The organism is Mesorhizobium kowhaii, from assembly GCF_042431665.1.
GTDB lineage: Bacteria > Pseudomonadota > Alphaproteobacteria > Rhizobiales > Rhizobiaceae > Mesorhizobium > Mesorhizobium kowhaii.
Window position 1 is genome coordinate 1 of sequence record NZ_JBHLYT010000010.1, and the last position, 111362, is coordinate 111362.

At 61.0% G+C, this 111362-nt stretch carries 115 protein-coding genes and 1 pseudogene (1 of these 116 running past the window's edge); 60 read left to right on the forward strand and 56 right to left on the reverse strand.

What is annotated here, in order from left to right; all coding sequences use genetic code 11:
- The coding region (locus ACFFNA_RS10950; protein WP_378918099.1) for a nucleotidyltransferase domain-containing protein at positions 1 to 413 on the reverse strand (413 nt) is incomplete at its 3' end.
- A gap of 173 nt (positions 414 to 586) precedes the next feature.
- On the opposite strand from ACFFNA_RS10950, the gene ACFFNA_RS10955 reads away from it, so the two are divergent.
- Positions 587 to 943, forward strand: a complete 357-nt coding sequence (locus tag ACFFNA_RS10955; RefSeq protein ID WP_378918101.1) for a type II toxin-antitoxin system Phd/YefM family antitoxin — start codon at positions 587 to 589, stop codon at positions 941 to 943.
- Positions 933 to 1559, forward strand: coding sequence for a hypothetical protein (locus ACFFNA_RS10960; RefSeq protein ID WP_378918102.1), 627 nt, complete (start codon positions 933 to 935; stop codon positions 1557 to 1559). Before ACFFNA_RS10955 ends, ACFFNA_RS10960 begins: the two co-directional genes overlap by 11 nt.
- A gap of 113 nt (positions 1560 to 1672) precedes the next feature.
- On the opposite strand, the gene ACFFNA_RS10965 is transcribed toward ACFFNA_RS10960, so the two are convergent.
- The 3 genes from ACFFNA_RS10965 to ACFFNA_RS10975 are packed head-to-tail and all read right to left on the reverse strand — an operon-like array spanning position 1673 to position 7861.
- Positions 1673 to 3907 carry a DEAD/DEAH box helicase gene (locus ACFFNA_RS10965; RefSeq protein ID WP_378918104.1) on the reverse strand — a complete coding sequence of 745 codons (2235 nt, stop codon included), beginning with the start codon at positions 3905 to 3907 and terminating at the stop codon, positions 1673 to 1675.
- Complete coding sequence (locus ACFFNA_RS10970) at positions 3879 to 5198, reverse strand: ATP-binding protein (RefSeq protein ID WP_378918106.1); 1320 nt, start codon at positions 5196 to 5198, stop codon at positions 3879 to 3881. Before ACFFNA_RS10970 ends, ACFFNA_RS10965 begins: the two co-directional genes overlap by 29 nt.
- Positions 5195 to 7861: a tellurite resistance TerB family protein gene (locus ACFFNA_RS10975; RefSeq protein ID WP_378918108.1), complete on the reverse strand. Its 2667-nt coding sequence runs from the start codon at positions 7859 to 7861 to the stop codon at positions 5195 to 5197. The genes ACFFNA_RS10970 and ACFFNA_RS10975 overlap by 4 nt, the downstream gene beginning before the upstream one ends.
- Positions 7862 to 7897: 36 nt before the next feature.
- On the opposite strand from ACFFNA_RS10975, the gene ACFFNA_RS10980 reads away from it, so the two are divergent.
- Complete coding sequence (locus ACFFNA_RS10980) at positions 7898 to 8704, forward strand: thermonuclease family protein (RefSeq protein WP_378918110.1); 807 nt, start codon at positions 7898 to 7900, stop codon at positions 8702 to 8704.
- 34 nt (positions 8705 to 8738) lie between these two features.
- Here ACFFNA_RS10980 and ACFFNA_RS10985 read toward each other — a convergent pair whose 3' ends face one another.
- The 4 genes from ACFFNA_RS10985 to ACFFNA_RS11000 are packed head-to-tail and all read right to left on the reverse strand — an operon-like array spanning position 8739 to position 13411.
- Positions 8739 to 9782, reverse strand: coding sequence for an OmpA family protein (locus ACFFNA_RS10985; protein WP_167391973.1), 1044 nt, complete (start codon positions 9780 to 9782; stop codon positions 8739 to 8741).
- Positions 9779 to 11155, reverse strand: coding sequence for a hypothetical protein (locus ACFFNA_RS10990; RefSeq protein ID WP_095081565.1), 1377 nt, complete (start codon positions 11153 to 11155; stop codon positions 9779 to 9781). The genes ACFFNA_RS10985 and ACFFNA_RS10990 overlap by 4 nt, the downstream gene beginning before the upstream one ends.
- Positions 11152 to 11976, reverse strand: a complete 825-nt coding sequence (locus ACFFNA_RS10995; protein WP_143748657.1) for a hypothetical protein — start codon at positions 11974 to 11976, stop codon at positions 11152 to 11154. Before ACFFNA_RS10995 ends, ACFFNA_RS10990 begins: the two co-directional genes overlap by 4 nt.
- Positions 11969 to 13411, reverse strand: coding sequence for a hypothetical protein (locus tag ACFFNA_RS11000; RefSeq protein ID WP_378918112.1), 1443 nt, complete (start codon positions 13409 to 13411; stop codon positions 11969 to 11971). The genes ACFFNA_RS10995 and ACFFNA_RS11000 overlap by 8 nt, the downstream gene beginning before the upstream one ends.
- A gap of 516 nt (positions 13412 to 13927) precedes the next feature.
- Between ACFFNA_RS11000 and ACFFNA_RS11005 the strand changes: the two genes are divergently transcribed.
- The gene (locus ACFFNA_RS11005; RefSeq protein ID WP_378918114.1) at positions 13928 to 14164 is read left to right on the forward strand and encodes a hypothetical protein; all 237 of its coding nucleotides are present in this window, start codon (positions 13928 to 13930) and stop codon (positions 14162 to 14164) included.
- On the forward strand, positions 14158 to 20226 hold the full coding sequence (locus tag ACFFNA_RS11010; protein WP_378918116.1) for a DUF3320 domain-containing protein: 6069 nt from the start codon (positions 14158 to 14160) through the stop codon (positions 20224 to 20226). Before ACFFNA_RS11005 ends, ACFFNA_RS11010 begins: the two co-directional genes overlap by 7 nt.
- A 121-nt stretch (positions 20227 to 20347) precedes the next feature.
- On the opposite strand, the gene ACFFNA_RS11015 is transcribed toward ACFFNA_RS11010, so the two are convergent.
- From ACFFNA_RS11015 to ACFFNA_RS11025, 3 genes are all read right to left on the reverse strand, one after another.
- Positions 20348 to 22288 carry an AAA family ATPase gene (locus tag ACFFNA_RS11015; protein WP_378918118.1) on the reverse strand — a complete coding sequence of 647 codons (1941 nt, stop codon included), beginning with the start codon at positions 22286 to 22288 and terminating at the stop codon, positions 20348 to 20350.
- Between the two features lie 62 nt (positions 22289 to 22350).
- A complete protein-coding gene (locus ACFFNA_RS11020) occupies positions 22351 to 22962 on the reverse strand; it encodes a hypothetical protein (protein WP_378918120.1) in 612 nt (203 codons plus the stop codon).
- Between the two features lie 155 nt (positions 22963 to 23117).
- The gene (locus ACFFNA_RS11025; RefSeq protein WP_378918122.1) at positions 23118 to 23918 is read right to left on the reverse strand and encodes a TIGR02391 family protein; all 801 of its coding nucleotides are present in this window, start codon (positions 23916 to 23918) and stop codon (positions 23118 to 23120) included.
- A 413-nt stretch (positions 23919 to 24331) separates the two neighbouring features.
- On the opposite strand from ACFFNA_RS11025, the gene ACFFNA_RS11030 reads away from it, so the two are divergent.
- The 14 genes and pseudogenes from ACFFNA_RS11030 (at position 24332) to ACFFNA_RS11095 (ending at position 37689) form a co-directional block, all read left to right on the forward strand.
- Entirely contained in the window at positions 24332 to 24499 is a 168-nt protein-coding gene (locus tag ACFFNA_RS11030; protein WP_378918124.1) for a hypothetical protein, read from the forward strand.
- 444 nt (positions 24500 to 24943) lie between these two features.
- A complete protein-coding gene (locus ACFFNA_RS11035; protein ID WP_378918126.1) occupies positions 24944 to 25339 on the forward strand; it encodes a hypothetical protein in 396 nt (131 codons plus the stop codon).
- A 6-nt stretch (positions 25340 to 25345) separates the two neighbouring features.
- Positions 25346 to 25774 (forward strand): type II toxin-antitoxin system VapC family toxin, encoded by a 429-nt coding sequence (locus tag ACFFNA_RS11040; protein WP_378918128.1) that lies wholly within the window; start codon positions 25346 to 25348, stop codon positions 25772 to 25774.
- Positions 25774 to 26793, forward strand: coding sequence for a CBASS cGAMP-activated phospholipase (locus ACFFNA_RS11045; RefSeq protein ID WP_378918130.1), 1020 nt, complete (start codon positions 25774 to 25776; stop codon positions 26791 to 26793). The genes ACFFNA_RS11040 and ACFFNA_RS11045 overlap by 1 nt, the downstream gene beginning before the upstream one ends.
- Positions 26794 to 27027: 234 nt before the next feature.
- A complete protein-coding gene (gene tnpA / locus ACFFNA_RS11050; protein ID WP_378918132.1) occupies positions 27028 to 27381 on the forward strand; it encodes an IS66-like element accessory protein TnpA in 354 nt (117 codons plus the stop codon).
- Positions 27378 to 27725, forward strand: coding sequence for an IS66 family insertion sequence element accessory protein TnpB (gene tnpB, locus ACFFNA_RS11055; protein WP_006201720.1), 348 nt, complete (start codon positions 27378 to 27380; stop codon positions 27723 to 27725). The genes tnpA and tnpB overlap by 4 nt, the downstream gene beginning before the upstream one ends.
- A gap of 303 nt (positions 27726 to 28028) precedes the next feature.
- A pseudogene (tnpC, locus tag ACFFNA_RS11060) lies at positions 28029 to 29278 on the forward strand (IS66 family transposase); the annotation flags it as partial.
- Between the two features lie 9 nt (positions 29279 to 29287).
- Positions 29288 to 29425, forward strand: a complete 138-nt coding sequence (locus tag ACFFNA_RS11065; protein ID WP_378918317.1) for a transposase domain-containing protein — start codon at positions 29288 to 29290, stop codon at positions 29423 to 29425.
- A gap of 2 nt (positions 29426 to 29427) precedes the next feature.
- On the forward strand, positions 29428 to 29661 hold the full coding sequence (locus ACFFNA_RS11070; protein ID WP_378918134.1) for a hypothetical protein: 234 nt from the start codon (positions 29428 to 29430) through the stop codon (positions 29659 to 29661).
- Positions 29662 to 30393: 732 nt separating this feature from the next.
- Entirely contained in the window at positions 30394 to 30630 is a 237-nt protein-coding gene (locus tag ACFFNA_RS11075) for a hypothetical protein (protein WP_378918136.1), read from the forward strand.
- Positions 30631 to 31397: 767 nt separating this feature from the next.
- Positions 31398 to 32330, forward strand: coding sequence for a PDDEXK family nuclease (locus ACFFNA_RS11080; RefSeq protein WP_378918138.1), 933 nt, complete (start codon positions 31398 to 31400; stop codon positions 32328 to 32330).
- A 66-nt stretch (positions 32331 to 32396) separates the two neighbouring features.
- The gene (locus tag ACFFNA_RS11085) at positions 32397 to 34640 is read left to right on the forward strand and encodes a TnsB C-terminal domain-containing protein (protein ID WP_378918319.1); all 2244 of its coding nucleotides are present in this window, start codon (positions 32397 to 32399) and stop codon (positions 34638 to 34640) included.
- Positions 34637 to 35713, forward strand: a complete 1077-nt coding sequence (locus ACFFNA_RS11090; protein ID WP_378918140.1) for an ATP-binding protein — start codon at positions 34637 to 34639, stop codon at positions 35711 to 35713. The genes ACFFNA_RS11085 and ACFFNA_RS11090 overlap by 4 nt, the downstream gene beginning before the upstream one ends.
- A 2-nt stretch (positions 35714 to 35715) precedes the next feature.
- Positions 35716 to 37689, forward strand: coding sequence for a TniQ family protein (locus ACFFNA_RS11095; RefSeq protein ID WP_378918142.1), 1974 nt, complete (start codon positions 35716 to 35718; stop codon positions 37687 to 37689).
- On the opposite strand, the gene ACFFNA_RS11100 is transcribed toward ACFFNA_RS11095, so the two are convergent.
- The gene (locus ACFFNA_RS11100) at positions 37634 to 38422 is read right to left on the reverse strand and encodes a hypothetical protein (protein WP_378918144.1); all 789 of its coding nucleotides are present in this window, start codon (positions 38420 to 38422) and stop codon (positions 37634 to 37636) included. The two genes, ACFFNA_RS11095 and ACFFNA_RS11100, sit on opposite strands and share 56 nt — an antisense overlap.
- Positions 38419 to 39831 (reverse strand): deoxyguanosinetriphosphate triphosphohydrolase family protein, encoded by a 1413-nt coding sequence (locus ACFFNA_RS11105; protein ID WP_378918145.1) that lies wholly within the window; start codon positions 39829 to 39831, stop codon positions 38419 to 38421. Before ACFFNA_RS11105 ends, ACFFNA_RS11100 begins: the two co-directional genes overlap by 4 nt.
- A gap of 274 nt (positions 39832 to 40105) precedes the next feature.
- On the opposite strand from ACFFNA_RS11105, the gene ACFFNA_RS11110 reads away from it, so the two are divergent.
- Both ACFFNA_RS11110 and ACFFNA_RS11115 read left to right on the forward strand, forming a co-directional pair.
- Positions 40106 to 40585 carry a hypothetical protein gene (locus ACFFNA_RS11110; protein ID WP_378918147.1) on the forward strand — a complete coding sequence of 160 codons (480 nt, stop codon included), beginning with the start codon at positions 40106 to 40108 and terminating at the stop codon, positions 40583 to 40585.
- Positions 40586 to 41065: 480 nt separating this feature from the next.
- A complete protein-coding gene (locus ACFFNA_RS11115; RefSeq protein WP_378918149.1) occupies positions 41066 to 41275 on the forward strand; it encodes a hypothetical protein in 210 nt (69 codons plus the stop codon).
- Here ACFFNA_RS11115 and ACFFNA_RS11120 read toward each other — a convergent pair.
- Positions 41233 to 41598, reverse strand: coding sequence for a hypothetical protein (locus tag ACFFNA_RS11120; RefSeq protein ID WP_378918151.1), 366 nt, complete (start codon positions 41596 to 41598; stop codon positions 41233 to 41235). The two genes, ACFFNA_RS11115 and ACFFNA_RS11120, sit on opposite strands and share 43 nt — an antisense overlap.
- A 550-nt stretch (positions 41599 to 42148) precedes the next feature.
- On the opposite strand from ACFFNA_RS11120, the gene ACFFNA_RS11125 reads away from it, so the two are divergent.
- Together ACFFNA_RS11125 and ACFFNA_RS11130 are read left to right on the forward strand one after the other, a co-directional pair.
- Positions 42149 to 42514, forward strand: a complete 366-nt coding sequence (locus ACFFNA_RS11125) for a hypothetical protein (protein WP_378918153.1) — start codon at positions 42149 to 42151, stop codon at positions 42512 to 42514.
- 667 nt (positions 42515 to 43181) lie between these two features.
- A complete protein-coding gene (locus ACFFNA_RS11130) occupies positions 43182 to 43388 on the forward strand; it encodes a type II toxin-antitoxin system HicB family antitoxin (protein WP_024504399.1) in 207 nt (68 codons plus the stop codon).
- A 349-nt stretch (positions 43389 to 43737) separates the two neighbouring features.
- On the opposite strand, the gene ACFFNA_RS11135 is transcribed toward ACFFNA_RS11130, so the two are convergent.
- Positions 43738 to 44604: a LysR family transcriptional regulator gene (locus ACFFNA_RS11135; protein ID WP_378918154.1), complete on the reverse strand. Its 867-nt coding sequence runs from the start codon at positions 44602 to 44604 to the stop codon at positions 43738 to 43740.
- Between the two features lie 174 nt (positions 44605 to 44778).
- On the opposite strand from ACFFNA_RS11135, the gene ACFFNA_RS11140 reads away from it, so the two are divergent.
- Positions 44779 to 45747 carry an MBL fold metallo-hydrolase gene (locus ACFFNA_RS11140; RefSeq protein WP_111542473.1) on the forward strand — a complete coding sequence of 323 codons (969 nt, stop codon included), beginning with the start codon at positions 44779 to 44781 and terminating at the stop codon, positions 45745 to 45747.
- Positions 45748 to 45786: 39 nt separating this feature from the next.
- On the opposite strand, the gene ACFFNA_RS11145 is transcribed toward ACFFNA_RS11140, so the two are convergent.
- Both ACFFNA_RS11145 and ACFFNA_RS11150 read right to left on the reverse strand, forming a co-directional pair.
- The gene (locus ACFFNA_RS11145; RefSeq protein WP_378918155.1) at positions 45787 to 46413 is read right to left on the reverse strand and encodes a hypothetical protein; all 627 of its coding nucleotides are present in this window, start codon (positions 46411 to 46413) and stop codon (positions 45787 to 45789) included.
- Positions 46406 to 46927: a hypothetical protein gene (locus ACFFNA_RS11150; RefSeq protein ID WP_378918157.1), complete on the reverse strand. Its 522-nt coding sequence runs from the start codon at positions 46925 to 46927 to the stop codon at positions 46406 to 46408. Before ACFFNA_RS11150 ends, ACFFNA_RS11145 begins: the two co-directional genes overlap by 8 nt.
- Before the next feature lie 189 nt (positions 46928 to 47116).
- Between ACFFNA_RS11150 and ACFFNA_RS11155 the strand changes: the two genes are divergently transcribed.
- Positions 47117 to 47455 carry a hypothetical protein gene (locus ACFFNA_RS11155; RefSeq protein ID WP_378918159.1) on the forward strand — a complete coding sequence of 113 codons (339 nt, stop codon included), beginning with the start codon at positions 47117 to 47119 and terminating at the stop codon, positions 47453 to 47455.
- A gap of 28 nt (positions 47456 to 47483) precedes the next feature.
- On the opposite strand, the gene ACFFNA_RS11160 is transcribed toward ACFFNA_RS11155, so the two are convergent.
- The 3 genes from ACFFNA_RS11160 to ACFFNA_RS11170 form a co-directional block, all read right to left on the reverse strand.
- Entirely contained in the window at positions 47484 to 48458 is a 975-nt protein-coding gene (locus tag ACFFNA_RS11160; protein ID WP_378918160.1) for a DUF3592 domain-containing protein, read from the reverse strand.
- 190 nt (positions 48459 to 48648) lie between these two features.
- Positions 48649 to 49257: a class I SAM-dependent DNA methyltransferase gene (locus ACFFNA_RS11165; protein ID WP_378918162.1), complete on the reverse strand. Its 609-nt coding sequence runs from the start codon at positions 49255 to 49257 to the stop codon at positions 48649 to 48651.
- Positions 49258 to 49304: 47 nt separating this feature from the next.
- On the reverse strand, positions 49305 to 49472 hold the full coding sequence (locus ACFFNA_RS11170; protein WP_167458323.1) for a hypothetical protein: 168 nt from the start codon (positions 49470 to 49472) through the stop codon (positions 49305 to 49307).
- A 103-nt stretch (positions 49473 to 49575) separates the two neighbouring features.
- On the opposite strand from ACFFNA_RS11170, the gene ACFFNA_RS11175 reads away from it, so the two are divergent.
- On the forward strand, positions 49576 to 50487 hold the full coding sequence (locus ACFFNA_RS11175; protein WP_378918164.1) for a LysR substrate-binding domain-containing protein: 912 nt from the start codon (positions 49576 to 49578) through the stop codon (positions 50485 to 50487).
- Between the two features lie 9 nt (positions 50488 to 50496).
- On the opposite strand, the gene ACFFNA_RS11180 is transcribed toward ACFFNA_RS11175, so the two are convergent.
- The 5 genes from ACFFNA_RS11180 to ACFFNA_RS11200 form a co-directional block, all read right to left on the reverse strand.
- A complete protein-coding gene (locus tag ACFFNA_RS11180) occupies positions 50497 to 51576 on the reverse strand; it encodes a glycoside hydrolase family 25 protein (RefSeq protein WP_378918166.1) in 1080 nt (359 codons plus the stop codon).
- A gap of 183 nt (positions 51577 to 51759) precedes the next feature.
- Positions 51760 to 52548, reverse strand: coding sequence for a phosphodiester glycosidase family protein (locus ACFFNA_RS11185; protein WP_378918168.1), 789 nt, complete (start codon positions 52546 to 52548; stop codon positions 51760 to 51762).
- 75 nt (positions 52549 to 52623) lie between these two features.
- Positions 52624 to 53496, reverse strand: coding sequence for an undecaprenyl-diphosphate phosphatase (locus ACFFNA_RS11190; RefSeq protein ID WP_378918170.1), 873 nt, complete (start codon positions 53494 to 53496; stop codon positions 52624 to 52626).
- A gap of 198 nt (positions 53497 to 53694) precedes the next feature.
- Positions 53695 to 53892 (reverse strand): hypothetical protein, encoded by a 198-nt coding sequence (locus ACFFNA_RS11195; RefSeq protein WP_111542483.1) that lies wholly within the window; start codon positions 53890 to 53892, stop codon positions 53695 to 53697.
- A 152-nt stretch (positions 53893 to 54044) separates the two neighbouring features.
- Entirely contained in the window at positions 54045 to 54443 is a 399-nt protein-coding gene (locus ACFFNA_RS11200; RefSeq protein ID WP_378918172.1) for a GFA family protein, read from the reverse strand.
- 116 nt (positions 54444 to 54559) lie between these two features.
- Here ACFFNA_RS11200 and ACFFNA_RS11205 point away from each other — a divergent pair, with 116 nt between their 5' ends.
- Positions 54560 to 55588 carry an isopenicillin N synthase family dioxygenase gene (locus tag ACFFNA_RS11205; RefSeq protein WP_378918174.1) on the forward strand — a complete coding sequence of 343 codons (1029 nt, stop codon included), beginning with the start codon at positions 54560 to 54562 and terminating at the stop codon, positions 55586 to 55588.
- Positions 55589 to 55638: 50 nt separating this feature from the next.
- Here ACFFNA_RS11205 and ACFFNA_RS11210 read toward each other — a convergent pair whose 3' ends face one another.
- From ACFFNA_RS11210 to ACFFNA_RS11220, 3 genes are all read right to left on the reverse strand, one after another.
- Entirely contained in the window at positions 55639 to 56595 is a 957-nt protein-coding gene (locus ACFFNA_RS11210; RefSeq protein WP_378918176.1) for an alpha/beta fold hydrolase, read from the reverse strand.
- A 26-nt stretch (positions 56596 to 56621) separates the two neighbouring features.
- Positions 56622 to 57107: an SRPBCC family protein gene (locus tag ACFFNA_RS11215; protein WP_111542582.1), complete on the reverse strand. Its 486-nt coding sequence runs from the start codon at positions 57105 to 57107 to the stop codon at positions 56622 to 56624.
- 148 nt (positions 57108 to 57255) lie between these two features.
- Positions 57256 to 57504, reverse strand: coding sequence for a ParB N-terminal domain-containing protein (locus tag ACFFNA_RS11220; protein ID WP_013895829.1), 249 nt, complete (start codon positions 57502 to 57504; stop codon positions 57256 to 57258).
- A 156-nt stretch (positions 57505 to 57660) separates the two neighbouring features.
- On the opposite strand from ACFFNA_RS11220, the gene ACFFNA_RS11225 reads away from it, so the two are divergent.
- From ACFFNA_RS11225 to ACFFNA_RS11250, 6 genes are read left to right on the forward strand one after another with little or no spacing between them, the layout of a single operon-like run.
- Positions 57661 to 59304: a N,N-dimethylformamidase beta subunit family domain-containing protein gene (locus tag ACFFNA_RS11225; protein WP_378918321.1), complete on the forward strand. Its 1644-nt coding sequence runs from the start codon at positions 57661 to 57663 to the stop codon at positions 59302 to 59304.
- A gap of 1 nt (position 59305) precedes the next feature.
- Positions 59306 to 60691, forward strand: coding sequence for an aminotransferase family protein (locus tag ACFFNA_RS11230; protein WP_378918179.1), 1386 nt, complete (start codon positions 59306 to 59308; stop codon positions 60689 to 60691).
- The gene (gene kce / locus ACFFNA_RS11235; RefSeq protein ID WP_378918181.1) at positions 60691 to 61617 is read left to right on the forward strand and encodes a 3,5-dioxohexanoate:acetyl-CoA acetone transferase; all 927 of its coding nucleotides are present in this window, start codon (positions 60691 to 60693) and stop codon (positions 61615 to 61617) included. The genes ACFFNA_RS11230 and kce overlap by 1 nt, the downstream gene beginning before the upstream one ends.
- Before the next feature lie 38 nt (positions 61618 to 61655).
- Entirely contained in the window at positions 61656 to 62165 is a 510-nt protein-coding gene (locus tag ACFFNA_RS11240) for a 2-thiouracil desulfurase family protein (RefSeq protein WP_378918183.1), read from the forward strand.
- 3 nt (positions 62166 to 62168) lie between these two features.
- Positions 62169 to 62690, forward strand: a complete 522-nt coding sequence (locus tag ACFFNA_RS11245; protein WP_378918185.1) for a GNAT family N-acetyltransferase — start codon at positions 62169 to 62171, stop codon at positions 62688 to 62690.
- A complete protein-coding gene (locus ACFFNA_RS11250) occupies positions 62687 to 63715 on the forward strand; it encodes a histone deacetylase family protein (RefSeq protein ID WP_378918187.1) in 1029 nt (342 codons plus the stop codon). The genes ACFFNA_RS11245 and ACFFNA_RS11250 overlap by 4 nt, the downstream gene beginning before the upstream one ends.
- Positions 63716 to 63730: 15 nt before the next feature.
- Here ACFFNA_RS11250 and ACFFNA_RS11255 read toward each other — a convergent pair whose 3' ends face one another.
- The 3 genes from ACFFNA_RS11255 to ACFFNA_RS11265 form a co-directional block, all read right to left on the reverse strand.
- On the reverse strand, positions 63731 to 64999 hold the full coding sequence (locus ACFFNA_RS11255) for a cysteine desulfurase-like protein (RefSeq protein ID WP_378918189.1): 1269 nt from the start codon (positions 64997 to 64999) through the stop codon (positions 63731 to 63733).
- Positions 65000 to 65047: 48 nt separating this feature from the next.
- The gene (locus tag ACFFNA_RS11260) at positions 65048 to 66115 is read right to left on the reverse strand and encodes an aldo/keto reductase (RefSeq protein ID WP_378918191.1); all 1068 of its coding nucleotides are present in this window, start codon (positions 66113 to 66115) and stop codon (positions 65048 to 65050) included.
- 119 nt (positions 66116 to 66234) lie between these two features.
- Positions 66235 to 66708, reverse strand: coding sequence for a hypothetical protein (locus ACFFNA_RS11265; protein WP_111542585.1), 474 nt, complete (start codon positions 66706 to 66708; stop codon positions 66235 to 66237).
- 395 nt (positions 66709 to 67103) lie between these two features.
- Here ACFFNA_RS11265 and ACFFNA_RS11270 point away from each other — a divergent pair, with 395 nt between their 5' ends.
- Positions 67104 to 67268: a hypothetical protein gene (locus ACFFNA_RS11270; RefSeq protein WP_023810361.1), complete on the forward strand. Its 165-nt coding sequence runs from the start codon at positions 67104 to 67106 to the stop codon at positions 67266 to 67268.
- Between the two features lie 58 nt (positions 67269 to 67326).
- Here ACFFNA_RS11270 and ACFFNA_RS11275 read toward each other — a convergent pair whose 3' ends face one another.
- The gene (locus ACFFNA_RS11275) at positions 67327 to 67833 is read right to left on the reverse strand and encodes a DUF1993 domain-containing protein (protein ID WP_378918194.1); all 507 of its coding nucleotides are present in this window, start codon (positions 67831 to 67833) and stop codon (positions 67327 to 67329) included.
- A gap of 139 nt (positions 67834 to 67972) precedes the next feature.
- Here ACFFNA_RS11275 and ACFFNA_RS11280 point away from each other — a divergent pair, with 139 nt between their 5' ends.
- Positions 67973 to 69019: a DUF1176 domain-containing protein gene (locus ACFFNA_RS11280; protein WP_378918196.1), complete on the forward strand. Its 1047-nt coding sequence runs from the start codon at positions 67973 to 67975 to the stop codon at positions 69017 to 69019.
- 28 nt (positions 69020 to 69047) lie between these two features.
- Here the strand turns inward: ACFFNA_RS11280 and ACFFNA_RS11285 are convergent, their stop codons facing one another.
- From ACFFNA_RS11285 to ACFFNA_RS11315, 7 genes are read right to left on the reverse strand one after another with little or no spacing between them, the layout of a single operon-like run.
- Positions 69048 to 69938, reverse strand: coding sequence for an alpha/beta hydrolase (locus tag ACFFNA_RS11285; protein WP_378918323.1), 891 nt, complete (start codon positions 69936 to 69938; stop codon positions 69048 to 69050).
- A gap of 33 nt (positions 69939 to 69971) precedes the next feature.
- Complete coding sequence (locus ACFFNA_RS11290; RefSeq protein WP_378918198.1) at positions 69972 to 71582, reverse strand: NTP transferase domain-containing protein; 1611 nt, start codon at positions 71580 to 71582, stop codon at positions 69972 to 69974.
- Positions 71579 to 72283, reverse strand: coding sequence for an XdhC family protein (locus ACFFNA_RS11295; protein ID WP_378918200.1), 705 nt, complete (start codon positions 72281 to 72283; stop codon positions 71579 to 71581). Before ACFFNA_RS11295 ends, ACFFNA_RS11290 begins: the two co-directional genes overlap by 4 nt.
- 6 nt (positions 72284 to 72289) lie before the next feature.
- Positions 72290 to 72628 carry an XdhC family protein gene (locus ACFFNA_RS11300; RefSeq protein ID WP_095085542.1) on the reverse strand — a complete coding sequence of 113 codons (339 nt, stop codon included), beginning with the start codon at positions 72626 to 72628 and terminating at the stop codon, positions 72290 to 72292.
- A 60-nt stretch (positions 72629 to 72688) separates the two neighbouring features.
- The gene (locus tag ACFFNA_RS11305; RefSeq protein WP_111542497.1) at positions 72689 to 73933 is read right to left on the reverse strand and encodes a vWA domain-containing protein; all 1245 of its coding nucleotides are present in this window, start codon (positions 73931 to 73933) and stop codon (positions 72689 to 72691) included.
- 3 nt (positions 73934 to 73936) lie between these two features.
- On the reverse strand, positions 73937 to 74866 hold the full coding sequence (locus ACFFNA_RS11310; protein WP_095085532.1) for an AAA family ATPase: 930 nt from the start codon (positions 74864 to 74866) through the stop codon (positions 73937 to 73939).
- Complete coding sequence (locus ACFFNA_RS11315; protein ID WP_111542498.1) at positions 74863 to 75390, reverse strand: flavin reductase; 528 nt, start codon at positions 75388 to 75390, stop codon at positions 74863 to 74865. The genes ACFFNA_RS11310 and ACFFNA_RS11315 overlap by 4 nt, the downstream gene beginning before the upstream one ends.
- Before the next feature lie 179 nt (positions 75391 to 75569).
- Here ACFFNA_RS11315 and ACFFNA_RS11320 point away from each other — a divergent pair, with 179 nt between their 5' ends.
- Together ACFFNA_RS11320 and ACFFNA_RS11325 are read left to right on the forward strand one after the other, a co-directional pair.
- Positions 75570 to 76643 (forward strand): branched-chain amino acid ABC transporter substrate-binding protein, encoded by a 1074-nt coding sequence (locus ACFFNA_RS11320; RefSeq protein WP_378918325.1) that lies wholly within the window; start codon positions 75570 to 75572, stop codon positions 76641 to 76643.
- Positions 76643 to 77668, forward strand: coding sequence for a P1 family peptidase (locus ACFFNA_RS11325; RefSeq protein WP_378918203.1), 1026 nt, complete (start codon positions 76643 to 76645; stop codon positions 77666 to 77668). Before ACFFNA_RS11320 ends, ACFFNA_RS11325 begins: the two co-directional genes overlap by 1 nt.
- A gap of 9 nt (positions 77669 to 77677) precedes the next feature.
- Here the strand turns inward: ACFFNA_RS11325 and ACFFNA_RS11330 are convergent, their stop codons facing one another.
- Positions 77678 to 77932: a DUF2171 domain-containing protein gene (locus ACFFNA_RS11330; RefSeq protein ID WP_378918205.1), complete on the reverse strand. Its 255-nt coding sequence runs from the start codon at positions 77930 to 77932 to the stop codon at positions 77678 to 77680.
- Between the two features lie 236 nt (positions 77933 to 78168).
- On the opposite strand from ACFFNA_RS11330, the gene ACFFNA_RS11335 reads away from it, so the two are divergent.
- The 3 genes from ACFFNA_RS11335 (at position 78169) to purB (ending at position 80773) form a co-directional block, all read left to right on the forward strand.
- Positions 78169 to 78891 carry a DUF2259 domain-containing protein gene (locus ACFFNA_RS11335; RefSeq protein ID WP_378918206.1) on the forward strand — a complete coding sequence of 241 codons (723 nt, stop codon included), beginning with the start codon at positions 78169 to 78171 and terminating at the stop codon, positions 78889 to 78891.
- Positions 78892 to 78998: 107 nt separating this feature from the next.
- Entirely contained in the window at positions 78999 to 79412 is a 414-nt protein-coding gene (locus ACFFNA_RS11340; RefSeq protein WP_111542503.1) for a hypothetical protein, read from the forward strand.
- Positions 79413 to 79471: 59 nt separating this feature from the next.
- On the forward strand, positions 79472 to 80773 hold the full coding sequence (gene purB, locus ACFFNA_RS11345) for an adenylosuccinate lyase (RefSeq protein ID WP_111542504.1): 1302 nt from the start codon (positions 79472 to 79474) through the stop codon (positions 80771 to 80773).
- Between the two features lie 79 nt (positions 80774 to 80852).
- On the opposite strand, the gene ACFFNA_RS11350 is transcribed toward purB, so the two are convergent.
- A complete protein-coding gene (locus tag ACFFNA_RS11350) occupies positions 80853 to 81665 on the reverse strand; it encodes a VOC family protein (RefSeq protein ID WP_378918209.1) in 813 nt (270 codons plus the stop codon).
- A gap of 238 nt (positions 81666 to 81903) precedes the next feature.
- Here ACFFNA_RS11350 and ACFFNA_RS11355 point away from each other — a divergent pair, with 238 nt between their 5' ends.
- On the forward strand, positions 81904 to 82458 hold the full coding sequence (locus ACFFNA_RS11355; RefSeq protein WP_111542588.1) for an RBBP9/YdeN family alpha/beta hydrolase: 555 nt from the start codon (positions 81904 to 81906) through the stop codon (positions 82456 to 82458).
- 146 nt (positions 82459 to 82604) lie between these two features.
- Here ACFFNA_RS11355 and ACFFNA_RS11360 read toward each other — a convergent pair whose 3' ends face one another.
- Together ACFFNA_RS11360 and ACFFNA_RS11365 are read right to left on the reverse strand one after the other, a co-directional pair.
- The gene (locus ACFFNA_RS11360; protein ID WP_111542506.1) at positions 82605 to 83378 is read right to left on the reverse strand and encodes an HpcH/HpaI aldolase family protein; all 774 of its coding nucleotides are present in this window, start codon (positions 83376 to 83378) and stop codon (positions 82605 to 82607) included.
- A gap of 109 nt (positions 83379 to 83487) precedes the next feature.
- A complete protein-coding gene (locus tag ACFFNA_RS11365; RefSeq protein WP_111542507.1) occupies positions 83488 to 83808 on the reverse strand; it encodes a DUF1476 domain-containing protein in 321 nt (106 codons plus the stop codon).
- Between the two features lie 275 nt (positions 83809 to 84083).
- On the opposite strand from ACFFNA_RS11365, the gene purC reads away from it, so the two are divergent.
- A complete protein-coding gene (gene purC, locus ACFFNA_RS11370) occupies positions 84084 to 84878 on the forward strand; it encodes a phosphoribosylaminoimidazolesuccinocarboxamide synthase (protein ID WP_111542508.1) in 795 nt (264 codons plus the stop codon).
- Between the two features lie 44 nt (positions 84879 to 84922).
- Positions 84923 to 85165 (forward strand): phosphoribosylformylglycinamidine synthase subunit PurS, encoded by a 243-nt coding sequence (purS, locus tag ACFFNA_RS11375; protein ID WP_111542589.1) that lies wholly within the window; start codon positions 84923 to 84925, stop codon positions 85163 to 85165.
- Positions 85166 to 85204: 39 nt separating this feature from the next.
- Here purS and ACFFNA_RS11380 read toward each other — a convergent pair whose 3' ends face one another.
- Both ACFFNA_RS11380 and ACFFNA_RS11385 read right to left on the reverse strand, forming a co-directional pair.
- Positions 85205 to 85978: a hypothetical protein gene (locus ACFFNA_RS11380; protein ID WP_378918212.1), complete on the reverse strand. Its 774-nt coding sequence runs from the start codon at positions 85976 to 85978 to the stop codon at positions 85205 to 85207.
- A 65-nt stretch (positions 85979 to 86043) separates the two neighbouring features.
- On the reverse strand, positions 86044 to 86430 hold the full coding sequence (locus tag ACFFNA_RS11385; protein ID WP_378918214.1) for a hypothetical protein: 387 nt from the start codon (positions 86428 to 86430) through the stop codon (positions 86044 to 86046).
- Between the two features lie 234 nt (positions 86431 to 86664).
- Here ACFFNA_RS11385 and ACFFNA_RS11390 point away from each other — a divergent pair, with 234 nt between their 5' ends.
- From ACFFNA_RS11390 to ACFFNA_RS11410, 5 genes are all read left to right on the forward strand, one after another.
- The gene (locus ACFFNA_RS11390) at positions 86665 to 87216 is read left to right on the forward strand and encodes an RNA 2'-phosphotransferase (protein ID WP_111542510.1); all 552 of its coding nucleotides are present in this window, start codon (positions 86665 to 86667) and stop codon (positions 87214 to 87216) included.
- Positions 87213 to 87881, forward strand: coding sequence for a phosphoribosylformylglycinamidine synthase subunit PurQ (gene purQ / locus ACFFNA_RS11395; protein WP_111542511.1), 669 nt, complete (start codon positions 87213 to 87215; stop codon positions 87879 to 87881). The genes ACFFNA_RS11390 and purQ overlap by 4 nt, the downstream gene beginning before the upstream one ends.
- An 81-nt stretch (positions 87882 to 87962) precedes the next feature.
- Positions 87963 to 88628: a glutathione S-transferase family protein gene (locus ACFFNA_RS11400; protein ID WP_111542512.1), complete on the forward strand. Its 666-nt coding sequence runs from the start codon at positions 87963 to 87965 to the stop codon at positions 88626 to 88628.
- A complete protein-coding gene (locus ACFFNA_RS11405) occupies positions 88625 to 89032 on the forward strand; it encodes a hypothetical protein (protein ID WP_111542513.1) in 408 nt (135 codons plus the stop codon). The genes ACFFNA_RS11400 and ACFFNA_RS11405 overlap by 4 nt, the downstream gene beginning before the upstream one ends.
- Before the next feature lie 4 nt (positions 89033 to 89036).
- Positions 89037 to 89678 (forward strand): Pr6Pr family membrane protein, encoded by a 642-nt coding sequence (locus tag ACFFNA_RS11410; RefSeq protein ID WP_111542514.1) that lies wholly within the window; start codon positions 89037 to 89039, stop codon positions 89676 to 89678.
- A 26-nt stretch (positions 89679 to 89704) separates the two neighbouring features.
- Here ACFFNA_RS11410 and ACFFNA_RS11415 read toward each other — a convergent pair whose 3' ends face one another.
- Entirely contained in the window at positions 89705 to 89956 is a 252-nt protein-coding gene (locus tag ACFFNA_RS11415; protein WP_378918217.1) for a DUF1127 domain-containing protein, read from the reverse strand.
- Positions 89957 to 90049: 93 nt separating this feature from the next.
- Here ACFFNA_RS11415 and ACFFNA_RS11420 point away from each other — a divergent pair, with 93 nt between their 5' ends.
- From ACFFNA_RS11420 to ACFFNA_RS11445, 6 genes are all read left to right on the forward strand, one after another.
- Positions 90050 to 91468: an aminotransferase-like domain-containing protein gene (locus ACFFNA_RS11420; protein ID WP_378918219.1), complete on the forward strand. Its 1419-nt coding sequence runs from the start codon at positions 90050 to 90052 to the stop codon at positions 91466 to 91468.
- Between the two features lie 163 nt (positions 91469 to 91631).
- A complete protein-coding gene (gene purL, locus ACFFNA_RS11425; RefSeq protein WP_378918221.1) occupies positions 91632 to 93863 on the forward strand; it encodes a phosphoribosylformylglycinamidine synthase subunit PurL in 2232 nt (743 codons plus the stop codon).
- Complete coding sequence (locus tag ACFFNA_RS11430; RefSeq protein WP_378918223.1) at positions 93860 to 94372, forward strand: hypothetical protein; 513 nt, start codon at positions 93860 to 93862, stop codon at positions 94370 to 94372. The genes purL and ACFFNA_RS11430 overlap by 4 nt, the downstream gene beginning before the upstream one ends.
- Positions 94373 to 94506: 134 nt before the next feature.
- Positions 94507 to 94740 carry a BolA/IbaG family iron-sulfur metabolism protein gene (locus ACFFNA_RS11435; RefSeq protein WP_010909092.1) on the forward strand — a complete coding sequence of 78 codons (234 nt, stop codon included), beginning with the start codon at positions 94507 to 94509 and terminating at the stop codon, positions 94738 to 94740.
- A gap of 258 nt (positions 94741 to 94998) precedes the next feature.
- The gene (gene grxD / locus ACFFNA_RS11440; protein WP_029353656.1) at positions 94999 to 95334 is read left to right on the forward strand and encodes a Grx4 family monothiol glutaredoxin; all 336 of its coding nucleotides are present in this window, start codon (positions 94999 to 95001) and stop codon (positions 95332 to 95334) included.
- Between the two features lie 164 nt (positions 95335 to 95498).
- The gene (locus ACFFNA_RS11445) at positions 95499 to 96767 is read left to right on the forward strand and encodes a multidrug effflux MFS transporter (RefSeq protein ID WP_378918229.1); all 1269 of its coding nucleotides are present in this window, start codon (positions 95499 to 95501) and stop codon (positions 96765 to 96767) included.
- 56 nt (positions 96768 to 96823) lie between these two features.
- On the opposite strand, the gene ACFFNA_RS11450 is transcribed toward ACFFNA_RS11445, so the two are convergent.
- The 3 genes from ACFFNA_RS11450 to rpsD form a co-directional block, all read right to left on the reverse strand.
- Positions 96824 to 97651, reverse strand: a complete 828-nt coding sequence (locus tag ACFFNA_RS11450) for an inositol monophosphatase family protein (protein ID WP_378918231.1) — start codon at positions 97649 to 97651, stop codon at positions 96824 to 96826.
- Positions 97641 to 98534 (reverse strand): tRNA 2-thiocytidine(32) synthetase TtcA, encoded by an 894-nt coding sequence (gene ttcA / locus ACFFNA_RS11455; protein ID WP_378918232.1) that lies wholly within the window; start codon positions 98532 to 98534, stop codon positions 97641 to 97643. The genes ACFFNA_RS11450 and ttcA overlap by 11 nt, the downstream gene beginning before the upstream one ends.
- Before the next feature lie 186 nt (positions 98535 to 98720).
- Positions 98721 to 99338, reverse strand: coding sequence for a 30S ribosomal protein S4 (gene rpsD, locus ACFFNA_RS11460; RefSeq protein ID WP_027028657.1), 618 nt, complete (start codon positions 99336 to 99338; stop codon positions 98721 to 98723).
- 366 nt (positions 99339 to 99704) lie between these two features.
- Between rpsD and ACFFNA_RS11465 the strand changes: the two genes are divergently transcribed.
- Positions 99705 to 99911 carry a hypothetical protein gene (locus ACFFNA_RS11465; protein ID WP_245445589.1) on the forward strand — a complete coding sequence of 69 codons (207 nt, stop codon included), beginning with the start codon at positions 99705 to 99707 and terminating at the stop codon, positions 99909 to 99911.
- A 123-nt stretch (positions 99912 to 100034) separates the two neighbouring features.
- On the opposite strand, the gene ACFFNA_RS11470 is transcribed toward ACFFNA_RS11465, so the two are convergent.
- Complete coding sequence (locus ACFFNA_RS11470) at positions 100035 to 100223, reverse strand: DUF3008 family protein (RefSeq protein WP_378918235.1); 189 nt, start codon at positions 100221 to 100223, stop codon at positions 100035 to 100037.
- 165 nt (positions 100224 to 100388) lie between these two features.
- On the opposite strand from ACFFNA_RS11470, the gene ACFFNA_RS11475 reads away from it, so the two are divergent.
- Positions 100389 to 101771 (forward strand): RNB domain-containing ribonuclease, encoded by a 1383-nt coding sequence (locus ACFFNA_RS11475; RefSeq protein ID WP_378918237.1) that lies wholly within the window; start codon positions 100389 to 100391, stop codon positions 101769 to 101771.
- A gap of 23 nt (positions 101772 to 101794) precedes the next feature.
- Here ACFFNA_RS11475 and murI read toward each other — a convergent pair whose 3' ends face one another.
- Positions 101795 to 102583 carry a glutamate racemase gene (murI, locus tag ACFFNA_RS11480; protein WP_378918239.1) on the reverse strand — a complete coding sequence of 263 codons (789 nt, stop codon included), beginning with the start codon at positions 102581 to 102583 and terminating at the stop codon, positions 101795 to 101797.
- Complete coding sequence (locus ACFFNA_RS11485; RefSeq protein ID WP_378918241.1) at positions 102576 to 103502, reverse strand: RNA methyltransferase; 927 nt, start codon at positions 103500 to 103502, stop codon at positions 102576 to 102578. The genes murI and ACFFNA_RS11485 overlap by 8 nt, the downstream gene beginning before the upstream one ends.
- A 583-nt stretch (positions 103503 to 104085) precedes the next feature.
- Here ACFFNA_RS11485 and ACFFNA_RS11490 point away from each other — a divergent pair.
- The 4 genes from ACFFNA_RS11490 (at position 104086) to ACFFNA_RS11505 (ending at position 108559) form a co-directional block, all read left to right on the forward strand.
- Positions 104086 to 105063, forward strand: coding sequence for a right-handed parallel beta-helix repeat-containing protein (locus ACFFNA_RS11490; RefSeq protein WP_378918243.1), 978 nt, complete (start codon positions 104086 to 104088; stop codon positions 105061 to 105063).
- A gap of 443 nt (positions 105064 to 105506) precedes the next feature.
- Positions 105507 to 106484: a right-handed parallel beta-helix repeat-containing protein gene (locus ACFFNA_RS11495; RefSeq protein WP_378918245.1), complete on the forward strand. Its 978-nt coding sequence runs from the start codon at positions 105507 to 105509 to the stop codon at positions 106482 to 106484.
- Positions 106485 to 106702: 218 nt separating this feature from the next.
- Entirely contained in the window at positions 106703 to 107914 is a 1212-nt protein-coding gene (locus ACFFNA_RS11500; protein ID WP_378918246.1) for an NADP-dependent isocitrate dehydrogenase, read from the forward strand.
- A gap of 18 nt (positions 107915 to 107932) precedes the next feature.
- On the forward strand, positions 107933 to 108559 hold the full coding sequence (locus tag ACFFNA_RS11505) for a glutathione S-transferase family protein (protein ID WP_378918248.1): 627 nt from the start codon (positions 107933 to 107935) through the stop codon (positions 108557 to 108559).
- Positions 108560 to 108611: 52 nt separating this feature from the next.
- Here the strand turns inward: ACFFNA_RS11505 and ACFFNA_RS11510 are convergent, their stop codons facing one another.
- The 4 genes in view from ACFFNA_RS11510 to alaS are tightly spaced (at most 10 nt apart) and all read right to left on the reverse strand, a layout consistent with a single transcriptional unit that may run on beyond the window.
- The gene (locus tag ACFFNA_RS11510; protein WP_378918250.1) at positions 108612 to 109406 is read right to left on the reverse strand and encodes a PhzF family protein; all 795 of its coding nucleotides are present in this window, start codon (positions 109404 to 109406) and stop codon (positions 108612 to 108614) included.
- 1 nt (position 109407) lies between these two features.
- Positions 109408 to 109896: a DUF2269 family protein gene (locus ACFFNA_RS11515; RefSeq protein WP_378918252.1), complete on the reverse strand. Its 489-nt coding sequence runs from the start codon at positions 109894 to 109896 to the stop codon at positions 109408 to 109410.
- Positions 109893 to 111188 (reverse strand): SDR family oxidoreductase, encoded by a 1296-nt coding sequence (locus tag ACFFNA_RS11520; RefSeq protein ID WP_378918254.1) that lies wholly within the window; start codon positions 111186 to 111188, stop codon positions 109893 to 109895. The genes ACFFNA_RS11515 and ACFFNA_RS11520 overlap by 4 nt, the downstream gene beginning before the upstream one ends.
- Positions 111189 to 111198: 10 nt before the next feature.
- Positions 111199 to 111362: the 3' portion of an alanine--tRNA ligase gene (alaS, locus tag ACFFNA_RS11525; RefSeq protein ID WP_378918256.1), read on the reverse strand. It continues 2503 nt past the right edge of the window; the window shows 164 of its 2667 coding nt (coding positions 2504–2667); its start codon lies off the right edge, out of view; its stop codon occupies positions 111199 to 111201.

Below are 111362 nucleotides of genomic sequence, written 5' to 3' on the forward strand. Positions count from 1 at the left end.
CCGATGTCGAGGTCGCTATCTGGACCGTCATCTCCGCGAGCGGCGCTGCCATAGATGAACAGGCTAAAGACGGGCATCCCGGCAGCACTCTGGCGCACAGCGTCTTTGATCGCCACGAATCGATCTCTTTCGGCTTCAAAAAGCGCCGTCAACTGAGGCGCAAGCCAGTGGCCGTCATTATAACGATGTACTCTCGCATGTTGCGAACCGGATGAAACGACAATCCCCGAGGTCTCAAGCGAAATGAGACCAAGCCTCACGCTTTCACGGGAAAGTCCACTCACCCTGACGATCTGGGAGGCGGCGAGCATCCCTCCATGCTGCACCAGCGCGCGTAAAACCCTGAGGTTCGAGTTTACTCCGAGCATCAGGGTGAGCGGTCTGCTAATTGAGCTCTCTTGTTCCGAGCGCATCATCGTTCGCCTTTGTTTATGGTCGATTGCCTTAAAATATGGGCAATCGCCTTAATATCTGGTCAAACCCCGAATTGTCAATTCGAGTTGTGGAGAGGTTTAGGGAGCATCTGGTGGCGGCTGCTGCCGAATGGCGAAAATACGTATAATACGTCGCAAAATAGGAGGCTGCCATGCGAGCTTTCAGTTCGATCGATCTTCACAAGCAGACTGGAGACGTGCAAAGAGCAGCCTCCGACGAGGGTGCGGTGATCACGTCCCACGGAAAGCCAAGGAACGTGATGCTGTCTGTGAAGGAATTTTGTAGGCTGAAGCGCATTGCCGGGGAAGCTGTGCCGACCGATCTGCTGCCGACGACAGGGGGAACCATCCGCCATATTCCCGACCCGCTCGGATATAACGTCAGACATTTCGAGATCGCCGCAAGGAAGATGGCGGACGACGCTCTGTCGGGAACAAATGAAGCTGCGGTTGAAGCCGAATTGCATGAGGTGCGCAGCAAGTCTGGAAACCGCCCCCGTGATCGATAAACTCGCCAGTCGCGATATTCGCAGGCCACGTTTCCTGATTCTGGACAACACCCCGCTTTCCCTACTGGGATGTATCGAGGCCTTGGATTGGCTGTTCATGCCCGGGTGCCCGGTTACGATCACGGACATGGTGGCCGCCGAAGCTACCCGGGATCCAGGCGACGACAGGGATCAGCGGCGGACTACGCGAACCTACATCGACGGATGGCTCGATAAGAACGGCGACAGGATCACCATTCTTGCGACCGCGGAGGGTGAAAGATACCGCCGGGAGATGCTGCTTTGGGAGCGCGCGGGAAAGCCGGATGACCTGCGCCCTTCCTGGAGCGACCGCGGCGAGCGAAGCCTTCTCTCGGCGGTCCAGGATTTGAAGCAAGCCCGCCTGCTGGATGAAGAGATTATCGTCATCGTTGACGATTGTAATGCGCGCGACGCAATCCGAGCCATTCGTGCTGACCTGCCGATGATGGGAACAAGGACGTTCATCCGCTGGATGGACGAGGACTTCAGCGTCCCCGGAGCCGACACAGCCTGGCAAGCCATACGGATGGCCACAGCCAATACCGCCGACGAAGGAGAAGACGAAGATCCTGTCTTCATCCGGAGCGGCCCCTGACGGAGCTATGCATGCAGGATACCGCGAAGACGCTTAAGTAAGCCACATATCGGTTAGGGGCAGGCCCCTTGTCGGGCGCCTTTTCTTTGGCTGCCTGCTATCGGTTGAGAGCTTCAAACCCCACACGCGAGCACTTCACCTGCCATCATCCCCAAGTCTTCTCCGATTCTTGAATGCGCCCTCGCCCACAGCCGCCGTAGCAAGGTTTCCGGCACCATCTCGTCGAATTTCGCCGTCCGAAGGTTCTCCACGAAACCCGCGATCGACTGAATGTCCGGCGGACGCTCAGCAATCTGCCGCAGGATTGCAACAGCTTCTTCTGGCGTCGTCTCGATGACCGTGACCCCGACGTCGAGAACCACGCATTCCAGGCCAGCCGAAACCAGAGCGAAGGCCAAGACCGAATTCGCATCGGTACCTCTCCAGGTGAGGATATGGGTATCCTTGCCTGCTCGCAGAAACCGCGATTCATCTAGCCCCAACAGTTTGTATGCCGCCCTTCCCTGCTCAAGGAAACTTGTCGCGGCCGAATCGAGATAGGCAGGGATTTCTATCGACGACAGGACTGCTCGCATCTCGGTCGCGAGCCGGTCGTGAATCGGTTCGTTCATAAGGGCGTCGAATTTCGGGATCTTCCCGGATCGATGCCGTTCGACTTCGATCACTTTTCCCCGATCGTCCACTGCAATGATGCGCCACCGCTGGCCCGCGAACGAAATTACTGCGCCGACCCCCACCGGATTGGAGACAGGGATCGTCCCTAACGTGCGCCCTGCGGAGACCAGCCGCCACTCCTCGTCCGTCGAGAAAATGGCGTAGAAATCACGGGCGCTCGTGAGCCGTTCGCCGATCGCACCAAGCATGATCGTCCCGTCTGGCGCCTGCTCGATCAGCCTTTGTTCCGGCGAGGCCATCGACCGGAGAAGCTCCACGTAGTCAGTCTTGTCGAGCGCGGACAACGGCCCGGCACCGCATAACAATCGGAACAACCGGTCAGCACGCGCCCCGCCTTCCTGGACAATCATCGAAAGCGTCTGGTGAAGCGCTACTGTCGCCATGGCGCTGCCTATGGACGGAGGCTCGACGAACCGTTCAATCAGGAGAAGGACCGAGGCAGCTGCCCGCACCGTCTCCAACCTCAGCCGATCTAGAGGATCGGAATCCGCAGCGAGGCTTCGCTCGCGCACATATATCCGGAGAACGGCCGGGATGCCACGCCGGCGTCCACTGCGCCCGAGCCTCTGGCGCAATGACGCCAACGACCGTGGCGCGCCGATCTGCGCCACCGATTTGACCGAGCCGATGTCGATCCCGAGCTCAAGCGTCGTCGTCGCCACGCCAGTGGTAGGAACATCGCCTTTCTTCAGCCGATCCTCCAGCTCCTCTCTAAGTTCCTTCGATAAGCTCCCGTGATGCGGGAAGAATTCGTTCGGCACGGCCGCTTTTTCGGACCGGATGCGGAGTCGATCGGCCAACGCCTCGACACGCTTTCTCGATCCGGCGAAGGCAAGGTTGTTGGATCCGCGCAAGTTCGCAAAGACATGGTCGGCAATCAGATCGAGGGCGGTTGGGGGCCCTTCTTCGTTCTCAAGGCCATCAGAGTCTTCGACCTCCTCGGAATCTGCATAGGCCCTGATCTGAAGACGGAGTTCCGGTGAATCAGCTGCGGATTCAACGATCACTACGGAAGAAGGGTTCTCAGGCCGGAGCCAGCGCGCGGCGACGGCAAGGTCGCCGATCGTGGCCGAAAGGCCGACACGCCTCGCCGGCTTCGCGGCCAAATCATCCAGCCGATGGAGAAGGCTCGCAAGGTGCAGTCCCCGTGGTCCGTTGAGGAAAGCATGCAATTCATCGATGACGATGAAGCCCAGCGAAGCCAACATCGCCTTCGCGTCACCCGGGCGGCGGAGCAGCATTGCCTCAATGGATTCCGGAGTGATCAGGACGAGACCGCGCGGATCGCGCCTCGCTCGCTGCTTCGCGGACAGCGGAGCGTCTCCATGCCAGCGGACTACGTCGATCTCCATCCGCTCGCATAGATCATCGAGGCGGCGGAACTGATCGTTGATGAGGGCTTTCAGCGGGCTGACATACAGGACTGAAAAGCCGCGTTCTTTCCGATCAGCAACCTTCGTGAGGATAGGCAGGAAAGCTGCTTCCGTTTTTCCGGCTGCGGTAGCGGCAGCGATCAGGACGTCGTTCTCGCCGCTCAGGATCGCGGCGATCGCCTTGTCTTGGACGTCACGCAGTTCCTCCCACTTCCGTTCCCAAATCCAGCGCCGGATCGTCTCATGTAGCCTGTCGAAGCCGGAACGTTCCTCAGAGCCTGATGCTGGCAAGATTCTCATCCCCGCCCTCGGCGCCGCCTTCGCTTTCTTCCGCTGATGGGTTCTCGACGTCGGGCGCGACATCGACCCGTCCGAGAAGGATTTCCCATCCTGTTCCAGGGTTCTGCTCAAGGATCGCCAAGAACTGGACGAACGCCTTAATCGTGTTGCGAGGCGTCCTGAAATAAGCCTCTCCCACGTGCTTGCTGCAATGTTCCATGAACGCGGGAAGCGCCTCATCCGGAACCAGATGTTCCGCCGGATCGCCATGTGCGAACACAGACCGGATATTGGACAAGAGAATAAGGAGGTCCTCTGGCGTAAGGCTCTGCAAGCGGAGCACAGGGCCGGACAGGTCGACGAGGCCGTTCGTCGCGAAGGCGTTCTCCGCCAGACGCGACTGCAGTGCGGCGTAACTGTAAAGGCCCCGGCGAGTGTCCATAAGGAATTCGGGGGTGCCGCCGAACACGAAGCCGATGCCGCCGAAATTCCCCTGAAGAACGTCGTTGAGCATGCGCAGAATTTGTTCAAAGTTCTGGTTGCGTGCCTGTGCGCTCTGGAGCTTGTACAAGTTCACCATTTCATCGAAGACAACGAGCAGGCCGGCGTAGCCGGCGAGTTTGACGAATGCTGCGAGCAATTTCAGCGCGTCATAGATGTCATTGTCATCGATGATGCTCCTGACGCCCAGCGCCTGTCTTGCTTCTGTCTTCGTTGAATATTCGCCACGCAGCCACCGTAGCGCTGATGTCTTGAGGACCTCGTCGCCCTCCTCGCTGCCGCGCCAGTAGGCCTTCAACACGGTCGCATAGTCGTAGCCGCCGACCTCCTCCTGAAGATGGGCAAGGCGTTCGTCTATGACGCGCTCGACAGGCGCGCCCTTCCTTCCCGCCTCGTTCATGCAGTCAGTCACGAAACGCTCCACGACGCTCGGCAGCGCGCCTCCCTCGGGCTTCGTCCTGGTGGCCATGTTCCGGACAGCCTCGGCATAGAGTCCCCTCGCCTGGCCGGCAGACGCATGAATTCTGCGGTCGGGACCAAGGTCGGCGTGGATAGTCACGCATTTCCGTTCAAGCGCTATCAAGCGGACGAGATTCAGGAAGAACGTTTTCCCCGCCCCGTACTCGCCGATGACGAATCGGATCGCCGCACCGCCATCTGACAGGCGATCAATATCCCGGACCAGGGCTCCCACTTCCGCGGCCCTTCCGACCTGCACGTGGCGAAGTCCCGTCTTGGGGACCACACCGGCGGCAAGCGCCTGGAGGATGACGTCGCGGTCGCGCGACTTGATGGTCGTTCCTGTCGTCATCTTTCCGCTCCCGCCCTCTGCAGTTCCATCCGAACATGTTCAACGACCACAATGTGCTCCTCTCCGTCGAGGATCGGTTCGTCGAACTTGTCGAAGCCCCATTCATTGATCGTTTCGATCGCGCCATCCGGCAACAGCCGAAGTTTCCGCGCCGCGTCTTCGAATGCGTCACGGCTTAGCGCCCCGGCTCCAAGAAGGCAGGAAAGCAGTTCGGCATGAGCCGCATCAAGTCCTTCAAACCTCGAGTCTCCTCGCAGGGTCGCCTCCATCGGGGCCGGCGGCGGAGAAAGCGGCTCGTCTTCGACAAATATGCCAGCGAGAAGTTGGGAAACCGCTGACGTCTCCGACTTTATCCGTTCGAGCCGAGCATGGTCGATCCGTAAGCCGGACGCTCTGGGCGCCAAGGCTTCGGCGGGAATGGGAACACCGCCCGTCCGCGTTTCCGGTGTGACGGCTATGGGCTCGTCCAGGACTACCGAACCGCGGTGAAGCGTGGAGTATAGGTCCTCCACTGGGTACCCAAGCGTTTTATACAAGCGCTCAAGGAACTTCACCTCGTCCGGAGCGGCATGTCCGTCCGCTAGCACGGCCGATGTGGCCGATCGGATCGCACTGTCGCGTGCCTCGGCCCTGACACTGCGCAGCCTCTGCATAGCGGATTGTCGGGCGGGAGCATCCTTCAGCAGCGTGCTCGCATAAGCCATCAATCTGGCGCGCTCAATTCCGCCGAGGCCGGGAACCGACCGGATGTCGCTCTTGATCGATTCGAATTCGCTAGTCTCGATCTTCCCATCTGAAGCGGCTGCAAGCGCAGCGACTTCGACCATGGCTCTGGCAGAAGCGTAGCTCGGAGCCTCGCCATCTACTGGCGCCCCGTCTTTCGCCTTGAACAGTAGGACATAACCGTCGGCATCGAGATTTCGGCCGCCATATCTGCGATCTGGCTCGAATCCTACATCAAGCTTGTCCATGAAGGCTCCGACTTGATTGCAGAACCCGGAGGGAAGTTTGCCTTTCGGTTGGGTCTCCACTCCCAATGCCTTGGCGAGTTGACCTACCCTTACCCCCGCAATGCTGCGCTCTCCGAACAGCTGTTCGACATTCCCCAGGACGGCGGTTCCCATTACCGAAGGTGATGTCAACAACTCCTTTGGCAACAGGAAGGCGGCCTCGATGGTGCCCTTCGCCTCTGGACTTTTCCCCAGCAGGCGGCTGTACGAGGCGAGTTCATCAGTGCACGCATTGAGGAGATCCCGCAGGCCATCGAGGGGTGCGGAAATCGCGGCGATGTCGGGGAGCGGCCTGGTCTCGCTGTCGGATAGGTCGAGCCTGCAGTCGAAGCCGCCGCTCGCCGCATGATATTCAATCTTAAGCTTGGTTTTTGGCGGATTGACCTTGAGTCCCTGCGGGTGGCGGGACGCGAACCGCATTTGCCAAAGCTCGGCAAGTTCATCGAAACATCTCGTGGCAGGCGTTCGGAGATAAGTGTCCGGAAGCGACAACACCCAGAGGAGTGCGTCCGTGCCGTCGAAAGAAGTTGCGGAGGCGAGCTTGCGCCCTAGATGGAGCCTGACGGACAACGGCATTTCGTATCCGTTCCTGAGATCGATCGAGAGTGCCGGCCGAGGGATTTCCGGGCTTTTGACGAACTCCGCAACGTCAAGGAATTTCGACGCGTAGTTCTTGAACGAATGATTTTCGCCGTGGAGGGCAAGGAGGCGCCTGACCTCCGCGATCAATGCAGGCGCCTCGTCTTTGGCGGCGTCCACGAACAGGCGACGCTCAAGGCCGTAGAAAAACAGGAAGACATAACCAATGCCGATACTCGGGTCGTTCCTTCCGCCCGCAAGCCAGTCGAGATAAGTCCGCCTGGCGAGGGGTGGAATGTTCGAATATGACGGCCAATAAGGTAGGAGACTGCCCGATAGATCGCTGCCCGACGGGGCGACCGTGCACGACGGATCCACGAGGCAATTGGTTCCGCGGTCCGAACTCGTTCCAGTGAAGGCTCCGCCGAGATAAAACATGCCCGCGTAGATGGTTATTCCTCCTACCCGCACGCTCTCGCCGGGCGGAATCCATCGGGCAGGAGTCCTAATCGCAGAAAGCCTGTCGCCAATTGGCGCCGAGGGCCCTGGCAGACGCCGGTCCCGCTGGTCTGGGCCTCCAGTGAATCTTGGATCGGGTTTAATTCGAGGATCGACCCACGCCTCTCTAGCTCGGGCCTCAGATGGATCTTCGGTGACGCTGCTACGCGTTGCGGCGAACTCGCGCAGCTGGGGTGGCTGAACGCTCCGTTCCTTATTCTTTACGGCGCGGTAGAAAAACCAGGCGGCCAACGCCACGCCCGCAAGCACCCACCCCATCGTCGCCCCCGGCTTGCTTTGGATGTTCTTTCCCCGAATAATTGCATATTCGGAAGCTCCGCGACAAATTCTTTGCCAGCCACTGAAGCATTTCCAGCAGTCGACGTCAGTGTCATTCGTGCTCGTTCGGCGATCCAAGCGTGTGGAGGCCTTGTGCCGCGGCAGGAACACCCCTAGTGGCATGAACTTAGCCGGGTTTTGACACGGACGGGTTAGCCGAGCTTTTCCCACAGCATATGGCGAAAAGTGCGGTTTTGGCGCATTGTGTTCAGCGCATCGGGGGCGGCAATGGACCATCGTGTCCGACTTAAGCGACGGCGCGAAGCAAGGTCGATGACGCGACGTTCACGACTGCATTCGAAGAGAAGCGGACGTTGGACTGTCGCAGCTGCCCTCGCTGTTGCTGGCATTGCGGGATATTTCGGGTGGAGCTTCGTCTCAAGAAATAGTCCGGAAATCATTTCTTACGCTCAGGGCAAAGCTTCCTCGGATCAGGAGGATTTGGTCGGCCGTGCTTCCGTCATCGACGGTGACACAATCGAAATCCACGGCAAGCGCATCCGCTTCAATGGCATCGACGCGCCCGAGTCGTCTCAAACCTGTGCAGACGGAAATGGCAAAGCATATCGATGCGGTGCAAAGGCGGCCGAAGCGGTGGACCAATTTCTGGCCGCCTCATCTCCGACCCGATGCGTTTTCGTCGCCCGTGACCGTTACGGCCGTTTCGTCGGGAACTGCTTCAGGGCGGACGGAGAAAGCGTTCAGGCCGCACTCGTCAGGGATGGCTGGGCTCTTGACTGGCCGCGTTATAGCAACGGCGCCTACGCCGACCTGCAGGCGGCGGCAAAGGCCGAAGGCAAAGGGATATGGATCGGCGCGTTTGAACGTCCGTGGGAATGGAGGGCGGATCGCCGGAATGGCAAGGCTGCAACCGCGCCGATCGTACCGCTTGTCGGCGTCTCGTCCGGTTCCGACGGATGCAACATCAAAGGCAATATCAATTCGTCGGGCGAACGCATCTATCACGTGCCCGGCCAGGAACACTACGACAGGACCCAAATCACGCTGAGCAAGGGCGAGCGATGGTTTTGTTCGGAGGCCGAAGCACTGGCTGCAGGGTGGCGACCCGCCCTTCGCTGATCGTCGAAACCGTCTTACCCGTGCTGCAGTTGCCTCACTGAATCTTCGCGCCGATCTCCGTTGTCGAAGGCGAATTGCGTTTCCTGACCCGGATCTCTATCCGACGCCGCGATTTCACGTCACCTGCTTGGGTTCCGTTGGTGAGGGTGTCGTCGGGAAGGATCAGTTGGGCCCCCGACATGGGCAGAATGGTAACCGCCTGGAGAGCTGGTACGCTCTTCAGGACTTTGGCTACGGCAATCGCACGCGCTAACCCCAGACCCGCATTGTCCGCAGGGTGCAGTACGCCGACGGGGGCAGTGCCGCCGAGTACGTCTTGAAGCTCGGCATCAAGGTTTGATCCAAGACGCGAGATCTTCTGCTCATCGGTGTGCCCGATGACCTCCACGACGTCCACCGCATATTTCGCGGCGATGTCCGCAATCTGTCCGGCAGTGTTTTCTCGCAAGGCCGCGTCAAAGCTCGGGCTGAGTTCCGCGCTGCCTGACTTGAAGAAGTATCCGTTCGTTTCGCTGAGGCTGATAATCGGCGGCCATTCGTGGGGCTTTGCGTTGCCTTCAGATTCCTTAGCCTTGCGGATGACCTCAAGAAGTTGCTCTTCCGGCGTCTGCTTCGAGGGTGAGACGACGACCTTGTCTCGGAGCACTTTGATCGCTGGGGCAAGCTTTTCGATGTCGTTGGCAGTCAGCCCGGAATCCCGGAGCCGTACTGCCATGGGCACAACTTCTTCGAGAGTGAGACCGGTCTCCAATATCTGGTCCACCTTCGTTTTTGCGAGTTCCAGTTCCCGCCATTCCTTTTCGAGTTCGTCGCTACCAGCAACTGTCTTTCGGAACACCTCGAGCTTTTCTTCGAGCAGAGCGTTGGAGGCCTCCTGCTTCTGAAGTTCAACCTCGACCGCCAGCTTGTCCGCTTTGATGTGTTCGGACGTGGACCGCTCTCTCGCGATGATCGCACCAGCAGCCAACAAGAGGCAGAAGACGAGCAACAGCATGGACTCGGCCATGGTGAGACCGAGAATAAGGCCGCGGCCATAGCCTCTCTGCTCGCTTGAGACGGACGTTCCCTGAGTGCTCAACGACGGTTCCACCACCGCTTGCTGTCAGATTCACTCTCGACAGATTTATTCACGGGGGAAATTGCATCCCCTGCCGCTTCGGGCGCATCCTGGCCGTTTGGCTGCTGCGCTTGAACTTCGACAGGGGCGGCCAAAGCAACGATGTCGTCGAGAAGCGGAGTCGACCCCAAGCCGTCGGTGAAATGGTGAACACCGTTTGCCCCCCCTGAAGCGCCATCGGATAGAGGTTCGAATACGCCGAGCTTAGAGCCTGCGCGCGTTTCGAGGAGCATCCTTTCAAGGAACTTCTGCATCTCCGCATTCTGTTGTTGGATGTGGCGAGCGAGGCTGTCTGTGCTCCGCTGAACTTGAGCCGACGCCTCTACCGACTTCTCCATGATCTGAAGCGACCTCCCGCTTGTCTCCACGATTTTCGCGACGGCATTGGTGATCAGGTCCATGCGGTGAGCCTGATCTTTGCTGAGGGCCTCGGTCCTGGCGCCGTAGTCGACGACGATTTTGCCGAGCTCCCTGACAAGCGGACCGAGCTCGTTCTTCAGGACGGCTTCGGGTATCATGACCGCTTCGAGTTTCCTGGCCACGGCGTCGACTTGGCTTCCGAGTTGAGACGTCGAGCTGGCCATCCCGCTGTTGGCCTTCTCGAACACGTCACCGGAGCTGTCGACCTTTTCCGCGATTTCGGAGAGCTTGGATGCAATCTGACCAAAGCTGGCGTCGATCGCAGTGCTGAGTTTCGCCGACGCATCCTGAACTGGCTTGATGGCTTCGTTCGCCATCCTTTCCAAAGCGCCCTTCAGTTGCTCCCCAGTATCATCAGCATGCCTGACGATCTCGTCGAACCCCTCGCTGATCATCTGATTGCTCACCCGACGGAAGTCGGCGAATTCGCGCGTGGCGCTTTCCATCTCCGAGCGTACGCGTCGCGTCATTGTTGCCAATTCATGGCGTGTCGCCCTCTCGACATCGAGAACGTCTCGCCGCGTCTGGTTGTAGAGGATGCGGAGAGAGATTCCGAAGATCGTGGACGTGATCGCGATGCCGAAGTTCCGGATGACATCGTCTGTCGAAGACACTGAGGTGAATTGATATAGGGAAACGCCCAAGCTCGACAGCGTGAACAGGAAGCCCATGTAATAGAGGTTGTCGCCGGTCTGCTCTTCGTGGAGCCGGATCCGCCCCGAAAACCAGGACAGCGACAAATATCCGATCATGAGCATGATCGGGACCGTCATGGAAACGAACGGATTCACCCCCCACAGCTTCGAGACTGCGATGAAAATGCAACCGGTGAGGGTAAACGCGGCGAAGGCATAAAGCGGCAGGTTCCGGAGAAGACCGGTCGAAAACTCTTCGCCGACTGTGTGACGGTTCAATTCATTCCCTCCAGTCGTGGCGACGGCAGAAAGTTGCCGCGATTTTCTACGACCCACTTAGCCCAGAATTCCAGATGATCGCGCCCGTCAAAGGGTTTGGCCGCGCGATCGACATACCATATTGCTACGTCAACCCCGTCCAGCGTCGTTCGGTATTTGGCGTTCGCTGGACTATTCAGATACGCTCCGTAGCTGACGCCTGACTTGTACTGGGAGTACAGCTTGGTGTGTTCGATCATGTCGGAGGCGACGATCAACTGTTTCGCGGCGCCGGGTTTCGAAAATTTGTCGAAAACCGTGAGCTTGATTTGCTGAATGGCTGCCATGATCGGCGATTGATTGCCGGATTGGTCGTTAGGAATGCTCTCCGAAACCTTCTCCAACGGCTTGCTGAAGGCTTCCTCCCACTGGCGCTGGCGTCTAGCCGGATTATTGGTCCATTGGTCGACTGAGGAGCCGTCACCGGGATTGCAGCCGTCAAACATCTTGACGAGTTCGCCCGGGTTCTCGGTGAGGCCAAAAATCTCCAGCAATCCGCCGACCGGGATCGCCGACACGGTCTTTTGGAACCTATTCTTGATATCGAGCAGCGTCGTGTCGGAGATCGGATCGGTCGTATCGACCAGGAACACGTTCACCGCCACTGGACCGTCAAGCGGACATAAGGTTTCCTTGGCCAGCTTCGTTTGGGAACTGGCCTTCGCGTAAAGGTATCCCAATCCACCGATCAATGCTCCGGAGAGGACGAGCAAACATATGCCGGCCACAATAGTGCCCAAGCGGCCCGGTTTGCGGCTTTTCCTTCTTCTCGTCCTAGCCATTGGGAGCCGTCTCCGGATGCAGCTTGTCCAGTTCACGGTATTGGTCGATGCCGTCGTCGCACACCGCGGCGATTTTTCTGATCTGGTCGGATAGGTCTGCCTGTGCCTTGCGTATGGACTCGGCGACGTCCCTATCCGTCAGTTCGCTTTCCCCTGCTTTCGTGGGTTGAATGCGGTCCAGCTTGTAAGCGCCGTCGAAGTACTTCGGAGCTGCTTCCGTCCGTGCCTTGGTATTGGCTTCCCGATAGCGTTTGAGCAGCACGTTTGCAGTCCGCTCGAGCTGCTCTTGGTACTGGACAAACAAGGAGAGCAGCTTCGCCCGGTGGGCGATGATCGCATTGTGGTCCCGGCGGCGGCCGCTGAGATCCCTTATGATCTCGTCGACCTTCTCATTGTGGTCGTCCCGTACGCCGAGCAGTTCTTCAATGAGGTCTTCCTGACGGGTCGCGTACGTCGTGCGCGCCGAAAGGAGCCTTTTGTACACTGCCGCATATCCGAGATACGGGTCTTTCAGATACCAGCCGTCAATAAAGGCAAAGATCGAAAACATCAGGCCGATGCCGAAGAGCAGCCAGGATTTGATGTCCACGAGTCCGAGCGGATCATGCCGGATTCTATCCATAACGATAGGTCCAGCATCTTCGAGAATGCTCCCGGCTACCTCTCGATAATGAGCAAGTCCAAGATTCAGCGCGACGGCTAGCGCAGCATAGCCACCGATGGAAAGGTATCCGAGAAGCTTCAGGAATAGCGACCGGTGGACGGTGAGGCTGACGCAAAACAGGGCGAAAACCAAAGCGATACCGATATTGAGGAACGAGAAGCTCATGGCCTCGGTAACGCCCCCGACAATTCCCATATCGCTTCCCTTCGCGAGGAAGACGCCGTTCATGATCGCCTCGATGAGAAAGAGGAAGAACAGGAACGACACCTTGAAGAACCATACATGGCCCTCCGACAGTCGCGGGGCGCGCGTGATCCCATGCCGCCTGCGGAAATCGGCATAGTCTTCTTCGGCAGCGTTCAGTGCCCGTCGCAAACCATGGAGTTCGTTGCGTCCCCTGACCACCTCCGCCTTGAAGTTGGAAACGCCTTCGGCGTTTGCCTTGTGGATGTCGGAAAACTGCCCCTCGAAGTCCAGGCCGCCAAGCCTGCTGGCGAACGAATGGAGCTGGTCTTCCAGGTTATTGTACGCCGTGTTCCTGGTGTCCTGGACCTTGCTGACGATCGCCAGTTCGACGTCGTCAAGTGCTTTCGAGCTCTTCGAGGGCTGGTTGAGCGCACCGCGGGTCTGCCCTTCTTCCGCGAGCTTCATGTCTCTCGCGACTCTGTCCACGTCCAGGTTCGGAAATATTTCAGTCGTGACCACAAAGTCATGACTCGTCTCGCGGACCTTTTCCAAGATCCGGTTGAGCCCGTCAAACGTCTTCGTCAACTCTTTACCCCTTGCCCACTTTCCCATGGTCAGCCCGTGGGTGATCTCTTAAGCAAAGAAACGCGCGCGGACAACAATAATGACGATCTACATGAGTTGCGGCAGAGGAGGACCTCAGAATCTGTCACCTGTATGCAGATCGAAGCGGCTACGCGGATGACCAGGGATTGCAGTGGAAACTTCCTGCCGATGCTTTAGGAAGTGCCGTCTGCGGTCGGTTGTCGGTACCGCCGTCGTGCTTGATAGCCGGAAACAATTTTGAGAAGAATTGGCCTGTAACATTGAACCATACGCATCATGCCCTCTCGACCCCACCAATCGAAAAGAATTGACGAACTCGAACGCATTTTCAAAGAGATGCGATCCGATGGACCTACGCTCGAGCTGTTGTGGCGAGAACTAGAGCACCGCTCGACACATCGAGCTGGGCAACTCCAGAGGAGTGTAGCAGCCGCCCGTAAACAAGCCGCAGAACCTGGCAATAGGCCCAGTCAGACACTTGATGGGGGCGACGAGATGCAATTGCAACTCGCCGGCGTCGATCTCGCATCTCCTCCGGGTCCATCGGAAATTCGGGAGTCACTTCCCAATCGCAGGTGTGATACCAACGTTTCCGGGGTGGACGTCGTCCGTCTGGCGGAAATGAACGACAGGTTTGGGATGCTTGATCGCGGCGAATTGGACAGACTTGGCAATATCTACGAGCAGCTGCGACTAAAGCTTCTGGATTTGACCAAGCAAATCGGATGCTGAATTACTCGATCAGCGCCCGCTCAAAACGCCAGTTGCAGATTGTCGATGAGGTGCTTGAGGAAGCATACTCGAAACTCGTCGATGACGACGGCTCGTTCAGGATTGCCCATCTCGATGAGCCCGCGGGCCTCCCGCCAGAAGAAAAGACCGAGGAGTTCGTTGACGCGTTCGAACACGCAAAGGTTTCCGACATCGATTATCTGACCGCGCTGGATAATTTGGTCGCCAGCGCAACCGATGATGAAATGGCCGTTGAACGGCTCGAGAGGACCCTTCGCGACCGCGTGCGTTCCCAACTTGGACTCCCGCCTCGACCCAAGCGCGCGGACGTCAATCGCAACGAACATGCGCGGTCGCTCGGCATAGACCCGAGTCCCGAGTTCCAACCGGCGGGCACGAAGAAGACGCACTCCGACCGCTTTCTCCAGACGTTGAAATATCCCGACGAGCTCGAGGCTTTAATGGAGAAAATCTCCGCAGAAGCTCGGCTCGCCGAACAGGAAGCGGGCCTGTCGACGCTGTTTTTGGCTTTCGGCTTCCTGGAATGGTACGACAGCGACGCCTCCGACAAGCCGATCTACGCGCCCCTCCTCCTTCTCCCTGTCAAGATCGAACGGCAGAAGGTGCGAGGAAAGCACGTCTATGAAGTTGCGGCGCGCGAAGGCGCTGCGGAAACAAACATCAGCCTTCAGAAATTCCTGGAAACGAAATTTGGCAGAGACCTTCCGGATTTCGGCGACGCCGACGACGGGGGGTCCGTCGAGAGCTATCTGGCCAAGGTCGAGGCAAGCATCGAAGGATTGAAAAGATGGCGGGTTCGGCGTTGGCTAGTGCTCGGCCATTTCGCCTTTAGCCGCATAGCAATCTACGAGGACACCAAGCCGGAGAAGTGGCAGAACCACCCTGCCGCACATCCACTTGTCGGCTCGCTCCTAAGCGGCTTCGAGCAGGGCGCCGATGGTGATGGGCCCTCGTTCCATTCTCCTGAAGATTACCTTATCGACGATCCGGAGATCGAGAAGTCCGCCCCGATCCTGATCCAAGACGCCGACGCCTCGCAACACAGCGCTCTCGTGGACGTGATGCGGCAAAAGAATTTGGTGATCCAAGGGCCCCCGGGGACTGGGAAGTCCCAGACCATCACGAACATCATCGCAAATGCCCTGGCTGCTGGGAAGACGGTGCTTTTCCTGGCCGAGAAACAGGCAGCCCTCGACGTTGTCAAACGGCGGCTCGACAAGTCCGGAGTTGGCGAGTTCTGCCTGGAGCTGCACTCCGACAGATCGTCTCCCAAAGCTGTGGTCCAAAGCCTCGCCCGCCGATACGAAATCGGCGTCGGGCGGTCTGCTAGGGCAGCTACGGCACAGGAGGACACGACGTGGGCCTTCGCACGGGCCCAAATCTCTGAGTACCTGAACGATCTGCACTCCGAAGCCGACGATGGAGCGACTCCGTTCGAACTGATTTGGAAGTCGATCCGAGGACATTCGGTAAATGCCGATCTTGGCGACTTTTTCAACGACGTCCATATGCCGGACGATCTGCTGGGCGATCCACGCAACCTGCGGGACGTCAGAGGTAAATTGGAGATCTTCGCGGCGAGCGCGCAGGCGTTCCTTGATTCCTATGGACACCCGTCGGCATCACCATGGAGTGTGACCCCTCCGGGCCACCTACCCGCGTACGAGCGCGATCAGTTTCTCGTGGCGATCCAAAGCCTTCGAGATGCAGCTGCGGAATTGGCGAAATTTATGGATCGCCACGAGGGTCTGGATATTCTTTCCGGCGAAGATGGAGATGCGGTTTCGGCCGCCGACAAGATCATACCGGAGCCGTCGAGCCCTTCGACGATAGGCAAGATTGCCGCCATCGATCTCGATGGCCTGCAGCATGGATTGTCCCTTCAATCCTCGTACCTTTCGGCAGTTCAAGCAGTCGACGACTTGCCGTCAGCAGGAGATCTCGACGCGCCGACTCTTGATACGGCCCGTGCGATCATCTCAGCGCTGCCTTCTCAAGACCTTGCCGAGCTTAGCCCCGTCGGCCTGCGGGCCTATGCCTACCGCACGATACACCGGAACAAGGGGTTCCTCGACGCGCTTGAATCGATGGGCCAAGCAATGGAATTGCTAGGCTTGGGAGGGTCCGCTCCCGTTCACGCTCTCGACGCTGTTGCAGCAGCTCTCGAGGTTACCGAGAGCGCTCACCCTGAGCATCTGCAATGGGTCGGCGCTGTCCAGATTGATACCTCTATTTTCGGCCTGCTATTTGATCAATGGAACGCTCTTTCTCGCGAAGAGTTGGAACTTCGCCAAGCGGCGAGAGGGTTCACCGAACCCAAATGGCCGGATGCACGGGAACTTGACGAAGCCGGCGCTGCATTGCGAAAGACCGGGATCGGCAGGCTCTTCAGCGCGATACGCGGAGACGTCAAAGCCGCGAGCGCATTGTTGGAGCGGCTCCGGCTTCCGGCAGAACCGAACTCCGTCGACATGCTTGTCCGAATCTCCAAACATGTCCGGTCGGTCGAGGTGTTCGCGTCCCATCGCGACGCGGAAGCCGCGATTGGCAAAGCCTGGGCAGGGATGGCAACGCCGTTCGTGGCTATCGATCAGGGGATCAAGCTGCGCGAAGCCTTGGAGCACAAGCTCACGGGGCTTCCCTCCGGAAACAGCGTTGCCAAAGCCATAGTCGGATTGACTGCAGGTTCTGTCTCCGCATTCGCAAAGCTTTCGCGAACGGCAGATCCGTATAGAACCGGACGGGCACGGTTCGATGAATTGATTGACGGGCACCCGATCGAGGACGCCGCGGAACAGTGCACAAAGAATCTGGAAGCTTTTGAGCGTGTTCTCGGACTGGACCCGGATGACCGGCTCTCATCTTCCACGCTTTCGCTCTCGACCCTCGCCGAGATCGATGCCGCCAGGACACGGTTGTCGCAAGCGCTGATCGCGGTCGAAAGATCTCTATTCGCCGTCGCGGTGCGCTCGCTGGCGCCTGACAACGACGGGGTCGCGCAAACTGAAGACGCCATAGGATATGTGCGATCAGTCAAATCGGCGCGACTGCCCGGACCGATCCTTGAAGGGCTTCTCTCTGCGGATGCCTTGGCATGGCGCGACCGACTTCGCGAGATGGCTGAGTCATATGACCGCGTTACAGGCCAGCTCAGCCACTCGGCGAAGCGTCTTGATGAATTCGGGGTTCGTGGCATGGACGCATTCGATCTGCGGTCCATGATCCCGCATCTTGAAAGGCTCCTGGAACATAGAGAAGAACTTTCGGAATTCATCTCCCTCCGCAGTTCCCGAGCTGAAATCGAGGGAGCAGGCCTCGTCGAATTCCTTTTCAAGACAGATGGGCTGCTGGTCCCTCCTTCGCGGCTTCCGGCGGTATTTGACGCGGTTGTTTCCCGACTTCGTGCCAAGGCTGCCCGTCGTCTCTCCTCGTCGTTGGCTAACCGGACTGGCAACGAACTCGATGCTAAACGAAAGACGTTTGCCGAGCGTGACAGACAGAAGATCCTTGGCGACCGCGAGACTGTCCGGGCGCGTCTGCTCACAAGGCAGCCGCCGAACGGCCTCCGCAATGGATCGGTGAAGACATGGACGCAAATGAGCCTTCTGGCGAACGAGTTTCCGAAACAGAAGCGCTTCACGCCAGTTCGCGGTCTAATGGGAAGGGCTGGCGAAGCTGTCAGGGCTCTAAAGCCCTGTTTCATGATGTCGCCCCTCTCGCTTTCAAAGTTTCTCCCGCAAGGCAGATTTGAATTTGACTTGCTCGTCATTGACGAGGCGTCCCAAATGAAGCCGGAAGATGCGTTGGGCGCCATGTTGCGTGCGCGGCAGATCGTAGTGGTCGGCGATCCGAAACAGCTTCCGCCGACGAGTTTCTTTGAGCGTTCGAGCGACAATCCGGCCACGGACGACGAAGATGCGGACGAGATCGATGACGAGTCGATCCTTGAACGATGCCAGAAGGTTTTCGGCGAAGTCAGACGCCTGAAATGGCATTATCGCAGCCGTTGCGAGAGTCTGATCCGGTTTTCAAACGACAACTTTTACGAGGGCAGCCTCGTCACGTTTCCTGCCGCAAAACCCGGCTCTTTCTCTGTCGACCTGCTTCGCGTCAATGGGGAATACAAGGCCAGGCGGAATGTCGCCGAAGCCGAGCGCGTCGCTGAAGAGGCGATAGAGTTCATGCGGCACTTCTCGAACAGCGATGAGGATTCCCTTCCCACCCTGGGCATTGTCGCGCTCAACACGGACCAGAGAGACCTCATTGAGGAAACCCTGCGACGGATGTCGGGCGATGACGAACTCGTCGAGACATATAGGGAGAAAGCCGGGAAGAAGGGCGAACCTTTGTTCGTGAAGAACTTGGAGAACGTTCAGGGCGACGAACGCGACTTCATCTTCATATCGATGACCTACGGCAAGGAAGCCGGTGCGACTGTCATGCGGCAGCGCTTCGGCCCGATTAACAGCAAGCAGGGTCATCGTCGTCTCAACGTACTATTTTCCCGGGCCCGGATCCGCATTGGTCTCTTCGCTTCGTTTGGCTCCGAAGACGTCAGACCGACGGAAACGAGCAAAGAGGGCGTCCACGTTTTGAAGCGATACCTCGAATATACGGAAACCGAGGGACGTGCAGCGGTCCAGCTGATCGGCGGAGAGGCCGACAGTGAATTTGAAACCGAGGTGGCCATTCGTCTTCGCGCACGTGGCCATGCCGTGGACATGCAGGTGGGAGTTTCGGGATTCAAGATAGACCTGGGAATAAGACATCCGGACCATCCGGAAATGTTTCTCGCAGGCATTGAATGCGACGGAGCTCAGTACCACTCGAGCAAGAGTGCCCGTGACCGCGACAGGTTGCGCGAAGAGGTTCTACGGGGCCTTGGCTGGAATATCCTTCGGGTGTGGTCGACCGATTGGTTTGACAACCCGGATGCCCAGACGGAAAAGCTCCTCAAGCGGCTTGAGGAACTGCGGACTAAGCCAATGTCGGCGTTTCAGGACTATCGACTTGGCCCCACGTACTTGCCGGCGATTGAGGTCATGATCGCCGAGCGGCCAGAAACAGAAGACGACGATGACATCGATAGCCAAGCCCTGTTTGACTCAATAGCGGAGCACGCGATTTCCGACGTGCAGGCGGAAACCGAGGACGGCGACGACCCGTTTGAGGAAAGCGGTAGCTTGACCGTTGATCAGGCGTATGAAGCCTTGGCGGCGTTCAGGGAAAAGGTCATCCGACCGTCGGCCTCCAATTGGGAGCCGCATCGTTCCATCCTTCGCGAAGCTATGATCGAAACGTTCGTTCGCCAGAGGATCACCGATCCAGACGACTGGTTCACTCGTGTCCCGCACTACCAGAGGTCCGGCACCGACCCGGTGGAAAAGAGGCTGTATCTGGATCACATCTGCAGCGTCGTCGATCGCATTGGCGCGGAGGCCGGACAGAAGCCGCCAGGGCGGTCCACGTCTTCCTCCTTACATGTCGCGAAGGCTGCGACCTCCAAGTCACCCGTCAATCAAATGCCAGGGTTTTATGCCGTCACCGATTTCGGTCTCGCTGGGCTGACGCCGGATCATGATCGCTTTTATGAGGCAAGCTATCGTCCAACTCTTCGACAGCTGATTGCGCAGGTTATTCAGACGGAAGGTCCGCTGTACGGTGATATTCTCGCCATCCGGATCGCGAGGGCACATGGCATGGAGCGGACGGGTTCAACCATACAGAAGATGGTGACCGACGCCGTAGACCCGCAGTTTCCCCGATCTCGTGAGGAGGAACGGGACGTGTTCTGGCCGGAAGGTTCGGCGACGGATCGCCCGGTGCCCTTCCGGGTATCGGCTGATGGAGGCCGATCCCATGCCGACACGCCGCTCGCCGAACTCGCCAGCTTGGCGTCGCCGTATTTGCGTGTCAGGCTTTCCGATGATCAGATCATTGAAAAGCTAGCGGAGCAGTTCGGCTTGCAGCGCATTCGGGCCGCCACCCGAGAGCGATTTGTATCGGCGATCGCTATCGCTAAATTGTCCGGCTCCGCCTGAAGGACAATGGGCAGTGTCTGTGCCGCGCTGACTTTGCCCACGACCGGCCTCAGCCCGCCCCCAATAATGAGTTCCGCTCATTCCTGCGACGTTGTGCCGATCCTAGTTTCTATGACCATAATTATGCAGTTTTGCTCCCGGATCCGTCGCGCAGTTTGAGCCGAGGTTGGCGCGAAATTAGCTCCTTGACCGTTTCTGCCGACAGGCGCCGATCACGAAGTAGCGCCGCCGCAATGTTTTCAAGTTCGGGTCTCATGCCATCAACGAGCGCCCTCGCACGACGGAACTCTGCGGCGAGGACGTTTTCCACCCGGGCCTGCAGACTGCCGTTCATATGCAGCGTCACCAGCAGTTCCTCCTCGCTTGCCCCAGACAGAAACGTGAAGCCTGCACCCAGCCCGTAGGCGGCTTCCACCTGCAGGGCGGTCACGGTGGCGGTGTGAAGGTCCGAACCTTTCCTCCCTCCTCCTCCGGCAGACCTCGAACCGAACACAATTTCCTCGGCTGCAAGTCCTGCAAGCGCGACGGCGATCCGGTCGAGGAATCCGGCCTTCGTCCGTTCCGGAAAGGGCTGCTCGTCGAAACGAGCCCCTCCTCCCCGTTGTGTGGTTTCGCCTGTTGGGTCGAAGGTGTCGATGATCTCCACGCTCCTGAAATCGCCGACGCCCAGCGTCAGGCCGACGACCACGTGGCCCGCCTCGTGGATCGCGTTTCGCCACAGCAAGGCTTTCGGGAGAGACATGAGCTCGGGCAACTCGGCGAGCAAGTCCGCGGTTTCGAGGTCGCGCCGCGCACGGCGCGCACGGCGACGCGCCTGCCTGGCGAGCTGTTCCAGGGCCGCCCCTGTCCAGCCGTCCGTGCGAGCGGCCACTGAAGTCAGGTCTAGAGAAGACGACGCCTCAGCTAAATGCCAACCGAGAATTCCCTGCCGTCCCGACATGTCCGGCAGCGGAATGCTCACATGCCTGTCGAGACGGCCCGGACGGGTCAGCGCCGCATCCAGCATGCGGGGGAAATTCGTCGCCCCGACAACGACGACACCTTCCCGGCCATCGGATCCATCGAGGCATTCCAGCAGGCCATTGACGACCTCGCGGCTATATTGTGCGTTGTGCCCGGAGAAGGTCTTCCTGTCGCCAACGGAATCGATTTCGTCAATGAACACGATCGAAGGCGCGTTCTTCATGCCTTCTGCGAACGCGCCTCTCATCGCTTTCAAAAGATCTCCCAAGTGGCCCATTGCCTGCCAGCGCGCCAGCGAACCCAAAACAAGATGGACTCCGCAGGATCGCGCGAGAGCCGCGGCGAACATCGTCTTGCCCGACCCCGGCGGACCGCTGAGCAGGATTCCCCTGTCGACTTCCGACCACCCGATCTTGCCTGCGCGCCAGTCCTTCAAGTCGACGGCAAGCTCCCTCCCCCAGTCGGCAGCGGCGCCCAGTCCATGGAGGTCGTCCAATGTCGGTCCCTGCCCTACGCTCGACTTTGGAGCGACCATGGTGGCGCGAGCCGCTTGCAAGACCTTGTCCAGCGCCCTGCCCTTGCGCCAGATTGCGGCGAGAACATGCAGAGGGACCGTCGCCAGGAATGAAGCATCCTCGTCCGACAGGATCTGGTTGCGGCAGAAACGGGCGGCCGCCTTGAGATATCGGGGCTGGATGGCCGGAAGCACCAGCACGGCATCTGCAACCGCGTCAACGTTTTCCGCGAGAAGGTCGCGGGAATGCGTAACGACGATGATGCCGTCGTTGGAACCCGTGATCCCCAGGAGATCGAACCCTTCGGACTTTTTCCGGCCCTCCGGTTTGACCGTCATGACGAGTGTCCGTTGACGATCGTACACGCTTCCGGTGATGAGCGATTCCCCCTGCGCCGGGAATTTGGACGCGCCCTCGTAAATTTCTGCGTCCTCTTTCCTCGGTGCGATCAAGACGATCACGGCCGGTCCTCCCGACAGGAAGTCCCGTTGATGCCGGAGTGCACGCATTACCGAGCAATAAGCGGCGAACCGCGTCGCGTTCGAGGCGAGCTTGATGCTCAGCGCTTTCGAAATGCGTTTCATTGGATGTCCTGACTTGATGGTTTTGCGCGCTCGGCGGCGCAGCAGCGACGATGTCCAGAAGTTCAGCCGCGAATGCGGCGAACGGCTGTCTCGGGTCCGATCCTGGCGTCGTCGAGAACGATCTCGACGAAACGTCGCAGGACCAGCGACGAAAGCCCTGCTATCGGGACTGTCTCATGGAAGGCAGTCAGGCATTCGGCAACAGTGAGGGAACCGTGCTCGTCCAACGCCGCCAGCACGCGGACCCGGTCTCCCAGTGGACAATTCCAGCGGGCGTACCTAAGCAGGTCCATGGAATTGGCCAGCCTGTGCCCTGCAAGGATCATCGATTGGACTTCATATCGATAGCCCGCCTCGGCGGCAGCATCCTCGATCCATGGCTCCAGACGACTGGTTTCCGACACCGCATCGACGATCGAAGTCCCCTCCTCCCGGACGACAAGAAAATCCGGAACATGGCTGTCTCCGTCTCGGACCAGGACGAGCGGGAGGCATGACCATTCGACGACTGACGGATCGACGTCGAGCAGGCATCCGAGGTCTCGCGCGCTCTGGTTCCTGAATAGGGGCGCGCCGACGCAACGAACGGTTCCACGTGGATGAAAATGAAGACGCGCGGCATCGGCGCGGACTGACGCGGGCTGGTCGGTTTCGATTTCGGGGTGGGCGGTCACGGGACGCTCCTACGCATACGCAAGAATGAATCGGCCGCTGCGAGGGTGCAGCGGCGGTGCGCGATCAGCGTATGAGGAGCGATGCCTGTTTCATGGTGGCGGGAACAAATATAGAACAGATACGGCGGCGTCAACTGCCGCAATTGCCTGAAGCATCATGCTCGCGGTGGCATGCTGGCAGCGTCCAGACGACGGTGAATCAACGAGACAAGCGACAGCAAGTCCTCCGCATCCTCCTTCGACATCGTCCAGTTTATCCGTGCCTCGTGTGCGGTGGGATTGCGGAACATCCCGAACGTCCCCTTCAGCAGATTGCCGAAGCCCTTCTGCTCGTCCTGCTCACTTTTGGTCCCGAGGGCGTTGATTGCCAGCATCGGTGGCGTCCCCGAAAACGCCCTGTCGACGAGCACGGCGCCATCGTCATCGAGCCCGGTGCGGGACCGCACTTTGGCGGCGATGCTCTTCACCGCTTCGAGCACGGCGTGGAAATAGTTGTCCTGCAACAGTTCTTGCCGACAGAACTTCATCACGTCCGGATGCACGCCTCGTGACGCGAGGTCTTCGCGCAGCTCCCGCGCCCGCCGCTCCGCCTGCCCGAGCGTCTCGACCTTTTCTGCCTTCGACAGCTCGCCAGAGGCGGCGACCGAAAGTCCCGTGAACGCGAGCGCCCGGTTGAGGTTCGCACGCATTGGTTCGAAGCGTTCGGGCTCGCGGGCAAACCGCGCCGGCTTCATGGCCTTCCGGATGAACCCCATGATGCGAGTGCGATCGCGGCGCGTATTCTGTTCATGGGCGAAAGCGTTGTAGAGACGATGTCTCTTCGTGATGGCCGGGTCAGTATCCTTGATATGACAGCTCGTCAGCAGGTGACCAATCTCAGGGCCTCTCAATCCCTCCGAAGTATCCGCGAGCGCATCCGCAATGGCCTGCAGCTGTTCCTGGGAAAACGAAGCCATAGCACCCCCCGTGTCGTCCTGAGGTGGTAGCGTATCGGCTCCAAGTTGTCACAGGGCATGTAGAATCCTGCTCGATAACGAATCGGCGGCTGGTTCGAAGCGGACAACGGCCAAAGCCTTAGGAACGGTCGAAGGAGTCGGATTGAATTCCAACCTCGTTCTGGTCGAGGGGGTCCGATCGCCTTTCAGACGTTCTCGGGCAAGTCGTGGCGAGCCACCATTCTCCGCTCGCAGCCGGCGGCGTCGATCAGGAATCAAGCGTATGCAGGCACCGGAGGTGCGAAACCCGACGGCCAGCGCTTGCGTCCGAAAGACCAACACCACACCATGGAAGAAGGATTCAGCTTGGAGGCAAGACGGCCATGCAGGTAATGAAACGTCCTCGGCGATTCTGCGCTCAGGAAGCCAGGTCCTTGATCGAGCATTGGCGGGCTTCCTCCTGGCACGGCCGGTCAATGGACAGCACCGCTACCACGGTGGAAATTAGCATCGACCGCATCGCGAATTTGAACAATCAAGTTGGCGACAGAAACGACATCGATGAGGTAACGATGCCAAGCCCCGCCAACAAAGAATTCTAGGACAGCCGCGTCTATCGTTCGACCTAATCGCTAGTTTTCGACGCGTCGAATATCCGCCGGGGTTCAGTCAGCGAGTTGTGCAGCGTCCCGATTGAAGAGTTCCTGGCGCTTGTCCAGAGTTTCCTTTGGGTCTGAAGATTGCAGCGTTTTAGCCGTCACCTCTACCGTGTCTGCGATCTGTCGCATCGCATTCCTGCTGATCGCATACCACGGCATACCCCCTTCAGGTAGTCGACCTCAGGCGTGTCTGTGTACAGACGCCGCATGCTCCGGACCCTATTCATCGGCAATCCGTCGGCCTCAGGGAACTGGCAGCGTTCCGCCTGCCCTGAGCGTGTGACTGCCGATCATGAAATAGCCGCTCTATTCGTGTTTTTCTTGGCGTGGCCACATATTGACGTTATGTGGCCACCTTGCCATATTGAGCAAACGAAGGAGATCGTCATGGACGAAAGGCTGACAAGGCAGATTCAGGGCTCTAGCGGTACCAGCAAGGAGGAGATCGAGACCGGATTGGTGGAGACCCTGGTTGAGGTCGGCGGTGATCCGCTCACCGTGCGCGGGGCTCGCGACACGCTTAGTGCGGTTCTAGGCAAGGTCAAGAAAGGATCCGTACAATTGATCGGCCGCAGGAAGGATGAAATGACGGTCATGATATCTCTGAAGGACTTGGTCGATCTAGTGAGCGTCGCAATGAGGCCTCAAACATTTGGCGAAGCGCTTGACGCCATGGGTTTCGAGCCGTTGGGCCGCAGGATCGTCGTAGCACGAGGCCGCAACAGACGTCCTCTGAAACGGTACCGGGAAATTGACGATCTGAAATCCGATTTGACGATGTGACTTAGAATGTATCTGCTCTCGACGCAGACGTTGATGGATCTGCTTTGCGGCGAACCGCGAATTAAGGACTTCATAAACTCGGCCCAGATCGACAATGTTGGCGTGAGCGTTGTGACTCTTGGCGAAATCCAGTCGGAAATTTCGGCGACAGACCAGGATGACGGTCGCGAAGTGTTGGATTCTGCGCTCAGGAAATTTCACGCAATCGCGAGAAGGACGCAAAGGGTCGAACCGTTCGACGAAACCGCGGCATTCATGTGGGCGAAGATCCAAGGCCACGACCTTGTCTTCGATGACGAAGGCGAGAGCATAAGTCTCAGCGACATCCAAAGGATGGTCGTGGCAACGGCCATCGACCGCAACCTCATTCTCATTGAACGTCGGCAACCCTATCACGCCCGTTTGCCCGATCTCCAAGTGCTTGATCCATACTAATGGCCGGGATCAAGCGACACAGAACACAGGGAACACCTGCCGCTGCTACCTCTCCTTTCCAGATTCTAAGCCTGTCGGGGGGCGGATACCGCGGTCTGTTCACGGCGGTTATCCTCGAAAAACTGGAACAACAGGCAGGCAGGCCGCTTCGTGAGTGCTTCGATCTGATCGCGGGGACGTCGATTGGCGGGATCCTGGCTTGCGGAATAGCCGCTGGCATTCCTGCCTCGCAGATGAGGGACGCCTTTGAACGATTGGGATCGGGCATATTTGACAGGCGCCTGCAAATGTTCGGACGGCGACTGTTTCCTGTGCCGAGATTGGGCCTCCTGTCCGCGCGATATTCACAGGCGGGACTCGAAAAAGCCATCGACGAAGTCCTCGGCGGGTTCTCAGAACGAGGCTTGGGGAGCATCGGCAAGCCGCTTCTTGTGCCGTCGGTGAGCTCCACGAATGCAACCACGGTCCTGTTCGAGAGCGGCGCCTTCGCAGGCAGCAGAGCTGCCGTGGTGCTGCGTGACGTTGCCCTTGCTACCGCCGCAGCACCGACATATTTCCCAGAGCACGTCATCGGAGAAAACAGCTTCGTCGACGGGGGCATAGTTGCCAACGCTCCGGATGCCATCGTGATCATCAAGGCCATGAGTTCCTTTGGCAGGCATTCCAGCGAGCTGAAACTCCTGTCCGTCGGCACGGCAGCAGAAGCCATGGGAGAGGTCTTTCGCCCCGGGCGGGCATCCGGCGTGCTGCGATGGATGATACTCCGCGATCTCTTCGGATTGACCGTCACGGCGCAACAAGCCCTTGCCGTTGGCTTGGTCAGGGAACTGCTCGGCTCCCGCTACGTGAGGATCGACATTCTACCTGACAAGAGGAGAGGCAAGGCGATCGGCCTGGACAAGGCAGGAAGGACGGCTGCCGACACTCTGAAGGAGCTTGCGAGACGAGCTCTCGAAGACGTTTCGGAGCAACGTGGAAGCGATGTTGCGGCAATGCTTAGGCATATTGCTGCAACATAGCGCTGAGCTAGACGCTAAATCTCACCTTGGGCTGCCGCAGTGCCGGCCCACTTGCCCGTCCGGCGAGGCACTTGCCAGGGCAAGGTTCCGGGCCTCGTTCTCTTGACCTGCGTCCGGTCGTGGCGACGGCGGCTCCGGGGTACGCCTCCGGCGAGGGCCGCCTTGCGCGAACATGGCCCGGTAGCGAGGCTGCGCTCTTGAGGTCGTCCTTACGAGCGTAGTCAGCAGCACAGCATGAGCCAGATGACGATATTGACCGGGCCGGAGCGCCGTCGTCGTTGGAGTGAAGAGGATCAGTGCCGGATACTGGCCGCGGCATTCGCGCCCGGATCCACGGTAGCGGCGGTGGCGCGTCAGTACGATGTCGCGACCAGCCTGATCTATAAGTGGCGCCGCACGGTGAGAGCCCGCGAGGCGGGCTTTGCCGAAGTTGTCGTGGTTCCCGATAAGCCCGTCGCTGCTTCGGTGCCGGCGGCGCCACCAGCGGTGATCGAGCTGGAGATCGCCGGTAAGGTGCGGCTGCGGATTCCGCTGACCACGCCGCCGACATTGGCGGCGGCGATGGTGAAGGCGCTGGGCGTTTCATGATACCGGTTCCGAGCCAGGTGCGGATCTGGTTGGCGGTCGGCCGCACCGATATGCGTCGCGGGATGCAAGGCCTCGCACTGCAGGTTCAAGAGACGCTGGGACGGGATCCGCATGCCGGCGATCTTTATGTCTTCCGCGGCCGCAGCGGCAATCTGATCAAGATTATCTGGCATGATGGGCTCGGCATGTCGCTGTATGCAAAACGGCTCGAGAAGGGCCGATTTCTATGGCCGTCGCCGGCAGACGGTACGGTTTCCATATCACCGGCGCAGCTCGCCTACATGCTCGACGGGATCGATTGGCGCAACCCGCGTCACACCTTCCGCCCCCAGCGCGCGGGCTGAGTTTTTCTTTGAGTTTGCGCCATTTTCCGCGAGTCAGCAGACGCGTTTTATGATTCATTCCAAGGCATGGTTGCCACCGCCCAGGATGCTGTTCCGGACGATATCGGCGCGCTGAGAGCAGCGCTGACCGCGGCGCTGGCCAGAGCCGAAGGCGAGGCCGCGCGCGCTGCGCTGGTCGAGGTCGAACTGGCGGTCGCCAGGGCCAAGGCATCGGATGATGCGGCGCTGATCGCACATCAGGATCTGACGATCCGGAAGCTGCAGCGGGCGCTGCATGGTCAGAGTTCTGAACGCTCCGCCCGTCTGCACGACCAGATGGAGCTCACCTTCGAGGAACTTGAGAGCACGGCGACGCAAGACGAGATCGCCGCCGAACAGGCCGCGGCCCGGACCACCGAGGTGGCGCCTTATGTGCGTAAACGACCGACCCGCCAGCCCTTTCCCGAGCATCTGCCGCGCGAACGCGTGGTCGAGCCGGTGCCGACCGCTTGCCACTGCTGCGGCGGTCATCGGCTGCGCAAGTTGGGTGAGGATATCACCGAGACGCTGGAGGTGGTGCCGCGGCAATGGAAGGTGATCCAACACGTGCGGGAGAAGTTCACCTGCCGCGACTGCGAGGCGATCAGCCAGGCTCCGGCGCCGTTTCACGCCACCCCGCGGGGCTGGGCCGGTCCCGGCCTGCTGGCGATGATCCTGTTCGAGAAGTTCGGACAGCATCAGCCGCTCAACCGCCAGGCTGAACGCTATGCCCGCGAAGGCGTGCCGCTTAGCCTGTCGACGCTCGCCGACCAGGTCGGCGCCGGCGCCGCGGCGCTGATGCCGCTGTTCAAGCGGCTCGAAGCCCATGTGCTGGCCGCTTCACGTCTGCACGGCGACGACACGACGGTGCCGGTCCTGGCCAAGGGCAAGACCGATACCGGCCGATTATGGACCTATGTGCGCGATGACCGACCGTTCGGCGGCGCCGATCCGCCGGCGCGGCGCATCTCGCCGGCTGGAGCGGCATTCTGCAGGCCGATGCCTTTGGCGGCTATGGCGATCTCTATGCGACGGGTCGTCAGCCGACGCCTGTTTTGGAAGCCAGCTGCTGGGCCCACAGCCGGCGCAAAGTGTTCGAGCTGGCCGATATCGAAACGGCGGCGCGCAAGAAGGCACACGGCGAGAAGCCCAACCTGGTCTATCCGCTGGCGGTTGAAGCCGTGAAGCGCATCGATGCCCTGTTCGATATCGAGCGCGAGATCAACGGCCTGTCGCGGGCCCAACGCCACGCCGTGCGCCAGGAGCGGAGCCTGCCGCTGGTCACCGAACTCGAGCGCTGGATGATCGAGACGCGCGACAGGCTCTCGCGCGGACACGATCTGACCAAGGCCTTCAACTACATGCTGCGCCGCTGGTCATCCTTCACCCGGTTTCTCGACGATGGGCGGATTTGTCTATCCAACAATGCAGCCGAGCGAGCCCTGCGTGGCATCGCTCTCGGCAGAAAGTCCTGGCTGTTCTGCGGTTCAGATCGCGGCGGACAGCGCGCTGCCGTTCTCTACAGCCTGATCGTCAGCGCCAAGTTGAATGACGTCGACCCTCAGGCCTGGCTCGCCGATATCCTGGCGCGCATCGCAGCCCACCCAGCACAGCGGATCGATGATTTGCTGCCGTGGAATTGGCGATCCGCAAAACTGCGGACCCAACCAGCGGCGGCCTGATCATGCAGCGCAACAAGGTGCATCACGTCTACACCGTCGAACGTGTCGCCAGGGACCTCGGCGTCGGCGAAGCGCTCATACAGGACCTGACCCTGGGTCTCGAGCCCGAGGACGGCGTCATCTGGCTGTACGGCGCCAACCATGACGACGGAATCCTGGCCTTCACCGATGAGGGCATCGAGGAGGTCAAACTCCTCCTCGAACAATATCATCGCGTTTCCCCATCGAAAGCTTGACCCCAGCACTGCGGTGCTCATGGTCGCCGAATACGCACGCCTGCGGTCTTCACCGGACGGCTACGCTCCGGGGGACATGGCTGCGGCTTGTGTTCGCGTGGTCAGCGGACGGGAAAGAGACTCTCAGCACACCTCGGGAACCAGACTCGGTTTACGTCTACCGCATTTGGAACAGACCATTCGCTCTTGCAAATCGGTTAGCGACAATCCCCGCCGTGCAAAGTCGGACATCGTTTCGGGGGGAATTACTGTCGCCCTTAAGCAGCCTTTCCTGTCCGGCCCGCCTCCCGAAAATACCTCCTTACCGCCCGGGGGCAAATTCCAACATCTCACGCGCATAGCCAATCCAGACTTAGCCCATGCCTCTAGCGTCGCCGTGCTTTCATCCATCGCGCAAGCCAGTTCGTGTAGTGCCAACAATTCCGCGAAAATCTGTGCCGGCTCCGCCTTCTCGACGCTATAAACTGAGCCGCTGTATAGTATGAATTTCATCTCCTGTGGCGGGCCGGGCGTCCGCATCTTGTAAGCTGTTCCTCTGTCCCGGCGCACCGTCGCGACATAGTCATAGACATCCCCACTCACGCCGCCTCCAGTCGTGTTATATTCTAAATGAAGCCGCCAGCCGCCGCCGCGCGCGTCGCGCTCTTTCTCGACTGTCAAGGACTCATCCGGGGAACGCTCGTAGTCCCAACCCCTTTGAAACCGTAGCCCAGTCATCAGCGGATCGCGGCAATGCTGATATTTCGCAATCTTCAGGACCATCTGCTCGACCTGTCGGAGCGTGTGCCCGCCGATAAACACTTCATCCCGTCGATTGCACGTAAAGCCCATCGCGTACCCTTTGCCGAGGCCATGTCACAGTTTGCAGGTTTTGGCCCGCCAAAAACTCCATCGCAAGACCGTCGTCCTCAATCTTTTCCGCCGCGTAAGGCACCTTTGCCAAAGCGTACATCGCGCCGTTGCGGTTGAAGGACGGGCGGGGACGACCTCCAAAACCAGCCCGAAACGATGCCCTCCGGAGGAGAGGACGGAAAGCCGTGCCGGCTATCGGGTCACGGGGTATCAGGGTCTTAACGCCCGGATCGCCGCTTCGCGGCAGGTTTGCGCCAACGCATCCAGTGGTCCGGCACCTCCGCACCCCTCCCCGTTCGCCGCGACCGAAAGCGTCATGTCGTCAACCTCATGTGGCCAATGAAAACGCATCCCTGCAATGGCCGTTGAAGATAGGCAGATTGGGCTCCGGGATCCAAATCCAAGCCATCCCCGATCATGCATTGCTCACGTCTCGATCCTTACATGAATTGCAGCTACGCCGCCGCAGCACCTTCGATCCATCGTCCAGCGAGGTTTTGGCCAAATTCCTTTTCCACTGACGCAAATCCCCAGCCTATGCTTAGCCGCCGACGCCGTCTTGGCAGCCTCGGCATCGGCAAATGGTCACCGGACTGCGATCGAATTTTTCAAATCTGAACAATTTTACGAGTCCTGTTCACAATATCGCAGGACCTCCCGCGCTAATGCCGCATTCCCCGACGAACGCCGGGCATAGAGGACCGAACGAGAATGACAATGAAGTGCATATCGATAGCTGTGCGGGAAGTCCGCGAAGCTCAGGGCTGAGGCCCCGGTATGTTCCGCCGGGGGTTTCAAATCCGGCTTTTCGACCTTCCCTTATCGATGGATGACGTGGCGGTTACCCGCGATGGCACGTGTGGACGAGTCCGCGACCGAAAGGTTTGCTGCTTCGTTCCGGCCTGCTGTCCGAAACCTTCCCGTCTCCTGCTCGGCATATCGATGCATTTCATCGCCCGTCGGCGATGGGCTGCAGTTGTCGCAAGGGAAACGAACATGCGCTGCCACAACCTCCTGCTCGCCGAAGCTTTGAAGACGTCCGTCCGCGGGTTCAGCTTCTGTTCCGACGTGCTCGCCAACCATCAGGTGGCCGAGATCCGCAGCTCGTCCGGGGGCTGGTCCATACCAATGCCGCTCCACGTGACTGGGGCCGGGACGCCCCTGCGGTAGATGTCGAGGACAGCGTCGCCAACCGCGTGCCGCGACCGAGGAAGCGCGGCTCCAAGGTCGGCGCCGTAGTCGATCCGTTCCGTCGCCGGAGCATTCGGTTCGACAGCGGCCTGGAAGAGTCCGCACTTGTAGTCCTCATCACCCTCCCCGAAACCCTGGAGATCTGCGAACAGCAGAAAGCGGAATACATCCAGCACGGCGAGAAGCGAAAACATTATTTCGACATCGTCCAGCGACAGGCCTCGGGCAGGATCGCCTACGCCGTCAAGTATGAGGAGGACGTGGATGACGACCTTCGAGAGACACTGCGGCTTATCTCTGAACAGCAGGGCGATCGGTTCGCAGACGAGTTCCGGATCCTGACGGAGAAGGACCTAACGCTGACGCAGATCGAGAACGCCAGGGAAATCCTCGCGTATGCGTCCGACTTCGACTTCGAAGGCCAGGCGCTCGTTTCCGCCGCTCTGCAACGGCTTCCCGCGCGGGTCCTGATCGCCGACATCGTTCGCGCGACAGGCTTGGGCGAACGTGGGCGGCGCGCCGCCGTGGCCCTGATTCAGAAAGGACTCCTGAAGGTTCCGGCGAACGTCCGGCTGGCCGATGGCGCCTTTCTCATCAACCGCGCCGCACACGAAGGCCGTCGTTAATCCAATCCTCATGGCGAACCTATAAAGGCGAAGGAAAACAAGGAAATGGAGGGGAGCGTGAAACTGATGAATCCGGCTTTGGCGAGAAGTCACGAGAGATGTCACCTATTTGGCCGCCACGACAGGCTCGTCATCGACGGTCAGTCCTTCAGGGTCGAGCGCAAGGTCAGGGACTCGCACGTGCTGCAGCCCGTGACCGGCGAGCTGATCGCCGAGGACTTCTTCGTCGTAAAGACGGACAAAGAGATCAACGGCCTGATCCGATCGAAGCGCATGCGTATCGACGAAGGCTATTATTCTAAGGCTCTCGGCATCCTCCGTGTGCGGTTCGACGACTCGAATCTCAGCGACCTTTCGGAAGAGGATCTAAGGACCGTCGGCTGGAAGAAGGAATGGTGCGTTCGTTTCTTGGACGCTGCGGCAAACGTCGAGGGACGTTGGCGGCCTCGCCGCACGCTCGATGACTGCGCGCTTTTCATTGAGGAGAACGCGGAGCGCATGGATCGCTGGTACCTCGACACATTCGGAGAGCGGAGACGGCCCGGCCGACGACTCCCGGGAGAGGTCCGCAAGGCGTTCGATTACCCAAGCGCTGCCTCCCTAAAGAAATGGATGGCACAGTTCGTCGCGGGGCACTGCCGCATGGACAGCTTCCGTCCGCGCTATTCGAACAGCGGAAACCGGAACCAGCTCGACGCGCGCGCTGCCGCAGTGATCGCGGTCGAAGTTCAAAAGTACGCCAGCATCCTGAAGCCCAAGATGGCGGACATTTGCGAGAACGTGGAGCTGGCCCTCCATGAAATCAACAAGAGGCTCCCCGAACACCAACATATCTACGCCAGCGATAACGCGGTTCGCCGCAGAATTCATGCGCTCGACCCCTTTATGGTAGACGCCGGCCGTGAGGACAGCGACTACGCTCTTCGCAAGTACACTCCGGTCGGCAAGGGACTCTCGATCACCACGGCGTTGGGCCGGGTCGAAATGGACGACTGGGAAGTCGATCTCCACACCCTCATCATGCGCTCATCTATCTGGAAGGCCCTGAAGCCCGAGCAACAGAAGCTCGTGCCGCGCGTCCGTATGACGTTCACGGCGGGCATCGACTGCGCTTCTCGATGCATCGTCGGCTTCAACCTTTCCATCAACAGCCCTTCGACCGCCACGACCAAGCCGGCGCTCAGGTCGGTGATGGTCGACAAGACCGAATTGGCGGCTGCGGCCGGCGCAAAGGCCTCTTGGCATATGCATGGCCGCCCCACCTACGTGGCGACTGACGGAGGACCTGCGTACCGCAGCGAATTCGATGATGCTGCGATGCGCGTTAACGTCGGTCGCGTGGTCCCGGAGCAAGATCCCCGCATGCGCGGCACGGTCGAGGCCTTTTTCCGCTATATGAAGCGCCTTTGCCGCTACTTCGCCGGACGAGCGTTCGCGAACGTTGTCGAACGGAGAGACTATCCAGCGGAACAGCTCGCGGCGCTGACGGTCGGAGAATTTTACAAGACCCTCATCGTGTTCATCGTCGACTACTACCATCTCCGCCCGCACCGTGGCCTCGAGGGCCGGACGCCGTATGGCAAATGGATGGAGCTTGAACAGGCTGGGCTGCCGCCTGCCCCATCTGAGCAACAACTGGCCGTTGCCTTCGGGCTGCGGCGCAAGGAGCGCACCATCAGCAAGCATGGCGTCGAGTTCCTGGGGATTTCATACAACTCGCTGGAACTCACCCGTCTCTATGCTCTCTTAGGTCAGAAGAAGGTCGACGTCATCATCGAGCCCGAGGACCTGGGCTGCGTATTCGTCCGGATTCCCAAGCAGTTCAGAGGGCGGATCAAAGGAGTCCCCGAAGACCAGGACTTCCTCACGGTTTCCAGCGTGGATGGCACAGGCAAAGGGAAGATGCTCGCTGAAACGCTCCTGGCGAAGCGGGCGGTCCGCGAATTCGTTAAGGCCGAGCAGCAAGCAGGGCGAACTATCCGCATCGATGCCCATCGGCACTTCCTTGATCTGGCCGAGGACGTCCGCAAGAGGGCCGCCATTGCGACCCACGAGATTACCGAAAAGACGCTGGATCTGCTCGAGGCCAGGGTCGCCTTCTCCGGCCGGGCCGGACTTGGGTCTGTTCAATACGCAGCCGAGGAATCTGATGGCGACGGCCTTGGCAAAGTTGTCGCGCTCTCGACGCGACGCCGTGTCGACACAAACCAGAAGCCTCACGTCTCTCCCGTCCCACAAGAAGAGGAGTCCGCTCCGAAGCCGAAGCCATTCGGCGGAAGCATGAATCTCTTCGACGGAGAAGACGAATGACGCGTCAACTTGCCGATCAGGGACTCCGCGCAGATCACGAGCGTGCCGACGACACGCTCCCGACGGACTGGAACGATGCCATGTCCGACGACGACTTCCTCGACACGATTTCAGACCGCCTCAGCGAGAAGGAGAAGCGCGTCAAGGAAGTGCTGGAACGCGCGAAAAGTGTGTACGTGCGGTGTGGACGGGACGACGTCGCCAAAGGCGTCCTATCCCGCTTTGTGACGATGATGCTGGCGAAGAAAAACCTTCGGCGTGATGACGGCCGGATCTTGTTCGTAACCGGCGAAAGCGGGGCGGGAAAGACCACTTTGGTGGATCGGATGCTTGAGGAAAACCCCACGCTAGCTCCGATCCAGAAGTCATATGGCATCATCGAGCCCGTGATCTCGCTCACGCTGATGGGGCCTTCGACCCTTAAGTTCCTGGGTCTGAATATCCTGCAAAAGGCTGGGTACAAGATCACCCGCAAGTACGAACAGGGCGAAGTGTGGGATATCCTTCCCGAGCAGTTGCACCTGCGAAAGGTTCTCCTCGTTCACATCGACGAGACGCAGCACCTGCTGAAACTCACCGAATCCGACAGGGAACGCGACTCTGTCAGAAAGGCACTCAAGGGTGTCATGAACTACAAGCCATGGCCTGTCAGCTTCGTCATGTCAGGAATGCCGAGCATCACCTCTCTGGCCAAGCTTGACGAGCAGATTGAGCGGCGCGCACGGCACCTTCACCTTCCGGATGTCGTTCTTCCGGAGGAGCGCATCCTCATCCTCAATGTCGTGACCGCCATGTGCGAAGCGGCCGGGCTGGACTCCAGCAGAACCCTGGAGAGCGATCTTCCGGAGCGTATCGCGCATGCGGCTAGGTATCGGTACGGGCGTATCGCTCAAGTGATCCTCGCCGCGATCGAGCAGGCGGCCTCGAAAAATGCTGCAGCTCTGACGCGCGACCATTTCGCCCTCGCCTATATCGAACATTCGCAGGCCCGAGGGCATGACGAAATGAACCCCTTCCTCGTGGACGACTGGATGCGCTTGGAGCCCGGCCTGTTCATGATCGAGGAGTACTGACCATGAGGACCAATGGGCGGATTCTCGAACCGCTTGCCTTTGCCTATTCGCTTGAGGATCAGCAACCGGCGGCGGGCTTCGCGTCCCGCCTGGCCGCCCTGAACGGCCGCTCGCTTAAGGATCTCCTCCGCGACATGAGCATCCATCAGCGGAGCCTCGACAAAGGCGTCGCGTCGGCCGTGCGAGACATTGCCACGCTTGGGCGGGCAGACCCGGAAAAACTGTTGAGGTTTACGCCTATTCCCCAGGGCGGCAGATTCTATCAGGTAGCCGACGAGACATTCGTCCGGCTTGCGGTCAACCGGACTTATTTCCGATTCTGTGCCCGCTGCGTGCGGGAGGACATGGACCACTATGACGGTCCGTCGTCCAGTAGACCGTGGCTCCGCCTTCAATGGACCCTGTCTCATTTTCGGTCCTGCGACCGCCACAATGTGCTTCTCACTGCGACGAACCCTATCCGAACGCCCTTCGCGCCATTCGATTTCAGCGGCACGATGCATGGGCTGATTCCGAGCCTTCGCCAGATTTCTGACGCGGCAGTCCCTGCGCGCGCCTCCCCTTTCCAGGCATGGCTTCAGAATCGACTGCGCGGAGTTCGGTCTGAGGAGAACTGGCTGGATGACCTCCCGCTGTACGTGGCGGGGCCATTCTGCGAGGCCCTTGGCGTTTCCGCGCTGCACGAGCCGAAGGTCAAGGTCGCACAACTCATCGCCGCCGACTGGGCCGCGGCCGCCGACGAAGGATTCCGCATCGCCAGCGCCGGAGAAGACTCCCTGCGGGCGTTGCTTGGACGGCTCAACGAGGCGCAGTCTTCGACACGGGGGGTCTGGGGGCCTCGCGACACGTATGGCTATGCGTACGGCTTGCTCCAGAAGACCGTCCATGACCCGGCCTATGGCAAGCTCCGTGACGCCGTCCGTAGGTTCGCGCTTGAGACCATGCCGATCGAACCTGGCACTGAAGTTCTCGGCGAGATCGCGGGCATGCGGAAGGTCCACACCGTACGCACCGCAGCCCGCGACTCGGGCGTGCATGCGCTTACCATCCGTCGCCTCTTCAAACGGATGGGCGTTGACGAAGCGGGTGAGCTGTCCGGCTTCATGGATCATCGCATTCTGGTGAAGGCCGACGAACTCCACCGTGTGGTGTCAGAGCTCAAGGGTGCGATCACTGCGCCGGAGGTCGAGAAGCTTCTCGGCGTTCCCCGCCTGCACCTGAAGGCATTGGTCGCCGGCGGACACCTTTCCGCATTGGCAGATACGGGCTCTCGGAGGAACGCAAAGCGACGCTTCTCAACAGAAGTCGTTGAAGAGCTTCGGTTCCGGCTTTTTGACGGCGCCTGCGAGGTTTCGGAGCCAACTGAGCGTCAGGTCGATGTTATCGGCGCGCGGCGCGCGTCCACATGTACCATTCCGGACCTTCTCGACATGATCTTCTCGGGGAAGCTAAGTTGGAAAGGCCGACTTGTTGGCAGGATAGACTACATGGCTCTGCTGCTGGACGCCGACGAGGTGACGCGGATCGTGCGTTCGCGTGAGACGCGCACAAACCTTACCAAGGAAGAGACCGAGGCTTACCTTCCAGGGACTCATGATACTGTCGTGAACGCGTTGATCGCGTCGGACTACCTGGCGCTGGTTGAGGAATTCAGCCCTGACGCGAGGCGGATGATCCCGGTCGTTTCACGAGAGAGCGCACAGGCGTTCAGGAGCCGTTTCGTTTCGCTTGGCGAGCTCTGCCAGCAAACCGGCCTTCATCACAAGAAGGTACGCCTGATTCTACGCTTGGCTGGCATCGAGGCAGCGCTCGACACCGCTGTCGTACGTGCGTTCTTCTACAGTCGCGATCAGGTTCGTCTGGCCGAAAGCCGGTCGGAGTGCCTGTGGTCTTACGAAAAATCAGCGATCCGGAGAAAGGCTAGGCCGCTAAGTGGGTCATCCCAGGAAGGCTCATCTGCTTCGCATACGCAGTAGAAATCTGCCTGCGATCATCTCTGCAAGCCAGATGACTTCGCAGTGTCCGCGCGTCGCCGAAGGTGTGTAGAAACCGCTGCTTGCAGCGCTTGCTTTCCTCTCGCACGACACCTTCAAAGCCGTCGTCGTCAAGATACTTATCTATAAACGCCATCAGCCTGGGCCCGGGTTCCAGGTCCCATGCGAGAATGCGACGGACGGCCCGGTACAGATTCCCTAAATGGGAGGGGTTGGGTAGCAGGCTGATGTCCATGGTCCCGCGACGGACGTCGTCTAGGTACGAGTCCGCACAAATCACCTTGCGCTCTTTCAGATCGTATAGGATCGCATCCCAGTCGAAGAAGGTACACCGAGTGATGTCTTCCAAGCGGCAGACTTGGACGTGACCTTCCCTGGCCGCCCAAGTCGTCTCCATGGCCCAAAAATCCAGCTTCCAGCCGTCCGCGCTGAAGGAATATCCCCCGAACTGGTTGTTTCGGGCACCGTTTCTGGCCGCCACCTCGGCTACGGCCTGGGCCGGCGCCTCTATCACCAGATCGATGTCGGAGTGAAACGCGCACTTTCCGGCTCTGGCGATATCTCTGACCATGCCACCGACGATCGCAACGCGGTCGAAGTCCAGGAAATGTTTCCTCAGCAAGGCGCGCAGGCGCACGTTCGCGGCGGATTTTTCCCACCAAAGGTACTCATCCATTCGCCGCTTCACGATGCGCTGCTCTGCCGCGACCCTCACCCTGGGATTTCCTTTACCTGCTCCCATAACTTCAACGCGAACGAATCCGTCATGCCCGACACCATGTCCGTCAACAGACGCAGTTCGCGATAGCGTATCGCCGCCGCTTCTCCCGAGCCTAACCCGCTTTGGCATGCCTCTTCAATATAGTTCGGACTAACAAGAGACCAGCCGTATTTTGCCAACGCGCTGATCCGCTTTGAAGCGATGTCCTCAAACTTCTTTCGCTCGCTGATTGAACGCCAGAAGAATGTCATCAAGCCGTCCAGCGCCGCGGCGCCGACGGCTTCCATCTTGAGGACGGAGGGGTTCGCGAACGCGTGCTTCTTCGCCACGTCTTTGAGAGCGCTGCATAGCGCCACTCCCTCCATGAGCGGCGTATCATGGATTTTGCCCATTATGGCTTCAGACGACCCCAGGAAGCTGTTGCTCGCCTGGTGGATGAGTTCCTCGATGAGAAAGGCCCGGAGGTATCCGATTTTAATGTCCCGGGCCACGTCAGCGTCGCGCCCGCTTGCCTGCACCTTTGCGAACCTTTCCCGAGTTTTCTGAACCGCTTCGCACGAGGCGCTGCGCGGATCATGGAGGAGGATCGCCAGCACGTCGTCCGGCGAGATGATCTTCTTCTTCATGACGTCGTCAACATCGAGAATGCTGTACGCGATGTCGTCACAGGCCTCCATGATCCAGGTAAGTGGGTGACGCTGCCCTTCAACCAACCCGACTTCTGCCCGAACCCAGTTCACGATCTCCCGCTCGGATTCGAAGTAGCCGAACTTCTTGTTCACGAGATGCTCTGGATCGATGGAAATGGCAGCCACCGGGTATTTCAAAAGAGCGGCCAGTGTGCCTGCAGTGAGATGGAGACCCGCATGCTCTACGTTGGTCTGCAACCGTGTCACCAAGCGGAATCCTTGCGGGTTGCCGTCGAAGGAGAGGAATTCGGGGTGTAAGTGGGGTGGAACTGGCATCTCAAGTTGAGCTCCATGCCCCTGCATCTCGTGCGTGAAGATCCAATCGGAACGTTGGGCGAACCACTTGCCGATGGCAGCCTCGCCCTGATGACCGAAGGGCGGGTTACCCAGGTCGTGAGCGAGGCCGGTTGCTGACAGCACGGGTTGGACGTGCGTATGTAGGTCCGCTCCGAAAAACGCGTCGCCTCGTTCGACCGCGATTCTCGACCCGATCGATCGAGCAAGGTTAGCCACTTCATGCGAATGGGTAAGACGGGTTCTGACTCCGTCATTTTCTTCCATCGGCCAAACCTGTGTCTTGTCGGCAAGCCGGCGGACTGGTGTAGAAAACAGCAGTCGATCATAGTCTTGCTGGAAGAACGACCGCCATCCTCGCGGGTCTATATCGGTCGAACTGGCACGCCCCCAGCGCGCGGTAGACCAAATTGAACTCATTTCCCCAACCTCCAATTTCATTTCTGGAGAAAGTCGTAACCTAGTCTGGTTGTAAAAAGGTTCGCGGCCATCTTGCGATGCGCTCACGAATCCTGCCGCAGCATCCGAGGAGGCCAGCTCAGTGCGGCTCGGAAAACTGCAAAGCACCCAGTCATGAAGGACCCGTCGTTAGGATCGACGGACACTTTGAAGGTTGCTGCTCCCCATACGAGACTGTCGCGGGTGAAATGGGAGAGCAAGCATGGGTCGCGATCGGAACACGGACACTGAATTCATGGGCGCAAGCGAAACGCGACGCGGCCCGAACTATGTCGTCCACATCAGGCGCAACGCCTTCAATGATCCGGGCCTCCCACCTTTCTGGGAACTGACCGTCGAAGATTCCCAGCACTCATATCGAATCTTGGTCGGGGTGCCCGCCGACGAACTCGACGTCGTCGTTCAGAACCTGCCGCGACCCTCAGCGCAAAGGAATGGCGTAGACTTCATACGGGGAGTCATGGAGGTGTTCCTTCCCGATGACATAAGGCGGCTCACCGGGGAGACGATGCTGACCCATAATATGTACAACGTGAAATCGGCGCCGCCAGGATCACTGTACAGAAAGGGACAGCGTTACAACGACGCCGACCTGACACGCCAGATTACATATACCGATGCAGATATCGCCGAGAACGACAGGCGCAAGGATGCCCTACTGAGGCGCCTCGAAGCCGAGAGTGCCGAGGCGCGCTCACCGTCTCTCCGATTCTGAATTGCCACGGCAGAACTGGTTTTGCGTTCGCCTTCACTGGCTCTACAGGCGTTGCCCCCAAGAACCGCACGAAAACTTCACCTCCGACTTCCGCCTGCCTAAGACTCACTGGAGTGCCGCCGCCGCGCGGGGAGCAGAAAATCCAGTCGTAAGCTACAACATATCACCCACGCAGCGTAACGGACTTTGCCGGAGATTGGCCCTCGCAAAAGGTCGTCGCACCCGAGGTAGCGTTCAAAAACTTTCGCGATCCACTCCAACTTTGGATGCGGAACCATGGTGAGCGGCGGCGGCGAGCTAAACTCAGGCGCTGCGGCGGGGCCATTACGGAGACCTCGACCAATTCTTCCGGCCGCTGATGCTTGACATCAAGCGGTGAATCCTTGAGTGGCACCAGTGGCCGGATCGCGCTAACCGGCGGAACGGCAAGGCTTCGAAAGCTGCCTAAGCCGAAGCCAAAGAAGGAGCGAGACTTTGTCTGTGGAACACTCCGACGACATCGACCCGAAGATCGAAGAAGTTCCGGCCGACAGCAGTCCGGATGGCGAAATCTTTGACCTGTGGAAGGACGGAAAGCATGTTGCCTACGTGGTCATTCCGGCAAAGACCGGGAAACGACACACAGTGGTTGGTGACTTGGGCGACGCTCATAAGGCGCTCGGAGTGTTGAATTCCGGCAAGCCAGAATGAGCGGCAGCATATGCCTCAGCATTGCGGATGATATCCGAATTTAACAGCCCTTTTGCACGCAAGTCCACGAAGACCGGATCATCGAGCTTCAGGAGGGCGCCCTCGCCCCATTCCGCCTCGATGGCCTGCCACTTCTTTGTGACTTCCTGCCATCGTGCGTACTTCGCCCTGACGTCCTTCGACGCCGAGGTCGCCAAGTCCGAGAAGTTCCCCTTCAAGACGTTGGCCATCATTCTGACACTGCCGGACCGCTCGAGCCCGGCGAGGACGTAAAGCTTTTCATCCTCGGTCAGCCTGCAAAAATATCGCGTCCCGTTTTCCATCGCCGTCACCCCTTATGCTCATGCCAAACAAAGGTCAGGCGTCTGGTTGCTGGCGTCAACCGTGACATGAGCCTTTCTGGCTTCCGTCCCTACCAAGGCGTGAGGGCGCTTAGCAGCGAGGAAGAAGCCTCAGCGGTGGTATCTCGCAATTGGTGTCGAAGATGCCGTCCCAGTCAGGATCTTCAAACCATCGCGGTGACCGAATTCGATCAAATGCTATCGTCAGATAGACGGTAGGAGGGACGGCGAGGCGTCAGAGGCATGGCGTGTCCAGCAGAAACCGCAGCCAGCCAGATAAAGCTAAACTGGTAACCTGGGAGGGGTCGGAAAACTTTCACAAGGGCTAGAGGGCGCCGACGCTGGTCTTGAAAGCCGAAAACAGCCTCGGAAAGCCTTCCACAGACACTCAGGTATACAACTTTGCGTCTGGCAGGTACACAACTTTGGGTGTGGAATATCTTCCTAAAAAATGAACCAATGATTTCAATGGTTTCCAGATGGCCCAGGATACAACTTTGGGTGTCCGACCACGTGGAGAGGAGTTCAAGATATGAAACTTCAATCGGTAAATACCGCTGATTTTATCCGCACCCGGCTGACTTCGGTCAGCCGGGTTGCGACCTTTGATGCGACGCCCGTGCTTAATCCCGATGTCGGCGAAGCATTTGATTTTGTGCCCAATGAGCCTGGATTAATCTGCTGGTTTAATCCCGATGGCAGCCTCGAATCCATTGACGCCACGATGCGCATGCGCAAAAGGCTCATCGATATTTATAGAGGTACTGGTGGAACCGGTCGGCGCGCCTTCCATCTTTTTGGCTATGATGCGTGTAACGACCCCAAAGCGATGCGTGAAAAATTGGTGGCAGAACATGTTAGAATATACGAGCGGTTTCCAGCGGCTCGAACCGCTTAGCCGCCAAAAGAGAAAGATAAGAAAAAGGGGCCAATTGGCCCCTTTTTCTTATCTCACTACCCGAAGCTTTGGCTTCAAATCATGATTTTTGACCGGATGTGACGTCGGCTCCATTATCATTTCGGAACCGGTTTCATTACCATCCAGATCAAAGCGGAATTCGGTTCTCCGCCCTGATTTCCCTGTAATGGAGATACGAAAAGGTTCCGCGCTACTTGTAACCACGCCAAATTCAACCACGACACCGCTATCGGAGTCGTCAACACGCAATGGTCTAATTGGAAATTTTCCATCTCGCGGACTCATTGCATCCACAGCCTTCTCCCTCGATATTTAGATCGCCCATCGCTGAACACCACAACATATAGCCTAACAAAGTGACCGACCTGTTAAGCCAGACTCATATGCTGGTGGAAACTGGCTTCATAATTTATGCACGATTTTTATCACCGCCATAGCCAATTCCATTGAATGATCCATCCAGTTCGTTGACGTTGCAAAAATACCCTGATGAATTCCAATATGCCTTTCAGATAACGACGTATCTGACGCCAAGTTCCGTCTTTTGCGCTGCATGCTTCGCTAGCCAACACCAAATCAGGATTGACCATTTTATGAGAACAATGCGCCAGCATCCTCAAGCAGTCCGGTTTGAAGGAGTGATGGCATGCGTTACGCGGTGGTGATTGAAAAAGCAGGAAATAATTTTTCCGCTTACGTGCCGGACCTACCCGGCTGCATCGCGACCGGTGCGACGGTACCTGAGGTGGAAACCGAGATTCGCGACGCCATACGCTTTCACATCGAAGGCTTGCGAGCCGATGGGCTGGATGTGCCCAAAGGTGTCAGCCTCGCGGAGTACGTAGAGGCATAGAAGGCAGCTCCCGCGATCCACTCGATGTGGATCAGACTCTGACCTCAGCGCCTCACCCCGCCGGCAAAACCTGCAGCGTCTGCTCGTCGAACAACGGCTCGTCCTGGCCGATGCGGACGAACAACAGCTTGCGCGCTTCCCCAGCCGGCACCTCGAAATACTGGCCATGGCTTAAGTGCAGCGGTCAGCGTCATCCGGGAATGGGCATATGAAAACATCAAGGCCATAGACGCAGCGCGGGACGAATATGATCAGCGGGTCGCAGAAGGGTGAGATCGGGTTGACGTGCTGAAGGCCCGCCCCCTTTGGATTTCAGCCGCCGCAGCGGCTCGTTGATGCCATCGTCATTTCACCCGAAGCGCTGCACCATAAAGTCGACAAAGCTGCGGAGCTTTGGGCCAGGCCGCTCGTCGGGCGCAAAAAGAATATGCATGGACCGCGACGGCGGTTCATAGTCGCACAGCAGTTGGACCAGCCGTCCGGCTTCAAGGTCCCCAGCCACCAGCGCCAACGGCTGCAGGATAATCCCAAAGCCCGCAAGTGCCGCCGCGCGGAGGGCTTGCCCACTGTTTGTGGTCAATCGGGCAGCAATCGCTGCCGTTCTCGTGGCACCATTTGCATCTTTGAATTCCCAAGAACCGCGCGGCGCCCAATGAACGAATCCAAGGCATTCGTGATCACCAAGGTCCATGGGTGACGATGGCGAGCCGCGTTCAGTCAGATAGCTCGGCGCGGCGCAAGCGACTAAGCGATAAGGCGCCAGAGGACGCGCAATCAAAGTCGAGTCCGACAAGGCCCCGACCCGGACAACCGCATCGTAGCCCTCCTCGACAAGGTCCACGATGCGATCGTTCAAGCTGAGATCGACCGACACCTCCGGACAGGCCCGCAGATACTCAGGCAGGATTGGCGCGAGACAATGAGCACCGAAAGTCACGGGTGCATTCACACGCAGCCGGCCGCGCGGCATCGCACGGCTTTCCGCCGCGCAAGCCTCTGCCGCTTCGACCTCCATCAACACTGTCTTGCAACGCTCGTAGAAGCACTGCCCGGTTTCGGTCAGACTCTGACGGCGCGTCGTGCGGTTAATGAGACGGACGCCCAGATGGTCCTCGAGCATTTTGACATGTTTTCCGACCATAGGGGCAGATAGGTCGAGTGCGTCAGCCGCCGCGGCGAACGAGCCGGCTTCGACGGCCTTTACGAAAACAGCCATGCTGGATAATCGATCCATTACAAACCATTGGTTACGAGTAAGTGGCGCATTCCGCTATTTATCTCTTAATTGCTATCGGATCAATATTCAGGCGGATCCGCGCCGGGCAAAAACGCTCCCACCGATATCCGGCCGGTCACATTCAAACAGAATCAACGAAATCGGAGACCTGAGATGTCGACATTGGATAGACGATCACTTTTGGGGCTGGGGGCGGCGGGAATCGGCAGTGCGTTGCTCACGAACCGCGCCGCTGCTCGGGCGCCTTTTCTCGGCACCCAAGCGCCGGCTTTCCATCGTTTCATGATTGGCGCAATCGAGGCGACGGTCGTCTCAGATGGACCGTTGCCGATGGGCAAACCCGCAGCCAGCTTCAACGGGTTTCCTCCGGGGGAGATCACCAAGCTCCTGCAGAGTAATTTCTTGCCAACCGATGACATCGTCCTCGAGCAGAACGTCCTCGTTCTCAACACCGGAGAGAAACTCATCGTCTTTGATACCGGGGTTGGAACTTCTAAAAGCTTTGGGCCGCTTCCTGGCAAGTTAGCCTCAACGTTGGTGAAGGCTGGCATCGCGCCCGGCGATATCGATGCCGTGGTGATCAGCCACGCTCACCCCGACCATTGCGGTGGTCTCGTCGATATCAATGGGCAGGCGGTCTTTCCGAACGCTCAAATTTATATCAGCTCGGCCGACCTGGACTTCTGGACCGACGAAGTGAAGCTTGGCTCTCAACTCAAGCCGCTTATCGAAACTGCCCGCCGGAACCTATTACCTTTGCGCGACCGGATCGTCTTTTATAAGGATGGCCAGGAATTTCTGCCTGGCGTCCAGGCACTTGCGGCTCCGGGGCACACTGTAGGACATTCCATGTTCATGATTACCTCCAGCTCCGAAACCTTCTGCTACGCCGCCGATCTCGCCCATCACTCTGTTCTGCTGCTGGAAGATCCTCGCGGGACATTCGTCTTTGATACGGACGCCAAGCAGGCAGCGGCGACGCGCGTTCGAATGCTCGACATGCTGACATCTGACCGTACGCGGATGATGGGATACCATTTTCCCTGGCCTGGCCTTGGCCATGTCGTGAAGCACGGCGAAGGCTTCCACTACATTCCCGAACCTTTGAAGACAGTTCTCTAACCTCCGCCTCAGAGCGAGTTGTCCATGAGGCCCCGGCCCCTACCCCGCCGGCAAAACCTGTAGCGTCTGCTCGTCGAACAACGGCTCGTCCTGGCCGATGCGGACGAAAAGCAGCTTTTGTGCCGCACCCTCCGGCACCTCGAAATACTGGATGCCGTCGGGCATTTCGCCCCAGTCGCCGCAGGGCGGGTCGGGAACCTCGTTGGGATCGGCTAGCGCTTTCAGCTGTTTCGCGTAGGCGGCGTCGGGGCTGAAGGTATAGCGTTTGACGCCGGCTGGCACGGTGCCCTCGGTGTAGGGCGCCAGCACGCAACGTGCGCTGACGGCCTTGTCGGTCTTTTCCTGGAAGAGTCGCAGCAAGGCAGCCTCGGCGGTTTCGCCGGGCTTGATGTCGAAAACCTCGACCAGAGGGTCGGCCGCACCGCCATCGCTGTATTTGATGGCGAGAGCGTTGTCGGCGAACTCGAAGTGGATCTGGCGAAAGCCGAAATCGCAGCGCTGCACCCAGGCGGCAAGGCCGACATTTTTGTCCGTCAGCCTTTCCCAGACGCATTTGTCGATGGGCGGGCGCGACGGCACCGGCTCGTCCGCACGCGCGCCCGCCGACATCGTCACACATGCGAGCAGGGCACTTCCCCAGGCGATCGATCTCATGGCGCTATTCATCGCTGCATCCTGTCAAAGTGAAGGCATCCCATGCCGAGCCGTTGGGATTGGCATTGGCGAAATCGGCCCATTCGGTAAAAGCCGCGCCGAAATCGGGCAGCAACAGCCCTTTCGGCGCCGGTGTCGCTTCGCGAGAGTTCAACTGTTCGGCGCCGCCTCCGGTCAACGCATAGACCTGCCCATCCCATATCCTGCACAAGCCGCTGCCGTCCTCCAGCCCCGCTTCGCGATCGTCGTCGGTGCAGGGGTGGCGGATGGTGCCGAGCGGAAACGAATTCTTGCCGTTGGTCCATGTGATGTCGGCCGGCAGGTGAGTGTCGGTATGGGGCACGGTCAGCGAAAACACCTCGGCCGTCAGCGCCGCCGGCTCGTTGTCGAGCGGCCGAAATTGCATAATCGCGCCCGAGCGCGGTTCCCGATAGGTGGCGTGGCTCAGCAGACAGTCTTTTGCGCTCGCTGCCTGCATCGGGCCGAGCAGGCCCAGGAAGAGGAAGGCCAGTTTGCGGGTGATCATCAAATGTCTCTGGGAAAGTGTTGCCTGGGCGCGGACTGGCCCGCACAGTCGCACCATCCGCGCAAAATCATAAGCGAAATTCCAAACGGCGGCGTTTGTCCCTCCTGACGAAAACTTGTCCCTCGCAAACCCCAACAGTCGGTATGGTCGCGCGCACTGACCGAAGGTATGCGGCGTTTGGTGATGACGATGGCAATATCCGCATTCGCGGCTGGTCCGGCGCTGGCGTTGGCGCCCTATGTCGGGACATGGTCCAGCGACAGGCTGAACTGCCACGCGGCCGCCGACGTCCAACGTCAGACCATGTTCACCGTCGATCAGTCGGCCCTGTCGCTTCCTGAGTTCGGCTGCGAACACGCGATATTTCGCAAAAGCCTGACCGGCTGGGTGGTGCATGCAAGCCAGTGCTACGGGTCGGACCCATCGCTGGAGGAGCCGTTCACGCGTGTCATCCACATCGTCAGGCATGGCGCAACGGTTCGCTTTACCTGGCCTGGCTTCGACAGCGGACGTCTTGTGCGCTGCTAAGGCGCCCACTTCTCAAGGCGTTCGGGCCTCAGACCAGCCCGACCAGGAAGGCGGCGCCACCGAGAAAGCCAAGGGAACAGACCCACAGCACCCACAACCCGAGCACCCTGCATTCGAGCACCGCCGAGGCGGGGTTGGCGGGATCATAATGCACGTCGACCTTGCTGCCTTCGACATAGCGCCGCGCCTGAGCGCCGACGAGGCCGGGCAGCGACGCCGTCACGCTGGCGCCGAAGGCCACGCGGTCGGCGCTGTAGCGCTGGCCGGCGACGCCATAGCTGTAGACGATGCGGGATTTGAAAACAGTGCGCCAGGGTCGATAGCCTCCGGACCGCTCGCGGGTTTTGATCGCCTGCAAGCCTGACGCGTCGATGCGGCCGGCGGCGACCGGCCATTTTGCCGCCTGCTCTGCCATCGATTTCTGGACGAAGCCCATGCGCAGGACAAACAGGCCCATGAACAGCAGCAGTGCCGCCGCACCGACGTTCTGCGGCTTGGGCAAATGCGGCCCGATCGCCTCCAGGACACCGCCGACTGAAAACACCAGCACCAGCGCGCCGATCACCAGCCCGGCCGAAAGCTGGACCATGAATTTGAAGGCGCCTTCCGGCATGGTGCGCTCGATCACGGCCTTGGCCGGGTCGCCAGGGTTATAGAAGACGGTCACGGCGGCGCCGCGGGGAAACCGCGCTAGCGTCTCCGTGACTTCGAAATTTCCGAGGTTCTCCTGCACGCTGTAGCGCGAACTTTGGAAGGTCTTCTTGCCCACCGTGTACTCGAAGGTGATCGCCGGAAAATTGCGGATCTCGGTGGCATCGCTGCTCTCCGAGCCGGAGCCAGAGCTTCTGACCTCACGCGCCTCGACGCGCGAGGAGATGATCTTTCCCGGCGCCGGCAACCAGCGGCTGACCGCTTTCACCTCTCGCCATTTCAGAAAAGTAACAATCGACAGCCCGCCGGCGACCACGCAGGCAAAGCCGACCAACAGTAATTTGAGTTCCAACTCCGATCCCCCCAGGAGTGCAGCAACCCCTAGACATAGACAGCATGGCGACGGCAATGTCTTGTTTATTCGCAAAAGTGCTGGAGTGACCGGCCCGGCAAGTCCCAACGGCGCTGCGCAGTTTGCAGCAGGCCCGGCCTTCATGCCGGCGAGTGCCTGACATACGGTATCCCATGCCGTCCGCGCTGCCTCATGACGGCCTTACGGTCAGGAACGTGTTCCATTCTTCGCGATCGCGGCCGACGTTGAAATCGTCCCTGATAAGGACCAGCCCGGCGCTTTCGACACGGGCCGCGAAGTCGTCCCTGCGCCAGTAGACCGTATGATATTTGCCGCCCGTCTCGCCATCGCCATTGCGCATCGATACGAGGAACGCGCCGCCTGGCCGAAGCGACCGGGCAATTTTGGCAAGAACCTGATCGGTCTGTTCGCGCGGCACATGGATCAGGACGCACAAGGCCAAGACTGCGTCGTAGGGGCCGCCGAGATCATCGGTGATGAGATCGAGCAGCTCACCGTGCTTGCCGCGCGCGGCCTGCAGCTCAAGAAACCGCTGTGTGGCGTCGGTGCGCCGAACCTTGACGCCCAAGGTCTCCAGAAAGTCCGCATCGTATCCCGCTCCCGACCCGACTTCCAGAATCTGGCCGCCTGTGCCGGCGATCGCCACAAGGCGCTTTAGCGCTGCCTGCTCTCTCGGGTTGGGAACATGCCGCACGATTGCATCGTACTGCTCCGCATAATCCTCGTAGGAGGAGATCGTTTGACGGTTCTTTGCCAGAGCCTCTACAGACACGCTCATCTTTTCCTCCCTTGTATCCATGTTGGTCAAAGAGCCGGACACTTTCCTCAGCGGATGCTGCCGGCGGAGGCGTGGCCATCGAGCATCCCGATATCGCGCAGGAAATGATCCGACAGCGCACGGTGATCGAGCAGGCCGCGTGACCGGGGCCTGAAGGGAGCGGCGAAGAGGTCGAGGATCGGACGACGAAAACTGTTGTGCAGGATGGTGGTCATTGCCATGTCCTTCCGGTTCGAGTTGATGAAGAGAGCATGCCGTTTTCCTGGCTTGGTTTCCAATCGAACGTCGCGTACTATGCATCAGGAGGATTGATGCGTCATGAGCTGGGAACTGCCGCCGCTGGGCGCCATTCGGGTGTTTGAAGCTGCAGCGCGGCTGGGCAGTTTCACCAAGGCAGCTGAAGAACTCGGCATGACCCAGTCGGCGGCCAGCTATCAGATCAAGGTGCTGGAAGAACGCGCCGGAACACCGCTTTTCATAAGAAAAACAAGGCAGATCGCCCTGACCGAGGCTGGAGAACAGCTGGCGCCGCACGCAACCGGCGCGTTCTCCGCTTTGGCGGATGCATGGCTCGCCACCAAAGGCGGGGCGGCCGGCGTGCTTTCCGTCACAACCATGGAAACATTTGCGTCGAACTGGCTGGCCGTGTGGCTTGGAACATTCCAGCTCATGCATCCCGACCTCGCCGTGAAGGTGAATACATCGTCCCGGCTGGTCGATTTCACGCGCGAGGACGTGGATATCGGGATCAGAACCGGCACCGGAAAATGGCCGGGCCTGACAGCGCATTATCTGTTCAAGGCGGACTATACGCCCATGCTCAGCCCAAAACTGGCGGAGAGCGTGGGCGGCATTCGCCACCCGGAGGATCTCTACAAGGTGGCACTATGCTGTGCGGCCGATCCCTGGTGGAAAATCTGGTTCGAAGCAGCCGGGGTACCGTTCGATCCCGACCGCGTCATCGCGGGTCCGACGCTGGGGTCGCAGGCTTATGATGCGATGGCGGCACTGACGGATCAAGGCGCTGCCATCCTCACCCGCAACATCTACAGCGCGCTGCTGGCAAAGGGACAGTTGATACAGCCATTTGAAGTCCTCGGATCCGACGGCGATGGCTATTGGCTGGTGCACTCCGAAAGCCGCCGCAACACGCCGAAGATCAAGGTGTTCCGGGACTGGGTGCTGGCCCAGACGGCGGACATCCGGGAGAGTGAAGCACGCCGGGCCTGATGGACTGTTTCAGTCGGCGTCGGCGATGGAAATCCGTCCGCCGGCCCAGGCGCGCCATTGCCGTTCGTCACCGTGGAAGACGTTGAGGTCGATGCGGCCGGTGACGCCGTGCGACAGGCCGGAGCCGGAATACTGCCAGAACAGCCATTTGCGGTCGGGGTAAACCTTCGACGGATGGCGCGCCACCGCGCGCAGCCAGAACGGATAATCGAGGAATTCGCCCCTGAGGTTGTCGCGGTAAAAATCAGGCGCGGTGTAGATGATGGGCCGCTGGCCGTAATGGCGCTCCAGCTTGTCCATGAACACTTGCATCTTTTCCAGCACCTTTTCGCGCGACGGTCTCCGCTTGCAGCTGGACTCACCGTTCCACTCGACGTCGATCACCGGCGGCAGCGCGCCGTCGACCTTGGGCACGTTGCGAATGAACCAGTCGGCCTGCTCGCCCGCCGTGCGGCACCAGTAGAAAAAATGATAGGCGCCGCGTTTCAGGCCGGCGGCGTCGGCATTGCGCCAGTTCCTGGTGAACATCGGATCGAGATGGTCGCCGCCATCGGTCGCCTTGATGTAGGCGAAATTGGCGCCCTGTGCGCGCAACTTGTCCCAGTTGACGTCGCCTTGCCAGCGCGAGACGTCGACGCCGTGCACGGCAAGGTGGCGGGGCGAAGCCTTGCCGAAATTGATCGGCTTGGCATCGCGAAAGCCGTAGTGGGTAACCGGCCCGGCAAGCATCGGCGGGGCGGCGCGGCTTAACAGCCTCGGCGGCGACACCAGGGCTGCCGGCTCGACCGGCGGCTCGGCGCTGTCGGGCAGTTCAGGTGCCGGAAACGCCACCGTCTCTTCCTCCGCCAAGCCGAAAGGCCGAGTATTTTCGGCCGGAGCATTGTCAGCCATGGGCGCCATTTCGTCGCTCGGTGCACTCCTGGCCATTGCCTTCGGAGCGGCGGCGATCGGCGCCGGCGGCCGTATCACGGAACTGGTGGTTTCGTTGGACGGTTTCTGCAAATCCAGCGCGTCGACGCCGGCCGTTGATGTGCAGCCGGCAAGGCATAGCGATGCGACCAAGAAACTGATGACGCCCGGAATCCGCATCTGGACCTGTACTCAAAACACAACAGACCGAGGGCAAAACGACAGCCGACGGACAAACCAGATCAGTTATGAACGAGAAATTACCAATAAAGTTTGAATCAATTTTTTTCATGCACGCCAAGCGGCGCGATCTGGCTCTCGGCGCAAGTGATCGACCGCGGCGGCAAGCGGTTGGTAAAGCCGCTAGGACCTTCTAAAGACGCCGATCATCGGTCCCAGATTCCAATAGTCGTCATTGCGGCCAATGGCCGGAGCGAACAGGCTCGATATCGTGCCGTCGAGGAACAGGGCGTTGTCGCAGCCGAGCGCGTCGCGGAAAAGACGGGCGAAGGCATGGAAGGTCACCGTGCCTTTGGAAATGGCGAAGACCGCGACACCGTCCTTTCGCACGCCGACACCGTCGCGGGTCTTGCGCGAGGTGCTGTCGGCCTGGAATTTCGGATGCAGCTTGCCGTCGATCACCAGCATCGGCCCGGATTGCGTCGCATAGTCGAGCGGCGGCCGTCTTTTCAGAAAGTCCCTGGTGGAGCGCACCGCAGCCTTGCCGTTGCTCATGTAGAAAATGCCGTTCGGCTGCATGGAAAAATTGCCGCTTCCCGATCCCGTCTTCGCCGAGGCCATTTCCTTGCCGCGTTCGACATAGAGACCGACCGGATCGAGGTTGGGGTGATACATGCCGGCATTGATGGCAAACAGCATGGTGCGCCCGGCAGCCTGCTGCGCGGCATTGAGATTGTGCAGCGATTGAAACGGCTTGCCCGCCGGATCTTTCCAGAACAGTTCGACCTGATATCGCTTCGGGTCGACCTCGCAAACGAGATAGCTGGTCGCCTCAAAGGCGAAGTCACGACATGGCGGCAGCGAGGCGACCCATTGGCCAAATCCCATGCCGAGTGCCGCCACCGATGGCAGCGCACCCTTGGCGAGCGCCAGCAATAGCGGCAGCGATTGCAGGAGGGTCAAAAAATCCATGCGCGTACCGGAATCCAGTTTGATGGTCCGGTACGGATATAGCCTGTTTCAAGCGATACTGTGGACGGACACGCCTCAGACAAGCCATCCCATCGCCACACTCAGCAGCAGGACGACACCGAGCACACCGCGATAGATGACGAACGGCCAGGCCGAAAAACGCTCCAGCACGCGCATCAGCCCCCATATGGCGAAGAAGGCGGAAACCGAGGCGACGACCAACCCCACCGCCAGAACCGACCAGCCATGCACGTCGAGATGGACCTTGTGCAGTTCCCAAAGCTCCTTGAGGCCGGCGAGCGCAATCGCGGGCAGCCCGAGCAGGAACGAGAAACGCGCCGCTTCGGCCCGCTTGAAGCCGAGCCCGAGCGCGGCCGTCAGGGTCGAGCCCGAGCGCGACACACCTGGAATCAGCGCGCCGATCTGGGCGACGCCGACGAGCAGCGCATCGGCCAGCGATGCCTCGCCGACGGTGCGCCGGTGACTGGCAAAAATCTCGGCCAGTGCCAGCAGGATCGCCATGGCAATACAAGCCCAGCCGATCACCGTCAGGCTGCGCAGCGGCGAATTGCAGGCATTGAGAACGCCCGAGAGCGCCACGCCGGCAATGACGATCGGGATCGTCGCCAGCACGATCCACAGCGCCAGCCGGAAATGCCGGTCGGCGAAATCGCGTCGCGTCAGGGCGTCGAGCGAACCAAACACGATATCCCTGACGTCACTCCAGAAATAGCTGACAACCGCGGCCAAGGCCGCAAGCTGCATGGCGGCGGAGAAGGCAGAACCCGGATCCTGCCAGCCGAGCACGGCCGGCACGATGCGCATATGGGCGGTCGAGGAAATCGGCAGCAATTCGGTGATGCCTTGCACCACGCCGAGGAACGCCACCTTGGCATACCCCAGGCCGACGAAGCCCGTGTCGACGCCTTGAGTGCAGATGTCAGCCAATGTCGAATTCCATGTGTGAGAGATCGGGCTTGCACGGACCGACCGGTGTCGGTCAATCCCGGGCAAGCCTTATCGTCATGGACCGGATAATCAATTTACGGATTTGTAAGCTGGCGCCGGTGCGCCGAAATGCGCACCGTTCAAAGCCGGCCCGCCGCGGGCTGGCTTTGAGTGTTCATGCGGGAAATCGCGACGCGACTATGGGCACAGCCAGAGTTTCTGGCACGTCCTGGCGATCACATGCGCCGGCGGCACGACGGGTTCATCGACGGAAGGCCGGCGAACCCGTTCGAGCAGCATGCGCACCTGTTCGGGGCGCACACGATCGCGCTCCATCACAAGCAGGACCATCGGATCGCTCAAAAGCTCGTCCAGGGTGCTGATGCTGTCGTTCATCCGTCGTCTCCTCGAATACCGTGCCCGCGCCCCTTAAATAGGAAGACAAAGATGGCCCGCCAATGACGCTTTGCCGGCTATCCCGTGTCTCTTTCGATTAAATTTTGGTCATGCTTGCGCTCTCGCTTCGCCCGCTTGGGAGAAGGGAAACCCTAGCTTGGCGGCGGTGCGCCTTCATACTGCGGCAGGCCGTCGTCGAGCATAACCCAGGGCTGCTTCGAGGCCGTGAAAATATGCATTTGCGGCCTGAAGACCGTGGGATCGTCGAGCGAACCGGTGGTGATGCCGATGATGCCGGCGGAATCGCGCCGGGAGAACATCGTCGTGCCGCAGCTTGGGCAAAAGCCGCGCTTGAGCTCCGGCGAGGTGTTCACCGTTGCCAGCGGCCCGTCGATCGTCACATCGTCGATGCGAAACAGCACGCGTGCGTTGAAGGCGGCGCCAATCACCTTTTGGCACAGCCGGCAATGGCAGATGCGTTCGTTGATGGGGGCTGCCTCAGTGTGATAGCGCACCGCCCTGCACAGGCATCCGCCCTCATATCTTGTCATCGTTCGGATCCGTTGGTGGAGAGAATAAGCGGCAAGGTAATGGCGGGGCCGATTGGGTCAATTGAAAAGCTTTGATACAACGCCATCGATTATCGTGATGCGGTGGACCTGAAGCCATGACGCCTGACATCGAAACCATCGGCATTGCGGATCTGTTCGGACCGCCCTCGTCCGCTCGCGACCGCACCGACGCCGGGATCATGGCTGCAGCCGCTGGCATCGGCTTCATGGCGGTCCGGGACTTTCCCGGCGATGACTGGCTGACGCCGGACAAACGAGCACAATTGCTGCGCATCTTCGCGCTTCCCGACGAGGAGAAGCAGAAATTGCTGCGCTGGAATTTCGACCGCAGCAAAAAGAACGTCTATCGCGGCTGGTTCCCGCTGCAGCCGACAGCCGTTTCCTACAAGGAAGGCATCGACATGGGACCGGACCTTGCCGATGCGGCGGATGCCTCGGTTTCCGACGATCCGCTGTGCGAGCCGACGCCCCTGCCGGCCGAAGATAACCTGCCCGGCTGGCGCGCGGCGGCCGCGGATTACTACCGCGCGATGGAGACGGTGGGCAACGCGCTGATGCGCTCGATCGCCCGCGGGCTTGGCCTGCCGGAAACAATCTTCGATGCCTATTTCGATCACGGCATCTCGACGCTGCGCCTGATCCGTTATCCCTTGCGGAACGCCAATGCCGGCGTCGACATCAGAGGGCCGGAGTTTTCGGTGGTGCACAAGGGCGAGACGCGCACGATCATCGGCCGCGAGCATGCCGATTCCGGCTTCGTCACTTTGCTGGCGCAGGACGGCGTCGAGGGCTTGCAGGCAAAGAACCTCGCCGGCGAATGGATCGACGTGCCGCCAGCCAACCGCATGCTGGCGGTCAATTTCGGCCAGTTGCTGGAGCGCTGGACCGGCGGACGCGTCCGGGCGACGCGACACCGGGTGATCGCGCCGAAGACGGCGCGGTTCTCGATCCCGTTCTTCTACGAACCGCGCGTCGACGCCGAGATCGCGCCGTTGCCGCTGACCGGCGTGGAGCCCTTCGAGCCGTTTCTCTATGGCGACTACCTTTGGGAAGCGGCCACGAATTTCGTCGAGATGAGCGGCATCAAGCATCTCAGGCAGCCGCGCAGCAAAAAGGCTTCATAAACAAAACCACCGGCCGCCTCGATCGAGACGGCCGGCGGGGAACGGCAGGGTTATTCGGTTTCGCTGACGACCTCGTCCCAGGTCTTCACCTTGGTTTCGCCGTTGAGGAACGGCAGTGCCGCGGCCGTCAATTCCGGGGCGAAGAAGACGTCGTAATGAGTGCGGTTGGGCAGGATCGCCAGGCGGTTCTGCGACAGGTTCTCGCGCATCCAGCCGGCGTCCTTCAGCCCGCCACCGAGCATCTGGTAGAATTTGATCTCATGCTCGGGCCGGTACATGTCGCTGTCACCATAGGCCAGCATGACCGGCATCTTCAGCTTGGCGACATCGGCCGAGTAGTCGCGGTTCTGACGCATGAAGTTGCCCAGCGTGTCGAGGAGCTTTGGGAAGTCCTCGGGATGCGGCGCCACCGCGACGTAGGATTTGTACATCGGCGTGTCCTTCATGAAATCGGCCGCTGCCGCACTCACTTGCGCCTGCTGACCGCGCATCTCGGCGTAGAAACCATCCGAGGCATAGCCGGTCGAAACCAGTACGAGGCGACGCACGGTTTCGGGATGCTGGACCGCCATGCGGAAGGCGACGCCGCCACCCAGCGAATAGCCCATGACGTCAACCTGCTGATAGCCGAGCGCCTTGACGATGGCGGCCATATCGTCGCCCATCGCCTCCACGGTGAATGGCCGGTCGCCGAGTGCCGTGCGACCGTGACCCTGCATGTCGACGCCGATGACGGTGCGGTTCTCGGCAAGCTTGGGCAGGATCGGTGCGAACATGTCGGTGGAGCCAAGACCGCCATGCAGCAGAAGCAGCGGCTCGCCCTTGCCGTAGACGGCATAATAATAGTTCAGCCCGTTGATCGGCAGCAGGCCGGACTTTTCCGGCTTCGGTAGTGTCTTGGTTTCAGTCGTCATGGCAGGTTTTGCCTCCTCTGCATTGGTGAAGCCCGGCGCTGCGAACAATGCCGCGGCCGAGACGAAAATTGCAAAAAACGTCGATCTGAGCATGTCAGCCTCCTCCAGCCCTGCCTGTATCAAAGCGTCTTGGCGAGTTCTTCGAGTTGGTCGGTGCACTGGCCCCAACCCACGCGAAAACCCATTGTCTCGTGCTGCTCGCGGTCGGCGACACTCCAGTGCCTGACCCGTGCAATGTAGCGGGTCTTGCCATTGCCCTCGTCCTCGAAGGTCAGCACGCCGGTCATGAACGGCTTTTCCGATGGCTCCCATGCCTGGGTGTAAGCGTCGGTAAAGACGATCTTCTTGCCGGGAATGACTTCGAGGAAAACGCCGGGGTTGGGGAATTCATTGCCATCGGGACCGGCCATCACGACCAGGCTCGAGCCACCGGTGCGCACATCCATCTCGGTGCGCGGCGTCGTCCATGGCTTTGGCGCAAACCACTGCGTCACCAGTTTCGGATCTGTCCAGCAGCGATAGACGCTCTCGCGCGGCGCATCGATGATGCGGGCCAGAACAAGTTCGCGGTCGTTGGCGGGGGCGATGTCGAGCTTGGTGGTCATGATGGTGTCCTCGGTGTGCGTTTGATCTGGCTTCCGTCCCAAGGACGAACCGATGAACCGCAGACCGACACCGCGAGCGAAAAATTCTGGGCCAGCGAAAAATTCTGGAGAATGCGTCTGCTGGATAGAGACCAAGAACGAAGAAGCGTCAGTGGCGCTTGGCTTGCACCAGATAGGCATCGATCTCGGTCTCGCCGAGCCATTTTGCCGCCTCCAGCCGATGCAGGCCTTCGACCAGGACATGACGCTTGCCGTCATGGCGGACCTGGATCGGCGTTTTCATGCCGTTTTCCAGAATGTCCTCGGCCAGATGCCGGACGGTCTCGGGATGCAGCGTCTTCTTGCGCGCCGTCGGCACGTAGATGTCGTCGACCTTGACCTTCTGGACTCTGAGCATGCCGCCTCCCCGTGGCGGAAAACGCCGCCCTCCCCTGAGATAGTCGGTTTGTTCAAGTGGGCCAAGGGCGCGGCTAACGAATGCTGGCCCGATGGTTTCCATTTGACGCTCGACCGGCAGATCGCCGAAATGGCGCCTTCGAACGTTCAGGGCTTCATGATCAACCTTCCGACCGAATTCCCCGATTTCGGACTGACGCCGGACCAGCGCCGCCACGCGGTACGCGGCCACTACTATGAATGGCCGGGCATGGACGGCGAGCGCGGCGAGATCTGGTGTTACAGCGACCGGTTTTCCTATCGCGCCGGCGAGACAGTGGCGTTGCATGTCAGTTCGACGGCTCCGGCATTCAACATGGCGATCGTCCGCGACGGCAGTACCGAGACGAAGGTGTTCGAGAAATCGGGCATTGCGGCGCGCTGGCAGGACAGTCCCGACCAATGCTCGGCCGAGGGCTGTGGCTGGGAAGCATCGTTCGAATTCCGCGTTGGGGCGGACTGGCCGTCGGGTGCCTATCGGCTAACGCTGACTGCCGACGGCCGCGACGGCAAGCCGATCCATTGCCACCATCTGTTCATCGTCAGCCCGCAGCCCGGAAAGAAACCCGGTCGTGTGCTGCAGGTGGCGGCGACGGGAACCTGGCTCGCCTACAACACCTGGGCCGGCTCCAACCACTACCAGGGCATCACCGGGCCGGACCGCAACCAGTATTCGCCCATCGTGTCGACACAACGCCCCTGGTGCCGCGGCTTCGTCGTGCTGCCGAAGGATGCGCCGCGCGTGCCGCTGGAAGTGGCCGTGCCGCCAAAGACGGTGCCGCGCTACCCGCATATGGAGTGGGCGCTGGCCACCGGCCATTCGAAGAAATACGCCTCGTCGGGCTGGGCCAGTTACGACAGCCACTTTTTCCGCTTCGCCGAGCGGGCAGGCTATGGGATCGACCTCGCCAGCCAGCATGATCTGCACTTTTCGCCCGAAATTCTCGACGGCTATGACTGCGCCGTCTTCGTCGGCCATGACGAATACTGGACCTGGGAAATGCGCGATGCGGTCGACGCCTATGTCGAGCGCGGCGGTCATGCGGCGCGCTTTGCCGGCAATTTCATGTGGCAGACGCGGCTGGAGGACGAGGGCCGCCGGCAGGTCTGCTACAAATACCGCGCGCGCGCCGAAGATCCAGCCTATCTCCGCGGCGGCGACGTCACCCGCGCCACCAATTCCTGGGAAGCACCGGAAATCGGCCGGCCGGGTTCGGCAACCTTCGGGCTCAACGCGACACGCGGTGTCTATGCCGGCTGGGGCGGCTGCGCGCCGCGCGGCGTGCGCGGTTTTCCGGTCTACCGGCCCGAGCACTGGGCCTTTGCCGGCACCGGCATCTACTATGGCGACCTGCTGGGCGCCGACAGCCATGTCTATGGCTATGAGGTCGACGGGCTCGACTTCGAGATACGCGGCGGCCTGCCCTACCCCACCGCCACCAGCGGTGCGCCCGACGGGTTGCAGGTTCTCGCCGTCGGCATGGCATCCCAGGTCGAGGAAAGCGCCGACATTCCGATCGAGGATCAGTTCCTCACCGACGAGGATGGCCGCTTCACCGCCGAAACGCTGTTCGGTGAAGCGAGCGACGCAAATCTGGAAAAGGTCAAACGCGGCAACGGCATGATCGTCAATTTCCCGCGCGGCAAGGGCGAGGTATTCCACGCCGGAAGCTGCGAATGGGTCGCCGGCCTGCTAAGACAGGATCCGATGGTCGAACGCGTCACCAAGAATGTCCTCGATCGTTACCTCAGAAAGTCCTGATATGTCGAAAGTCCAGACCGCCGCTCAAGACACTGACGCCCGGCGAGAATCGCATCTGTTCTATCTCTCCAGCCTGCGCCGGCCATTGGTCGATCGCACCGAGGGCATCTACATCTGGACGCAGGATGGTCGCCGCTTCATCGACGGATCGAGCGGCCCGATGGTCGCCAATATCGGCCATTCGAACCGCAATGTGCTCGACGCGATGAAACGGCAGATGGACCGCGCCACCTTCGCTTATCGGCTGCATTTCGAGAATGAGCCGGCGGAGGAGCTGGCACGCGAACTGGCCGGCAAGCTGCCCGAGGGCATGGACCGCATCTTCTTCGTTTCGGGCGGCTCGGAAGCGACGGAGTCCTGCATCAAGCTGGCGCGGCAGTGGGCGGTTGCCACCGACCAGGCCAGCCGCTGGAAGGTGATCACGCGCTTCCCTTCCTATCATGGCGGCACGCTGGGTTCGCTTTCGATCACCGGCGACGATGCGCTGGCCGAAACTTTTACGCCGATGATGCGGGTGATGCCGACCGTGCCGGCGCCGACGGCCTGGCGCGATCGCGACAACCTTTCGATGGAACAGCGCGGCATCCGCTACGCCGACATGCTGGAGGAGAAAATCCTGGCCGAAGGTCCGGAGAGCGTGGTTGCCTTCATCATGGAGCCGATCGGCGGTGCCGCCACCGCCGCCCTGGTGGCGCCGGACAGCTATTATGCGCGCATCCGCGAGATCTGCGACCGCTACGGCATCCTGCTCATCCATGACGAAGTGATGAGCGGCGCCGGCCGTACCGGCAAATTCCTCGGCGGCGACCATTGGAACTGCAAACCCGACATCGTCGCGCTGTCGAAGGGGCTGGGCTCGGGCTATGCGCCGCTCGGCGCGCTGGCAGCGCCCATGCGGCTGGTGCAGCCGCTGCTTGCCTCCGGCGGCTTCCAGCACGGCCACACCTATGCCGGCAATCCGCTGGCCTGCGCCGCCGGCCTTGCCGTGCTCGGCGAAATGGACCGGCTCGACCTGATCGCCAATGCGGCTGCGATGGGCGATGTGCTAATGGACGGACTGAAGGGGCTGGCCAAGCGGTTTCCGTTCATCGCCGACGTGCGCGGCAAGGGCCTGCTCACCGGGGCTGAGATGGTTGCCGATCCCGAGACGCTGCGGCCGATCGACCAGAACAAGAAAGCCACACAGCGGCTGCTCGACCTCGCCTATGAGCGCGGGTTGATCATCTATGGCCGCAGGGTCAAGGGTGGCGTCGACGGCGACAATTTCATGGTCGCGCCGCCAATGATCGTCACCAGGGAACAGGTCGGCGAGATCGTCGCCATCATCGGCGACTCGCTGGAGGTTCTGGCCGCCGAGCTCGACCTGCCGGTGGAAGGCCAGGGGTAATGGCGCCGCGAAAAGTCATCATCACCTGCGCCATCACCGGCTCGGTGCACACGCCGTCGATGTCGCCCTATCTGCCGGTAACGCCGGACCAGATCGCCACCGACGCGATCGCGGCCGCCGAAGCCGGTGCCTCGATCCTGCATCTACACGCCCGCGACCCCAGGGATGGACGGCCAACCGCCGATCCGGACGTGTACATGCAGTTCCTGCCGCGCATCAAGCAGGCGACCGATGCGGTGATCAACATCACCACCGGCGGCTCGTCGCTGATGACGCTGGACCAGCGGCTGGCAGCCCCTTTGCGGGCCGAACCCGAAATGTGCTCGCTCAACATGGGCTCGATGAACTTCGCGCTGTTTCCCATGCTCGACAAGCCACGGGAGTGGCAGCAAGAGTGGGAGCCGAAGCTCCTGGAAGCCACGCGCGACACCATCTTCAAGAACACCTTCGCCGACATGGAGGGCGTGCTTGAGCGGCTGGGCAAGGGCTGCGGCACGCGATTCGAATTCGAGTGCTACGATGTCGGTCACCTCTATTCGCTGGCACATTTCCGCGACCGCGGGCTGGTGTCGGGACCGCTGTTCATCCAGTTCGTGCTGGGCATATTGGGCGGCATCGGCGCCGATCCGGACAATCTCGTCCACATGAAGCGGATCGCCGACAAGCTGTTCGGCGACAGCTACCAGTTCTCGGTACTGGCCGCCGGCCGCAATCAGATGCCGCTGATCTCGATTGCCGCGGCGATGGGCGGCAACGTCCGGGTCGGGCTGGAAGACCTCTATGACGGCCGCCAACTGGCGAAATCCAATGCCGATCAGGTGCGCCGCATCCGTGGCATTCTCGACGGGCTGTCGCTGGAGGTTGCCACGCCCACCGAAGCGCGCGACATGCTGGCACTCAAGGGCGGCGACCGGGTGGCGTTCTAGGGGGTGCTGGAGGTCGAGTGGCAAAGGGAGGAGCTGATATGGAAAGGGTTCTCGTTTCAGCCTGCCTGCTCGGCAGCAAGGTTCGCTACAACGGCTCCTACCGGCTCAACGACCATCCCGCTCTTGCGCGATGGCAGGCAGAGGGGCGGATCGTGCAGATCTGCCCGGAGGTTGCCGCAGGCTTCTCCACGCCACGTCCTCCGGCGGAAATTCGAGGCACAGGCGACGGCCGCGCAGTGCTTCACGGCCAAGGCCAAGTGGTCGAGCAAACGGGAAACGATGTGACCGGCCTCTATCTCGAAGCCGGGCAACTCGCGCTCGATCTCGCCCGAGAAACAGGGTGTCGGTATGCGGTTCTTACCGACGGCAGCCCGTCCTGCGGCAGCAGTTTCATCTATGACGGGAGTTTCAGGGGTAACCGGGTGGCTGGCCATGGCACGACCACCGCGCTGCTGGAAGCGAACGGCATTCGCGTCTTTTCGGAAGACGGCATTGACGAGCTTGATGACCTTTTGACCAGACCGGGTTCGGCCGGCGCCGCGGCCTGATCCATGCGAGAGAAAGCCCAAGCCACCGACACCGTTATCCGGCCCGGCCGCATCGACGATGTCGATGCCATCCACGCGGCGATCCTGAAACTCGGCACGCACATCGGCGCGCCGGAGCAGATCACCTCGACAGCAGACGATCTCAGAACCTACGGCTTTGGCGAAAAACCCGCCTTTTCCACCCTGATTGCCGAGGTGGACGGCGAATTCGCCGGTCTCTGCCTCCATTTCCCGATCTTTTCGACCTGGATGGGGCGGCCTGGCGTCTATGTGCAGGACCTCTATGTCGAGGACCGATTTCGTGGCCGCAAGATCGGCGAGCGCCTGCTGCGGCACGTTGCGGCACAGTGCCGAAAGGAAGGCGGCGTCTATCTCCGGCTGTCCGTCGACACCGACAATGAGGGCGCCAAGGCGTTTTATGAAAGGCTGGGCATCGCCTGGTCGAGCTACGAGCAGACGCAGAAGATCATCGGCGATGCCTTCCTTGCTTTCGCCGACGCGCCGCAGAATGGGGAGCAGGAATGAAAGCCTTCTATGCCGAGGAACAGAAGCGCCATGACCCCAAGGCCTTTCTTTCGAGCGGTGCGGCGAAGCCCAATCCGGAAATGCCCGAACGGGTCGAACGATTATTAGCCGGCGCAACATCTGCCGGCTGCACCGTCGAGCGACCGCGTAATCATGGGCTCGGCCCGGTCGCGGCGGTGCACACGCCCGAATATCTCGACTTTCTCGAGCATATCTTCGAGCGCTGGCAGCGCATCGAAGGTGCGTCGGCGGAAGTGATCCCCAACATCCATCCGATCGCGCGGTCAGGCAGCTATCCGGCCTCGGCGGTCGGCCAGGCCGGCTATCATATGGCCGACACCGCTTGCCCGATCTCGGGTGAGACATGGCAGAGCGCGCTGTGGAGCGCCTGGAGCGCGGTCGAAGCCGCTGAAGCCGTGATATCAGGCACGCCGGCCGCCTATGCGCTGTGCCGCCCGCCCGGCCACCATGCCTTTGCCGACGTTGCCGGCGGCTTCTGCTTCATCAACAATTCGGCGGTCGCCGCACAGACCTTGCGCAAGCAGGCGGCGCGCGTGGCGATCCTCGATGTCGACCTGCATCACGGCAATGGTACGCAAGGCATCTTCTATGCGCGGCCGGATGTGCTCACCGTGTCGCTGCATGCCGATCCGGTACGCTTCTATCCGTTCTTCTGGGGCCATGCCGACGAGCGCGGCGAAGGTCCGGGCCTCGGCTATAACTTCAACCTGCCGCTGCCGCGCAAATCCGCCGATGCGGCGTTTCTCGAAGCGCTTGCGGTGGCGTTCCAGCGTATCCGTGCCTTTTCGCCCGACGCGCTGGTCGTGGCGCTCGGCCTCGACGCGTTCGAGGGTGATCCGTTCGGCGGGCTTTCGGTGACGACACCAGGCTTCTCACGCATTGGCGAGGCCATCGCCAAGCTCGGCCTGCCGACGGTCATCGTCCAGGAAGGCGGCTATCTCTGCGACGAACTCGGCGACAATCTCACCGCCTTCCTCACCGGTTTCGGTGGCAAGGAGCGCTGAGGATCCAGACTGGCGTCAGGAGCGCTGCTGCCTGAGCATAGCGATCACCCGATGCACGCTCTCCAGCGTCTCGTCGATTTCGGCTGCCGTGTTGTAGTGGGCGATGCCGATGCGCACGACACCCTGTTCGGCCGGAATGCCGAGCTGGTGGACGATCTCCCAGGCGTAGTTGTGGCCGGACCACAGGAAGATGTTTTCGGCATTCATCTGCCGAACGATCGTCTCCGGCACGATGCCGCCGACGGTGAAGGACACCGTCGGCACGCGCTCGGCGACCCGCTTCGGATCGGTGATGCCGTGGATCGTCAGGCCTGAGATGTCTGACAGGCCGTCGATCAGCCTCTGCGCCAGCCGGTTTTCATAGGCGATCGACACCTCGAACGCTTTGGCGATCTTCTGCCGTCGCGACCCACCCTCGCCCGCTGCCGCACCCAGTTCAGAGAAATAGTCGACCGCGGCCGTGAGGCCGGCCATCAGCTCGATCTGCGGCGTGCCGAGTTCGAACCGCTCCGGCAGGCCATTCGAAGAACAGCGGCATTTGTAGGGTTTCAGGCCATCGATGATACCGCGCCGGCCCCACAATATGCCCATATGCGGACCGAAGAATTTGTAGGCCGAGCAGATCAGGAAATCGCAGCCGAGATCCCTGACGTCGATCAGGCCGTGCGGCGCGAACTGCACGGCGTCGACATAGACCAGGGCGCCGGCATTCCTGGCGATGGCGGTCAACGCCTTCACCCGGTTGATCGAGCCGGTCAGGTTGCTGGCGTAGTTCAACGCGACCAGCCGGGTCTTCTCCGTGAGCAGCGCGGCCAGCACCGCCTCTTCGACCTGCCAGCTCTTTTCGTCGAACGGCAGCCAGCGCACCACCAGGCCAAGGTCCTCGGCCAGTTGCAGCCATGGCGACACGTTGCCCTCATGGTCCATGCGGGTGAGGATGACCTCATCGCCGGGCTTCAGCGTGCGGCCGAGCGTGCGCGACATGTGATAGGTCAGCGTCGTCATGTTGGCGCCGATGATGATTTCCTCAGGGCTTTCCGCACCGAGGAAATCGGCCATCGCCTGATGCGCCTCGTCGACGACGGCCTGCGCGGCAATCGTGGTTTCGAAATAACCGCCAAGGTTGGCGTTGGTGGTCAAAAGGCAGCGCGACACAGCGTCCGCGACTGCCTGTGGCACCTGCGTGCCGGCCGGGTTGTCGAGATAGATGCGCCGCCGCCCCTTGTCGGCCAGCGAGAGGGCCGGAAACCTTCCACGCACTGGCTCGATCGGAAAATCCACCATCGTCTCCACCCCTCTGTCATTCCTGGATAATTCTACCCCCGGAGCCGTTCAAGGACAGGGATTGCCGACGCGCTGATGGATCGCGTCCACCGCCTTCTGCATCTCTTCGGTCCAGACGACATCAACCGAAGACAACGCCATGTCGAGCTGCGCAAGAGTGGTCGCGCCAACGATGTTCGCGGTGACGAAGGGCCGGCTCGAGACATAGGCATTGGCAAACAGTGCCGGCTCCAGGCCAAAGGAACGCGCCAGCTCATTGTATTCGAGCTGAGCCTCGGCTGCGTTGGGGGTCTCGTAGCGCTGGCCGCGGTTGAACAGCTGCGTACGCGACCCCGGCGGGCGGGCGCCATGGTCGTATTTGCCGGTCAGGTATCCCTGCGCCAGCGGCGAATAAGGGAGCAGCGACACCTGCTCGCGCTCGCAGACCTCGGCGAGATTCACCTCGAAGGTGCGGTTGACGAGATTGTAGGCGTTCTGGATCGACGCGACGCGGGGACCGATCCCTTTGTCAGCCTCGGCAAGAAACCGCATCACGCCCCAGGAACTTTCGTTCGACAGGCCGAAATGGCGGATCTTGCCGACCTTCACCAGTTCATCGAACACGGCAAGCGTCTCGGCGATCGGCGTTTCGTCGGTTGGTGCGCCCACAGAATCGGCTCGGCGCGGTACGGCGCCGACGCGCGTCGGGTTGGCGCCCCAGGGAATGTCCCGTTCCGGCCAGTGGATCTGATAGAGGTCGAGATAGTCGGTGCCAAGCTTGGCCAGCGATTTGTCGATGGCATCAAAGATGTCGGCGCGCACCAGTTGCGACGGCCTGTCGCCGCGGAACCAGCCGTTGGCCGTGCGGCCGACGACTTTAGAGGCCAGGATCACCTTGTCGCGGTTGCCTTTGGCCTTCATCCAGCTGCCGATGATCTTCTCGGTCCGCCCTTGCGTCTCCGCCTTGGGCGGGATCGGGTATAGCTCGGCGGTGTCGATGAAATTGACGCCGCGCGAAAAGGCGAGGTCCATCTGGGCGTGCCCATCGGCCTCGGTGTTCTGCTGGCCCCAGGTCATGGTGCCCAGGCAGATCTGGGTAACAAGAAGATCGGTCCGACCGAGACGGCGTTTGTGCATGGACTTCTGCTCCGGAGGGAAAGCTTGCGTGGCGGCGCGGGAAGGAAGCCGCATCTATAGGGAAAGCAGAGGCGCTCTCCAAGCCTCGCCAGACCGACTTTTACGTGAACCAGCGGCGTTTAGCGGCGGGCGCCGGCCAGCGCGCGGCGCTTGGCCTCGTCGATCAACATGTTGGCCACCTGCATGCGGATCATGGCGCGCTGGCGCAGATGCGGAGCGACACGGTCTGGATGGTTGGCGAAGGCAAAGCTGCGGCGCATGCGGCCAAAGTCGGCGACCTGCTTCGGCTGATTGAGGCCAAGTTCGACGGCAATGGATTCCGGATCGATCGGCGGCAGCTTTTCCTCGGGCTTTAGCTCTTCGCCAGCGAGAGCCAGTTTGGCATGATCGAGCAAAGCAGCGAATTCGGTCGCCAGATCGGCGCCGGCCTCTCGATATTCGGTGGCAAAGCCGCTGCCCGATACCTTGATGCGGCCGGAATGGAGTTCCTCCGCCACAGAGAGATAGTCGAACGGTATGGACGGACGAGCGCTGGTCTCTTCGCCCTCAATTGCGTCGCTCTTGTCGGAGGCGACGAAAAGGTCGTCGAGCAACGAAGCGAAATCACGCTTGGCGCCAGTAGCGATGTCAGCCTCCTCCTTGCCCGACTGTGCAAGCTTCAGACCATAGAACCGGCTCGTTAAAAATGCATGCCACCGATGTTAACGAATTTAGCCGTTGCCTGGTTCGACGCTAGCGCATTCGCAATCCCAAAACAAAAAGCCGGACTGCATTTTCAAGCAGTCCGGAATTCGCCAGGAGTGGCGAGGAAAACCGGCTATGTGCCAGCGTTCAAGCGTACGATGCGCGTCGGGCAAAAGTTTCACCCGCTCGCAAAAGTATGTTCAAAAAAGTCACCAGCGCATGGCTGGCATGCAAATGCTGCACTGCACAATTGTCACAATTCACCTATATTGGCAGCCGTGGAGGACCAACCAGGGGCTGAATCATGGGTTTCTTCACTGAAATGTTTGCCCGACCGCGGCCGCAGGAACATCTGAGATACCGCTCGGCGCTCGCACTGCTTCATTCGATGAGCAATGCCGACCGAGCCGACATCGGCATCAAACCCGCCGACTTTCCGCGCATCGCCCGCGAAATGTCCATTCGCTAAATATATACGCCGCGAGATGTCCCGGATCCGTCCGGGACATCTCGAACATCTCAATTCCTCAGCGCGCGCCCAGGAATGTCGCCTTGCCCAACGGCACGCCATTGTGGCGAAGGATGTCGTAAGCCGTGGTGAGGTGGAAATAGAAGTTGGGCATGGCCACATGCAGCAGATACTGCAGGCCGGGCATCGAGGTTTCGCGCCCGCCAAGCTTCAACTCGATCACCTTGTCATCCGAACCGTCGAACTCAGCAGCTGAAAATGTCGCCAGCAGGTCCAGGGTCTTCGTGATGCGCGCCTGGACATCGGCAAAACTCGCCTCGTTGTCCTCGTATCTCGGCACTTCGCGGCCGGCGAGCCGCGACGGCGCACCCTTGGCATGGTCGGTGGCGATCTGCACCTGCCTGGTCAGCGCATACATGTCGGGCGCCAGCCTGGAGGTCAGAAACACCTGCGGGTCGATCTTGCGCTCAAGCGCATTCTGTTCGGCTGCCGCCAGTATGGTGGAAAGGGCTTTCAGCCTCTCCGAAAACACAGGCACGGATGCCTCATACATCGATATCGTCACGTCAAATCTCCTATCCAGCCGGAACGCCGGCGGACGGACGTAGCGCCTTCAGGCACGATTCTTCAAGCACCACCAGCGCCGCGTCACCACGTTGCCGCAATCGCCATAGTAGAATCTCCTCATCGAGCGGAGATTCCCGATGAGACGCGCCCTTTTCGCAGCGACTGCCTTTCTCTCCCTTGCTACAACCGGCCAGACGGCACTGGCAGCCGACGATACCCCCGAAGCGCCCTATGTCGACGATCGATCAAGCGCCGACGCCGTCGTCCGCTCACTTTACAGCGCCATCAACCGGCATGAATTCGCCCGCGCCTGGGGTTATTTCGGCGATACAAAGCCGGCAAAAGACTTCGACAGTTTCGTCAAGGGCTTTGACGGCACCGACAAGGTCGAGACCGGAGCGGTTTCAGACGAAGGCGCCGCCGGCAGCATTTTCTACAACGTCCCTGTCGCCATTCGCGCCACCGACAAGACCGGCGGCGAAAAGGTCTTTGCCGGCTGCTATACGCTGCGCCAGGTGAATGCCCAGATCCAGGCGGCGCCGCCTTTCGATCCGATCCATATCGAAAAAGGTGCGCTGAAACCCTCCACCGCCGATTTCGAGGAGGCGCTGCCGCCAAGTTGCGGCGACGGGCCGCCGCCACCGAAGAAGGACACGGCACTGGAGCAGGCCAAGAAGGCGTTCCTGGCGACCTATGGCGACCAATGCGACAAGCAGTTCCTGGCCGATGAGCCGACCGTTTTTTCGATCAAATACAAGGACAAGGATGCGGCGCCCGGCGATCCCGACAAGGAAACGCGGCTGTTCCATTTTTCCTGCTCGGCCGCTGCCTACAATGAAAGCTCGATCTACTACATGACCGACGAGGTGTCGGGCGTGCAGCAATTGCAGTTCGCCGAACCCAAGATGGACATCCGGTACGAGAACAATGACAGCGACGGCAAATTGCTGGGCATGAGCATCGTCGGCTTCCAGACGTCCGGCTGGGCGGTCAATTCCGACTATGACGAGGAAGCTCACACGATCACCACTTTCAACAAGTGGCGCGGCATCGGTGATGCATCCGACGCAGGGACGTATCTGTTCCGCAATGGCAATTTCTCGCTGGTCCAGTTCGACGTCGATGCGTCCTATGACGGCGAGGAAAATCCGCAGACGGTTGTCGACTACAACACCGCGCCATGAGCGTTGGACGGGCTTGCCCGCACGCCGATCACGGCGCCTTGGACAGCATCCAGTTGAGCGTGCCGCGCCAGTCGGTCATGCGGATCGGCGTGCCGTGGGTGCCAGTCTCGAAGCGAACGAAGCGGGTCGGATAGGTCTTCGATTTGGCCAGGATGGAGCGAAAGAAGGCTTCCTGGTTTGCCACGGGAAAGACCACGTCATGGCTGCCCTGGCCGAAGAAGACCGGCACGCGACGCTTGAAGGCGGGACTGGCGAAAAAACTCTCATCCCACAGCGAGCCGAGCAGCAGCAGGCCGTTGATGCGACCCCCGGTATCCTTGCGGGCGGCAAGTTTCCAACACAGGGCGCCGCCCATCGAGCCGCAGGCGACGAAGATCTTCGCGCTGGGCGATTGTTCGGCGTAGTGGTCTATCAGTGCCGCCACCTGGGACGCGCCGGTGTCGCCGAAATCGGGAAAGTCCGGACTGAGATAGAGGCCGCCATTGCCAGCCATCAGGTTCTTGAGCCGGTTGAAATTGCCGCCAAAAGTGAAGTCGTCGACGCCTTGCTTGCGGCTGCCGCCCTGCCCGTGCAGATAAAGCACGATGACGCCGGCGCCCTCGGTCTTGCCGACGGCAACATGCCTAACATCGCCGGCATCGGTCTTCAGCAGCAGATCCTGCTGCACCTTGCGCACGCTGGTGTCGGTGTATTGGGCGTGCACCCGGCGCTCGGGCACCTCGTCACGCTGGTTGATGTCGCGTGGCTCGCGGTAGTCGAGGACCGTGTAGGCGCCGTTGGTGTCGGACGAGAGCATAGCCGGATAGGCGAAGAGATCGTCCTTGAAGGGTTTTAGCGACAGCGGCTGACTTTGAGCGACCGTCGACAACAGGGCTGTCGCGGTTACAAAGACACAGAGAAATCGGAAGCGGAAAGACATGCCAGCAGGCATGCGTTTTTCAGCTTCGGTTTGTCAATCCTGCAGCACGCCGCCGGCGTCTTCCAGCGCTTCGCGAGTGTCGACATCGACGGACGCCCCTGCCCCGATCTCGACATCGATGACATCGAGCCCTTCGGTCTCAACCAGATGGCGTGCACCGGTGTCGCCTTCCAGATGGGCGATCGCCGGAAACAGCGAGCGCGGCAAGAGCACCGGGTTGCCGCGCTTGCCGTCGTGCGAGGCGCGGACGACCGAATTGCCGCCGGCCTTGCGGAACGCATCGATCAACCGGTCGAGATCGTTCGACGAGACACCCGGCATGTCGCCGAGAACGATCATCACACCGGCGGCGTCTTCGGGCAGATAGGCAATGCCGGCTTTCAGCGACGTGGACAGGCCGTCGGTGAAATCGGGATTGTCGGCGAAGGTCACATCCAGCCCCGCCAACGCCGCGTGCACCCGCTCGCGCTGGTGGCCGGTGACGACAATCGTGCCCGAGGCCTTCGAGCCGAGCGCGCGCTCGGCGGTGCGGCGCACCAAAGGCTTGCCATCGAACAGCGCCAAGAGCTTGTTCGGCCCGCCCATGCGGCTCGACCGGCCAGCCGCCAGAAGGACGATGCCGACCTTGAGCTGGCTTTTGGGTGGCAGCGGTTCACGCGGCTGCGGCCGGGTCGGGATTTCCATCAACAGCCCGCCGACGCCCATGCCGGCGATATCCTTGGCGGTCACGTCAAGGCCAGCGATCAACCGGTCCAGCACCCAGTCGAAGCCGTTCTCCTTGGGACTGCGGGCGCAACCGGGCGCACCGATGACGCGCTTGCCACCGAGCGTGCCGAGCACCAGCAGGTTGCCGGGATCGACCGGCATGCCCGCGCGGATAACAGTACCACCCGCCCTCTCGATCGCCGCCGGAACGACATCGGCGAAATCACTCATCGCCGAGGCGCCGAAGATCACCACCATGTCGTTGTCGCGCGCCAGCGAAGCCGCGGCCTCCGCCACCGGCGCGATCTCATGCGGCGTGCGGCGCTCCGCTGTCAGCCTGCCGCCGGAGCGCGCCAGCCGCGCTTCGGTGACGCGCAGCGTCTTGTCCAGAACGCTCGGCTTGATGCCCGGCAGAACGGTCTGGATGACGCCGACACGCACCGGCTGATAAGCATTGACGGCAAATATCTCGCCGCCGGCGCAGATTTTCTTGACCGCATCGACCAGCGCAGAGCTGACCGCGAAAGGAATGATCTTCACCGTCGCGACCATCTGGCCCTTCTCGACTGGTGCATGCTGGGCCAGCGTGGCGATGGTGATGGCGGGATCGACGGCGTTGATGGCGTCGATCATCGCGGCATTGACGGTGAAGATACCCGCTGACCCGGCATGGAGATTGACCCGCCCGGTCGCGGCCGACCGGGCGTCGATGCCGCGAAAGGCCATGCTCTCGGCTATTTCCTGCGCGGCGGCGTCCTCGCCGAGGTCGTCGGCAGCCAGCACGGCCGCAACGACCTGCGTGACACCTGCCACCTTGAGCACCGAGACGTCTTCGGCGTTCAACCTGTGCGCCTTGCGGAAGCGCCGCTCTCCGGCCGTGGTGGCATGCGCCAGCACTGCACCTTCAGCCGCTTCGATCGGGATCGGGCCGAATTTCACGCCGCCACGCCCTTGGCTTCCAAGCCGCGCGAGCGGAAGGCATGAACGACCTGCGCCAGCACCGCGACAGCGATCTCGGCAGGGCTGGCAGCACCAATGTCAAGCCCGATCGGCGCGTGGATGCGGGCGATCTGGTCGGCGCTCGCGCCCAGCGCCAGCAATCGTTCGACGCGCTTGGCGTGGGTTTTGCGGCTACCGAGCGCGCCGACATAGAAGCACCTGGCGTCGAGCGCTGCCTTCAGCGCAAAATCATCGACCTTCGGATCGTGGGTGACCGCGGCAAGTGCCGTGTAGCTGTCGAGCGGCTGGCGTTTCAGCACATCCTCGGGCCATTCGGCATGCAGGGCGACATCGGGAAAGCGGTCTGATGTGGCGAAGGCGGTGCGCGGATCAATGATCTCCAGGGGATAGCCGGCGATCCTGGCCATCGGCGCCAGCGCCTGGCTGATGTGCACGGCGCCGATCACCACCAGCCGCGGCTGCGGCAGATGCGCGTTGAGAAAGAAGGTCCGCCCCTCGGCGTCGACCGAACCGGAATTGCCGGTGCGGAACGCCTTGGCGATCGCAGCGCCGAGATCGCCGGCAACCGGATCGCCTTCGCGCACGATACGGTCGCGGCCGTCACCGAGATCGGTGACAAGGATCGCCGCGCGGCGGGCGCGGCGTTCGGCATTCAACGTTTTAAGCGCATAGGGGTCCATAAAAGGTCAGCCCAATCTTTCAACATAGACCTTGATCCGGCCGCCGCAGGACAGGCCGACCTGCCAGGCGGTTTCGTCGGCAACACCGAACTCCAGCATCCTGGCCTTGCCTGTGTCGATGACATCGATCGCTTCGGTGACCACCGCGCCTTCGACGCAGCCGCCCGAGACGGAGCCGTGGAAATTGCCGTCGGCGTCGATGACCAGATGGCTGCCCACGGGGCGAGGCGCCGATCCCCAGGTCTCGACCACCGTGGCGATGGCCACATCCTTGCCGTCCTTCATCCAGCCTTCCGCGATGATCAGCGGGTCGCGGGCCTCATCGAGATAGATGCTGTTTTCCATGATCGCTTCTCTCAGAGTCTGTTTTTCAGAGGGAAACATGTTTTCCCGGGAAAGATATGGTTATGCGGCGTGCCTCGTGCCAGCGTCCAGCCATCGGCGCGGATCGACAGACTGCGCCGATTTCTTGTCCAGCGATGCGCAGAGATCGGCGAGTGCATCGAGATTGTGCACCGAGCGGAATTCGTCGACATGCGGCAGCATCGCCTTGACGCCGCGGGCGCGCGCCTGGAAACCGTCGAAGCGCAGCAACGGGTTCAGCCAGATCAGCCGCCGGCAGGATTTGTGCAGGCGCTCCATTTCCTCCGTCAGGCCGGCGACATCGTCGCGCTCCAGCCCGTCGGTAATCAAAAGCACCACCGCGCCCTGCCCCAACACGCGGCGCGACCACAGCCGGTTGAACTCTGCCAGCGTATCGCCGATGCGGGTGCCGCCCGACCAGTCCTTAACCGCCGCCGAACAGTCGGCAAGTGCTGCATCGGGATCGCGATGGCGCATCTGCCGGGTCAGGTTGGTCAGCCGGGTGCCGAAGACGAAAGTGTGCACGCGCCGGCGCTTTTCAGTCAGCGCATGCAGGAAATGCAGGAAGATGCGCGTGTATTGGCTCATCGAACCGGAAATGTCGGCCAGCACCACCAGCGGCGGGTGAACCTCGCGCGGTGAGCGGAATTTCGGCAGGATCAGTTCGCCGCCGGTGCGCGCGGCCGAACGCATCATGGCGCGCGGATCAATGCGGCGGCCATGCGCATCGGCCTTGAAGCGCCGGGTCCGCACCATGTCAAAGGGCAAGCGCAGCTGCGCAATCGCCTTCCTGGCGTCGGCCATCTCGGCGGCGTTCATCTGGGCAAAGTCCTTGCCGCGCAACACCTCGTTTCCGGAGAAGGTGAAGCGGGCGTCGACCTCGATTTCGGGGATTTCCTGCGTCGGCTGGTTCTTCTGATGGCCCTCGAACATCGCCTGGCTGACGCGGTTCTCCGCGGCGCGCGGCTTCTGCTTCTCCCTGGTGTCGGGCGCCACCGGCGAAAACATCGCCAGCATCTTTTCGATCAGCTCACGCGACTTCCAGAACAGCCGAAAGGCTTCGTCGAAAGTGGCATGATCCTCGTGCCGCGACACCAGCACGGCATGTAGCGTCCAGTAGAAATCGTCGCGCGAACCGATGCCGGCGACGAGCACCGCCTCGATGGCGTCCTTGACCGAGGCCGGTCCGACCCGCATGCCGGCCTTGCGCAAGGTACGGGCGAAATAGACGATGTTGTCGGCGATGCGTCCGTCCGCTGTCGCCTCTTTCGGTTCGGGGCGCGGCATCGCCTACTCCGCCGCCGAAAGCTCGGCCTTCACCTCGTTGAGGATGCGCCGGCCTTCGCCCTGTTCGATCCGGGCAATGTCGTCCTGGTATTTCAACAACACGCCGATCGTGTCGGAGACGGTTTCCGGATCGAGCGCCACCTTGTCGAGTTCCGTCAGTGCGCCGGCCCAGTCGATGGTTTCGGCGACGCCCGGCACCTTGAACAGCTCGATCTGGCGCAGCTTCTGGATGAACGAGACCACCTCGGCCGAAAGCCGTTGGTTGGCCTGCGGCACCTTTCGGCGCACGATCTCCAGCTCGCGCTCGGCATTGGGATAGTCAACCCAGTGATACAGACAGCGCCGCTTCAGCGCGTCGTGGATCTCGCGGGTGCGGTTGGTGGTGATGATGACGATCGGCGGTTCTTCCGCCTTGATCGTGCCGAGTTCAGGCACTGTCACCTGGAAATCGGACAGGATTTCGAGCAGAAAGGCCTCGAAGGCTTCGTCGGTGCGATCGAGCTCATCGATCAGGAAGACCGGCGCGGCACCCGTCTTGCCGGTCAGCGCATCGAGCACCGGGCGACGGATCAGGTATTTTTCGGAGAAAACATTGCGCTCCATGTCGGAGCGATCGACCTTGCCGGCCGCCTCCTCCATGCGGATCTCGATCATCTGCGCGGCATAGTTCCACTCGTAGACGGCAGACGAGACGTCAAGACCTTCGTAGCACTGCAAGCGGATCAGCCGACGGCCAAGCGCCTGAGCCAGCACCTTGGCGATCTCGGTCTTGCCAACACCGGCTTCACCTTCCAGGAACAGCGGCCGCTTCATGCGCAGCGACAGGAACAGCACGGTTGCCAATGACCGGTCCGCCACATAGTCCGCGCCGGTCAGGAGATCGAGCGTCTCGTCGATCGTCCGCGGCGCGGCGCGCGGTTTCAGCTCGTTCATTCTTTCTCCGTGAACGCCGGCGCTCCGCTGTCCAGAACGTGGTAGCCGCGGGCGTGGTAGATCAGCGGCCGCAAATTATCGCCGATGCGCAGGCCTGTCACCTTGCCAAAAAGCACACGATGCGTGGCCAGATCCTTGGTGTCGATCAGTTCGCAGTCAAACACCGCGAGCGCGCCCTTCAGCGTCGGCGCGCCGGTCGAAATCACGTCCCATTCGCCGAGCGCGAAACGCTCCTCGACCGGCAGGCCGGTGATGCCGGAAAATCCGACCGAGAGCGGTTCCTGGTGCGAAGCCAGCGTGTTCAGGGCAAATCTGCCGTTTTTCACGAACGGCTCATTCTTGGGGTTTTCACTGTTGAGGCAGACCAGAATCGTCGGCGGCGTGTCCGATACCGAACAGGCCGCGATCACCGTCGCGCCGCGCTTGCCCGCCGGCCCATCGGTGGTGACCACATGGACGTGGCCCGCAAAATGGCTCATCGCGTCGCGATAGGCCTGCGGCCCAATGTCATTCTTCTTCAGCACGGGAAATTGTCCATAGCCAGAACCCTACCGCTATATATGGCCACATACGACATGCCACAAGCGAAGTGCTTGGCCCATATCGTGAAATTCGCGTGTTGCACCAAGGCCGGCCAGCCTTTAGGTCTTGGCGGAGTTGGCGCCTGCGGGATGTCGCCAGCTTGGAGGGATTCTTCACCAGGATGCGCCCCAGGGTAACGATATCTGCCGCACTGGCCTGGCTGTTCATGGCCAGCGTCGCCAGCGGCCAGACGCTGCTGGTTGGCGTGGCCACGCCTTTGTCCGGACCATCAGCCATCCTCGGTAAGCAGATCGACACCGGCACCGGTCTCGCAGCCGAAGCGAATGGCATCGAACTCAAAACCGTCGATGACGCCTGCACCGCCGATGGCGGCGCCGCCGCGGCCAGGGAATTCGTGGCGGCCAAGGTCAACATCGTGGTCGGCTTCCTCTGCACCGACGCGATCGAGGCGGCGATGCCGATCCTGAAAGACGCCAACATTCCGGTCATCACCGTTGGCGTGCGAACCGAAAGCCTGACCGACCGGCGCGCCAAGACCGGCTGGCCGGTCTATCGACTCGGGCCACGCGGCGACGATGAGCGCAATGCGGTCGCCTCCAACCTAACCCATCTGTGGCAGAACGAATTGTTCGCCGTCATCGATGACGGCACCATCTACGGCCGCGAAATCGCCGAGACGCTTCGCGCAGCGGCCGAGCAGGCGGCGCTGAAGCCGGTTTTCGTCGACACGTTCCGGCCGCAGCTCGACAACCAGATCGGCCTGGTCGGCCGGCTGAAGAAGGCCGGGGCGACGCATGTCTTTGCCGGTGGCGACGGCGACGACATCGCCATCATGGGCCGTGACGCGGCGCAACTCTCTGCCGGTCTCGTATTCGCCGGCGGGGAAAATCTGCGCACACCGCCCGGCGATGTGCCCTATGCGACGGGCACGCTGATGGTCGCGCCGCCGGAATGGGCCGACGTCGCCGATCCAAAAGTGCTGGAAAGCTTCTCCGCACAGAAGATCGTGCCGGACGGCTACACGTTGCCGGCCTATGCGGCGGTCGAGATCGCCAAGGCAGCGTCAGGCTTGTTCGAAACTTCAGGCAAGCCGCTGGCCGACGCGCTGACCGGGCATGATTTCACCACGGCAATCGGGCCGATCCGCTTCGACGCGAAAGGCGACCTCAGCCAGAGCCCCTACCGCGTCTTCCGCTTCGACGGCACGCGTTTTGCGCCTTTGGAAAGCAACTGATGTTTCGCACCGGCCCGCGCAATCTGATCACCGACGTTACCGGCCTGCGCGTCGGTAACGCTTCCGACGCCAGGCTGAAGTCGGGCGTCACGACCATCCTTTGCGACGGCCCGGCGGTGGCCGGCGTCCAGATCCTGGGCGGTGCACCGGGCACCCGCGAGACCGATCTGCTCGAACCGCACAATTCGGTCGAGGCAGTCCACGCCGTGGTGCTTTCAGGCGGCTCGGCTTTCGGCCTCGATGCGGCATCCGGCGTGCAGGCGGCGCTGCGCGAGCACGGCATCGGACTCGAAGTCGGTGGCTTTCGCGTGCCGATCGTGCCGGCGGCGATCCTGTTCGACCTGCGCAATGGCGGCGACAAGGATTGGGGCCGTTATCCACCCTACCGCGACCTCGGCTATGAAGCCGTGCAAGCCGCCACCGCCGATTTCCAGCTCGGCACGATCGGCGCCGGCACCGGCGCGCTCACCTCGGGGTTGAAGGGCGGCCTCGGCTCGGCCTCGACGCTGCTCGACAATGGCATCACCATCGGCGCGCTGGCGGCCGTTAACCCGACTGGCTCGGTGACCATCAGCCAAACCCGGCATTTCTGGGCGGCGCCATTCGAAATCGGCGACGAATTCGGCGGACTTGGCTATCCCTCGCCGATGCCGGACGACGCGAAACGGATCCTGTTGAAATACCGCGACAAGCGTGTCGGCGGACAGATGGAGACCGGTGGCAACACCACCATCGCCGTCATTGCCACGGATGCGGTTCTCACCAAGGCCGCCGCAAAACGACTGGCGATATCAGCGCATGACGGGTTCGTGCGTGCCATCTGGCCGACGCACACGCCGGCCGATGGCGACCTGGTGTTTGCGCTGGCGACAGGCACGAGTGGTGTCGAGCTTTTGGCCGACGCGGCAATCGATCTTTATGCCGCGGCCGGTGCCACCATGGCGCGCGCGATCAGTCGCGGCGTGTTTGCCGCGACGCCTGCCGATGACGACTTGTTTCCGGTATGGTCGTCGCGCTTGGGGTGAAGCAGCCGATCAGACCGGATCGGACTTTTCTTCCTCGAAGGTCACCGCGACATCGGAATTCGCCGACAGCCACACCTTCTTGCCATCGACCTCTGCAACCAGAGCCAAGGAAATGTAGTGGTGATGGCCCTTGTGAGCGCCCTCGCCGCTGTCGACCTTGGTCAGCTTGATCCGCTTCCCGTCGACCTTGTCGACGGTGCCGACATGCACGCCATCTGCGCCGACGACTTCCATATGCTCACGAATTTTGCTGGTGTCGGTCATGGTGGTTCTCCATTGGGATTGCCGACAATAACAAATGAGGGGCCGATTGGATGCATCGGCTTTCGGACTGGACGACGTTTTGATTCCGCCGTGCTAATGCATGTCGCCCAAAGTGGTCCCGGTTTTGGGAGAACGACATGCATAGAAAGAAAGACCTAAAGCGCGTCGCCTGAATCCGCTCAAACGCGACGCGCTTTAGGGGATTGAAACGATCACGGCTGCCGGAGTGAAAACCGATGCGACTGCTCTTCCTGTTTGTCGTTTCCCTGCTTGCACAGTCTGCGACGTCGATCGCCCATGCCGGCGATGTCGCCGAACTCGAAATCCTCGGCTTCACCAAGGACGGCGGCGTCTTCGCCTTCGAGGAATATGGCGTCCAGGACGGCTCGGGATTCCCTTATGCCAACCGCTACTATATCGACACGAACGACGACAGCTTTCTCAAGGGAACGCCGATCAGGGTCCGGATCGACGATGAGAATGCCACGCTCGAAGCGGCCCGCCTCGAGGCCCGGCAGAAAGGCGAAGCGATCGTCAAACAGGCTGAGCTAACCGCAAACAAGGGCATCACCGCAGGCTTCAACCCGGTGACCGAGCTTTCCGCCGATCCGCACCGGATGGCGGTCAACCCACGCCCGATCTTTTCGCCGGTCGACCAGCCGCTCGAATTCCGGCTCGACGAGATCGGCATGAACAACACCGAAGGCTGCGAGAGCCAGGGCGAGATCAACGGCTTCCGGTTGCTGCGCATCGAGGCGCAGGATGGCGGTACGACCAAGCTGCTGCACGAGGACAAGTCCATCCCCAAGAGCCGGGGGTGCCCGAACGGCTACCGGATCGGCGCGGTGCAGACATTTTCAATGGACAGTCTCAGTGGCTATGCGGTGCTGATCACCATGCGCCAATATGGCTTCGAGGGGCCGAACTTTCGCTGGATCGCAGTGACCGGCCGCCTGTGACACTGCTTGTTCAACCCACCGGGCGCAATCGTGCCCTGAGCCGCATTCGCCGCGCCCTACCGACGCCGCGTACAGCGCTTTTCGGCGCCTTGTTGTGGGCCGCGACGATGGGCGCCAGCGCGCTCGTCAACCTGCTGTTGGATGACTGGGAGACGCCTGAAAAAATCCGCACCGTGTCGCTGCTCTATGCCTGCGGCGGAGCACTCGCCTTTCCGTTTGGCCTGTTCGCGGCGCGGCTGGTCTCGCTCGGAAGGCGCTGGGAGGTTGCCTTCGCGGCGGCGTTCGTGTGTCTGCTCGGCGCGACGATCGGCCTGACCGGCGGGCTGTTTGCCCTGCAATACCGCTCCTACTACGCCGAGTGGCATGCCCCGGCTTTCACCCACACCTGGGCCCTCCAGTTCGTCTTCACGATGTTGATTGCGCTCTACCAGTTCGTGGTGCTGGGCATCCGGCTTTATTTTCCGCTCGGTTTCGTCGCCTTGTTTGCCGCGAGCGTCTGGTTTGCGCGGCAGCAGCGTTGAGCATTTTGCCCGCCTCTGGTAGGACGCGGGCAAACTCCTCGACAAATCAGGACTGACCGATGATCCCTCGTTATTCCCGGCCGGAAATGGTCGCCATCTGGTCGCCCGAAACCCGGTTCCGCATCTGGTTCGAGATAGAAGCCTATGCGTGCGACGCGCTGGCCGAACTCGGTGTTATCCCCAAGGAAGCGGCAAAAACCATCTGGGAAAAGGGCGGCGCGGCAAAATTCGATGTTGAGGCGATCGACGAGATCGAGCGCGTCACCAAGCATGACGTCATCGCCTTCCTCACCCATCTTGCTGAATTCGTCGGACCCGACGCCCGCTTCATCCACCAGGGCATGACCTCGTCGGACGTTCTCGACACCTGCTTTGCTGTGCAGCTTACCCGGGCCAGCGACATCCTTCTCGCCGACATTGACGGCCTGCTTGCGGCACTCAAGCGGCGTGCCTTCGAGCACAAGGACACCGTCACCATCGGCCGCAGCCATGGCATCCATGCCGAGCCGACGACCTTCGGCATCAAGCTGGCGCAGGCCTATGCCGAGTTCTCGCGCTGCCGCGAACGGCTGGTGCATGCGCGGGAAGACATCGCCACCTGCGCTATTTCGGGCGCGGTCGGCACCTTCGCCAACATCGACCCCTATGTCGAGGAACATGTGGCGGCAAAGCTCGGCCTGAAGCCGGAGCCGGTGTCGACGCAAGTGATCCCGCGCGACCGCCACGCCATGTTCTTCGCCACGCTTGGCGTCATCGCCTCGTCGATCGAGCGGCTGGCGATCGAGATCCGGCATCTGCAGCGCACCGAAGTGCTGGAGGCGGAAGAGTATTTTTCGCCGGGCCAAAAAGGCTCGTCGGCGATGCCGCACAAGCGCAATCCGGTGCTGACCGAAAACCTCACCGGCCTTGCTCGCATGGTGCGGTCCATGGCGCTGCCGGCGATGGAGAATGTGGCGCTCTGGCACGAGCGCGATATTTCGCATTCGTCGGTCGAGCGCATGATCGGCCCGGACGCCACCGTGACGCTCGATTTCGCTTTGTCGCGGCTGACCAGCGTCGTCGACAAGCTGCTCGTCTATCCCGACAACATGCTGAAGAACATGAACAAGTTCCGCGGCCTCGTGCATTCGCAGCGCGTCATGCTGGCGCTGACGCAGGCCGGCCTGTCGCGTGAAGATTCCTACCGGCTGGTGCAGCGAAACGCCATGAAGGTGTGGGAACAAGGCGCTGATTTTCTTGAGGAATTGTTGGCCGACAAGGAAGTGACCGCCGCCCTGCCCGAAGCCGAGATCCGCGAGAAATTCGACCTCGGCTATCACACCAAACATGTCGACACGATCTTCAAGCGGGTGTTCGGGTAAGCCTGAGCAGTCCGATATAAAAAGAGGCCCGGCTCGGCCGTTGGCCGCGGGCCTCTCTTTGGTATTCCAGAAAACCTGATCAGGCCTTGCCGGGAACGGTGTTGATCACAGTCCCCCACGGGTCTTCGCGGGTTACTGGGCTGGTCACATTGTCCGACCGCATCTCGACCCAGGCCAGACCGGACCGGCTCGGATCGCGGCGCCCGGCGCCGGGGCTGCGCCAGGCATTGGCGCCGATATGGTGGTGATAGCCGCCGGACGACAGGAACACGGCCTGGCCGCCATATTTCGCCACCGTGTCGAAGCCGAATTCCTGGTTCCACCACGCTTCGGCGTCTTCCGGCCTGCCGACGCGCAGGTGGACATGGCCGACAATGCTGTTTTCCGGCGCGCCCTGCCAGCCCGCATCACCCGCCGGCACTTCGGCAACCACAGACGGAATGTTCAACCGCTCGGTCGCCATGGCAATCTTGTCGCCATTCCACTTCCAGTCCTGCGGACGGCGGTCGGCGTAGATTTCGATGCCGTTGCCTTCGGGATCGGTCAGATAGAGCGCTTCGCTGACCAGATGGTCCGAAGCACCCTCGATGGCGATCTTGCTGGCGATGGCGTGGTTGATCCAGCGGCCGAGATCGGCGCGGCTGGGCAGCAGGAAAGCGGTGTGGAACAGGCCGGCGCTTTGCGGATCATCCGGCTTTGCCGCCGCATCCGCCTCGATGACCAGCAACGGACGGTTGGCGGCACCGAGCGTGATCGCGCCATCGGCGCGGCTCAACTCCTGCAGACCGACGACGCTGCGATAATAGGCGGCAAGACTTTCGGCGTCGCGCGCCTTCAGCCCGACGCGGGCAACGCTGACCGGGGTGGTGGCGGCAAAAGGCAATTCGCTCATCAAATGCTCCATTCGGCCGGCCCGCGGTGAAACTCCCAAGGCAAAGAGCCCCCGCGCCGCCAATGATTTTACGCCGTGCGGGGGTTCCCGCACACAGCTGTTTCTCTTCCTGACGACAAATCGTCCATCGGCATCGTTCACACAAGACTTGAAGAAGCGAACATCGTGTTCACCATTGTGATGAAGAGCGCGGTTCATGGCCGTTGCACGAAGCGACGCCGCTCGCTATTTCAGCGCCATGAAGGTCAAAGACGCAGATATTCTCATCGTGCCGGGCTACACCAATTCCGGCCCCGACCATTGGCAGAGCCGCTGGCAGTCGAAGCTGTCGACGGCGCGCCGCGTCGAGCAGGCGGAGTGGTCTAAACCGGTGCGCGAGGACTGGACGGCGAGCGTGGCCAAGGCGGTCAACGAGGCCGAGCGGCCGGTTGTCATCGTTGCGCACTCGCTTGGTGTCGCCGCCGCAGTGCAGGCCATGCAGCAGTTCCAGAAGCCGGTCGCCGGCGCCTTCTTCGTCGCGCCGCCCGATGTCGCCAACCCCAAGATCAAGCCCCGGCACCTGATGACCTTCGGCCCCTATCCGCGCGAGCCGTTGCCCTTTCCTTCGATCGTGATCGCCAGCCGCAACGACCCGTTCTGCGCCTTCGATGTCGCCGAGGACATTGCTGGCGCCTGGGGCTCGCTGTTCATCGACGCCGGCGAGACCGGTCACCTCAACGCGGATTCGGGCTTTGGTCCGTGGCCCGAAGGCTCGATGACCTTCGCCAAGTTCCTGACCGACCTGAAACCCTGAGCTTCCTCAGAGACCGCTTGGAAATTATACTCTGGCGGCCATCTGATGGCGTTTTCTGCGCTTCCGGTGCTCGCGGACCTGATGTCCGCTCCGGTTCTCAAAACCACCACCATATGACTCGCCAGAGCGAATTTCGAAACAGTCTCTCAGGCGCCGATCGAATCCCTGACGCTCTTCAACAGTGTTTTTGCGCCGAGCCCGATCAGCGCGTGTTCCGAGCCCATGGCCAGCAGCCGGTAGCCCATCGAGACGACGCGGCCGGCAATTGCCGGCTCGACAACATAGATCGCGGCATGTTTTCCAGCCTTGCGGGTGCGTTCGGCGACCGACGCCACAGTTTCCATCATGCTTTCCAGCGTCGAATTGATGGTCGCGCCGTTGCTCCAGGCGATCGAGAAATCCGACGGGCCGAGGAAGATGCCGTCGATGCCCGGCGTGTCGAGGATGCCGTCGAGCGCGTCGAGTGCCGCGCGGGTCTCGACCATGGCGAAGGCCATGGTGCGCTGATTGGTGTCGCGCAGCCATTCAGCCTGGTCGCCCTTGCCGTGACGCGGAAACGCATAGGTCGGGCCCCAGGAGCGCTCGCCAAGCGGCGGATACTTCATGGCGGCGGCGAACAGTTTCGCATCGGCAACCGAATTCACCATCGGCGCAATGACAGCCTCGGCGCCGAAATCGAGTGCGCGGCTTGCCATGTCGAAGCGGCCGACCGGGATGCGCACCAGCGCCGGCTTGTTTGCAGCGAGCACCGGCACCAGACCGCGCAACACGCTGTCCTCATGATGGCCGCCATGCTGCATGTCGAGGGTGACGGCATCGAAGCCCTGCTTGGCGACGATCTCGACGGTCAAGGCATCCGGCACGCCGGACCATGCGGTGAACAGCGTTTCATCGGCGGCAAGGCGGGACTTCAGGGACATCTAATCTTTTCCTTGTTAACGTCAGCAGTTTCAGCCGGAAACCGCTGCAAAGGCAAAGAAAAACCGCCCGGATAGGTCGGGCGGTCGATTGGTCCAGCGTGTGGTCGGATCAGGTGTTCTTGATCTGCTCGATGGCCTGCGCCATCAGCTCGTCCATGGTGCGGCGGATCTGGTGGTCCGACTGGTCGACACCGGCGGCGTCGAAATCCTTGCGGATCTTGCGGAATACGTCGTGATCGCCGGCTTCCTCGATATCGGCGACGACCACTTGCTTGGCATAGGCGTCGGCATCGGCGCCCGACTTTCCAAGCTTTTCGGCGGCCCACAGACCGAGCTCCTTGTTGCGGCGCGCCGCGGCCTTGAACCGAAGTTCCTCGTCGAATACGAATTTGCGTTCAAAGCCCTCTTCGCGATCCTTCATGCTGCTCATGGCATCCCTCCGATGGAAATCGATTCGCTGGTGATGACGTATATGTGTTGACGAAGCACAAACCAAAAGGTCGCGAGCCGGTCAATACGCTTCGTTGCATGCTGCGCTGCGGCATTTCAGTCCCGAAAGCGGTTGATTGGAAGGAATTGCCGATTGAGCAAACGATGTGATTGGGATAGACCCGGCATTGAACCCTACCGTAGCCGCACTATTTCAGGCAGACGGACAGGAAATGGTCGCTTGCCGCCTGCCCGGAACTCCAGAGAAAAAATCAGATGAAAAATCGCCGCCGCATTTATGAAGGCAAGGCCAAGATCCTCTATGAGGGACCCGAGCCGGGTACGCTCATCCAGTTCTTCAAGGACGACGCAACCGCGTTCAACAAGAAGAAACATGAAGTCGTCGATGGCAAGGGCGTGCTCAACAACCGCATTTCCGAGCACATCTTCAACCATCTCAACCGGATGGGCATCCCGACCCACTTCATCCGCCGGCTCAACATGCGCGAGCAGCTGATCAAGGAAGTCGAGATCATTCCGCTCGAAGTGGTGGTCCGCAATGTCGCCGCCGGTTCGCTGTCCAAGCGCCTCGGCATCGAGGAAGGCACCGTTTTGCCGCGCTCGATTATCGAATTCTATTACAAGGCCGACGCGCTTGACGATCCGATGGTGTCGGAAGAGCACATCACGGCGTTCGGCTGGGCGAGCCCGCAGGAGATCGACGACGTCATGGCACTTGCCATTCGCGTCAACGACTTCCTCTCCGGCCTGTTCATGGGCGTCGGCATCCAGCTCGTCGATTTCAAGATCGAATGCGGCCGCCTGTTCGAAGGCGACATGATGCGCATCGTCGTTGCCGATGAGATTTCGCCGGATTCCTGCCGCCTGTGGGACGTGGCGACGCATGACAAGCTCGACAAGGACCGTTTCCGCCGCGATATGGGCGGTCTCGTCGAAGCCTATCAGGAAGTTGCCCGCCGCCTCGGCATCATGAACGAGAACGAGCCGCCGCGCCCCACCGGCCCGGTGCTTGTCGCCTCCACCGAAGGCGTCAAAGGCAAGCCGCACTGATAGCGGCTTGCGACCCGATATTTGAGAACAGGAGCATGTCCAGCGTGATCAAGGCCCGCATTACCGTCACCCTCAAGAACGGCGTGCTCGACCCGCAAGGCAAGGCGATCGAACACGCGCTGTCCGGACTGGGTTTCGGCGGCGTCGGCGCGGTGCGGCAGGGCAAGGTGTTCGACGTCGAACTGGCCGAGAGCGACAAGGCCAAGGCCGAGGCCGATCTGAAAGCCATGTGCGACAAGCTGCTGGCGAATACCGTGATTGAGAATTATAGTGTGACGCTGGTGTGATGCTGATAGCGCCCGCCGGTTGGCGGGCGGTGATCCGGTCTAGATCGGGCGTGGGCTCTGCGGCCTGCGAAACCAAAGATAGTAGATCGCGACGGCGCCTGCGATAATCATGAGCAGTTTGTAGAACATTCGTTTGACATCACCGCCGTCGAAAACCTTGTCGATCCCCTCGGGACTGGCCGGATTTCGCAACACCTCGATCTCGGTGCCGACCGACGTCGGCATTTTCACATAGAAATCTCCGGTCACCTCAAACGAATATTCGCCACCTCCCGGAGGGCGATAGGTGAGCTTTGCGGTTGGAATTTTCGTAATGCGCCAGGCACCCTCGCCCGGCGCCGGGGTCGAAGGAACTGTCACGGCAACTGAAGTGCAATCGGCGCGGGACCGCTCTACCCAGCCGCGCCTGACTTTCACTTCCAGCACACATTGCATGCCGGTCTCGACCACGTTCGCCTTTTGCCGCTCCCAGGTGAACGTGTGAATGAACCGGACGACAGCCGGCTTCATCGACCATGCGCCGAAATAAAACATCGCAGCCGCTAGCACCGTGATCGCAACCTTGAATACGATTCGCCCGCTCGTCTGGCGTCGTTGAGCCAATTCTATGACTCGCAGCTGCATTTCCCGGGTCCGCGGATCGTCAGAAAGCTGGCTCGGATCGCGCCCGTCGGCGATCGCGCGTCGCAGAACCAACTGCACCAATATGCTTATCCAGCCAGCAAACACGACTATCAGCAGGCGGCCATGCAGCCTGTAGAAAGTGGTATCGTGGCTGGCAATGCAGGCGTTCGCGAGATCGATCCGCGACACTCCGTGATGGCCACCCCTGTCCCAAGTGCCTTTTCCAAAAAAAAGAGGCAGAAGGAAAAATATCGTCAGGCCACTCCGAGGAGCAGAAGCTTGCGGTAGACCCTGAAGCTTCTCTTGTAGCTGAAGACATCAACTGTGTTCGACACGACAAGGCCCGCCGAAATGATCCCCAGGCCAATCGAAAGAGCCGTCGCCACCATCAACAGGCGTGCAAAAGAGACGGCGCAACCACCCAAATCCGTATCGAGAGAGAGCCACGTCGAAAACAACGATCGCATGGATTCCGAATCATCCCAGAACAACATGAAGGCGAAGGCAGCGAGTGCCGTTACGATAGTGGCGGAAGTCCACATCGCGCGCCGACTGTATTCGCGCGCCCTAATCTTATCGTAATTCACCAGAGCCTCGAGTTGCTGCAGAAACATTTCTTTTGCAGCTGCGATCGTTAACAACGTGGTTTTCTACTGAACAATTCCCCTGGATATCGATCCTCGATACAGATCGAGACAAGTGTATACTTAACCAAGTGCTAAGCACCTGCATTGATTCGCCACCTTGGCACTTGCTTGTCGAGCTCTGTGCCCGTTTGACCGACGTCCGCGACCTCGCTACACACGGCATGCGCAGTCAAAATCGGCCGCGCCTTCGAGACGCCGCCGTCGACACTTGAAAACCGCCTTGTTGCGATGCCGAACGACACACAGATTTCAAAGTTCATGAGCCTGGTCCTGCGACACGCTCCGCACGAAGCGGGACTGTCACTCGACGAAAACGGCTGGGCCGATTTCGACGCGCTCTGCGCGGTGATACAGTCGAAGTTCGGCGCATCGGTCGCCGATATTGCGAGCATCGTCGAAGAGAATCCGAAAAAGCGCTTTGCTATCGACGGCAATCGCATCCGTGCCGTGCAAGGCCACAGCGTCGATGTCGATCTCGGCTTATCGCCATCGGTCCCGCCGGTAACCCTCTACCACGGCACCAAGGAAGAGTTTCTCCCCAGCATTCTGCGCGAGGGCCTGACCAGCCAGTCACGCCAGCATGTTCACTTGTCAAAGGACGTCGAAACGGCTCTGATCGTCGCACGGCGCCGCCACGGGAAAAGTGTTATCTTGCAGGTCGACTCGGCAACCATGACGAAGGACGGAGCGTCATTCTTTCTCTCCGATAACGGCGTCTGGTTGACCAACCACGTTTCACCCCGGTATCTGGTTCAGATGCTCGAACGGGAATTGCCATGAAATCCGCCGTCGTCCTTCTGCCTGGCCTCAATCGCGACCGCGACATGATCGCGGCGCTGACCAAGATTTCGGGAAAACCACCGGTCACCGTCTGGCAGACGGACACCGAAATCCCGGATGTCGACCTGATCGCCATTCCCGGCGGCTTTTCCTTCGGCGACTATCTGCGCTGTGGCGCGATTGCCGCGCGCATGCCGGTCATGCGGGCGGTTGCCGAAAAGGCTGCCAAGGGCGTGATGGTCATCGGCGTCTGCAACGGTTTCCAGATCCTGGTCGAAGCTGGCCTGCTGCCAGGCGCCTTGATGCGCAACACCTCGCTCAAATTCGTCTGCCGGCAGGTCAAGCTGCAGATCACCAACGCCAACACCATGTTCACCCGCCGCTATCAGCCGGGCCAGATCATCCGCACGCCGGTGGCACACCATGACGGCAATTATTTTGCCGACGCCGACACACTTTCCCGCCTCGAAGGCGAAGGCCAGGTGGTGTTCCGCTATGCCGACGGCACCAACCCCAACGGCTCGATCAACGACATTGCCGGCATAATCAACGAACGTGGCAATGTGCTCGGCCTGATGCCACATCCGGAAAACCTGATCGAAGCAGCCCACGGCGGCAGCGACGGCCGCGCGCTGTTCGAAAGTGCCCTCGGCATTGCTGCCTGATATTATCGAACAGCTTGAAAACAGCCGGACATTCCAGCCCATTTTCTTGGGCAAGTCCGCTTCATGGGGAGAGAGACGGTCATGAAACTCTATTCGCGACCGCTGTCGCCCTACTCGTCGATCGTGCGGGCACTGGCCTACATCAAGGATGTGCCGCTCAAGATCATCGCGCCGCCGCCCGGTTTTCCGATCCCGGAAGAGTTTCGCGCCATCTCACCGCTCAACCGGATTCCGGTACTGATCACCGGCTCGGGCGAAACGATCGTCGAATCGGTGGTCATCGCCGAGTATCTCGAGGAACGCTTTCCGGAACCGGCGCTGCTGCCTCCCGATTCCAAGGATCGCGCGCTGGTGCGCATGTTCGCCCGCATCACCGATCTCGACGTGCTGACCCCGACGATGAAGCTTTTCGAGCTTCATTTCGTGCCGAAGCGAAACAATGCCGAGATCGACGCTCAATTCGCCCGCCTGCACCACGGATTGGCGGCGATCGAGGCGCGCATGGCGCAAGGCCCCTTCGCGCTCGGCGACGATATCAGTTTCGCCGACGCCTGGCTGACGCCGACGCGGTTCATCTTCAACCAGTTCCGGGCCATGACGGGACGCCACGACCTGCTCGACGCCTATCCCAAATTCGATGCCTATCAACAGATCGCCTCGCAGCATCCGGCATTGTCGCGGGTGTGGGGCGAAATGACCGACGGCTTGAAGATTTTTCTGTCCGAACTTGAGATGGGTGCCGCTTGATCAACAGCAAGACGATCGCGCTGGTTGCCGCGGCAGGCTTCGCCCTGGCATCCTGCCAATCGAGCCCGAAGAGCACGCCAGTCCCCACGGGCAAAAGTGCCGCGTTGCTGGCCATGGAACAAGTGGCGATCGCCGCCCACAAATGCTGGATCGCCAGCAAGGATCCGGCCTTCAAGCAGTATCAGATGGCCAACGAGCTGAATTCGTTCAGCGGCACGCCGCGCTTCCTGCTGGTGCCGGCCAAGCATTATGGTGGCAAACCGTTGCTGGTCGTGCAGGCGCAAGGCAATTCGAGCCGCGTCGACGTGTTCGGACCGCTCATGAACGACCCGCTCGGTGCGCGCATCGGCTCCGACATCGCCCGTTGGCAGGCGGGCAATCCCTCCTGCGCGGCGGCTGCATAGGGCAATGGGCCGGTTCCTGCAGATCGCGGGTCTGGTCATCGGTCTGGCCGGGCTTTTCCTGCAGTTCTGCATCAGCATTCCGGCGTCGATGGAAGCTGGCCGCAGCCTGCTCGGTTCCGTCGTCTTCCTTTTCAGCTTCTTCACCATCCTGACCAACATCGGCGCGGTGCTCGTCCACACCTCGCTGCTGTCGCCCACCGGCTATGCGTGGCTGCCTGCCTTCGCGGGATTCCGGATACGCGCGGGCATCGCCGTTTCGATCACTCTGGTCTTCATCGTCTATGCAACGGTGCTGTCGCAGTTGTGGCACCCACAGGGCCTGTTCCTGCTCTGCGACGTCCTGCTGCACTATGCGACGCCGGTGCTGTTCGTGCTGTGGTGGCTGGTCGCAGGCGCCGACGGCAGGACGCGGTGGAGCGACATTTCCTGGTGGATGCTCTATCCCGTGGCCTATCTGATCTATGCGCTGGCGCGGGCGCCGTTTGCCGGCGAGGTGCCCTACCCCTTCCTCGATGTCGCCAAGAACGGCGCAGCCAGCGTCGCCATCTCAGCGGCGGCCGTCACTGGACTTTTTCTCGTGCTGTGCGTGGTTGCCGTCCTTGCGGATCGCGGCGTTTCACGCATCAGGGCATCAAGCGTCCGTTAGGCGATGCGCCATTTTTGGGATCACGGTCAATCCCAGAACGGCCTGATACCCTCGCGGTGGGCATCGCAGCGCGAGACGCCGATGTCCTTGAGCTGATCATCGGTCATTTCCAGCAGCACCAGCCGGCTGCGCCGACGCTCCAGCAGATGGTCGATCCATTTCGCCAGCGACCTGACCACATGCACCAGCCGGCCGGAAAAGCCGCGCCGGCCCGATGGGCGTGTCGATTGGCCTGACAACTCGGCTCTCGAAGGGCGGATTGTAGCGATTGTATTCATTTTCTTTCTACCAGAATTCTCAATTGCACCCTTTTTGGCGCAGGGCTGATATGTATTGACTCACAATTCGGTGCAATATAGAAAATTGTCACCATGACAAATTGGCTTCCAGATCTCACCGCCGGCTCCGGGCCGCTGTATCAGCGGCTTGCGGATTCCATCGAAACGGACATCGACCGGCGGGTGATCGACGCAGGGGCAAAGCTGCCGCCGCAACGCGACCTCGCCTACGACATCGGCACCACTGTCGGCACGGTCGGCCGGGCCTATCAATTGCTGCGCGAGCGCGGGCTGGTGAGCGGCGAAGTCGGGCGTGGAACCTATGTGCTCGGCCAGCGCGCTGACGGCCCAAAGCCGGACTTGCTAGCTCCCGACGTCAGCGGCGAAGGCACACGCTATATCGATGCGCCGCGCGGCAAGCTGCGTTTCGACAGCACGGCAGCGCCCGACATCGGCCAGGGCGCCGTCGTCGCCGATGTCCTGTCGCGCACGGCGCAGGACCATCCGCATGAGATTTCAAGCTACACACGGGATTTTCCGGACCGCTGGTACGAAGCCGGCGCCCGCTGGCTGTCGCGCAATTCCTTCCGCCCAAAAGCCGACGCCATTGTCCCCACGCTCGGCACCCATGCCGCGGTGATGGCGGCAATCGCAGCGCTGACAACGCCCGGCGATTATGTCGCCTTCGAGCACCTCACCTACTCGCAGATTTCCCGCAGTGCCGGGCTGATCGGCCGGCGCACCGCGCTGGTGGCGTCGGATGACCAGGGCATCGACCCGGCCGATTTCGAGCGCGTCTGCGCGCAAAAGCATCCCAAAATGATCTTCCTGATGCCGACGGCGCAGAATCCCACCCTGGTGACCTTGTCGGCGTCACGTCGCGAGGCGATCGCGCGTGTCGCGCGCGAATACAATGTCGTTCTCATCGAGGACGATCTCTACGGCAACTTGACCGATGATCCGACGCCGCTGCTGGCCGAATACGCGCCCGAACGCACCATTGTCGCCGGCGGCCTGTCGAAATCGGTGGCGGCGGGTGTGCGCGGCGGCTGGCTGTCCTGCCCGCCCGCCTATCGCCATCGCATCCGCGTCGCCCACAAGATGATGACCGGCGGCATGCCCTTCCTGCTGGCGGAGGTGAATACCCGGCTGGTGCTGTCCGGCCAGGCGGACGAGATACGCAAACGCAGTATCGCCGAAATCAGCGCCCGCATCGCGATCGTGCGCGAGACACTGGCCGGCTTCGCGTTCAAGTCACACGAAAAGGTGCCCTTTGTCTGGCTGACCCTACCCGACCCGTGGCTTTCCGGCACTTTCAAGAACGCCTGTCTCGAACATGGCGTGCTGATCGACGACGAGGACGAGTTCAAGGCCGGCCGCTCCGAGCAGGTTTTCCATGGCGTCCGCTTCGGCGTTTCACAGCCGAGACAACGCAAGGACATCGCCGAAGGCGTCGCGGTCATCAGGCGTCTGCTGGATGAGGGCCGCGCCGGCTACGACAGCTTCTCCTGAACCATGAGGCGCATCGCGCGCGGGGGATCGCTACCTGTTGGGGATTGCCCTGTGGCTTTGTCCGGCTTTCGCGCGTTTTTCGTCGATCCATGGGTGTATCGGCCTCAAAGCTTGCGATAAGACGGGACTCAAATCCCAACGCCCCGGATACAAATCGCCGCCCATGACCATTTCCAATTCCGTGCCGATCACCCCCGAGCTCATCGCCGCGCATGGGCTGAAGCCCGACGAGTATCAGCGCATCCTCGACCTCGTCGGGCGCGAGCCGAGCTTCACCGAACTCGGCATCTTCTCGGCAATGTGGAACGAGCATTGTTCGTACAAATCCTCGAAGAAATGGCTGCGCACCTTGCCGACGACAGGCCCGCAGGTGATCCAGGGGCCGGGCGAGAATGCCGGCGTGGTCGACATCGGCGACGGCGACTGCGTCGTCTTCAAGATGGAGAGCCACAACCATCCCTCCTTCATCGAGCCCTATCAAGGTGCGGCGACCGGCGTCGGCGGCATATTGCGCGACGTCTTCACCATGGGCGCGCGGCCGATCGCGGCGATGAATGCGCTGCGCTTCGGCGCGCCTGACCATCCCAAGACCAGGCACCTCGTCTCCGGTGTGGTTTCCGGCGTCGGCGGCTATGGCAACGCCTTCGGCGTGCCGACGGTCGGCGGCGAGGTCAATTTCGACGCCCGCTACAATGGCAACATCCTGGTCAACGCTTTTGCTGCCGGCATAGCCAAGACAAATGCCATCTTCCTGTCGGAAGCCAAGGGCGTCGGCCTGCCTGTCGTCTATCTCGGCGCCAAGACCGGCCGCGATGGCGTCGGTGGCGCCACCATGGCGTCGGCCGAATTCGACGACAAGATCGACGAGAAGCGCCCGACCGTGCAGGTCGGCGACCCCTTCACCGAAAAGTGCCTGCTGGAAGCCTGCCTCGAACTGATGGCCTCGGGTGCGGTCATCGCCATCCAGGACATGGGTGCGGCCGGCCTCACCTGCTCGGCGGTCGAGATGGGCGCCAAGGGCGATCTCGGCATCGAGCTCGATCTCGACAAGGTGCCGGTACGCGAAGAGCGCATGAGCGCCTATGAGATGATGCTGTCGGAAAGCCAGGAGCGCATGCTGATGGTGCTGCGCCCCGAAAAGGAAAAGGAAGCCGAGGCGATCTTCCACAAATGGGGCCTCGACTTCGCCATTGTCGGCAAGACCACTGACGATCTGCGTTTTCGCGTGCTGCACCAGGGCGACGAGGTCGCCGACCTGCCGATCAAGGATCTTGGCGACAAGGCACCGGAATACGACAGGCCTTGGGTCGAATCCAAAAAGCCGGCGCCGCTTGCCGCCAACGACGTTCCGCAGGCCGATGTCGCAGAGGCGCTGTTGAAGCTGCTCGGCGGACCGGATCTTTCGTCGCGCCGCTGGGTCTGGGAGCAGTATGACACGCTGATCCAGGGCAATTCGCTGCAGCTTCCCGGCGGCGACGCCGGCGTGGTGCGCGTCGACGGCCATCCCACCAAGGCGCTCGCTTTCTCCTCCGACGTCACGCCGCGCTATTGCGAAGCCGACCCTTATGAGGGCGGCAAGCAGGCGGTGGCCGAATGCTGGCGCAACCTGACCGCCACCGGCGCGCTGCCGCTGGCGGCCACAGACAACCTCAATTTCGGCAATCCGGAACGGCCCGACATCATGGGCCAACTGGTCGGCGCGGTGAAAGGCATCGGCGACGCCTGCCGCGCACTCGGCTTCCCGATCGTCTCCGGCAATGTCTCGCTCTACAACGAGACCAACGGCCAGGGCATCCTGCCGACGCCGACCATCGGCGGTGTTGGTCTGATCGCCGACTGGTCGAAGATGGTGCGCACCGGCTTTGCGGCGCAAGGCCAGATGATCCTGCTGGTTGGTGCGCCCGCTTTCTGGGGAACGCATCTCGGCCAATCGGTCTATATGCGCGATATCCATGGGCGCAGCGACGGCCCGCCGCCGCCGGTCGACCTCGAGCATGAAAAACGCGTTGGCGACCATGTGCGCGCGTTGATTGCGTCCGGCATCGTCACGGCGGCGCATGACGTTTCCGACGGCGGCATCGCCGTGGCCTTGGCCGAAATGGCGATGGCGTCCGGCATCGGCGCCACCGTTCCCGGGCTCGTCGGCACCGATCCGATCCCAGTTTGGTTCGGCGAGGATCAGGGCCGCTATCTCCTGACGCTGTCGATCGATCCGCATGGCGAAGAATGGGACGCCATCCGTAAGCAGCAAGGCGAACTCGGCATCTTCGCGCCATGGATCGGCTCGACCGGCGGCAGCGCGCTGAAGCTTGGCGAGGCGCGGGCGATCCCGGTCAGCGAACTGAGCGCCGCGCACGAAGGCTGGTTCCCCCGCTTCATGGATCAGGCCAGTTGAGCAGGCTGGCTGCCCGGGCGCTGCTTGCAGTCGTTTTCTGGCCGTCGCTGTTCTTCTTCTGGTTCCTCGGGCCGTTCGTCTTGTTCCTGCTGTCGACGACCTCGAGCGAGGTTTGCGCCCGGCTGGAAACACGTGCCGAGTTCCTCGCCGCGGCCAATGGAACCATTCCGATGCTTGCGGTGCAGAACTTGATCTATGCCGTTCCGATCGTTTGCCTGGTGCTATGGGGCCGGCTTTTGCCAGAGCCCGCGCGAGCAAGGCATATTGTCACCTGCATTAAGCTTTTCGCCGCCGCGGTGGTCGTTGGAGCGCTGTGGGAATACGGCTCCTCGCTTGTCTGCGATGGCTACGGTCAGCCATTCTTCTCGCCGTTCTGGCGAATGACGAGCTATCTCCCCATCGTAAGCCTGATTATCAACGTTCCGCTCTATGTGCTGGCCTTTAGCCTTGGCCGCGCTTTTTCGACGCGCGAGGATGCTGCCGAGGACGAAGCAAGCCCACCAGCCTAAGTCTGCCCCTGAGGGCTCCAGGTCTTCTTGCCTGTGGCAAGACTGAACGGCTTCAATCCGGACCAGAAAGGCTTTAGGCTCGTCCGACTCTTATCAGATGGTCGGCTACCGGCCGCTCGAAACAGGATTTTGCCATGGCAATGGATGCCCACGACATCGAAAAACTGATCAAGGACGGCATTCCGGACGCCAAGGTGACGATCCGCGATCTGGCCGGCGATGGCGACCATTACGCGGCCGAGGTGGTGGCCGAGAGCTTTCGCGGCAAGAGCCGCGTCCAGCAGCACCAGATGGTCTATGACGCGCTGAAGGGCAATATGGGCGGCGTGCTGCACGCGCTGGCGCTGCAGACCAGCGTTCCCGACTAATCTGCATAAACCGCCGCCCCCCGGTTTTGCCGAACTGAGCCTAGCGCCGGCGTTCATCTGCGTGCGTGGCCAGCAAATAACATCGGCACGCTGACATCCGATTGGAGACCGGTGTCGCAACAGCCGCTTGGCCCAACACGGCCCATCCTTTGCGCCATTTCAGCCGCGGCACGGCTAACGTCTTGTTTCGAGCAATCGTTGGGTTTATTTGAAAGGTATGTTTCGAGCCTGACTCCCACAGGCGGGAAAGGATATTCCATGAGCGGTATCAACGACTACATCGACAGCGAAGTGAAGGGCAACGACGTCGTCCTTTTCATGAAGGGCACGCCCGGTTTTCCGCAGTGCGGATTTTCCGGCCAGGTCGTCCAGATCCTCGACTATATCGGCGCCGACTACAAAGGCGTGGACGTGCTGACCTCGGCCGAGCTGCGCCAAGGCATCAAGGAATATTCCAATTGGCCGACAATCCCGCAGCTTTACGTCAAGGGTGAATTCGTCGGCGGCTGCGACATCATCCGCGAGATGTTCCAGGCAGGCGAACTGCAGACGTTCCTCGTCGAGAAGGGCGTAAGCGTCAAAGGCGCCGCCTGATTTCAGTTTCTTGCATGAACCGAAAATCGATGTCGATTTTCGGTTCGTGCACCAGGCGCCAGGGCAGCCCCACCTCGGCAATTTTATGTCCCGGATATCGGGACCAGGACGAGCCAATGCGCCGGCCCGCCGGCGCGTTTTTCGTTTGAGAGATCGGACTTGCCGTGGACCAGCCATCAGTAGCGCCGCAATCGGCGAGCAAGCTGCCCATTCCGCGCTGGGAGTTCATCGCGCTGTGCGCCGCGCTGATGGCGCTGAACTCGCTGGCCATCGACATCATGCTGCCGGCCCTGCAGCAGATCGGCGCTTCGCTCGGCGTCGAGAATGAAAACCATCGGCAATATGTCATAACAGCCTATATTCTGGGCTTCGGCGGCGGCCAGCTTTTCTTCGGTCCGATCTCGGATCGTTTCGGACGGCGCGCGCCACTGGTGGCCGGGCTGGTGATCTATGTCGCCGCCGCTGCAGCGGCTGCTGTTGCGCCAAGCTTTGAAACGCTTCTGCTGTGCCGGGCCGTGCAAGGCATTGGTGCGGCCGCGACCCGCGTCATTGCCGTCTCGATCGTGCGTGATACGTTCGATGGCCGGCGCATGGCCGAGGTGATGTCGCTGATCTTCATGGTGTTCATGGCGATACCGGTCATTGCTCCCGGCATCGGCCAGTTCATCATGCTGTTCGCAACCTGGCATTGGATCTTCGTCACCATGGCGGTCGGCGCTCTGATCGTGTCTGCGTGGTCGCTGCTGCGCCTGCCAGAAACGCTGCATCCGGAGTATCGCAGGCCACTGACGGTTTCATCCGTCGTCGGCGGGTTCCGCATCGTGCTGACCAATCGCATAGCACTCTGCTACGCCTTCGCCAGCACTTTCGTCTTCGGCGCCATGTTCGGCTTCATCGCCTCGGCGCAGCAGATTTATGTCGACATATTCAACGTCGGCGAGATGTTCCCGGTCATCTTCGCCGGGGTTGCGGGCGTGCTTGCTTTCTCCAACTATCTGAACTCGCGCCTTGTCGGCCGCATCGGCATGCGCCGCCTGTCGCAGAGCGCGCTGCTGTTGTTTCTGGTCATCAGCCTGGCCTGGCTGGTCGTTTCGCTTGAAATGAAGATGCCACTCTGGCTTTTCATCACCTTCTTTGCCGGCGCCATGCTTCCGTTCGGTGCACTTGGCGCCAATTTCAACGCGTTGGCGATGGAGCCGCTCGGCCAACTGGCCGGCACGGCATCGTCCATCCTGGGCTTCATGCAGACCTTTCTCGGCGGCATTCTCGGCACGCTGATCGGTCAGGCTTTCAACGGCACGGTGACGCCATTGGCCGCCGGCTTCTGCAGCGTCTCAGTCGCAGCGCTGCTGATGATTTTCATTGCCGAGCGCGGCAAGATGTTCCAGCCGCACAACCCGCCCGTCTCAGGGCACATCACCGACTTGCATTAATTGTTGTTTCGATCTTTCAGCCGGCAACCCGCCGGTTCAACGCTGACCGCAGGAATCTATTCTGCCCAGAGTTCGCGGCGCAATTCGTGCCAGCTTTGCTGGTCGGGCGCGACCAGCAGACCACCGCCGAGATGTGAGGGCAGATAGGCGCTGCCGTCGAAACGCGCGGCGTGGCCGCCGGCCTCGGCATGGATCAGCACACCGGCCAGATGATCCCACGGCATCAGCTTGTTGTAGACGACGAAATGGGCATGGCCGCTGGCCAAGAGGCGGTATTCGTGCGCCGCGCAGCGATAGGCGAATTGCGACAGGATCTTCGTCTGGTTGCGCGCCAGCCGCGAGCGCTCCGGTTCTGGCATGTATTGCCAGGAGACAGAGCCGGTCATTTCCGAGATCGGCGCAGGCGCCACTACGTGCACCTTTTCCAGGCTGCCATGCGCATGCCTGATATGGCTGCCGGCGCCCTTGGCGCCAATCAGCCAGTCCTTACCGACCGGATCGTGGATGATGCCGACAACGGTTTCGCCCTTGACCACGACCGCCAACATGACGCCGAACAGCGGCACGCCGGATGCGAAGTTGAAAGTGCCGTCCACCGGGTCGATGACGAAAGCCAGATCGGCATCGCCCAGGCCATCGAGCAGCGCCGGATCGTCGGAACAGGCTTCCTCGCCGACCACCATCGCCGAAGGATAACGCTCGCGCAGCCTGGTGGTGATCAGGCGCTCGGCATTCACGTCGGCCTCGGTCACCAGATCGGCGGCCGAGGTCTTCTGCCGGACGTCGCCGTCGCCCAGCCGGCGAAAGCGCGGCATGATCTCGGCCTGGGCTGCCTCGGCCAGAATGCCGGCCAGCCAGTCGATCGCGGTGTCGTCAAATGTCATTGGAAATATCTTGCCTGGTGGTGAGGGTGTCGTTGAGCGCTGCGAAGTCGAACAGTTTTCTGTCGAGCAGGTGCGACGGCCTGCCGTTGGACAGCGCACGCAGCATGGTGTCCTTGCGGCCAGGCATGCGCTTTTCGATATCCTCGAGCATCGCCTTCATGGCGTTGCGCTGCAGGCCTTCCTGACTGCCGCAGAGATCGCAGGGAATGATCGGGAACTGCATCGCCGCGGCAAATTTCTCAAGGTCGGTTTCAGCGCAGTAGCTCAGCGGCCGCAGCACCATGACGTCGCCCTCGTCGTTGAGCAGTTTTGGCGGCATGGCGGCAAGACGACCGCCATGGAACAGGTTCATGAAGAAGGTTTCCAGAATGTCCTCGCGATGGTGGCCAAGCACCAGCGCCGAGCACCCCTCTTCCCGCGCGATGCGATAGAGATGACCGCGCCTGAGCCGCGAGCAGAGCGAGCAATAGGTGCTGCCCTCGGGCAGCTTGTCGGTGACGACGGAATAGGTGTCCTGATACTCGATCCGGTGCGGTATGGCGTGACTGTCGAGATAGTCGGGCAGGATGTGTTTGGGGAAATTCGGCTGGCCCTGGTCCAGGTTGCAGGCCAGCAACTCGACAGGCAACAGCCCGCGCCATTTGAGGTCGAGCAGCACAGCGAGCAGCCCGTAGGAATCCTTGCCGCCCGACAGCGCTACCAGCCAGCGCTGGCCGGGCTTGACCATCGAGAAATCCTCGATGGCCTGGCGGGTGAGACGCAGCAGCCGCTTGCGCAATTTGTTGAACTCGACCGAGGACGGCACATCGGCAAACAGCGGATGGAAGCCGCCTTCGCTGTCGGCAATCGGTTCAAGCGTTTCGATGTCTGGCAGCATGTTCATGGCATGTCGCTTTCGGTGGACACTTTGTTCGGAGCAATTCCGGACGGAAAACCGGTTCGCACTTTTCCTGAAATTGCTCGGATCGCCCGGATTAGCGGACATGGCAGACAAAGAAAAGGCCGCCTCGACGGGCGGCCTTTGGATGGTGTCGCAAATGCGTCGCTCAGCGCGAATAGAATTCGTCGCTTAGCGCGAATAGAATTCGACGACCAGGTTCGGTTCCATCTGCACGGCGAACGGAACGTCAGCAAGGCCGGGAATGCGCGAGAAGGTCGCGACCATCTTGTTGTGATCGGCTTCGATGTAGTCCGGCACGTCGCGTTCGGCCAAGCCCACCGATTCCAGAACGATGACCAACTGCTTCGACTTTTCGCGGACTTCGATGACGTCGCCCGGCTTGCAGCGGTACGAGCCGATGTTGACGCGCTTGCCGTTGACGTTGACGTGGCCGTGATTGACGAACTGACGGGCGGCGAAAATCGTCGGCACGAACTTGGAGCGGTAGACGACCGCGTCAAGACGCGACTCGAGCAGACCGATCAGGTTCTCGGAGGTATCGCCCTTGCGGCGATCGGCCTCTTCATAGACCTTGCGGAACTGCTTTTCCGAAACGTCGCCATAGTGACCCTTCAGCTTCTGCTTGGCGCGCAGCTGCAGGCCGAAATCGGAAAGCTTGCCCTTGCGGCGCTGACCATGCTGGCCGGGACCGTATTCACGCTTGTTGACCGGGGATTTCGGGCGGCCCCAGATATTTTCGCCAAGACGGCGGTCGATCTTGTACTTCGCGGATTCGCGCTTGCTCATCGCATTCCCTTTTCAAAACAACACACCCGGAACCTCATGGTCCGGGTGAAGGAAACGCGCCCTCCTCTGGCCTCCGTTTTCGAGACCTGACAGGGTTTTCCCACGCAACGCGGCGGAAAACCCACGGGACACGTCATTTCAAACAAGATCAGAAACGACTAGGCACTCTGATCTTGCGCATACAAAACAAACACCGGACATCGCTGCCCGGTGGTGGCGGCTGGTTAAACCGAGATTTAACCGGTGTCAAGCTTTTGAATAGCGCACCGGAATGCAACCCTATACCGATCTGAGCGTAGATGCGATGCCGGATATGGCGGCAGGTTTGCGCCAACGGCACCAGGAAGGGACTGGAGCTAGAGCAGCATGATTCTTGTGAAGAAATTCTTCCTTACCCTGGCAGGCGCTGCGGTGCTTGCGGGCTCGATGGCGGTGGCGCCGGAACCGGCGATGGCGCGTCATTGGCACGGACACCATCAGGTTTGCCGCATCATCGTGACGAAGAGAGTGGTGTGGCGGCATGGTCACCGCAGAGTGATCGTCCACAGGGTACGGCGCTGCCACGGCTGGTGATATCAGTCCGGGCCCGGTTGACGGGGAAATAACCCATCCATCGCAATGATCGAAGCCCGCGGTTTGATCCGCGGGCTTTCATTTTGGTGCCGGGCGACGCTCCCAAGGTCAGCTGTACCAGGGTCAGCTGTCCGACTTCTTTTCCGGCAGTCCCTTGCGCTTCGTCTCGGCGAATTCCTCGAGCTGTTTTTCGCTCATCGATTCATACATTTCCTTCGAAGCGCCTTTGAGCTCGCTCTTTTTGGTGTCGCCGCGCTTGGCCGACAGAGCGGCGCCGGCGGCTTTCTGCTGGGCTTTCGAGGTCGCTGGCATGGCTGTTTCTCCGTTGCTCTTAGAAGAAACGCCCCGCTTCGGTGACGGTTCCAGCCCCGGTGGCTCGGTTCCCGGCCTGCTTGGCGCCAGGTCGCCACGTGGTCAGGCTTGGTGATTTTCGTTGGCAGCCTTCCCGTGTCTGGAACCCCAGTGTAGGACGGCTGAATGAAATCTCTGACCGATCCCTCACAAGCTCTCTCCACTGGCCTGGCGAAAATCCGCACCGAATTCCACGTGCCAGATGGATTTCCGCTAGTCGTAATGGCCGCCGCGGAGGCGGCGGCCAAACGTGTGCCCAACCAGCATGCCGATCGAACAGCGATGCCCTTCGTCACGCTCGATCCGGCGAGCTCCACCGATCTTGATCAGGCGTTCTCAATCGAGGCGAGCGGCGGCGATCTTCTGCTGCATTACGCCATTGCCGACGTAGCCTGGTTCGTCGAGGACGGTGACGCGATCGATCTCGAAGCCTGGACGCGGGGCGAGACGCTTTACTTGCCGGACGGCAAGGCCGGGCTCTACCCGCCGGTAATTGCCGAGGGTGCAGCGAGCCTGTTGCCGGATGGATCGCGGCCAGCGGTTGTCTTCACGGTTCGGGTTGCGCAGGACGGTGCGACGAAGTTGGACGGCGCGGAGCGGGCAATCATTCAAAGCCGCGCGAAACTCGCCTATGACCGTGTGAAGGCCTCCGACGTTCCGGCCGGCTTCGCCGAAATGGCGCGACGCATGGCAATGAACGAAGAGCGTCGTGGTGCTTCGCGCGTCGACCCACCCGAGCAGGAGGTTGAAAGGCTCGCCGATGGTACATTCCGGCTTTCGTTCAGACCGCTGCTGCAATCCGAGCAAGACAACGCCGCGCTTTCGCTGGCTGCAAACATGGCGATTGCCGACGCCATGTTTGCGCACCATACCGGGTTGTTTCGGGTGATGTCGGAGCCAGATGCTTTCAGGGTGCAAAGACTGCGCAGCGCGGCACAGGCTCTCGGGCTGTCTTGGCCGGCCTCCACCAGCTTGCGCGACTATCAGCGAACCCTTGACCCGACCGATCCGCAACAGGCGGCGCTGATGCTGGAAATCCGCCATGCAAGCGCCGGCGCATCCTACCAACCCTATAAAGAAGGTGTTGTCCCCTGGCATGAGGCGATGGCAGCGACCTATGCCCATGCAACGGCGCCACTCAGGCGACTGGCCGATCGCTACGTCGTGCGCTGCGCGCTGGCCATCGCCAATGGCCAGCCGGTGTCCCAGGCTGTCACCGACGCGTTCGCCAGATTGCCGCAGGTGATGGGGCGTGCGGATAGCCGCGCTTCGCAGATCAACCACGCGGCTATCGACCTTGCCGAGGCGGTAATGCTGAAGGGACGCGAGGGCGAGACGTTCAAAGCTGCTGTCACCGACGTCGTCGACCATGGCGTGCGCGTTCAGCTTGCCGACATGCCTGTCGTTGCCAACGTAAAAGCCTCCGGGCTTAGACAGGGCGACGATCTGACACTAAGGCTGGTCTTGGCCGATCCAGATCAACGCAGCATCGTCTTCGAACCTGTTTAAGTGGCAGACGTTTCCGCCGCCATCTAGCTCACGACCAGCCCGAACCCCTGCATCAGCCGGCTGGTGGCGAAATCCACCTTGCCGGAGGTGAAGACAGCAATGTCAGGTTCACCCACCGGCAATGGCCCGTCGACCGGCGCCAGCAGCGACATGGCACGGCGGGCGATCGCTTCGGCCGGATCGATCCAGTCGACCGGCCAGGGCGCGGTCTTGCGCATGCGGTTGGCCAGGAAGGGATAATGCGTGCAGCCGAGCACGACGATGTCGGTGCGGGCGCCGTCCTTCTCGACGAAGCATGGCGCGATCTCCTTGCGGACGATCTCCTCGTCGACGAACCCCTCGCGCATGTAGATTTCCGCCAGCGGTGCCAGCCGGTCCGAGCCGACGAGCCGCACATGGCATTTCTGCGCCCATTTGCTGATCAGGTCGCGCGTGTATTGACGCTTGACCGTGCCCGGTGTCGCCAGCACCGAGACGAGCCCTGAGCGCGTACGTTCCGCCGCCGGCTTGATCGCCGGCACCGTGCCGACAAAGGGGTGGCCGGGGAATTTCTCGCGCAACGCGTCGATCACCAGCGTCGAGGCGGTGTTACACGGGATGACCGAAATCTCGGGCTGGAATTTTTCCAGCAGCGCGCCGAACAGGCCAAGGATATGGGCGTTGAGGGCCGGTTCCTCCCAGGCGCCATAGGGAAAGGCGGCATCATCGGCGACATAAACAAAGCGGCGGTCAGGCATCAGCACGCGCGCCTCGCGCAGCACGGTGAGCCCGCCGATGCCGGAATCGAACATCAGGATCGGCCGCTCAGTCATTGTCGGTTCCCTTTCCACCGAGCGGCGGCATGTCGTCGTCTTTACCGGTGCCGGTGGCCTTGTCTGCCAGGCGATCGCCTTCCGCCTTGCGGGCGCGCGCCACGGCCGCCGGCAATCGTCTTGGATCGTCGCCCGGCGATCCCTCGCCACGCGGCATCGCCGGTGAAAACCTGTCCAAGGACGAAATGATGCCACGCAGCACCTTCAGCTCCGGCTCAGCAAAGCCGGCACGCGTCAGCACGGCGCGCAGATTGTCGACCATCTTCGGCTTTTTCGCTGCGGGACGGAAATAACCGCGCGCTTCCAACGCGCCTTCGAGATAGGCGAACAGGCCGTGCAGCTCTTCCTTGCTCGCCGGCTTCATGTCCGGACCGGAAAAATTGGTTCTGGTCTCGTCTTCCAGGCCGGACTTCATCCATTCATAGGACATCAGCAAGGCCGCCTGGGCGATGTTGAGCGAGGAGAAATCGGGATCGACCGGGAAGGTGACGATCTCGTCGGCAAGGCCGACCTCGTCATTGTAGAGGCCGAAGCGCTCGCGGCCGAACAGGATGCCGGTGCGCTGCCCCATTGCGTGACGGGTCCGGAGCACCCTGCCCGCTTCCACCGGGCCGCGCACGGATTTGAAGCCATCGCGCTGCCTGGCCGTGGTTGCGAAAACAAAGTTCAGATCGGCGAGCGCCGAGGCCAGATCGTCGAACACTTTCACGGCGTCGATGACATGGTCAGCGCGGCTGGCGGCCGCGCGCGCCTTCTCGCTCGGCCAACCGTCGCGAGGGTTGACCAGGCGCAGTTCCGACAGACCGAAATTGGCCATCGCACGCGCCACCATGCCGATGTTCTCACCGAGCTGCGGCTCGACGAGGATGATCGCCGGGCCGGCGGTCATGAGGCCGCGCTGAAAGTCCGTTCCTGCCATGTGTTCCAGGTGATTGCGCCACGAAGTCTGCGCGTCCTGCCATATCGATGCGGCTTTTTGAAGAGTTATCGGCCGTCTGACTGACAAATACCCTTATGTCGCTCCCCCTGGTTTGCGCGAAAATCCAGTTGCGCGTCACCGGGTGTTCGCGCAGATGCCAGGCTTGTACAAGCAGATGAGCCGCGCACTCCGTCCCTCAAGAGATTGGTGGGATGCGGCATCGCACTCGTGCTGTTAGCGACAAGACATCTGGTCTCATTGCGGCAAATGGCTCAACCATGACGCCCCCAAACCGCTGACAAATGGATCGGCCCGTGCTCGCTGTTGCTATTGACGATATTTTCCATTTGTAGAAATCATCTACGATCCGAATGATCATTTATTTACGATGACGCATCGCGTGACTGGGAAACCAATTTAGAAAGCGGTAATATCGAAACCGCTTGGGTTCAATTTTTATCGACGAATAGTATTTTGAACGATGGAGTGTGTTTTGCACGCTCCTGTCATTTAGCTATGCCCCAAGCATCCAACACGGGATTCAATGGCCGACGAAGCGTCAGCCAAAACCTAGGAGGGGTAAATGAACGTCGTACGGGTTTTCCTTTCACTCGCTGTATTGGTTCTGGCGTCGATCTTCCTGATTGCGCCAGCTTCCGCGCAAGCGACACGGACGTGGGTTTCCGGCGTTGGCAACGACGCCAATCCGTGCAGCCGAACCGCACCTTGCAAGACGTTTGCCGGCGCCATCTCGAAGACGGCGACGGCCGGCGAAATCGACTGTCTCGACCCGGGCGGCTTTGGCGCGGTTACCATCACCAAATCCATCACCATCGACTGCAAAACCACGGAAGGTGGTGTGCTCGCGTCCCTCGTGAACGGCATCGTCGTCAACACGCCCGTCGGCTCCTCAGTGCATCTTCGCGGCATCAGCATAAACGGCGTGGGCAACGGCCTCGACGGCGTGCGTATGATCGGCCAGGGTCAATTGCATATCGAGGATTCCAACATAGAGCGGATGGCCGGCAACGGCGTCGAATTTCTCGCCAACGGGAACAGCGAACTCTACATAACCAACACGCGCATAGCCGAGACAGGCGCTGAAGGCGTTCTCATCAAAACGACTGGGGCCGTTGGGATCAATGCCATCCTTTCGAGGGTGGAAATTACCAACAGCGCCAGTGGCATTCTTGTCGACGGCACCGGCAACACCGTGGCCATGAACATGACACTGACCAACAGCCTTATCAGCGGCAATACCGGCAACGGCGTGGTGGTCAAATCCGTCGCCGCGGCATCGCCGGTGCGCGCGACGATTACCGGCAATACGATCAGCGCCAATGCCGGCACCGGTGTCAACGCGAACGGTGCGGCGGCCAGCGGCAACGGAAGCGCCATCGCCTTTCTCGGCGGATCGACGATCTTCGGCAATGTCACCGGGGTCAGCAATACCGGGAGCGGCGCCGTCCAGTCGTTCAAGAACAACATGATCTCCGGCAACTTAACCGACGGCACACCGCTCACCGCCTTCGCGGGCCCTGGCGGTACGCCGCTGCAATAAGCGACCGCCGCCTCCGCGGCAGCATGAACAAAGGCGATGCCGGCTGCCCTCACGGGGTAGTGCGGCATCGCCCCTTTGTTCCCGACCGCCACAGCAGAAGCCTGCGTCTTCCGCTGCCCGGTTGCACCGCTCGACCATGGCGGCCCAAACCGTCGACAAATGAACCCGCCCGTGCCCGCTGTCGGTATTGACGATATTTTCCATTTGTAAAAATCATCTACGATCCGAATGCATATTTATTTACGATGACGCATCGCGTCACTGGAGAATCAAATTAGAAAAAGGTAGTCTCCCGACCGCTTGGGTTTTCAATGTGTATCGACGGTTGGTATTTGGAAGATGGAGTGTGTTCTGCACGCTCCCGTCATTTATTTATGCCCCAAGCATTTTGACACGGGTTTCCATGGCCGACGAGGGCGTTGGCCAAAATCTAGGAGGGGCAATTGAAAATTGTACGGTTTTTCCTTTCACTCGCTGTGTTGGCACTGGCGTCAGCCTTGCTGATTGCGCCAGCTTCCGCGCAAGCGACACGGACGTGGGTTTCCGGCGTTGGTGACGACGCCAATCCGTGCAGCCGAACGGCACCTTGCAAGACGTTTGCCGGTGCCATCTCGAAGACGGCGGTAAGTGGTGAAATCAACTGTATCGACCCTGGCGGTTTTGGCGGGGTCACCATCACCAAATCCATCACCATCGACTGCAGGAACACTGAAGCGGGTGTGCTCGTCAGTGGTACGAACGCCATCATCGTCAACGCGCCTGCCGGCGCCGCGGTTCATCTTCGCGGCCTCGACATATTCGGTGTGGGCACCGGCCTCGACGGCGTGCGTATGGTCGGTCAAGGTCAACTGCATATCGAGGACTGCAACATCGAGCGGTTTGCCAGCAACGGCGTCGAATTTCTTCCCACCGCAAACAGCGAACTCTACATAACCAACACACGCATAGCCGAGGCAGGCGCTGAAGGCGTTCTCATCAAGACGACTGGGGCCGTTGGAATCAATGCCATCCTTTCGAAGGTGGAAATTACCAACAGCGGCAGCGGCATTCTTGTCGACGGCACCGGCAACACCGTTGCCATGAACATGACGCTGACCGGCAGCCTTATCAGCGGCAACACCGGCAACGGCGTGGCGATCAAATCCATCGCCGCGGCATCGCCGGTGCGCGCGACGATTGTCGGCAACACGATCAGCGCCAATGCGGGCACCGGCGTCAACGCGAACGGTGCCGCTGCCAGCGGCAACGGAAGCGCCATCGCCTTTCTCGGCGGATCGACGGTGTTCGGCAATGTCACCGGGGTCAGCAATACCGGTAGCGGCGCCGTCCAGTCGTTCAAGAACAACATGATCTCCGGCAACGTAGCCGACGGCACGCCGATCACGGCATTCCCGGGCCCTGGCGGTACGCCATTGCAATAAGCGCCTGCCGCCTCGCGGCGGCATGGAACAAAGGCGATGCCGCCTGCCTCTCAAGGGCAGTGCGGCATCGCCTTTTTGTTACCGATCGCTACAGCAGAAGCCTGCGTCTTGCGCTGCCGTCGGTTTGCACCGCTCGGATCGCTTTGCTATAGGCGAAGTCCCTACCCTGGCGGGGCCCGCCCCGCCATCACCCAACTGTTGAACGAGGCATTCTTTCCATGGCGAAGATCAAGGTGGCGAACCCGGTCGTCGAACTCGACGGCGACGAGATGACCCGCATCATCTGGCAGTTCATCAAGGACAAGCTGATCCACCCTTATCTCGACCTCAAGCTTGAATATTACGACCTCGGCATCGAGCACCGTGACGCCACCAACGACCAGGTGACCATCGATTCGGCCAACGCCATTAAGAAATACGGCGTCGGCGTGAAATGCGCGACGATCACGCCCGACGAGCAGCGCGTCGAGGAATTCAAGCTGAAGAAGATGTGGAAGTCGCCGAACGGCACCATCCGCAACATCCTCGGCGGCACCATCTTCCGCGAGCCGATCATCATGAAGAACGTACCGCGCCTGGTGCCCGGCTGGACCAAGCCGATCATCGTCGGCCGTCACGCCTTCGGCGACCAGTACCGCGCCACCGATTTCCGCTTTCCCGGCAAGGGCAAGCTGACGATCAAGTTCGTCGGCGAGGACGGCAAGGTGATCGAGCACGATGTCTACGATGCGCCGGGCGCCGGCGTCGCCATGGCCATGTACAATCTCGACGATTCCATCCGCGAGTTCGCCCGCGCTTCGCTGAACTACGGCCTGCTGCGCAACTATCCGGTCTATCTCTCGACCAAGAACACCATCCTCAAGGCCTATGACGGGCGCTTCAAGGACATCTTCCAGGAAGTCTACGAGGCTGAGTTCGAGGCCGAGTTCAAGTCGAAGAAGCTGTGGTACGAGCACCGGCTGATAGACGACATGGTGGCGTCCAGCCTGAAATGGTCCGGCGGCTATGTCTGGGCCTGCAAGAACTATGACGGCGACGTCCAGTCCGACACCGTTGCGCAAGGTTTTGGTTCACTCGGCCTGATGACCTCGGTGTTGATGACACCGGACGGCAAGACGGTGGAAGCCGAAGCCGCGCACGGCACCGTCACCCGCCACTACCGACAGCACCAGAAGGGTGAGGAGACCTCGACCAATTCGATCGCCTCGATCTTTGCCTGGACGCGCGGCCTCGCGCACCGCGCCAAGCTCGACGACAATGCCGAGCTCAAGCGCTTTGCCGAGACACTGGAAAAGGTCTGCGTGCAGACTGTCGAGAGCGGTTTCATGACCAAGGACCTGTCGCTGCTGATCGGCCCCGACCAGCCCTGGCTCTCAACCACCGGCTTCCTTGACAAGATCGACGAGAACCTGCAGAAGGCGATGGCGTAACCGGCCGAGACTTGGACAATGGGCAAGCCCGTCCTCTACGGCGCGGACTACAGCGTCTATGTGCGCATCGTCCGCCTCGTGCTCGCGGAAAAGGGCATCGACTACGAGCTTGTGCCGGTCGATGTCTTTGCCGCCGAGGGCATTCCCGCCTGGTATTTCGAGCATCACCCGTTCGGCCGCATCCCGGCCTTCGAGCATGACGGGTTTCGCCTTTTCGAGACGAGCGCGATTGCGCGCTATGTCGACGAAGCCTTTGACGGACCGGCGCTGCAACCGAAGGATCCGCGCGGCCATGCGCGGATGAACCAGATCATCGGCATGCTCGACGCCTATGCCTATCGGTCGATGGTCTGGGATGTCGCCGTCGAGCGGCTGGAGAAGGAGGCACCCGACGAGGCGCTGATCGCCAACGGGCTTTCGCAGGCGAGCAAGGCATTTCAGACGCTCTCCTCGCTGAAAGCGCCGGGGCCATGGTTGCTTGGCGACCAGCTGACGCTGGCCGATCTGCATGCCGCCCCGATCATCGGTTATTTCGTCAAGGTCAGTGAGGGGCAAAAGCTGCTCGCCGAGTTCCCCGCGATCCAGGCCTGGTGGGACCGGATTGCGGCCCGTCCAGGCTTTGCCGCGAGTGGTCCGGCGGCCTGAACGGCCTCCGCCCGTTGTTCATCCGGTCCGCCGTTCATTCTGGGTCCGCCGTTCACTCTGGAAGGTAGATTTCCGCCTTCATGAAGGTCTTGGCGCGACCCTGGATCAGCACGCGATCTCCGGCCAGATCACACAGCAGATGCCCGCCGCGCTGTGAGCACTGGAACGCCGACAGGTGGGTCTTCCTGAGTTTTTCAGCCCAGTACGGCACCAGCGTCGCATGAATGGAGCCGGTCACCGGATCCTCGGGGATGCCAGCTCCAGGAACGAAATAGCGGGATACGAAATCATGCGTTTGGCCGCGTGCGGTGATGACAAGGCCAAGCGGGTGGAAGGCTCCGATCCTGAGCAGATCGGGAACGAAGGACCGGACGGATGGCTCGTCGGCAAGCTCGACGAACAGGTTCTCGAAATTACGAAAGCCCACAACCGGATGCGGGGCCAAAATCTCCTGCAGCGCCAGCATGGTTTGGCCATCGACAGGCTGCGGCGGAAAACAGGGCAGATCGAGCTGGTAGGCGCCTTGCCGCTGAGAGACCCGCAACTCGCCCACACGCGTGGCAAAGGCCATGTCATCAGCCACCTTGTGTTGCGAGGCCAGCACATGGGCGGTCGCCAGGGTGGCGTGTCCACAGAAGTCGACTTCGTGAACCGGCGTGAACCAGCGTAAGTCCCAGCCCTTGCCGTTCGGCCGCGCAAAGGCGGTTTCGGCAAGATTGTTCTCGTTTGCAATGGCCTGCATCACATCGTCCGCCAGCCAGTCCTGCAAGATGAGGACGGCAGCAGGGTTGCCCTGAAAGGCGCGGTCGGCAAAAGCATCGACCTGGTACATGGTCAGCGTGGGCACATCATCCTCCGAAAAGACCGATCGCCGGCCGGGCGACCATCAGCCAAAGGATGGCAAGCACGGCAGCGAAAGCCGGGAAGCCGCAAGCAAACCAGATGCGAAAAAGGCGCTTTTCCTCGGCGGGCAGCGGTCGATTTTCGATGGCCGCCTGTCGCGCCAGATTTCGCATCCGAATCTGAATCCAGACCACCGGCAGCCAGAACAGACCCGTCACGACATAAAGCAGCAAGGACAGCACAATCCAGCCCTCGGACAGCGGCCATCCCGTTGCCCGTGCCAACAGCACACCTGATATCGGCTGCACCACGACAGCCGTTGCCGTGAATATGGTGTCGGCGACGACAACCGTGCCCGCGACATGGGCGACGAGGTCGGCGCGACCGGTGCGCTGTGCCATCAGCATGAAGAAGGCGATCCCGGCGCCGGTGCCAAAGAGAACCGTGGCGCCAATGACATGCGTCCAGCGCAGTATGTCGGCCCAGAGGTTCATCGCTCGTCGAGGACCGCCAGCGCCACAAGCACCAGGCACAGCATGGGGATCGTCTTGACCAGCGGCCCCAGTGGCGCGAGCCAAAGTTCAGGAACGAGAAGTGTCGCCGCCGCCAGATAAAACAGCGTGATGGCAGTCATCGCCAGCAGCGCTCGCCGCGCCAAAGGCCGGACCAGAACCGCCGCGCCGACAAGGATATCCGCAGCACCGCCGGCAAGAACCGACATATGGGCGAAATTCGCCGACACGCCGCGTGAAACAAGAATAGAAGCGGCCTCGTCTTGCCGGATCAGGCCGATGATGCCCGAAGCAAGCCAGAACAGGGCCAGGCAGCCGAAGATGACCGGTTTTGCCAGCCAGAGGCGCGCGAACCATCGCTCCTGAACATGGGCCGGCATGGCGGCCAGCGTTGCTTCCAGCGGCTGCAGCGGATGATCGGAAAGTTCGTTCCAGGGCCCGGCATGGCCCGTCACGCCACGCGCCAGCGCGGCAAGGGCTGCGCTGCGCAAAGGCGATCGCCAGCCAAGGAGGCCAAGGCCATCGGCAATGGCGGCCGCAAGCCGGCCGACAATGGCCGGTATCGGCACGATCTTCGCCCGCGGCAGGCCAAGCCATGCCCGAAAGGCTGAGAGAACATCGGCGAGCGGTCTGGCCTCGGCTTCGACGAGATCGACGGCAGAACGGGGCGGCAGCGATCCGGCGACCGCGCGCGAGACCGCTTCGGCAACGTCGGTGACCGCCACGGTCTGGATCGGCTGGCGCGACATGACGGCAGGGATAAAACCGGGGAAGGCCGCAAGAGCGCGCAAAAGTGCCGTCCCGCCATAGGCGGCGGGCGCGACCACCAAACCCGGACGCAGGATCGTCCACTCCAGCGAAGAGCTTGCGACAGCCTTGTCGCCTTGCGCCTTGGTGTTGAAGAAAGCGTCGGCAGAGGAGAGGTCGGCGCCGATCGCGGAAATCTGCGCAAAACGGCGCACGCCGGCCTGTTCGCATGCCGCGACCAGCGCCACCACCGAGTGCCGGTGGATGGCGTCGAGGCGATCGCGCGGGCCGTCCTGCAAGGCGCCTGCCGCATTGACGATTGCGTCCATACCGGTGACCACCGGCAGCCAGTCCTCAGCGGCAAGCAGTCGCGACATGTCGGCGGCGATCCAGAGCACCGCCGGCCAGCGCCGCTCGGCATCCACAACATCGCGACCAAGGCCGGCCACATGATGACCGTCGCGAAGCAGACGGCCGACGACGGCTTCGCCGATCAGACCGTAGCCGCCAAGGACGAGCACCTTCATGCAGGGACTTTCAGGCTGCCTCCAGCGCCGCCTTGACCGCGGCGATCGCATCACTGGCTTTCGAAGCGTCGGGGCCACCGGCCTGCGCCATGTCGGGCCGCCCGCCGCCGCCCTGACCGCCCAATGCGGCGGAGGCCACGCGCACCAGATCGACGGCGCTGAAACGGCTTAACA

Excerpts from the sequence above, each read along its gene's own strand:
- ACFFNA_RS10955 (WP_378918101.1), top strand. The coding sequence starts at position 587 with ATGCGAGCTTTCAGTTCGATCGATCTTCACAAGCAGACTGGAGACGTG.
- ACFFNA_RS10965 (WP_378918104.1), bottom strand. The coding sequence starts at position 3,907 with ATGAGAATCTTGCCAGCATCAGGCTCTGAGGAACGTTCCGGCTTCGAC.
- ACFFNA_RS10970 (WP_378918106.1), bottom strand. The coding sequence starts at position 5,198 with ATGACGACAGGAACGACCATCAAGTCGCGCGACCGCGACGTCATCCTC.
- ACFFNA_RS10975 (WP_378918108.1), bottom strand. The coding sequence starts at position 7,861 with ATGGTCCATTGCCGCCCCCGATGCGCTGAACACAATGCGCCAAAACCG.
- ACFFNA_RS10980 (WP_378918110.1), top strand. The coding sequence starts at position 7,898 with ATGACGCGACGTTCACGACTGCATTCGAAGAGAAGCGGACGTTGGACT.
- ACFFNA_RS10995 (WP_143748657.1), bottom strand. The coding sequence starts at position 11,976 with ATGGCTAGGACGAGAAGAAGGAAAAGCCGCAAACCGGGCCGCTTGGGC.
- ACFFNA_RS11005 (WP_378918114.1), top strand. The coding sequence starts at position 13,928 with ATGCAATTGCAACTCGCCGGCGTCGATCTCGCATCTCCTCCGGGTCCA.
- ACFFNA_RS11010 (WP_378918116.1), top strand. The coding sequence starts at position 14,158 with ATGCTGAATTACTCGATCAGCGCCCGCTCAAAACGCCAGTTGCAGATT.
- ACFFNA_RS11015 (WP_378918118.1), bottom strand. The coding sequence starts at position 22,288 with ATGAAACGCATTTCGAAAGCGCTGAGCATCAAGCTCGCCTCGAACGCG.
- ACFFNA_RS11025 (WP_378918122.1), bottom strand. The coding sequence starts at position 23,918 with ATGGCTTCGTTTTCCCAGGAACAGCTGCAGGCCATTGCGGATGCGCTC.
- ACFFNA_RS11035 (WP_378918126.1), top strand. The coding sequence starts at position 24,944 with ATGGACGAAAGGCTGACAAGGCAGATTCAGGGCTCTAGCGGTACCAGC.
- ACFFNA_RS11040 (WP_378918128.1), top strand. The coding sequence starts at position 25,346 with ATGTATCTGCTCTCGACGCAGACGTTGATGGATCTGCTTTGCGGCGAA.
- ACFFNA_RS11045 (WP_378918130.1), top strand. The coding sequence starts at position 25,774 with ATGGCCGGGATCAAGCGACACAGAACACAGGGAACACCTGCCGCTGCT.
- tnpA (WP_378918132.1), top strand. The coding sequence starts at position 27,028 with ATGAGCCAGATGACGATATTGACCGGGCCGGAGCGCCGTCGTCGTTGG.
- tnpB (WP_006201720.1), top strand. The coding sequence starts at position 27,378 with ATGATACCGGTTCCGAGCCAGGTGCGGATCTGGTTGGCGGTCGGCCGC.
- ACFFNA_RS11070 (WP_378918134.1), top strand. The coding sequence starts at position 29,428 with ATGCAGCGCAACAAGGTGCATCACGTCTACACCGTCGAACGTGTCGCC.
- ACFFNA_RS11075 (WP_378918136.1), top strand. The coding sequence starts at position 30,394 with ATGCTGATATTTCGCAATCTTCAGGACCATCTGCTCGACCTGTCGGAG.
- ACFFNA_RS11085 (WP_378918319.1), top strand. The coding sequence starts at position 32,397 with ATGAATCCGGCTTTGGCGAGAAGTCACGAGAGATGTCACCTATTTGGC.
- ACFFNA_RS11090 (WP_378918140.1), top strand. The coding sequence starts at position 34,637 with ATGACGCGTCAACTTGCCGATCAGGGACTCCGCGCAGATCACGAGCGT.
- ACFFNA_RS11095 (WP_378918142.1), top strand. The coding sequence starts at position 35,716 with ATGAGGACCAATGGGCGGATTCTCGAACCGCTTGCCTTTGCCTATTCG.
- ACFFNA_RS11105 (WP_378918145.1), bottom strand. The coding sequence starts at position 39,831 with ATGAGTTCAATTTGGTCTACCGCGCGCTGGGGGCGTGCCAGTTCGACC.
- ACFFNA_RS11110 (WP_378918147.1), top strand. The coding sequence starts at position 40,106 with ATGGGCGCAAGCGAAACGCGACGCGGCCCGAACTATGTCGTCCACATC.
- ACFFNA_RS11120 (WP_378918151.1), bottom strand. The coding sequence starts at position 41,598 with ATGGAAAACGGGACGCGATATTTTTGCAGGCTGACCGAGGATGAAAAG.
- ACFFNA_RS11125 (WP_378918153.1), top strand. The coding sequence starts at position 42,149 with ATGAAACTTCAATCGGTAAATACCGCTGATTTTATCCGCACCCGGCTG.
- ACFFNA_RS11130 (WP_024504399.1), top strand. The coding sequence starts at position 43,182 with ATGCGTTACGCGGTGGTGATTGAAAAAGCAGGAAATAATTTTTCCGCT.
- ACFFNA_RS11135 (WP_378918154.1), bottom strand. The coding sequence starts at position 44,604 with ATGGCTGTTTTCGTAAAGGCCGTCGAAGCCGGCTCGTTCGCCGCGGCG.
- ACFFNA_RS11140 (WP_111542473.1), top strand. The coding sequence starts at position 44,779 with ATGTCGACATTGGATAGACGATCACTTTTGGGGCTGGGGGCGGCGGGA.
- ACFFNA_RS11145 (WP_378918155.1), bottom strand. The coding sequence starts at position 46,413 with ATGAATAGCGCCATGAGATCGATCGCCTGGGGAAGTGCCCTGCTCGCA.
- ACFFNA_RS11150 (WP_378918157.1), bottom strand. The coding sequence starts at position 46,927 with ATGATCACCCGCAAACTGGCCTTCCTCTTCCTGGGCCTGCTCGGCCCG.
- ACFFNA_RS11155 (WP_378918159.1), top strand. The coding sequence starts at position 47,117 with ATGGCAATATCCGCATTCGCGGCTGGTCCGGCGCTGGCGTTGGCGCCC.
- ACFFNA_RS11165 (WP_378918162.1), bottom strand. The coding sequence starts at position 49,257 with ATGAGCGTGTCTGTAGAGGCTCTGGCAAAGAACCGTCAAACGATCTCC.
- ACFFNA_RS11170 (WP_167458323.1), bottom strand. The coding sequence starts at position 49,472 with ATGACCACCATCCTGCACAACAGTTTTCGTCGTCCGATCCTCGACCTC.
- ACFFNA_RS11175 (WP_378918164.1), top strand. The coding sequence starts at position 49,576 with ATGAGCTGGGAACTGCCGCCGCTGGGCGCCATTCGGGTGTTTGAAGCT.
- ACFFNA_RS11180 (WP_378918166.1), bottom strand. The coding sequence starts at position 51,576 with ATGCGGATTCCGGGCGTCATCAGTTTCTTGGTCGCATCGCTATGCCTT.
- ACFFNA_RS11185 (WP_378918168.1), bottom strand. The coding sequence starts at position 52,548 with ATGGATTTTTTGACCCTCCTGCAATCGCTGCCGCTATTGCTGGCGCTC.
- ACFFNA_RS11195 (WP_111542483.1), bottom strand. The coding sequence starts at position 53,892 with ATGAACGACAGCATCAGCACCCTGGACGAGCTTTTGAGCGATCCGATG.
- ACFFNA_RS11200 (WP_378918172.1), bottom strand. The coding sequence starts at position 54,443 with ATGACAAGATATGAGGGCGGATGCCTGTGCAGGGCGGTGCGCTATCAC.
- ACFFNA_RS11205 (WP_378918174.1), top strand. The coding sequence starts at position 54,560 with ATGACGCCTGACATCGAAACCATCGGCATTGCGGATCTGTTCGGACCG.
- ACFFNA_RS11210 (WP_378918176.1), bottom strand. The coding sequence starts at position 56,595 with ATGCTCAGATCGACGTTTTTTGCAATTTTCGTCTCGGCCGCGGCATTG.
- ACFFNA_RS11215 (WP_111542582.1), bottom strand. The coding sequence starts at position 57,107 with ATGACCACCAAGCTCGACATCGCCCCCGCCAACGACCGCGAACTTGTT.
- ACFFNA_RS11220 (WP_013895829.1), bottom strand. The coding sequence starts at position 57,504 with ATGCTCAGAGTCCAGAAGGTCAAGGTCGACGACATCTACGTGCCGACG.
- ACFFNA_RS11225 (WP_378918321.1), top strand. The coding sequence starts at position 57,661 with ATGATCAACCTTCCGACCGAATTCCCCGATTTCGGACTGACGCCGGAC.
- ACFFNA_RS11230 (WP_378918179.1), top strand. The coding sequence starts at position 59,306 with ATGTCGAAAGTCCAGACCGCCGCTCAAGACACTGACGCCCGGCGAGAA.
- kce (WP_378918181.1), top strand. The coding sequence starts at position 60,691 with ATGGCGCCGCGAAAAGTCATCATCACCTGCGCCATCACCGGCTCGGTG.
- ACFFNA_RS11240 (WP_378918183.1), top strand. The coding sequence starts at position 61,656 with ATGGAAAGGGTTCTCGTTTCAGCCTGCCTGCTCGGCAGCAAGGTTCGC.
- ACFFNA_RS11245 (WP_378918185.1), top strand. The coding sequence starts at position 62,169 with ATGCGAGAGAAAGCCCAAGCCACCGACACCGTTATCCGGCCCGGCCGC.
- ACFFNA_RS11250 (WP_378918187.1), top strand. The coding sequence starts at position 62,687 with ATGAAAGCCTTCTATGCCGAGGAACAGAAGCGCCATGACCCCAAGGCC.
- ACFFNA_RS11255 (WP_378918189.1), bottom strand. The coding sequence starts at position 64,999 with ATGGTGGATTTTCCGATCGAGCCAGTGCGTGGAAGGTTTCCGGCCCTC.
- ACFFNA_RS11260 (WP_378918191.1), bottom strand. The coding sequence starts at position 66,115 with ATGCACAAACGCCGTCTCGGTCGGACCGATCTTCTTGTTACCCAGATC.
- ACFFNA_RS11270 (WP_023810361.1), top strand. The coding sequence starts at position 67,104 with ATGGGTTTCTTCACTGAAATGTTTGCCCGACCGCGGCCGCAGGAACAT.
- ACFFNA_RS11280 (WP_378918196.1), top strand. The coding sequence starts at position 67,973 with ATGAGACGCGCCCTTTTCGCAGCGACTGCCTTTCTCTCCCTTGCTACA.
- ACFFNA_RS11285 (WP_378918323.1), bottom strand. The coding sequence starts at position 69,938 with ATGTCTTTCCGCTTCCGATTTCTCTGTGTCTTTGTAACCGCGACAGCC.
- ACFFNA_RS11295 (WP_378918200.1), bottom strand. The coding sequence starts at position 72,283 with ATGGACCCCTATGCGCTTAAAACGTTGAATGCCGAACGCCGCGCCCGC.
- ACFFNA_RS11300 (WP_095085542.1), bottom strand. The coding sequence starts at position 72,628 with ATGGAAAACAGCATCTATCTCGATGAGGCCCGCGACCCGCTGATCATC.
- ACFFNA_RS11305 (WP_111542497.1), bottom strand. The coding sequence starts at position 73,933 with ATGCCGCGCCCCGAACCGAAAGAGGCGACAGCGGACGGACGCATCGCC.
- ACFFNA_RS11310 (WP_095085532.1), bottom strand. The coding sequence starts at position 74,866 with ATGAACGAGCTGAAACCGCGCGCCGCGCCGCGGACGATCGACGAGACG.
- ACFFNA_RS11320 (WP_378918325.1), top strand. The coding sequence starts at position 75,570 with ATGCGCCCCAGGGTAACGATATCTGCCGCACTGGCCTGGCTGTTCATG.
- ACFFNA_RS11325 (WP_378918203.1), top strand. The coding sequence starts at position 76,643 with ATGTTTCGCACCGGCCCGCGCAATCTGATCACCGACGTTACCGGCCTG.
- ACFFNA_RS11330 (WP_378918205.1), bottom strand. The coding sequence starts at position 77,932 with ATGACCGACACCAGCAAAATTCGTGAGCATATGGAAGTCGTCGGCGCA.
- ACFFNA_RS11335 (WP_378918206.1), top strand. The coding sequence starts at position 78,169 with ATGCGACTGCTCTTCCTGTTTGTCGTTTCCCTGCTTGCACAGTCTGCG.
- ACFFNA_RS11340 (WP_111542503.1), top strand. The coding sequence starts at position 78,999 with ATGGGCGCCAGCGCGCTCGTCAACCTGCTGTTGGATGACTGGGAGACG.
- purB (WP_111542504.1), top strand. The coding sequence starts at position 79,472 with ATGATCCCTCGTTATTCCCGGCCGGAAATGGTCGCCATCTGGTCGCCC.
- ACFFNA_RS11350 (WP_378918209.1), bottom strand. The coding sequence starts at position 81,665 with ATGAGCGAATTGCCTTTTGCCGCCACCACCCCGGTCAGCGTTGCCCGC.
- ACFFNA_RS11355 (WP_111542588.1), top strand. The coding sequence starts at position 81,904 with ATGAAGGTCAAAGACGCAGATATTCTCATCGTGCCGGGCTACACCAAT.
- ACFFNA_RS11360 (WP_111542506.1), bottom strand. The coding sequence starts at position 83,378 with ATGTCCCTGAAGTCCCGCCTTGCCGCCGATGAAACGCTGTTCACCGCA.
- ACFFNA_RS11365 (WP_111542507.1), bottom strand. The coding sequence starts at position 83,808 with ATGAGCAGCATGAAGGATCGCGAAGAGGGCTTTGAACGCAAATTCGTA.
- purC (WP_111542508.1), top strand. The coding sequence starts at position 84,084 with ATGAAAAATCGCCGCCGCATTTATGAAGGCAAGGCCAAGATCCTCTAT.
- ACFFNA_RS11390 (WP_111542510.1), top strand. The coding sequence starts at position 86,665 with ATGCCGAACGACACACAGATTTCAAAGTTCATGAGCCTGGTCCTGCGA.
- purQ (WP_111542511.1), top strand. The coding sequence starts at position 87,213 with ATGAAATCCGCCGTCGTCCTTCTGCCTGGCCTCAATCGCGACCGCGAC.
- ACFFNA_RS11400 (WP_111542512.1), top strand. The coding sequence starts at position 87,963 with ATGAAACTCTATTCGCGACCGCTGTCGCCCTACTCGTCGATCGTGCGG.
- ACFFNA_RS11410 (WP_111542514.1), top strand. The coding sequence starts at position 89,037 with ATGGGCCGGTTCCTGCAGATCGCGGGTCTGGTCATCGGTCTGGCCGGG.
- ACFFNA_RS11415 (WP_378918217.1), bottom strand. The coding sequence starts at position 89,956 with ATGAATACAATCGCTACAATCCGCCCTTCGAGAGCCGAGTTGTCAGGC.
- ACFFNA_RS11420 (WP_378918219.1), top strand. The coding sequence starts at position 90,050 with ATGACAAATTGGCTTCCAGATCTCACCGCCGGCTCCGGGCCGCTGTAT.
- purL (WP_378918221.1), top strand. The coding sequence starts at position 91,632 with ATGACCATTTCCAATTCCGTGCCGATCACCCCCGAGCTCATCGCCGCG.
- ACFFNA_RS11435 (WP_010909092.1), top strand. The coding sequence starts at position 94,507 with ATGGCAATGGATGCCCACGACATCGAAAAACTGATCAAGGACGGCATT.
- grxD (WP_029353656.1), top strand. The coding sequence starts at position 94,999 with ATGAGCGGTATCAACGACTACATCGACAGCGAAGTGAAGGGCAACGAC.
- ACFFNA_RS11450 (WP_378918231.1), bottom strand. The coding sequence starts at position 97,651 with ATGACATTTGACGACACCGCGATCGACTGGCTGGCCGGCATTCTGGCC.
- ttcA (WP_378918232.1), bottom strand. The coding sequence starts at position 98,534 with ATGAACATGCTGCCAGACATCGAAACGCTTGAACCGATTGCCGACAGC.
- rpsD (WP_027028657.1), bottom strand. The coding sequence starts at position 99,338 with ATGAGCAAGCGCGAATCCGCGAAGTACAAGATCGACCGCCGTCTTGGC.
- ACFFNA_RS11465 (WP_245445589.1), top strand. The coding sequence starts at position 99,705 with ATGATTCTTGTGAAGAAATTCTTCCTTACCCTGGCAGGCGCTGCGGTG.
- ACFFNA_RS11470 (WP_378918235.1), bottom strand. The coding sequence starts at position 100,223 with ATGCCAGCGACCTCGAAAGCCCAGCAGAAAGCCGCCGGCGCCGCTCTG.
- ACFFNA_RS11475 (WP_378918237.1), top strand. The coding sequence starts at position 100,389 with ATGAAATCTCTGACCGATCCCTCACAAGCTCTCTCCACTGGCCTGGCG.
- murI (WP_378918239.1), bottom strand. The coding sequence starts at position 102,583 with ATGACTGAGCGGCCGATCCTGATGTTCGATTCCGGCATCGGCGGGCTC.
- ACFFNA_RS11485 (WP_378918241.1), bottom strand. The coding sequence starts at position 103,502 with ATGGCAGGAACGGACTTTCAGCGCGGCCTCATGACCGCCGGCCCGGCG.
- ACFFNA_RS11490 (WP_378918243.1), top strand. The coding sequence starts at position 104,086 with ATGAACGTCGTACGGGTTTTCCTTTCACTCGCTGTATTGGTTCTGGCG.
- ACFFNA_RS11500 (WP_378918246.1), top strand. The coding sequence starts at position 106,703 with ATGGCGAAGATCAAGGTGGCGAACCCGGTCGTCGAACTCGACGGCGAC.
- ACFFNA_RS11505 (WP_378918248.1), top strand. The coding sequence starts at position 107,933 with ATGGGCAAGCCCGTCCTCTACGGCGCGGACTACAGCGTCTATGTGCGC.
- ACFFNA_RS11515 (WP_378918252.1), bottom strand. The coding sequence starts at position 109,896 with ATGAACCTCTGGGCCGACATACTGCGCTGGACGCATGTCATTGGCGCC.
- ACFFNA_RS11520 (WP_378918254.1), bottom strand. The coding sequence starts at position 111,188 with ATGAAGGTGCTCGTCCTTGGCGGCTACGGTCTGATCGGCGAAGCCGTC.